This window comes from Pandoraea commovens (genome assembly GCF_024704525.1).
GTDB lineage: Bacteria > Pseudomonadota > Gammaproteobacteria > Burkholderiales > Burkholderiaceae > Pandoraea > Pandoraea commovens.
The window spans coordinates 5,627,696-5,743,038 of sequence record NZ_CP102780.1 but is presented as its reverse complement, the minus strand read 5'-3'; the positions used below and the strand labels follow the sequence as shown (position 1 = coordinate 5,743,038).

General features: G+C 63.2%; 95 protein-coding genes, 1 tRNA gene and 1 pseudogene (1 of these 97 cut by a window edge). 66 read left to right on the top strand and 31 right to left on the bottom strand.

The annotated features are described in order from the left end of the window. Positions 1-282: 282 nt before the first annotated feature. Positions 283-7,602: an NEL-type E3 ubiquitin ligase domain-containing protein gene (locus NTU39_RS25835; protein WP_257958859.1), complete on the top strand. Its 7,320-nt coding sequence runs from the start codon at positions 283-285 to the stop codon at positions 7,600-7,602. Positions 7,603-7,647: 45 nt separating this feature from the next. Here the strand turns inward: NTU39_RS25835 and NTU39_RS25830 are convergent, their stop codons facing one another. The 3 genes from NTU39_RS25830 to rsmI form a co-directional block, all read right to left on the bottom strand. Next, a complete protein-coding gene (locus NTU39_RS25830) occupies positions 7,648-7,938 on the bottom strand; it encodes a type II toxin-antitoxin system RelE family toxin (protein WP_257958858.1) in 291 nt (96 codons plus the stop codon). After that, the gene (locus tag NTU39_RS25825; RefSeq protein ID WP_150663612.1) at positions 7,925-8,167 is read right to left on the bottom strand and encodes a type II toxin-antitoxin system Phd/YefM family antitoxin; all 243 of its coding nucleotides are present in this window, start codon (positions 8,165-8,167) and stop codon (positions 7,925-7,927) included. Before NTU39_RS25825 ends, NTU39_RS25830 begins: the two co-directional genes overlap by 14 nt. A gap of 181 nt (positions 8,168-8,348) precedes the next feature. Continuing rightward, positions 8,349-9,233: a 16S rRNA (cytidine(1402)-2'-O)-methyltransferase gene (rsmI, locus tag NTU39_RS25820; RefSeq protein WP_150663611.1), complete on the bottom strand. Its 885-nt coding sequence runs from the start codon at positions 9,231-9,233 to the stop codon at positions 8,349-8,351. Positions 9,234-9,337: 104 nt separating this feature from the next. Here rsmI and NTU39_RS25815 point away from each other — a divergent pair, with 104 nt between their 5' ends. The 37 genes and pseudogenes from NTU39_RS25815 (at position 9,338) to NTU39_RS25635 (ending at position 46,663) form a co-directional block, all read left to right on the top strand. Then, positions 9,338-9,691: a YraN family protein gene (locus NTU39_RS25815; protein WP_150664165.1), complete on the top strand. Its 354-nt coding sequence runs from the start codon at positions 9,338-9,340 to the stop codon at positions 9,689-9,691. 131 nt (positions 9,692-9,822) lie between these two features. After that, on the top strand, positions 9,823-10,410 hold the full coding sequence (locus NTU39_RS25810) for a phosphoheptose isomerase (protein ID WP_039393910.1): 588 nt from the start codon (positions 9,823-9,825) through the stop codon (positions 10,408-10,410). 120 nt (positions 10,411-10,530) lie between these two features. Then, positions 10,531-11,328, top strand: a complete 798-nt coding sequence (locus NTU39_RS25805) for a BON domain-containing protein (RefSeq protein WP_150663610.1) — start codon at positions 10,531-10,533, stop codon at positions 11,326-11,328. Positions 11,329-11,354: 26 nt separating this feature from the next. Beyond that, positions 11,355-11,840: a c-type cytochrome gene (locus tag NTU39_RS25800; protein ID WP_150663609.1), complete on the top strand. Its 486-nt coding sequence runs from the start codon at positions 11,355-11,357 to the stop codon at positions 11,838-11,840. Positions 11,841-11,851: 11 nt separating this feature from the next. Continuing rightward, complete coding sequence (locus NTU39_RS25795; protein ID WP_257958857.1) at positions 11,852-13,165, top strand: NAD(P)/FAD-dependent oxidoreductase; 1,314 nt, start codon at positions 11,852-11,854, stop codon at positions 13,163-13,165. A 209-nt stretch (positions 13,166-13,374) separates the two neighbouring features. Beyond that, entirely contained in the window at positions 13,375-15,177 is a 1,803-nt protein-coding gene (locus NTU39_RS25790; RefSeq protein WP_150663607.1) for a ShlB/FhaC/HecB family hemolysin secretion/activation protein, read from the top strand. Positions 15,178-15,579: 402 nt separating this feature from the next. Beyond that, on the top strand, positions 15,580-15,927 hold the full coding sequence (locus tag NTU39_RS25785; RefSeq protein ID WP_150577994.1) for an ArsR/SmtB family transcription factor: 348 nt from the start codon (positions 15,580-15,582) through the stop codon (positions 15,925-15,927). 32 nt (positions 15,928-15,959) lie between these two features. Continuing rightward, positions 15,960-17,372 (top strand): sulfite dehydrogenase, encoded by a 1,413-nt coding sequence (soxC, locus tag NTU39_RS25780; RefSeq protein ID WP_150663606.1) that lies wholly within the window; start codon positions 15,960-15,962, stop codon positions 17,370-17,372. Continuing rightward, positions 17,356-18,603, top strand: a complete 1,248-nt coding sequence (locus tag NTU39_RS25775) for a c-type cytochrome (protein WP_246184493.1) — start codon at positions 17,356-17,358, stop codon at positions 18,601-18,603. The genes soxC and NTU39_RS25775 overlap by 17 nt, the downstream gene beginning before the upstream one ends. An 81-nt stretch (positions 18,604-18,684) precedes the next feature. After that, positions 18,685-19,014 (top strand): c-type cytochrome, encoded by a 330-nt coding sequence (locus NTU39_RS25770; protein WP_150663605.1) that lies wholly within the window; start codon positions 18,685-18,687, stop codon positions 19,012-19,014. A gap of 108 nt (positions 19,015-19,122) precedes the next feature. Then, positions 19,123-19,590 carry a thiosulfate oxidation carrier protein SoxY gene (gene soxY / locus NTU39_RS25765; RefSeq protein ID WP_039393898.1) on the top strand — a complete coding sequence of 156 codons (468 nt, stop codon included), beginning with the start codon at positions 19,123-19,125 and terminating at the stop codon, positions 19,588-19,590. Positions 19,591-19,623: 33 nt separating this feature from the next. Next, on the top strand, positions 19,624-19,935 hold the full coding sequence (gene soxZ, locus NTU39_RS25760; RefSeq protein WP_150663604.1) for a thiosulfate oxidation carrier complex protein SoxZ: 312 nt from the start codon (positions 19,624-19,626) through the stop codon (positions 19,933-19,935). Positions 19,936-20,106: 171 nt separating this feature from the next. Further along, positions 20,107-20,925, top strand: coding sequence for a sulfur oxidation c-type cytochrome SoxA (gene soxA / locus NTU39_RS25755; RefSeq protein ID WP_150664163.1), 819 nt, complete (start codon positions 20,107-20,109; stop codon positions 20,923-20,925). Positions 20,926-20,944: 19 nt separating this feature from the next. Next, positions 20,945-21,595: a sulfur oxidation c-type cytochrome SoxX gene (soxX, locus tag NTU39_RS25750; RefSeq protein WP_150662036.1), complete on the top strand. Its 651-nt coding sequence runs from the start codon at positions 20,945-20,947 to the stop codon at positions 21,593-21,595. A gap of 123 nt (positions 21,596-21,718) precedes the next feature. Further along, complete coding sequence (locus NTU39_RS25745; protein ID WP_257960139.1) at positions 21,719-22,213, top strand: TlpA family protein disulfide reductase; 495 nt, start codon at positions 21,719-21,721, stop codon at positions 22,211-22,213. A gap of 100 nt (positions 22,214-22,313) precedes the next feature. Then, entirely contained in the window at positions 22,314-24,023 is a 1,710-nt protein-coding gene (gene soxB / locus NTU39_RS25740) for a thiosulfohydrolase SoxB (RefSeq protein WP_233327306.1), read from the top strand. Between the two features lie 104 nt (positions 24,024-24,127). Further along, a tRNA-Ala gene (locus tag NTU39_RS25735) sits at positions 24,128-24,203 on the top strand. Between the two features lie 280 nt (positions 24,204-24,483). Continuing rightward, positions 24,484-24,855: a MarR family EPS-associated transcriptional regulator gene (locus tag NTU39_RS25730; RefSeq protein WP_150663602.1), complete on the top strand. Its 372-nt coding sequence runs from the start codon at positions 24,484-24,486 to the stop codon at positions 24,853-24,855. Next, entirely contained in the window at positions 24,852-26,018 is a 1,167-nt protein-coding gene (locus NTU39_RS25725; RefSeq protein WP_150663601.1) for a nucleotide sugar dehydrogenase, read from the top strand. The genes NTU39_RS25730 and NTU39_RS25725 overlap by 4 nt, the downstream gene beginning before the upstream one ends. 111 nt (positions 26,019-26,129) lie before the next feature. Continuing rightward, entirely contained in the window at positions 26,130-27,194 is a 1,065-nt protein-coding gene (locus tag NTU39_RS25720) for a Gfo/Idh/MocA family protein (RefSeq protein WP_150663600.1), read from the top strand. Further along, positions 27,191-27,673 (top strand): acyltransferase, encoded by a 483-nt coding sequence (locus tag NTU39_RS25715; protein ID WP_257958856.1) that lies wholly within the window; start codon positions 27,191-27,193, stop codon positions 27,671-27,673. The genes NTU39_RS25720 and NTU39_RS25715 overlap by 4 nt, the downstream gene beginning before the upstream one ends. Beyond that, positions 27,670-28,785, top strand: a complete 1,116-nt coding sequence (locus NTU39_RS25710; RefSeq protein WP_150663598.1) for a DegT/DnrJ/EryC1/StrS family aminotransferase — start codon at positions 27,670-27,672, stop codon at positions 28,783-28,785. Before NTU39_RS25715 ends, NTU39_RS25710 begins: the two co-directional genes overlap by 4 nt. Before the next feature lie 173 nt (positions 28,786-28,958). Beyond that, positions 28,959-30,161 (top strand): lipopolysaccharide biosynthesis protein, encoded by a 1,203-nt coding sequence (locus NTU39_RS25705; RefSeq protein ID WP_174984452.1) that lies wholly within the window; start codon positions 28,959-28,961, stop codon positions 30,159-30,161. A 62-nt stretch (positions 30,162-30,223) separates the two neighbouring features. Continuing rightward, entirely contained in the window at positions 30,224-32,170 is a 1,947-nt protein-coding gene (gene asnB / locus NTU39_RS25700) for an asparagine synthase (glutamine-hydrolyzing) (RefSeq protein ID WP_246184492.1), read from the top strand. 201 nt (positions 32,171-32,371) lie between these two features. Further along, positions 32,372-33,574 (top strand): hypothetical protein, encoded by a 1,203-nt coding sequence (locus tag NTU39_RS25695; protein ID WP_257958855.1) that lies wholly within the window; start codon positions 32,372-32,374, stop codon positions 33,572-33,574. A 31-nt stretch (positions 33,575-33,605) separates the two neighbouring features. Continuing rightward, entirely contained in the window at positions 33,606-34,742 is a 1,137-nt protein-coding gene (locus NTU39_RS25690; protein ID WP_150663594.1) for an NAD-dependent epimerase/dehydratase family protein, read from the top strand. Beyond that, entirely contained in the window at positions 34,661-35,320 is a 660-nt protein-coding gene (locus NTU39_RS25685) for a serine O-acetyltransferase (RefSeq protein ID WP_246184491.1), read from the top strand. The genes NTU39_RS25690 and NTU39_RS25685 overlap by 82 nt, the downstream gene beginning before the upstream one ends. After that, positions 35,313-36,308, top strand: coding sequence for a WaaS/CpsH family glycosyltransferase (locus NTU39_RS25680; protein WP_150663593.1), 996 nt, complete (start codon positions 35,313-35,315; stop codon positions 36,306-36,308). Before NTU39_RS25685 ends, NTU39_RS25680 begins: the two co-directional genes overlap by 8 nt. A gap of 38 nt (positions 36,309-36,346) precedes the next feature. Continuing rightward, entirely contained in the window at positions 36,347-37,300 is a 954-nt protein-coding gene (locus tag NTU39_RS25675) for an NAD-dependent epimerase/dehydratase family protein (protein ID WP_150663592.1), read from the top strand. Positions 37,301-37,358: 58 nt separating this feature from the next. Next, a complete protein-coding gene (locus tag NTU39_RS25670) occupies positions 37,359-37,919 on the top strand; it encodes a sugar transferase (RefSeq protein ID WP_150663591.1) in 561 nt (186 codons plus the stop codon). A 19-nt stretch (positions 37,920-37,938) separates the two neighbouring features. After that, a complete protein-coding gene (locus NTU39_RS25665) occupies positions 37,939-39,924 on the top strand; it encodes a polysaccharide biosynthesis protein (protein WP_150663590.1) in 1,986 nt (661 codons plus the stop codon). 35 nt (positions 39,925-39,959) lie between these two features. Then, positions 39,960-41,267 carry a glycosyltransferase gene (locus tag NTU39_RS25660; RefSeq protein ID WP_257958854.1) on the top strand — a complete coding sequence of 436 codons (1,308 nt, stop codon included), beginning with the start codon at positions 39,960-39,962 and terminating at the stop codon, positions 41,265-41,267. Positions 41,268-41,448: 181 nt separating this feature from the next. After that, positions 41,449-42,576, top strand: a pseudogene (locus tag NTU39_RS25655) (cytochrome c oxidase subunit II); the annotation flags it as partial. A 499-nt stretch (positions 42,577-43,075) separates the two neighbouring features. Next, positions 43,076-44,938: a cytochrome c oxidase subunit I gene (locus NTU39_RS25650; protein ID WP_150663587.1), complete on the top strand. Its 1,863-nt coding sequence runs from the start codon at positions 43,076-43,078 to the stop codon at positions 44,936-44,938. Continuing rightward, positions 44,935-45,579, top strand: a complete 645-nt coding sequence (locus tag NTU39_RS25645) for a cytochrome c oxidase subunit 3 (protein WP_257958853.1) — start codon at positions 44,935-44,937, stop codon at positions 45,577-45,579. Before NTU39_RS25650 ends, NTU39_RS25645 begins: the two co-directional genes overlap by 4 nt. 32 nt (positions 45,580-45,611) lie before the next feature. Beyond that, the gene (locus NTU39_RS25640; RefSeq protein ID WP_150663585.1) at positions 45,612-46,313 is read left to right on the top strand and encodes a heme-copper oxidase subunit III family protein; all 702 of its coding nucleotides are present in this window, start codon (positions 45,612-45,614) and stop codon (positions 46,311-46,313) included. Between the two features lie 8 nt (positions 46,314-46,321). After that, positions 46,322-46,663, top strand: coding sequence for a cytochrome C oxidase subunit IV family protein (locus NTU39_RS25635; RefSeq protein WP_039393862.1), 342 nt, complete (start codon positions 46,322-46,324; stop codon positions 46,661-46,663). 42 nt (positions 46,664-46,705) lie between these two features. Here the strand turns inward: NTU39_RS25635 and NTU39_RS25630 are convergent, their stop codons facing one another. Further along, complete coding sequence (locus tag NTU39_RS25630) at positions 46,706-47,638, bottom strand: LysR family transcriptional regulator (protein WP_150663584.1); 933 nt, start codon at positions 47,636-47,638, stop codon at positions 46,706-46,708. A gap of 295 nt (positions 47,639-47,933) precedes the next feature. On the opposite strand from NTU39_RS25630, the gene NTU39_RS25625 reads away from it, so the two are divergent. From NTU39_RS25625 to NTU39_RS25580, 10 genes are all read left to right on the top strand, one after another. After that, positions 47,934-48,707, top strand: a complete 774-nt coding sequence (locus NTU39_RS25625; protein WP_150664160.1) for a putative hydro-lyase — start codon at positions 47,934-47,936, stop codon at positions 48,705-48,707. Between the two features lie 188 nt (positions 48,708-48,895). Beyond that, positions 48,896-50,221: an MFS transporter gene (locus tag NTU39_RS25620; protein ID WP_150663583.1), complete on the top strand. Its 1,326-nt coding sequence runs from the start codon at positions 48,896-48,898 to the stop codon at positions 50,219-50,221. 113 nt (positions 50,222-50,334) lie between these two features. Continuing rightward, on the top strand, positions 50,335-54,009 hold the full coding sequence (locus NTU39_RS25615; RefSeq protein ID WP_257958852.1) for a hydantoinase B/oxoprolinase family protein: 3,675 nt from the start codon (positions 50,335-50,337) through the stop codon (positions 54,007-54,009). Between the two features lie 225 nt (positions 54,010-54,234). Continuing rightward, on the top strand, positions 54,235-54,657 hold the full coding sequence (locus tag NTU39_RS25610) for a hypothetical protein (RefSeq protein ID WP_150663581.1): 423 nt from the start codon (positions 54,235-54,237) through the stop codon (positions 54,655-54,657). Positions 54,658-54,667: 10 nt separating this feature from the next. Beyond that, positions 54,668-55,213, top strand: a complete 546-nt coding sequence (locus tag NTU39_RS25605) for a hypothetical protein (protein ID WP_257958851.1) — start codon at positions 54,668-54,670, stop codon at positions 55,211-55,213. 71 nt (positions 55,214-55,284) lie between these two features. Beyond that, positions 55,285-55,911, top strand: coding sequence for a hypothetical protein (locus tag NTU39_RS25600; RefSeq protein ID WP_257958850.1), 627 nt, complete (start codon positions 55,285-55,287; stop codon positions 55,909-55,911). After that, on the top strand, positions 55,908-56,435 hold the full coding sequence (locus NTU39_RS25595) for a CesD/SycD/LcrH family type III secretion system chaperone (protein ID WP_246184490.1): 528 nt from the start codon (positions 55,908-55,910) through the stop codon (positions 56,433-56,435). Before NTU39_RS25600 ends, NTU39_RS25595 begins: the two co-directional genes overlap by 4 nt. Before the next feature lie 113 nt (positions 56,436-56,548). After that, positions 56,549-57,925 carry a type III secretion system translocon subunit SseC family protein gene (gene sctE, locus NTU39_RS25590; RefSeq protein WP_174984449.1) on the top strand — a complete coding sequence of 459 codons (1,377 nt, stop codon included), beginning with the start codon at positions 56,549-56,551 and terminating at the stop codon, positions 57,923-57,925. Positions 57,926-57,987: 62 nt separating this feature from the next. Next, on the top strand, positions 57,988-58,626 hold the full coding sequence (locus NTU39_RS25585; RefSeq protein WP_257958849.1) for a hypothetical protein: 639 nt from the start codon (positions 57,988-57,990) through the stop codon (positions 58,624-58,626). Between the two features lie 109 nt (positions 58,627-58,735). Beyond that, positions 58,736-59,173, top strand: coding sequence for a hypothetical protein (locus NTU39_RS25580; RefSeq protein ID WP_257958848.1), 438 nt, complete (start codon positions 58,736-58,738; stop codon positions 59,171-59,173). Here NTU39_RS25580 and NTU39_RS25575 read toward each other — a convergent pair. Then, positions 59,137-60,591, bottom strand: coding sequence for an SLC13 family permease (locus NTU39_RS25575; RefSeq protein ID WP_150663575.1), 1,455 nt, complete (start codon positions 60,589-60,591; stop codon positions 59,137-59,139). The two genes, NTU39_RS25580 and NTU39_RS25575, sit on opposite strands and share 37 nt — an antisense overlap. On the opposite strand from NTU39_RS25575, the gene NTU39_RS25570 reads away from it, so the two are divergent. After that, positions 60,590-61,060: a GIY-YIG nuclease family protein gene (locus NTU39_RS25570; protein WP_257958847.1), complete on the top strand. Its 471-nt coding sequence runs from the start codon at positions 60,590-60,592 to the stop codon at positions 61,058-61,060. The genes NTU39_RS25575 and NTU39_RS25570 overlap by 2 nt on opposite strands. Here NTU39_RS25570 and NTU39_RS25565 read toward each other — a convergent pair. Continuing rightward, the gene (locus NTU39_RS25565; RefSeq protein WP_257958846.1) at positions 61,032-62,231 is read right to left on the bottom strand and encodes a serine hydrolase domain-containing protein; all 1,200 of its coding nucleotides are present in this window, start codon (positions 62,229-62,231) and stop codon (positions 61,032-61,034) included. The genes NTU39_RS25570 and NTU39_RS25565 overlap by 29 nt on opposite strands. Positions 62,232-62,801: 570 nt before the next feature. On the opposite strand from NTU39_RS25565, the gene mprF reads away from it, so the two are divergent. The 3 genes from mprF to NTU39_RS25550 all read left to right on the top strand — a co-directional run bounded on the left by mprF (position 62,802) and on the right by NTU39_RS25550 (position 68,891). Further along, complete coding sequence (gene mprF / locus NTU39_RS25560; protein WP_150663573.1) at positions 62,802-65,552, top strand: bifunctional lysylphosphatidylglycerol flippase/synthetase MprF; 2,751 nt, start codon at positions 62,802-62,804, stop codon at positions 65,550-65,552. Beyond that, the gene (locus NTU39_RS25555) at positions 65,549-67,333 is read left to right on the top strand and encodes a virulence factor family protein (RefSeq protein WP_217426145.1); all 1,785 of its coding nucleotides are present in this window, start codon (positions 65,549-65,551) and stop codon (positions 67,331-67,333) included. The genes mprF and NTU39_RS25555 overlap by 4 nt, the downstream gene beginning before the upstream one ends. Before the next feature lie 250 nt (positions 67,334-67,583). Continuing rightward, complete coding sequence (locus NTU39_RS25550) at positions 67,584-68,891, top strand: solute carrier family 23 protein (RefSeq protein WP_150663570.1); 1,308 nt, start codon at positions 67,584-67,586, stop codon at positions 68,889-68,891. Positions 68,892-68,945: 54 nt separating this feature from the next. On the opposite strand, the gene NTU39_RS25545 is transcribed toward NTU39_RS25550, so the two are convergent. Further along, on the bottom strand, positions 68,946-69,869 hold the full coding sequence (locus NTU39_RS25545; protein ID WP_257958844.1) for a LysR substrate-binding domain-containing protein: 924 nt from the start codon (positions 69,867-69,869) through the stop codon (positions 68,946-68,948). A 338-nt stretch (positions 69,870-70,207) separates the two neighbouring features. Here NTU39_RS25545 and NTU39_RS25540 point away from each other — a divergent pair, with 338 nt between their 5' ends. The 4 genes from NTU39_RS25540 to NTU39_RS25525 all read left to right on the top strand — a co-directional run bounded on the left by NTU39_RS25540 (position 70,208) and on the right by NTU39_RS25525 (position 74,771). Beyond that, on the top strand, positions 70,208-71,869 hold the full coding sequence (locus NTU39_RS25540) for a DEAD/DEAH box helicase (RefSeq protein WP_150663568.1): 1,662 nt from the start codon (positions 70,208-70,210) through the stop codon (positions 71,867-71,869). A 234-nt stretch (positions 71,870-72,103) separates the two neighbouring features. Beyond that, the gene (gene panS / locus NTU39_RS25535) at positions 72,104-73,057 is read left to right on the top strand and encodes a ketopantoate/pantoate/pantothenate transporter PanS (RefSeq protein ID WP_150663567.1); all 954 of its coding nucleotides are present in this window, start codon (positions 72,104-72,106) and stop codon (positions 73,055-73,057) included. Positions 73,058-73,355: 298 nt separating this feature from the next. Beyond that, entirely contained in the window at positions 73,356-73,916 is a 561-nt protein-coding gene (locus tag NTU39_RS25530) for a DapH/DapD/GlmU-related protein (RefSeq protein WP_039393831.1), read from the top strand. 72 nt (positions 73,917-73,988) lie between these two features. Next, a complete protein-coding gene (locus NTU39_RS25525) occupies positions 73,989-74,771 on the top strand; it encodes a peptidylprolyl isomerase (protein WP_373275340.1) in 783 nt (260 codons plus the stop codon). Between the two features lie 122 nt (positions 74,772-74,893). Here NTU39_RS25525 and NTU39_RS25520 read toward each other — a convergent pair whose 3' ends face one another. Next, the gene (locus NTU39_RS25520) at positions 74,894-75,691 is read right to left on the bottom strand and encodes a class I SAM-dependent methyltransferase (RefSeq protein ID WP_150664157.1); all 798 of its coding nucleotides are present in this window, start codon (positions 75,689-75,691) and stop codon (positions 74,894-74,896) included. 180 nt (positions 75,692-75,871) lie between these two features. Between NTU39_RS25520 and NTU39_RS25515 the strand changes: the two genes are divergently transcribed. Further along, entirely contained in the window at positions 75,872-76,729 is an 858-nt protein-coding gene (locus NTU39_RS25515) for a helix-turn-helix transcriptional regulator (protein WP_150663565.1), read from the top strand. 45 nt (positions 76,730-76,774) lie between these two features. Here NTU39_RS25515 and crcB read toward each other — a convergent pair whose 3' ends face one another. Together crcB and NTU39_RS25505 are read right to left on the bottom strand one after the other, a co-directional pair. Further along, complete coding sequence (gene crcB, locus NTU39_RS25510) at positions 76,775-77,173, bottom strand: fluoride efflux transporter CrcB (RefSeq protein ID WP_150663564.1); 399 nt, start codon at positions 77,171-77,173, stop codon at positions 76,775-76,777. A 114-nt stretch (positions 77,174-77,287) separates the two neighbouring features. After that, the gene (locus tag NTU39_RS25505) at positions 77,288-77,977 is read right to left on the bottom strand and encodes an orotate phosphoribosyltransferase (protein ID WP_039393823.1); all 690 of its coding nucleotides are present in this window, start codon (positions 77,975-77,977) and stop codon (positions 77,288-77,290) included. Between the two features lie 387 nt (positions 77,978-78,364). On the opposite strand from NTU39_RS25505, the gene NTU39_RS25500 reads away from it, so the two are divergent. Beyond that, positions 78,365-79,612, top strand: a complete 1,248-nt coding sequence (locus NTU39_RS25500; protein WP_150663563.1) for an MFS transporter — start codon at positions 78,365-78,367, stop codon at positions 79,610-79,612. 337 nt (positions 79,613-79,949) lie between these two features. Further along, a complete protein-coding gene (locus NTU39_RS25495; protein ID WP_150663562.1) occupies positions 79,950-82,229 on the top strand; it encodes an NADP-dependent malic enzyme in 2,280 nt (759 codons plus the stop codon). Between the two features lie 133 nt (positions 82,230-82,362). Here NTU39_RS25495 and NTU39_RS25490 read toward each other — a convergent pair whose 3' ends face one another. Beyond that, a complete protein-coding gene (locus tag NTU39_RS25490; protein ID WP_257958842.1) occupies positions 82,363-85,929 on the bottom strand; it encodes an indolepyruvate ferredoxin oxidoreductase family protein in 3,567 nt (1,188 codons plus the stop codon). 629 nt (positions 85,930-86,558) lie between these two features. On the opposite strand from NTU39_RS25490, the gene NTU39_RS25485 reads away from it, so the two are divergent. Both NTU39_RS25485 and NTU39_RS25480 read left to right on the top strand, forming a co-directional pair. Then, a complete protein-coding gene (locus NTU39_RS25485) occupies positions 86,559-86,768 on the top strand; it encodes a hypothetical protein (RefSeq protein ID WP_039393813.1) in 210 nt (69 codons plus the stop codon). Between the two features lie 243 nt (positions 86,769-87,011). Then, a complete protein-coding gene (locus NTU39_RS25480; protein WP_150662005.1) occupies positions 87,012-87,500 on the top strand; it encodes an Lrp/AsnC family transcriptional regulator in 489 nt (162 codons plus the stop codon). A 73-nt stretch (positions 87,501-87,573) separates the two neighbouring features. Here the strand turns inward: NTU39_RS25480 and NTU39_RS25475 are convergent, their stop codons facing one another. The 8 genes from NTU39_RS25475 to paaA all read right to left on the bottom strand — a co-directional run bounded on the left by NTU39_RS25475 (position 87,574) and on the right by paaA (position 94,079). After that, entirely contained in the window at positions 87,574-88,230 is a 657-nt protein-coding gene (locus tag NTU39_RS25475; RefSeq protein WP_039393809.1) for a GNAT family N-acetyltransferase, read from the bottom strand. A 244-nt stretch (positions 88,231-88,474) separates the two neighbouring features. Further along, the gene (locus NTU39_RS25470) at positions 88,475-89,131 is read right to left on the bottom strand and encodes a TetR/AcrR family transcriptional regulator (RefSeq protein WP_150663559.1); all 657 of its coding nucleotides are present in this window, start codon (positions 89,129-89,131) and stop codon (positions 88,475-88,477) included. A gap of 9 nt (positions 89,132-89,140) precedes the next feature. Continuing rightward, positions 89,141-89,929, bottom strand: coding sequence for a DUF1835 domain-containing protein (locus NTU39_RS25465; RefSeq protein WP_150663558.1), 789 nt, complete (start codon positions 89,927-89,929; stop codon positions 89,141-89,143). A 140-nt stretch (positions 89,930-90,069) separates the two neighbouring features. Further along, complete coding sequence (paaE, locus tag NTU39_RS25460; RefSeq protein WP_150663557.1) at positions 90,070-91,158, bottom strand: 1,2-phenylacetyl-CoA epoxidase subunit PaaE; 1,089 nt, start codon at positions 91,156-91,158, stop codon at positions 90,070-90,072. 54 nt (positions 91,159-91,212) lie between these two features. Next, on the bottom strand, positions 91,213-91,821 hold the full coding sequence (gene paaD, locus NTU39_RS25455; RefSeq protein ID WP_150663556.1) for a 1,2-phenylacetyl-CoA epoxidase subunit PaaD: 609 nt from the start codon (positions 91,819-91,821) through the stop codon (positions 91,213-91,215). A gap of 16 nt (positions 91,822-91,837) precedes the next feature. Next, on the bottom strand, positions 91,838-92,641 hold the full coding sequence (gene paaC, locus NTU39_RS25450) for a 1,2-phenylacetyl-CoA epoxidase subunit PaaC (RefSeq protein ID WP_150663555.1): 804 nt from the start codon (positions 92,639-92,641) through the stop codon (positions 91,838-91,840). Between the two features lie 63 nt (positions 92,642-92,704). Continuing rightward, positions 92,705-93,001 carry a 1,2-phenylacetyl-CoA epoxidase subunit PaaB gene (gene paaB / locus NTU39_RS25445; protein WP_039393802.1) on the bottom strand — a complete coding sequence of 99 codons (297 nt, stop codon included), beginning with the start codon at positions 92,999-93,001 and terminating at the stop codon, positions 92,705-92,707. 70 nt (positions 93,002-93,071) lie between these two features. Beyond that, on the bottom strand, positions 93,072-94,079 hold the full coding sequence (gene paaA / locus NTU39_RS25440; RefSeq protein ID WP_039393800.1) for a 1,2-phenylacetyl-CoA epoxidase subunit PaaA: 1,008 nt from the start codon (positions 94,077-94,079) through the stop codon (positions 93,072-93,074). Between the two features lie 267 nt (positions 94,080-94,346). Here paaA and NTU39_RS25435 point away from each other — a divergent pair, with 267 nt between their 5' ends. Further along, positions 94,347-95,333: a DUF4434 domain-containing protein gene (locus NTU39_RS25435; RefSeq protein WP_246184488.1), complete on the top strand. Its 987-nt coding sequence runs from the start codon at positions 94,347-94,349 to the stop codon at positions 95,331-95,333. A 36-nt stretch (positions 95,334-95,369) separates the two neighbouring features. On the opposite strand, the gene NTU39_RS25430 is transcribed toward NTU39_RS25435, so the two are convergent. The 12 genes from NTU39_RS25430 to NTU39_RS25375 form a co-directional block, all read right to left on the bottom strand. Continuing rightward, complete coding sequence (locus tag NTU39_RS25430; RefSeq protein ID WP_150663554.1) at positions 95,370-95,777, bottom strand: VOC family protein; 408 nt, start codon at positions 95,775-95,777, stop codon at positions 95,370-95,372. 9 nt (positions 95,778-95,786) lie between these two features. Then, positions 95,787-97,379, bottom strand: a complete 1,593-nt coding sequence (locus tag NTU39_RS25425) for an MBOAT family O-acyltransferase (protein WP_257958841.1) — start codon at positions 97,377-97,379, stop codon at positions 95,787-95,789. Positions 97,380-97,432: 53 nt separating this feature from the next. Continuing rightward, the gene (locus NTU39_RS25420) at positions 97,433-97,684 is read right to left on the bottom strand and encodes an acyl carrier protein (RefSeq protein WP_150663552.1); all 252 of its coding nucleotides are present in this window, start codon (positions 97,682-97,684) and stop codon (positions 97,433-97,435) included. Further along, the gene (locus NTU39_RS25415; RefSeq protein WP_217426144.1) at positions 97,681-99,576 is read right to left on the bottom strand and encodes an HAD-IIIC family phosphatase; all 1,896 of its coding nucleotides are present in this window, start codon (positions 99,574-99,576) and stop codon (positions 97,681-97,683) included. The genes NTU39_RS25420 and NTU39_RS25415 overlap by 4 nt, the downstream gene beginning before the upstream one ends. Positions 99,577-99,710: 134 nt before the next feature. Further along, the gene (locus NTU39_RS25410) at positions 99,711-100,793 is read right to left on the bottom strand and encodes an alginate O-acetyltransferase AlgX-related protein (protein WP_257958840.1); all 1,083 of its coding nucleotides are present in this window, start codon (positions 100,791-100,793) and stop codon (positions 99,711-99,713) included. Between the two features lie 35 nt (positions 100,794-100,828). Continuing rightward, positions 100,829-101,812 (bottom strand): alginate O-acetyltransferase AlgX-related protein, encoded by a 984-nt coding sequence (locus NTU39_RS25405; RefSeq protein ID WP_150663549.1) that lies wholly within the window; start codon positions 101,810-101,812, stop codon positions 100,829-100,831. A gap of 116 nt (positions 101,813-101,928) precedes the next feature. Beyond that, positions 101,929-102,630: an alginate O-acetyltransferase AlgF gene (locus tag NTU39_RS25400; RefSeq protein ID WP_150663548.1), complete on the bottom strand. Its 702-nt coding sequence runs from the start codon at positions 102,628-102,630 to the stop codon at positions 101,929-101,931. Between the two features lie 16 nt (positions 102,631-102,646). Then, the gene (locus NTU39_RS25395; RefSeq protein WP_150663547.1) at positions 102,647-104,875 is read right to left on the bottom strand and encodes an NfrA family protein; all 2,229 of its coding nucleotides are present in this window, start codon (positions 104,873-104,875) and stop codon (positions 102,647-102,649) included. Beyond that, positions 104,872-106,578 (bottom strand): glycosyl transferase family protein, encoded by a 1,707-nt coding sequence (locus NTU39_RS25390; protein ID WP_150663546.1) that lies wholly within the window; start codon positions 106,576-106,578, stop codon positions 104,872-104,874. The genes NTU39_RS25395 and NTU39_RS25390 overlap by 4 nt, the downstream gene beginning before the upstream one ends. A 19-nt stretch (positions 106,579-106,597) precedes the next feature. Further along, the gene (locus tag NTU39_RS25385) at positions 106,598-108,865 is read right to left on the bottom strand and encodes a cellulose biosynthesis cyclic di-GMP-binding regulatory protein BcsB (protein WP_246184486.1); all 2,268 of its coding nucleotides are present in this window, start codon (positions 108,863-108,865) and stop codon (positions 106,598-106,600) included. Between the two features lie 91 nt (positions 108,866-108,956). Continuing rightward, positions 108,957-110,114, bottom strand: a complete 1,158-nt coding sequence (wecB, locus tag NTU39_RS25380; protein ID WP_150663545.1) for a non-hydrolyzing UDP-N-acetylglucosamine 2-epimerase — start codon at positions 110,112-110,114, stop codon at positions 108,957-108,959. Between the two features lie 629 nt (positions 110,115-110,743). Then, complete coding sequence (locus NTU39_RS25375; protein ID WP_373275423.1) at positions 110,744-111,709, bottom strand: GlxA family transcriptional regulator; 966 nt, start codon at positions 111,707-111,709, stop codon at positions 110,744-110,746. Between the two features lie 256 nt (positions 111,710-111,965). On the opposite strand from NTU39_RS25375, the gene NTU39_RS25370 reads away from it, so the two are divergent. From NTU39_RS25370 to NTU39_RS25355, 4 genes are all read left to right on the top strand, one after another. Then, complete coding sequence (locus NTU39_RS25370) at positions 111,966-112,679, top strand: M24 family metallopeptidase (RefSeq protein WP_257958836.1); 714 nt, start codon at positions 111,966-111,968, stop codon at positions 112,677-112,679. Between the two features lie 165 nt (positions 112,680-112,844). Beyond that, the gene (locus NTU39_RS25365) at positions 112,845-113,369 is read left to right on the top strand and encodes a sigma-70 family RNA polymerase sigma factor (RefSeq protein WP_150663542.1); all 525 of its coding nucleotides are present in this window, start codon (positions 112,845-112,847) and stop codon (positions 113,367-113,369) included. Next, on the top strand, positions 113,366-114,376 hold the full coding sequence (locus NTU39_RS25360) for a FecR domain-containing protein (RefSeq protein ID WP_257958835.1): 1,011 nt from the start codon (positions 113,366-113,368) through the stop codon (positions 114,374-114,376). Before NTU39_RS25365 ends, NTU39_RS25360 begins: the two co-directional genes overlap by 4 nt. 148 nt (positions 114,377-114,524) lie before the next feature. Continuing rightward, positions 114,525-115,343: the beginning of a TonB-dependent siderophore receptor gene (locus NTU39_RS25355; RefSeq protein ID WP_257958834.1), read on the top strand. Its footprint extends 1,707 nt past the window's final position; 819 of the gene's 2,526 nt are visible here — the first part of the coding sequence; the start codon lies at positions 114,525-114,527; its stop codon lies off the right edge, out of view.

Sequence of the window (115,343 nt, the reverse complement as noted above, 5' to 3'; positions counted from 1 at the left end):
TTGCGCCTGCGTAATTTCATATTTGCGCCAAATCCCCATCCAAATCGGGCAATTTCCGCGCGGGAGACAGATCCTGAAAGACGCGCTAACGCATTCACAAAAAAATCCTGGCTTTCGAATTTGGATTTTTAGTGTCTTATGCTTAACGCCTCAAACAGTGTTCCCAGTACGTCGGCAGCGTTGCATCAGTCATGCTTCGATGCGCCTTCGCCTGTCGACGTAACACCTGCCGACGACGGCGCACACTCGCTTGCAATCGCCCGTCACGATCCTTGGCCCACCATGAAGCGTGACGTGCTGTCGTGCTTCGCGGTTCTCGGGACGGCTGCCGGTCTTGCGACCGGCGGTGCGCCGATTCTTGGCGTCGGGTTGGCGCTGGGTGGCGCGTTCTCGGCGTTGCTCAAGTGGGGGCCGACGAATTCGGCATCGCGGGAAGCGGCGTTTCAGGAACTCGTCACGGAGATGCGCGCGGCCGGGGTAGCCGACGCCGACATCAAAAAGCTCTCAGGCGTGTGTCGCGACAACGGATCGCAGGCTGCCCTCCTTCACGCTATCTTTCCCGAGTTGTCGTCACCGGCACTCGCGATGTGGCTCAAAGACGTCGAGCGACTCGACGCGTATCGACTACTCGACTTCGGCAAAGTGGTCTTCCAACTGCGACAGGCACTCAATCTGGCACCGCAGCGCAATCCCGACGAAGTCCTGCGAATGCTGCCCGTGGGCTACTGGGTCGGCTCGCAGGAAGCGGAGAACGCCCGGCAATTCGATCCGAGCAAAGTCGGCGTGGAAAAGCCGCTGGCGACAGCAGCGCGAGAAGTGCTGTCGCACTTGTACGGCAGTTTTCGCCCCACGCCGGTCGATCCGACGCCGGTGAGTGCGGCCCAGGCCGAGCGCACGGCAGTCGAACACCGGGATGCGCGCGCATGGATCGAGAACAACGACCTGCGAGGCATGGACGCCGGACGCGCCGAAGTCGCGCTGGGCGATTGGCAGGCGCGTACCGCTCAGGACGTGCTGCGCCGCAAGCGCGACGCCTTGCTCGAGCAGAAAGACCCTATCAAAGCGGGCACACACAGCCGCCAATTGGCGCGTCAGGCACGAGCGATTGAGCTCCAGCAAGCGCTGCTTGGCGAGTCCATCCCGGCCAAACGCGATGTGCTGCGTGGAGAATTGCGCGAGCTAAAGCAAGCCATCGACGTCTGGCATCTGACGAAAGGCGAGCGCACCGCCCAACACAGAGAACGTGTCGGGCTCGCGCCGTTCGCTCCCCCAACCCTGCCGGAACCGCGCCGCGTTGTCTCTGTGAGCGAGGCATCGGCGTGCAACGAAAGCGGTAGCGGCATATTCGTGGGAGGCGAGCCACTCATGACGGCCATGTCTGCGGCCCCCCGGCATGGTGGTGCGTTGCAGTCGGTGTCGCGTGCGTTAGGTCACATCGGCCGCCCGATCGGTGCGTTCGTCGCGTCGATATTCGCGCCGGATTCGCCCAACACACGATCTGCCGACGTGGAGCAGGGCACGCCGCTCACGGACTTCCGCGATGGCAGGCCGGTCGCCGCGCCCGTCGACATCGAAGGTGCAGTGAGGGTCGTGGAGGCGCCGCAGAGTGCCGTCCGGACGTGGATCGCAGGGGCATTGAAGACGACGTTAGGAAGCGCGTCTCTCTATACCGGCTACGCGGGCCTCGAATGGTTGCGCAGTCGCGGCCCATCGGGCGCGCAACCGTCACCGGCTTCGCAAGCCGGTCTGGCTGCGTCGTCACTCACGCCACTACAGCAAGCGTTGATCGACACACTTGCGGGCAGCGTTCACGCGAACGAGAACGGAGCGTGGGGTTCCACACTCGATGCCGTCGCAGTCATCCTGCGCGGTGAGCCCGACCCTCACGCGCCGCAAGTGATCGCCAGTGTGACGGTAGTACTGCGTGAGGATTTCAATGATGTCGCGTCGGTGTACGCGAACGACTTCGATGGGCCGAGCTTCATCGATGGTTTCGGCAGTCTCGGCGAAGCTGACGATTTCGGTGAATTCGATGTGCCGGACGACGTGGACGCCGAGGGGTTGCCACACCGGCGATTCCGTCGCGCCGTCGATGCGAGCGGTGCCGCGCAGAAGCTGGAACAACAGCGCTCCGAGGAAGCGGGAGATCGGGCGACAAAGGCGCGCGTCGTCGAAATCATCGACGCCGTCGCTCAGCACGAGCAATCGGCATCGGCAAACGACGAGAAGTTGCTTTTCGGTGCGCTGCCCGCTCATTGGCGGACCGATCCGACGCTGGACTGGTTATCGAGGGCGCCCGAGTCGGAGCAGAAGCTCTGGGTACACGCCGTGCAAAAGGCTAACGACCGCTTCAACAGCTTCTCGAAAGCCATCAACGACGCGCAACCGCTCGATGGCATTTACGCCGCGTTCGCGAACCTGGGACTCGACGGCTTACCCGCCGCATGGTCGGTCACGTGTCCCGTCACCATCCCCGGTATTCAGGCACCTGTCACCGCGCGCCAAACCCTCATCGAAGCTTGCCTTACGGGCGATACGCGACGCGATCCGCAAAAGTTCGAAGGCTTCATCGATGGCGTGCCCGCGTCGGCAGACCAGACCCGGCGCATGCGCGAGTTGCTTGGTGCCAGTGAGTGCCGCACGTCGCCGCAAGCGCGCCTGATGTCGATGACGTCCAACATTCCGTCGCTGAAGATCCACCTCGCTGCGTTCCTCGAAAGCGAACTTCATCGCGACATTCTGGAAGCCAAGCTCAAAGGCCATCTGACGGGAGGCCGAGACGCGTGGATTCGCGCGCTGGATCTGATGCATAAGGCGATGAGCGATGCGCCGGACGTCAGCGTTGGGGAATTGCGTCTCGCGCCACCGGGTATGTCGGAAATTGCGCTGGTCCCGTGGCTGGTCATCACCGACAAGCCGCGTCGGGATACCGATTCGAACGGCTGCGTCGTGCTGTACCGACCCATTGAAAAGACGTGGTCGGTATTCAACAGTCGGCAAGAACTGTTTCAGTACCTCGACGTGGCGCGCATGCGCAACACGCTGGCCGGTGAGATGAACCCGGCGACGGTCACGACCGGGGGGGACGACGCGCTGCGCTTGATGCCGCAGGTCGCACTCGAATCGGCCGCTCCGCGCCATCGCACCGAGTTGCGCAAGTTTTTCAGGACGCAGGCCGAGAACCCGGCGAACTGGAAGCCCGAATACCTACGGTTCGAAGCGTACGAGGGCGAGCGCCTCGCCACGCGCATGCAAGCGTGGGCGCAGCGACAACTGGAACTGCATACGCAGCAGCTCGAACCGCTGGCGAGAGTGCCCGGTCTGGCGTCGCAACTGGTCGATGCCGCCGCGCTTGAGCGTCACTTCAAAGCCTATGAGGACGAACATCTCCCGCCGCTGCGCGAATTCACCCGTCGCATAGAGAGCACCAAGCTCACGCGCGGGCTGCGTGGCCAGGGGTTGCCCGATCTGGGTGAAATCGACGCGGACCGGATTTTCATCGACTTCAACGGGCGCAACATGACGGTGACCGACTGGGTGCTCGAAGGCTATCGCAAGCATGGCGATAACGTGCTTGCGAGCACGAACAACTTCCAGCGCGACGCGCAGATTTCGGCCGGGAACGCCGAAGTTGCAGCTCGCCTGAGCACGCCAGCGTACAAGCAGAGTCTCGAGAGCAACCTGCGCGCGACCTACGCGGGCGATGCATTCATCAGGCATCTGCGTGACTGGCTGGCATCGACCGACGCCGAGTCGCAGACATTTCGTCGCCTGACGCAAGCCGCGATGCGTATGCAATTGCAGGTGACGCTTTCGCGGGAGATCGCGAACGGCCGTATCGAGCAACAGGATGCCTCGTGGATGACGACGCTCGTCGATGGCTTGCCGCTGCACGTCGCGAGCGGAGATACCTTCATCAGCGAACTGTCGATCGACGATCGCCGCATTCCGGGGCTGCTGGTGTTCACGCAGCGCAAGCGTTCGTCGAGCGACGCGACAAGCGAGGTGCTGCGCCGCGATTTCGTGTGGTTGCCGGAGGGGCCCTACGGCACCGAATGGCTGCCGCTGGATGAGTATCGCCAGGTCATGCACCAGTCGCCGTACGACGACGACTTGCGTGGGCGCGTGCTCCACCCGGATCGCGTCGTGATCGACAACGCGTTAAACCACGGCCGGGGCGTCGATGCCTCCCGCGTGAAGACACAGCCGCTGACCGACTTCGCAAGCTTGAGTGACCAGCGTCTGCTCGACCGCATCTCTAACGCGCAGGAAGACACCACGAGCCGTGGGGAAGTGATCTGGGGCGAGGTGGTGAAGGGGCTTCGATTTGCAGCGATGCCGCTGTGCGTCGCGACGACGGGCGGCGCTGGCTTTCTGCTGTGCGGGCTCGATACGGCGGTGCTCGCCGGTATCGATATCGAGAGCGCAGTATCGAACGTGCGCCGTGGCGACATGAACGGTGCACTGCTCGACGTGGCGTTCCTGTGGGCGGATGCGCTCGATATCGGTCCGGCGCTGCGCGTCGTGAATCCGGGACGTCTGCTCAAGTGGGCGGGGAAGGCTCACTTTGCCAACGCGGGGGAAGTCAGCGAGGTGCTGAGTCAGGTCAGGGGCCAGCGTGCGGCGTTCGACGATGCCGGGCATCTGCGCGATACGTTGGCGCGTCACGGGATCGACATCGGGGCCGCCCGACCGACGCCGATCCGCGCCGGTACTGTGAGCGGCGGCGTGCGTTACGAACATGAGGGGCGCGACTACATCAAGGACCGCGGTCGAGTTTTCGAAGTGTTCTCCGACAATGCGTGGTCGACAGTTCGCGTGCGTGATCCGCAGCGCGTGAACGGGCCGGGCGTGCCGGTGACGTTCAGCAACGGGCGCTGGCAATGGGACGACGGCGGATTGCTCGGTGGCGCGCCGACGTCGGCCAAACGCCCCCGGATTGCCGACCCTGTCAATTATCTGGTCGACCTCGGCATGTCTGCCCGCGATGCACGTGTTTTCCTGGACGCCTTCGTTTTTCCGCCGGGAGTGGAGGATTCGCGACGCCTTGCACTCGTGCAGGAAATGCATGGCGGTCTGCAAGTCCCGGGTTGGGCGCGCCGCTACGTTCGCGCGTCCGAGCGTGGGCAAGTCTTCGGCAGCATGGGGCAGACGCCGGTCGAGGTACTGGGGAAATCGGGCGGCGCCGTCGATCCGTCACGGCGGCTGAATCGGGATCAGTTCGAATTTCCGAACGCCGCGATGTGGGACTGGTTCGATCTGGCGTTGTCCAAGGGGGAGCGTCCGACGTGGGCGGCGAAGTATGCGAAGACGCTCGACGGCATGTTCGCTCCCGAGGAGGTGCTGGCAGCCAAGGGGATCTTCGACAGTCCCGAGGCGGCGGAGCGATATCTGTCCTCGTTCGACCCGCTCGATGCGTCTGATCGCACGCGTCTGGCCAACGACCGTATGGGGCTGCGGCATACACCGGAGTGGGCTTATCCGTACCTGCGTCCCACCGAGGCGATAGCCGTACTCAGAAGCGAAGGGATGACGGCGGAGCAGATGCTCGTCGCGACGGGAGCGTTTGCGAGCGATAGTGCGGTCCGCAATTACCTGAGTCAGTTCGACATCTCGAAGATGCAGATACATGGCGACGCCCGCGAGTGGATTGCGCAACGGCGGTTGCTGTCCGGTGCGACGCCCTTGGGGCTCGGTGAGTTTCTGCGAACGCCTATCGATATCCGCAAACCGGCATCGAAGATGCTGATCGATGCCGGGATATTCCCGACCCAACGGGCGGCCAGCGCGTACCTGTCGAAGTTCACAACGTATAACCCGCTCAGGCGCAAGCTGATGAACGATCAAATAAAGCAGATCGCACTGACGCGCATTCTCGAGGGGGTGCCACCCGCATGGTCGTTCGAGCTGGTAGAAGCGCAAGACGTGTTGGCGCTGTTCGGACCGGATCGGATACCGCGCAATATCGGCAGTCTGACCATCCATGCTTCGGAAGCGGGCCGTCTGGAACTGCCAACGGTGATGCCACACCTGAGAACCCTGCACATTACCGGCCCCATCGATCTCACGCTGCCCGTGGAACTGCCGAAGATCAAGTCGTTCATCGTTAAAGGCGCTCGTGTACCGCGTGACTTCAGCGTGCCGGTCGGGGCGCGCGCGACCACCGTCGTCATCGATGCGACGAACGCGCACACCATTCGCATTCCCTATGGCTGCCACGGGATTCGCAATATAGGGATGGACGGTAATCCCGCGCTGCGCTCCGTCGTCGTGGCGTCTGCGCCGCCGGGCGCTGTCGATGCGCTGCCTAACGCGCTGGTGATCGAAATGCTGAACAACCGACGCCTTCAGGAGATCGAGCTGCCGCTTGAATTGCCTCAGCTGCTGAACCTGAATCTCGCAGGCAACGATCTGACACGATTTCCGGTGACGTCCGAACATCGCATGAATACGCTGCGAACGCTCAATGTGCGCAACAACCGTATCGCCACGCTCGGCGGTTTGCCACACGCGCCGCACTTGCAGACGCTCAATCTGGATCGAAACCAGTTCGCCAGCATTCCCGCGTCGGTGGCGGGCTGGCGTGGCGAAAGCCCGGCGGAGAACATCTTTGCGCGGCGACTCAATGTTTACCTGGAAGAGAATCCGATTTCCGAGGAACACATTAGGCAGTGGACAGGGCGTGTGCAAATCAATAACGAAGCGCGAATCTACTTCTCGATGGCGAATCCGTTTGCGCATCTGGAGGCGCGCCCGCTTGCCGATGCCGTGTTCGACTGGTTCCCGGCACTGACGCAGGACGCACATCGGAAGGTCTGGGAGGCTTTCGCGGACGAGGCGAACGCGATGGATTTTTCCGCATTTCTCGATCGGTTGCGTCGAACGGTGAATTTCAACGAGCCGGCGTTCCGTGCGCGGGTGCAGAAATGGCTGGAGCGGTTGGAGGCCGACAAGGCGCTGCGCGACGATACGTTCCCTGTCAGCTTGTGTGCGACCGCATCGTGTGAAGATCGCGTAACGCACGCGCATGGTCAGATGAAGCAGGTGTTGTTGGCTGCCGATGTCGCAAACGGCGTGTACAACGACGATCCAAAGCTGCTGCGCGAGACGATGCGCGGCCTGTTCGACCTCGAGGTGCTTGAGCAGATCGCGCGCGAGAAGTTCAGGGCGATGGGCGGCGGCGACGAAATCGACGTATATCTGGCTTATCAGGTGAAGTTGCGCGGCCCGCTGTCGTTGCCGACCGATGCGACCGACATGCGCTATTTCGCGATCTCTGGCGTGACGGAGGCGGATCTGGCGGCCGCGAAGGCGCGGGTATTGTCCGAGGAGAAGACGCATTTCGACAGCTACCTGTCGAACTCTGCTCCCATGCAGAAAGCCATCAAAAATAAATACCCGGAGGCATTCGCCAAGGCGGAGGACGCTTTGACCGACATCACAGCGGATGCCGAGGCGTTCGAGCAGCGGGTGAAGGCGCACCTGAAGGACACCGGCATGGAAGACGACGCCGATGCGATTCGCGAAGCTGGCCCGGTCGTCTTGCGAGCGTTGACGCACGAGTTCTACGGTCCGCTCGTCAGGGATCTGCTTGAGGGCTAACCGCTCATGCAAACGCCCTCGGTTTGGCCGAGGGCGTTCGCGCACCTATGTCAATCGCTCACTGGCGTTGCGGTAGACCTTGAGGTTCTCTCGTTTCCCTACGGCCACGACCAGCACGGTGATGGCTGATTCATTGACTCGATAGATAAGTCGATAGCCCGCTGAGGCAAGTTTGATCTTGTAGCAGTCGGGCATGGCCTTCAATCGACTGCCAGGCACCTGCGGTTGCTGTAAGCGCCTGCGCAGTTTTGTCTTGAACTGGCGTTGGATCGAGGCGTCGAGAGCCTGCCATTCCTTGAGCGCAGAAGGGAGAAATTGCAGGTCATAAGTCGTCAAGCTTCGTACTCACCGGCGTTTCACCGGCGCGTGAACGGATGATGTCGGCGAGGTCGGCGTCGTCCAGGCGTTCGCAGATCGTTTCCCAATCCGCGGCGGGAATGAGATATGCCACCGGCGTGTTGCGATTCAGGATGGCGACGGGACCGTTGGCACGGTTGATGGCGGCGCTGGGGTTTGATTTCAATTCGCTGATTCCGATCGATGCGCTGGCAAGGATGATTTTCATGTCATGTCTCATCAGGCCCGGGGGGAGGCGGCCCATCCGCTTGCGCGCATTGGCCGAGACCCTGAGAACGAGCCAATCATAGGTCGTTTGTCGATTCTCGGCTTTGGGGGATGGCCGAGAATCCCACCAGAGAATTCCGATTTTTTTGTGCGCTTGAATGTGGCGGTCAGACGTCGCTCGATCAGCCGTTTTTCAACGCCAGCGCCCGCTCGTACAGCGCGTTCTTCGGCGCTCCCGTAATCGCGGCGGCGAGCTTGGCGGCGCTCTTCGTCGGTAGCTCCGCGACCAGCAGTGCGAGGATGCGCTGCGCTTCGGCATCCACGCCATCGTCGCTCTCACTTGCCGCCGCACCCGAGACCGCCAGTACGAATTCGCCACGCTGACGGTTCGCGTCCGCCTTCAGCCACGCGACACCTTCGCTCAACGCGCACTCGTGAATGTCTTCGAAGCGCTTGGTCAATTCGCGTCCGATCAGCAGGCGGCGCTCGCCGCCCAGCCCCTCGGCCAGTGCCGCCACCGTCTCCACGATCCGGTGCGGCGCTTCGTAGAACACCTGCGCGGCCGTCGATCCGGTGAGGGTGGCAATCGCCTGTGCGCGCTGCTGCGACTTCGACGGCAGGAAGCCCACGAACGTGAACGTCTCCACCCACGCGCCCGCCGCCGACAGCAACGTGATCACCGCGCTCGCGCCCGGCACCGGTACCACGCCGAGGCCCGCCGCACGCACCGCATCGACCAGTCGTGCCCCCGGATCCGAGATGCCCGGCGTGCCAGCGTCCGAAATGTAGGCAATCCGTTCGCCGCCGCGCAGGCGCTCCACGAGTCGCGTCGCCGCTTCGTTTTCGTTGTGCTGATGGGCCGCAATCAGCGGCTTATCGATGCCGTAACGCTGCAACAACAACGCGCTGTTGCGCGTATCTTCACAGGCGATGGCGTCGACCATGCCGAGGATATGCAGGGCCCGCACAGTGATGTCGGCCGTGTTGCCCAACGGGGTGGCCACGACGTACAGGGTGCCTGGGGGGTAGTGCTGACCCTCGGCCAGCGACATCAGACGCTCATCCATCGCATCGGTCTCCCATACGTGTGGGCACCGGCATGCAGGGCATGACGTGCATCGGAATTCGGACAGTGCCGGCCTTGCCGGTCACGAAAAGCATCGGAACAACCATGTCGAATCAGCTAGGAGTTTCGTTCGAGGGGCGCGCGCAGGCGCTATTGGAGCGGCGCGGCTGGCGGCTCGTCGCCCGCAATTATCAGTGTCGGGGCGGCGAAATCGACCTCATTATGCGGGATCGAACCGGCGTGCTGGTATTCGTCGAGGTGCGCGCCCGTGCGCGCAGCGACTTCGGGGGGGCGGCGCAAAGCATCACGCTCGCAAAGCGGCGACGCCTCACACTCGCCGCCCGGCACTATCTGCTGCGGCGTCCGGCGGCGCGATGCCGCTTCGATGTGGTGACGTTCGACGGGCGTCCGCCCGTGGTGCACTGGCTGCCCGACGCGTTTCAAGCGGACGACCTCTGAGTCGGGGCGCGGCCGAACCCTTGCCCGTCGGCCCTGTTACACTTGCGAAATTGCCGCCATTCAAGACTGACGGCATCTGAACGCCAGCCCACGCAAGGCTGGCAGCTTTTGCGACACCCTGGCAAACGACCATGTCGATCGAACGAATTCAGCAACACTTCACGGATAGCGTCGAGACCAAGCTGGCCGCGCGCGACGAACTGGCTCACCATATCGCCGCCGCTGCGGACGTCATGGTCGAGGCCCTCGCCAACGGCAACAAGATTCTCGCATGCGGTAACGGTGGCTCGGCCGCCGACTGCCAGCACTTCGCCGCCGAACTCGTCGGCCGCTTCGAGCGCGAACGCCCCGAACTGCCGGCCATCGCCCTGACCACGGACTCGTCGATCCTGACGGCCGTCGGCAACGACTACAACTTCGACGTCATCTTCTCCAAGCAGGTCCGCGCGCTCGGCCAGGAAGGCGACGTGCTGCTGGCCATCACCACGTCGGGCAACTCCGGCAACGTGCTCAAGGCGATCGAGGCCGCACACGAGCGCGGCATGCACGTGATCGCGCTCACGGGCAAGGGGGGCGGCAAGACCAACGACGTGCTGGGCGAACTGGACGTGCACATCTGCGTGCCGGCCCAGCGCACGGCCCGTATTCAGGAAGTGCACCTGCTCACGATTCACTGTCTGTGCGACCTGATCGACTCGATGCTGCTTGGCGACGAGTGAACCTATTGTCATCTTAAGGCGTCAAGATCATGTGACGGGCACCGGGTCGCGGGGGCGAGCGGTGCCGACCGGGCGCGGCGGGGGCCGTCCCGTCCGAACATCCTGGAAGGAGAAAGCCCGATGAGTTTCCGACGCGCCCAAAGCGTTCAAAGTCTGCAACGTGTGATTAAGCCGCTGATTGCGGCAGCCCTGATTACCGCAACCCTCGCCGGTTGCGCCCCCATCATCCTCGGCGGCGCCGCGACAGGCGCACTCGTTGCCACTGACCGTCGCTCGGTCGGCGCGCAAACGGAAGACCGCGAGATTCAGGTCAAGGCCGAAGCCAACATCGCCAATACGCTGACCGACGACGCCGTGCACGTGAATGTGACCGTCTTCAACCGTCGCGTACTGCTCACCGGCGAAGTGCCGAACGACGCCACCAAGCAAGCCGCCGTGAACATCGTCAAGCAGATCAGCAACGTGCGCGGCATCGTCGACGAACTGGCCATCGGGCCGAAGAGCTCGTTCGGCTCGCGCTCGAACGACGCGTGGATCACCAGCAAGGTCAAGGCGAACCTGATCAACACGAAGGAAATCTCGGCCAACGTCTTCAAGGTCGTGACGGAGCGTGGCGACGTCTATCTGATGGGGCTGGTGTCGCAGGAAGAGGGCACCATCGGCGCGAACGTGGCGAGCCGCATCGACGGCGTGCAGAAGGTCGTCAAGCTGTATGAATACGTGAAGCCGGAAGAGGCGCAGCGCCTGTCGACCGAAGCCGAAAAGAACCCGGCGCCGGTGCAGGATGACACCAATGCGGCCACGGTCACGACTACGCCCATTGGCAACGACACCGTGACGGCCAAGCCGCTCTCGTCGCCCGCGCCGATCAGCGAAGGACCGGTCAAGCCGGGTCCGTCGAACAAGACCGGCAACTGATCGACGCAGCGCTGCGGAGCTTCTCCTTGCGCATGCTTACCGGGTATTGCCCGGACACACGCCGCCGCAATCGTCCCCTTCGCCGCAAGGCGAGCCGGACGATTGCGGCGGCGTTCGTTTTGACGGCAAGCCTTGGGTTTGCCGTATCGGAGGTTGCTTCGGCAGCCGAGGCGTCGCCCGCTTCGGGCGTACGCGCGGCGTCACCGGTGTACGTGGCACCTTCTGCGGCGCAGTCTTCGCGCGCAGAACCGGACTGGCAGGCGCGCGATTGGGCGATGGCTTGTATGAGTTGCCACAACGCGTCGGCCCCGGTCAGCGCGGGGAAGGCGACGCTGACCGTGCTAGACGGACGTCCGGCGGCAGAGTTGATGGACTCGCTCCGATCCCTGCGTGATGGAAAGCGTCCCGCGACGCTGATGCCGCAACTGCTCAAGGGCTATCGCGAGGACGAATTGCAGCGCATCGCCGCGTACTTCGCTGCGCAGCCCCAACCCTCTGCTTCGTCCCGATAGGCCGCCCGCGCATGCACCGCCGCCAATTCCTTCTCGGCCTGAGTTCGACGGCCGCGCTCGCCGGAACGGTCGGCATGTCCATCCCGTGCGCTGCATCCGCTGCGCCACTCTGGCCGACGCCTGTCAAAAGCCGCGCCCGCGTGGTTGTCATTGGCGGCGGGTTCGGCGGGGCAACGGCTGCGAAAGCGCTGCGCGTGCTCTCCGGTAACACGATCGACGTCACGCTCGTGGAACCGAATCCCGCCTTCGTTTCGTCTCCGTTATCGAACCTCGTGGTCGGCGGCAACCTGCGCGTAAGCGACCTCACGGTGCCATACGGCCGGCTCGTGTCGCGGCACGGCGTGGCCTGGCGACGCACGCGTGCCACTGCCATCGACGCGGCGCGCAAGCAGGTCAAGCTGGCGGACGGCGCAAGCCTCGCCTACGACAAGCTGATCGTCGCGCCCGGCGTCTCGCTTCGTCGCGACGCCATCGCCGGTCTGAACGATGCCGCGACGCGCGAGGCGTTGCCCGTCGGCTGGACGGACGCGCGCGAGACCGCCACGCTGCACGCGCGGCTGAAGGCGATGCCCGACGGTGGCGTGTTCGCCATCACGATTCCCGAAGCGCCGTTCCGCTGTCCACCCGCGCCCTACGAGCGCGCGTGTCAGGCGGCGGCATGGCTGCGACAGCACAATCCGCGCGCCAAAGTGCTGATCTTCGACGCCAACAACGAAGTGCTGGCCGAAGCGGAGCAGTTCCACGACGTCTGGCGAACCCAATTCGCGGACATGGTCGAGTACCACCCGCAGTTCAACTGCACGGAGGTCGTGGCCGACGGCAAGACGCCGCTGGCGCGCTTCGAGCTGGGTGAGGAAATCCGCGCCGACGTGCTGAACGTCATTCCGCCGATGCGCGCGGGCGACATCGCCGTGCAAAGCGGACTGGCGACGGCCAACGGTCGCTGGTGCGACGTCGACTTCCTGACCTTTGCCTGCGCTGCGCAACCCGACATCCATATCCTCGGCGACGCCATCCAGATCGCGCCCCAAATGCCGAAATCGGGTCACATGGCCAATCAGCACGGCAAGGTCTGCGCGGCGGCCATCGTCGCGACGTTAGCCGGCCGTCCCGTCAATCCCGAACCGCTATACAGCAACACTTGCTACACGTTCGTTTCGTCCACCGAAGCGATGCACGTCGCCAGCGTGCATCGCTATGACGCAGCGCAGCACACCATGATGCCGGTGCAAGGCACGGGCGGCGCGTCGCCACGGGCCACGCAAGAGGAATTCGCGCTGGGACTCGCATGGGCGCAGGGTATCTGGGCCGACATGCTGGCCTGACGCCGTGTTCAGGCGGGTTTGGGCGACGTTCGACGCGGTCGAATCGCGTTTGGAGGAGAGTCTCTAAGCGGCGCAACCTACGTCCTTACGACGCGCCCGACGCACGTGTTGTCGGCGCGCTGCAATCCCCCGGTTTCCCCCGTTGACGGGGCCTTACCCCTCGCGGTTACACTGGCTCCACGAAAAAATAAGCGTTGGGGGGCATAGGGATGGCGTATCGCCAGGGAGAGTCCCGTCTTGCGTCACGCGTCGCGCGTGAGGACTCGGTCAAGTCTGTTCGCAATCGTGATGTCGTACACCGCAATACCGTACGCCGAAGTGCCGTACGTGTTGCCGAGATCGTCGCCGTATCGCTTTGCTCCCTGAGTCTGCTCGGCACGCAGTACGCCTGGGCCGATGCCAGTCCGGTGCGCGGCGATCCGATGCAGAGTCTGCCGAAGATCGAAGCGCCCAAAGCCGCACCGGCCACCATCCACATCCAGCCGCCGACACAGGAAGACGCGCTCAAGTCGTTGCTCGCGCGCAAGATCACCCCGCAGCGTTTCGGTATCGAGGGCGTGAAGTCGCTGCCGTTCGAGCAGATCGCGGCGCTGTTCTCGCCGATGGCTGGCAAGGAAGTCACCGTCGGCGATCTCGTCGAGAAGGCCAATCAGGTCACGAAGATGTATCAGGACGCGGGCTACCTGCTGTCGTTCGCCTTCGTCCCCGCGCAGGATTTCAACGACGGTTTCGTACGCGTGACTATCGTCGAAGGGTATATCTCCAGCACGAAGATCAGCGGCAAGCCCGGGCCGTCGGAGCAGCGGTTGCGCGACATCGCCGCGCACATCGAGGCGGAGCGTCCGCTCAAGCGCGCGACCTTCGAGCGCTATCTGAATCTGCTCACGCTTGTGCCCGGCATGAAGATCAAGGCCGACGTGCAGCCACCCACGCAGACCGATGGCGCGACCGAACTGTCGCTGGACGTGCAGCGTCAGCCCGTCGCGCTGGGCACGTCGCTCACGTATAACAACCCGGGCATTCGCGGCGTTTTCACCGTCACGAGCAACGCGCTCACGCCGCTGGGCGAACAGATCCAGTTGACGGCCATCGCCCCGAAGGGACACAACGACGAAGAGTTCTACGCAGCGTCGTACGTACAGCCGCTGGGCTCGAACGGGCTTCAGGCGCGGCTCGACGCCTCGCACTATCGCGGCCAGCCGGACGATCAGGCGCTCGCGGGCCTCACGCGTCACCTCGACACCAAGCGCGTCGCGGTGAGCTTGTCGTACCCGATCCTGCTCAACAACCAGCGCAGCCTGACGGTCAGCGGCGGCATGTATGGCGTGAACTCCCGCGACCGTTACGAAGTGCCGAACTCGCCGAACAACATCAACTCGCAGACGAACGTTCGCGCCGGACAGGTGCAACTGGCGTACAACGAAGTGACCGAGAAGCAAACGCGCAGCGCCACGCTGGGCGTCTTCAAGGGCTTTAACGGGATGGGGGCGAGCCAGTCGTACACGACGCAGCCTGCGGGCATCCAGCAGATTCTCGGGCCGTACGATCTCGCCTTCTGGCGCTTCAACCTCGACGCCAAGCAAGGGTTGGTGTTGCCGTGGGACTTCGGTGTCGTCGTCTCGGCGGGCGCGCAGTACAGCAGCAACACGCTGCCGACGTCCGAGCAAGCGACGTTCGGCGGTCAGCGCTACGGTCTGGGCTATCCGGCGGGTGAAATTGCGGCGGACAAAGGCTGGGGCGCATCCATCGAGCTGAACCGCATGTTCCGCACCGATTTCCGGTATCTGAAGACGATTCAGCCGTATCTGTTGCTCGACACTGCCCGCGTCTATCTGAACGCCGGTCAGTTGTTCCACAATCAACTGGCGTCCGTGGGCCTCGGTGTGCGCATCTCCGACAGCAAGTACTACACGCTCGACCTGTCGGTCGCCAAGCCGATGGCAGACGCGCCGACCAACTCACCGAACCGTCCGGTGCGCTTTAACGCGAACTGGTCGTATCAGTTCGAATAAGCGGGGGACCGCCAGGTCCGGTAGGATGCTGCGGGGCGACGCTCGTGCAATATCTGCATGAGCGTCGCCCCGATTGTTTGTGTCGTCCCTCATCAATTTTCTTATCAGGTTTTTCCCTGATGCCGATGCTCCCTCGGTCTTCGTGTGTTCCGACGCGTCTTCTGACGCCGATGGCGACGTGCGTCTCGCAGTCGATTGCAGTGTCGCGCGCTATATCCAGCCGTATACACGGAAACTTCGCCTTTTCGGACGCCCGCGATCATCGCGCAGCCGATAGATCGGTGTCCGATATGTTGCAGTGCAGCTTGCTTCCTTCGCCCATTATTTTGATTATCCGTATATGCGTATGTAGGCATATACGAAATTCTATGTGCCTTCGCACGAACTTGAAGACTGACCGTCATGGAAGAACTCGATCGCGTATTCGAAAAGGTGTCGCACTACTTCAGCCTGCTGTCCGAGCCGACGCGGCTGAAGATCCTGCACGCGCTGTGCGGGGGCGAGCGCTCGGTGAACGAGGTGGTGACGGAAGTCGGGTCGTCGCAGACCAACGTGTCCCGGCATCTCGGCGCGATGTATCAGGCGGGGGTGCTCTCGCGGCGTCGCGACGGGAACCAGGTGTACTACACGATTGCGGATACCGGGGTGGTCGAGATCTGTCGCGCCGTGTGCGTGCAGGTGGCTGGCCGAATCGAGGAGGAAGCGCTGCCAGAGCGTGCCGTCGATGGCTTCATGCCACGCGGAAATTAATACATAAGCTGTAACCCGCCAGTGTCCTCGCGATGCTGGCGGACGCCACAAAACGCGAGGAGACAGGGGTGAGCAAAACAAGCGATGACAAATCGCGAGCCGGCCGTTTGCGCCGGGCTCCGGAGAATTTCATCGACGGCACGTTCGCTGCCGACGTCACGCGCGACGGGTTGAACCCCTCGCGACGCGGCTTTCTGCAACGCAGTTTCCTCGCCGCAGGCGCGGCACTCGCGGGCGGTGCGGCATTTGCCGCCGACGCGCCCAACGGCGTGCCGGGTGCCGGTGACCCGATGATTCTCGAGCCGCGCCCGTGGGCCACGTCGCTTGGCCAGCCGGTGGCGGCACGTCCCTATGGCATGCCGTCGAAGTACGAGGCGAACCTGCAACGGCGTCAGTCGCCGGGGCTTACGCAGACGGCGCAGGCCTCGGTCGCCTTCACGCCCCTTCAGGGCCTGTTCGGCATCATCACACCGAGTGGCCTGCACTTCGAGCGTCATCATCAGGGCTGGCAGGAGATCGATCCGACGCAGCACCGACTGATGGTGCACGGCCTCGTGCGCGAAGCGAAGGTGTACACGATGGACGACATCATGCGACTGCCGTCCGTCTCGCGCATGCACTTCATCGAATGCGGAGCGAACACCGGCATGGAGTGGGGCAATGCCGCCGTGCCGACCGTCCAGTACACGCACGGCATGCTGTCGTGCTGCGAGTTCACCGGCGTGCCGCTGTCCGTGTTGCTCGACGATGTGGGCGCAGACACGAAGAAAGGCCAGTTCGTGCTGGCTGAAGGGGGCGACGGCTCCGGCATGACGCGCACCATCTCCATGGAGGCGGCGCTCTCGGACGTGCTCGTCGCCTGGGGGATGAACGGCGAAATGCTGCGCCCGGAGAACGGCTACCCACTGCGTCTGGTGGTGCCGGGCGTGCAGGGCGTGTCGTGGGTGAAATGGCTGCGTCGCATCAAAGTCGGCGACGCGCCGTGGAATACCAAGGATGAAACCAGTCACTACGTCGATCTGATGCCCGACGGCCAGCACCGTCAGTACACGTCGATTCAGGAGTGCAAGTCCGTCATCACGTCGCCCTCGGGTGGACAGGCCCTGCTCGACCGGGGCTACTTCAATGTGACGGGCCTTGCATGGTCGGGCAGAGGACGGATCAAACGCGTGGACGTCTCCACCGATGGCGGCAAATCGTGGCGCGCCGCGCGGCTCGAATCGCCGGTGCTCCCGAAATGCCTCACGCGCTTTAACTTCGACTGGCAGTGGGACGGCTCGCCCGCCTTGCTGCAAAGCCGTGCCGTCGACGAAACCGGCTTCGTGCAACCGCGCTACAGACAACTGCGCGAAGTGCGCGGCACCAAGTCGATCTATCACAACAATGCGATCCAGACGTGGCAGGTGGCAGCGAACGGGGAGGTGACCAATGTTCACGTCGACTGAGCGCATGCCGATGCGCGTGTCCATGAGAACGCTGCGCCGTCGCGCGCAATCCACCGCGATTGCTGCGCTCTGGGCCGGTGCGCTGGCCGTCGCGGGACTGACCGTCGCCACGTGGTTTGCAACGCCTGCACACGCCGCGAAGGCAACGCAGGCGTCGCAGGCCGCCTCCGTGACGTCGGCGACGCCTGCATCGCCTATCAAAGCCCCGGGCGGTATCGGACGCGACGCCACGCCCGCAGAACTCGGCGCGTGGGACATTGACGTACGTCCCGATTTCAAGGGGCTCCCCAAGGGGCAAGGTTCGGTCGCCGACGGGCAGAAGCTGTTCGATGCGCGCTGCGCGTCGTGCCACGGCACGTTCGGGGAGAGCAACGAGGTCTTCAATCCACTGGTGGGCGGCACGACGGCCGACGACATCAAGACGGGCCACGTCGCCTCGCTGCGCGCAAACAATCAGCCGGTGCGCACCACGCTCATGAAGGTCGATACGGTCTCCACCATGTGGGACTACATCCGTCGCGCCATGCCGTGGAACGCGCCGCGCTCGCTCACACCCGACGAGGTGTACGCGGTGACGGCCTACATCCTGAACCTCGGCGAGATCGTGCCGGCGGACTTCGTGCTGTCGGATAAGAACATCGGCGACGTGCAGAAACTGATGCCCAATCGCAACGGCATGACGCGTGCGCACGGCATGTGGCGCGTGGGCGACAAACCGGATACCCATAACAAGGCGTGTATGCAGGATTGCCCTGAGGCTGGTATCGTGACGTCCGCACTCCCTGCGTACGCCCGCGACGCACATGGAGATCTGGCCGCGCAAAACCGGGTCATCGGCCCGGTGCGTGGTGTCGATACGAAGCTGCCGCCGCTGTCGGGCACCGCCGCGCAAAATGCGTCGGTGCGCAGGACTGCGGCTCTCGCCACGCTCGGTATGGCGAGTCCGGACGCGCCGGCCCAAACCGCCGCTGCGACGTCACCGGCAGCAACGCTTGCGGATAAGAACGGTTGTCTGGCCTGTCACGGCGTTACCGACAAGAAGATCGGGCCCGCCTTCTCGGAGGTCGCCGCCAAGTACCATGGGCAGTCGAATGCGACTGATGTACTGGTGGCGAAGATACGTGCCGGAGGTGCCGGTAATTGGGGCAGCATGCCTATGCCGCCGCAATCACAGGTTGCAGAAACCGATATCCGTACGATGGTCGACTGGATTCTTCGTGGTGCACATTGAGCGGGCAGGGTGTCCGACGGATGCGCCGACTCTCCAGGCCGCCGCAGGACCCCGTCCCCAACACAAACCGAAGGAGTAAGAATGAAGAAGATGCTCATCGCTGCGGCCATGCTTGCCGGTACTTCGCTGGCTCATGCAGGTGTCGATGTCGCCGCTGCGACCAAGCTCGCGCAAGCCAACGCCTGTATGGGTTGCCACGCGGTCGACAAGAAGCTCGTGGGCCCGTCGTATCAGGAAGTCGCTGCCAAGTACAAGGGCGACAAGGATGCGGTGGCCAAGCTGGTCAAGAAGGTGAAGAGTGGTGGTTCGGGTGTCTGGGGGCCGATCCCGATGCCGGCTCACCCGAATATGTCGGATGCTGACGCCAAGATCCTGGTGGATTGGGTTCTGGCTGGCGCCCCGGCGAAGTAAGCAGGGGCAGGGGGCTCGCCGGAACATCGGACGAGCGAACGGCGGCCGGCGTCACGCATGAAGTGTTCAGACGTGCGCCGGCGGCCTTCAAAGAGGAAACACACAGAGATGAACCAACAGCGACGCGACATGCTGCGGTTTTCCGCGGTAATGGGACTGGCGGTGGCCGCCGGGCTGATCAAGCCCGAAGAGGCCCGCGCGGCACAGGTGGAATGGAATAAGGCGGCGTTTGCCACCAAGAGCGTGGCCGATACGGTCAAGGCGCTCGGCGGCACGAGCGCGAGCCCCAGCGACCTGGTCGTGCTGACGGCTCCCGACATCGCCGAAAACGGCGCGGTCGTGCCGGTGGCAGTGACGAGCAAGGCCCCGAATACGCAATCGATCGCCATCCTGATCGAGAAGAATCCGAACACGCTCGCCGCGTCGTTCGATATTCCCGACGGCACCGAGCCGTCGGTCACCACGCGCGTGAAGATGGGCCAGACGTCGAAGGTCTACGCGCTGGTCAAGGCAGACAACAAGTACCTCGTGGCCGAGAAGGAAATCAAGGTCACGCTGGGTGGCTGCGGCGGTTGAGCGACGCATCGAATAAGGCTAGAGGAGCACAACATGGGTAATCCGATGCGCATTCGCGCAACCGAGGCCGGCGGTGTCGTCGAAGTGAAGGCGCTGATGAGCCACATCATGGAAACCGGCCAGCGCAAGGACGCTTCCGGTAACATCGTCCCCGCACACTTCATCCAGACGGTCACGGTCACCTGCAACGGCAAGACGGTGCTGACGGCCGAATGGGGTCCGGCCGTGTCGAAGGATCCGTTCATGTCGTTCAAGTTCAAGGGCGGCAAGAAGGGCGACAAGGTCGCGGTGACGTGGACCGACAACAAGGGCGACTCGCGTACCGACGAGGTGACCGTCGCCTGACAGGCGATGCCGGGAAGCTGTGCGGTGGCGCTCGCGGGAAGACGAAACGCGTCTGCCCGTGGTGCGCCGAACAACCCACAAAAAGAGGAGAGTCAGATGCTAGAGGCGCAACATAGCGCACGGGTGAGCACCCCACGCGACATCACATCGGCGGCATGGCTGCGCCGTACCGTGCTGGGTGGCCTGCTCGCCATTGCGGGCGTTGGCGTGCCCGTCGCCACGCTCGTCGGCACCGCAAACGCGGCCGACAACTCGACGGCCGACGCCATCGCGCAATATCGCGAAATGCTCGCCGACGGCAACCCGGCGGAACTTATCGAAATGCGCGGCGAAGAACTCTGGAAGACGCCGCGTGGCCCGAACAACGTGTCGCTCGCGCAGTGCGACCTCGGGCTCGGCGCCGGTGTCGTGAAAGACGCCTACGCGCAACTGCCGCGCTACTTCCCGGATACGAAACGTGTGCTCGATGGCGAGTCGCGCATCGTCGAATGCATGGTGAATCTGCAAGGCTTCAAGCGCGCGGACGTCATCAAGCAACCGTTCTCCAAGGAAGGCCAGGATCCGACCGATCTCGAAGCGCTCACCGCTTACGTGGCAGGTCAGTCGCGCGGTGCACTCATTCGCGTGCCGCAGTCGCACAAGGAAGAGAAGGAAGCCTACGCGCGCGGCCAGAAGATTTTCTATTACCGTGCCGGTCCGTACGACTTCTCGTGCGCCTCGTGCCACGGGGCGGACGACAAGCGCATTCGCTTGCAGGATCTGCCGAACCTGACCAAACCGGCGGCCGCACGTCAGGCCTTCGCGACGTGGCCGGGCTACCGTGTCTCGCAAGGCGCGCTGCGCACGATTCAGTGGCGCATGTACGACTGCTTCCGTCAGCAGCGCATGCCCGAGCTGAACTACGGTTCGCAGGCGTCGATCGATCTGATTACTTTCCTCGGTGTGATGGCCAACGGCGGCAAGATGGACGCCCCCGGCCTGAAGCGCTGACCGATTGCGAGGCACACCCATGAAATCATTCGCATTGCGCGCGACGTGTGTCGCGCTGGCAGCGGCCGGGGCTCTCGTCGTCGGCGCAGCCTTCGCTCAGGATGACGGCGTGAAGCGCGTCACCGGCACTACCGACGCGGCCGTCGTGCAGGAACTGCGCGACTCGTTCCGTGGCTCGGGCATCGCGCAGCTCGATCGCATCGATCAGAGCGAATTGCAGAAGCTGTGCACGCAGTACGCGACCAAGCCGATGCCGGCGAAGATCGCCGAGCGTCTGCAAAAGGCCGAACTGGCGAACGTCAAGGCACCGGCGGACGGCAAGTACCTCGGCGACTGGAAGGAGGGCGAGAAGGTCGCCCAGAACGGACGCGGCATGCAGTTCACCGACAAGGCCGACACCGTCAACGGCGGCAACTGCTACGCCTGCCATCAACTGACCAAGAGCGAGATCTCGTTCGGCAACATCGGTCCGTCGCTCTATAACTACGGCAAGCTGCGCGGCGATTCGCCCGAAGTGGTCAAGTACACGTGGGCGAAGGTCTACGACTCGCACAGCTACATGGCCTGCTCCAATATGCCGCGCTTCGGGGCGGCAGGCATCCTGACGGAAAAGCAGTTGAAGGATGTCATGGCACTGCTGCTCGACCCGGCCTCGCCGGTCAATCAATAAGGCGATTGTCCTTTGCCGTGCGGGCGGAGGGGCAACCTCCGCCGACGGCTTCCGGAGTGCCGCATGACTTCCCTATTTGACGCTTTCGCCCGGTCTGAACGGCCCGGCCGTGTGCGCGCACGCATGGCGCGCGCTGCTAATGGACTGGCCATCGTGTTGAGTGCGGTGGCGATGCTCGCGAGCGCGCCTGCGCAGGCGTTCGAAGTCGGCGACACCGTGACACTGCCGTCGCTCACGTTGCTCGATGGCAAGACGCTGCCCGCCAGCGCCTTCAAGGACCGCACGGTCATCGTCGAGTACTGGGCGTCGTGGTGCCCGTTCTGTGCGCAGCAGAATCCGCACGTGCAGAAGCTTTACGAAGCGACGCGCGGCAAGCCGATCCAGATCGTCACGCTGTCCATCGACAAGAAGCCGCAAGAGGCTATCGATTACATCAAGGCGCACGGCTACACGTTCCCCGCCGGGATGGAGACGGACGCCTGGCAGGCGGCGCTGGGCAAGCGTCGCGGGTTGCCGGAGCTGTACGTGATCGGACGCAACGGCAAGGTCTTGCGCAAGGAAGTCGGCGAGATGTTCGGTGAGGACGTGGCGGCGCTCGCGGACTACGCAGGCAAGTGAACTGGCGCGACGAGCGAATCGACGCAAAAGCCAACGCGCACGAATAACAGCGGCGACGCATTGTGAGATGCGTTCGCCCCGCAGATGCAACGGAGACGAGATGAATCGACGCGAGTTCATGCAAGTACTGGCAGTGGCGGCCGCAGGCGGGATGGCGCTGTCGCATCATGAGACGGCAGCGGCCAAGGCAGCCGCCGCGTTCTACGATCTGCCGAAATTCGGCAACGTGCATCTGCTGCACTTCACCGACTGCCACGCGCAGTTGCTGCCGATCTACTTCCGTGAACCGAGCGTCAATCTGGGCATTGGCGAGCAGGCCAACAAGGCACCGCACCTCGTGGGCGACGCTTTCCTGAAGGCCTACGGATTGCGTCCTGGCACGCAGGATGCCTACGCCTTCACCTATCTCGATTTCGCCGCCGCTGCGCGCACGTACGGCAAGGTCGGCGGCTTCGCGCATCTGGCGACGCTGGTCAAGCGCATGAAGGCGTCGCGCCCGGGGGCGCTGCTGCTCGACGGCGGCGACACGTGGCAAGGCTCCGGCACCGCCATGTGGACGAAGGGTCAGGACATGGTCGACGCCACGCTGGCCCTCGGCGTCGACGTCATGACGGCGCACTGGGAATTCACCTACGGCGCGGAGCGCGTGAAGTCCGTCGTCGAAGAGCAACTCAAGGGCAAGATCGACTTCGTCGCACAGAACGTGCAGACGAACGACTTCGGCGATCCGGTGTTCGCACCGTACACCATCAAGACAATGAACGGCGTGCCGGTGGCCATCATCGGTCAGGCGTTCCCGTACACCCCGATCGCGAATCCGCGCTACTTCGTGCCCGACTGGACGTTCGGCATTCAGGAAGAGCGTTTGCAGTCGATGGTCGACGAAGTGCGCGGCAAGGGCGCGCAGGTGGTCGTGGTGCTCTCGCACAACGGCATGGACGTCGACCTGAAGCTGGCGTCGCGCGTGCGCGGCATCGACGCGATTCTCGGCGGCCACACGCATGACGGCGTGCCCAAGCCGGTCGTGGTGGAAAACGCTGGCGGCAAGACGCTCGTCACCAATGCAGGCTCGAACGGCAAGTTCCTCGCGGTGCTGGACTTCGACGTGAAGGGCGGCAAGCCGGTGGATTTCCGCTACAAGCTCCTGCCGGTGTTCGCCAACCTGCTGCCGGCGGACGCGCAAATGCAGGCGCTCATCGAGCGCGTGCGCGCACCGTTCGCGGCGAAGCTGGCCGAGCCGCTGGCGGTCACCGAAGGCACGCTGTACCGCCGAGGCAACTTCAATGGCACCTTCGACCAGTTGCTGCTCGACGCCGTGATGGCCGAGAAGGACGCCGAGATCGGTTTCTCGCCGGGCTTTCGCTGGGGGACGTCGCTGCTGCCGGGCCAGGCGATCACGATGGAGCAACTGCTCGACCAGACGGCGATTACCTATCCGTACACGACCCTCACCCCCATGACCGGTGAGACGATCAAGACGGTGCTCGAAGACGTGGCGGACAACCTGTTCAACCCGGACCCGTATTACCAGCAGGGTGGCGATATGGTGCGCGTGGGCGGCATGGACTACACCATCGATCCGATGGCGCCGATGGGGCAGCGGATTTCGGAAATGCGCCTGAACGGCAAGCTCATCGAGGCGGGCAAGACCTACAAGGTGGCCGGTTGGGCGCCGGTGGCGGAAGGCGCGCAGGGTGAGCCGGTCTGGGACGTCGTGGCTCGCCATCTCAAGGCGCAAAAGACGATTGTCGCGAAAGCGCCGAAAGTCCCTGTCATCAAGGGGATGAAGGGCAATCTGGGGTCCGCCTGAAGCGTTCCGAAAACGCAGGGATGGCTCGCCGGACGGGCAATCCCGAGCAATTTTGTCGGCGGCTCGCCGCGCCCGGAAAAATCGCTATAATCAGAGCTTCGTGTGGGGCGGTAGCTCAGCTGGGAGAGCGTCGCGTTCGCAATGCGAAGGTCGGGAGTTCGATCCTCCTCCGCTCCACCACCCGAATCGGAAAACCTTGGAAGCACAATGTGTTCCAAGGTTTTTTGCTTTCGGCGTCCCGGTCTTTTCTGCTTATCAATTTCGGGTTTCCGTGCCGTTCCGGTCGCTTTCACCAAGGTGAAACCAGTGCGCTGGACCGGCAAATGGGATTCCGAGTACAATTGTTCAACTTCAAACAAACCTCATTTGTCGTGCGCCGGTATTTCCCGGGCGGGCAAAGGCGTGGCGTATACCGAGATGTGTCGAGTTCTGTGCCATTCAGAGGGATATGGGCAGTTTTATGCAAAGCCGACAAGCCAAGACACAAGAGGACACCTATTTTCGGGTATTGCGAATACTGCATGAAAATCCGGACCTGACCCAACGCGAATTGGCGGAGCAATTGGGCGTCAGTGTAGGCGGTTTGAATTACTGCCTTAAAGCGCTGATGGACAAGGGCTGGGTGAAGATGCAGAACTTTGCGAATTCGAAGAATAAGTTCGGATACGTCTACGTTCTTACGCCGCGCGGTATTTCGCAGAAGGCGGCGCTGACGAGCCGGTTCCTCAAACGCAAGATGGAAGAATACGAATTGCTGAAAGCAGAGATCATGGCGTTGAAGCAGGAAGTCAAAGACGAGCAGGACGGCGATTTTCAGGGAGTGACCCAATGAAGATCGCCATCGCGGGAACCGGATACGTTGGCCTTTCCAATGGCATTCTGCTGGCCCAGCATAACGAAGTCGTCTGCCTCGATATCGTTGCGGAAAAGGTCGATATGCTCAATCGCCGCGAGTCGCCCATCGACGACGCGGAGATTGAGGAATACCTGAGGCACAAGCCGTTGAATTTCCGCGCTACGCTCGACAAGCACGAAGCGTACGCCGGTGCGGATTACGTCATCATTTCGACGCCGACGGACTACGATCCCGATACGAATTATTTCGACACCCGGTCGATCGAAGCGGTGATTCGCGATGTTCTGGACGTGAATCCGAGCGCTGTGATGATCATCAAGTCGACCATTCCGGTCGGCTATACGCTCAATGCTCGCGAGCAATTCGGTACGGAAAACCTGATTTTTTCACCCGAGTTCCTCCGCGAAGGTCGAGCCCTTTACGACAACCTCCATCCCTCGCGGATCGTCGTGGGTGAGCAGTCCGCGCGTGCCGAAGCCTTTGCGAATCTCCTCAAGCGCGGTGCGATCAAGCAGGACATTCCGACGCTATTCACCGGCAGTACGGAAGCCGAAGCGATCAAGCTGTTCGCGAACACGTACCTCGCGATGCGCGTCGCTTACTTCAACGAGCTCGATAGCTACGCGGCCGCGCACGGCCTCGATTCGCGTCAGATTGTCGACGGCGTCGGCCTCGATCCGCGCATCGGCACGCACTACAACAACCCGAGCTTCGGTTACGGGGGCTACTGCCTCCCGAAGGACACCAAGCAGCTGTTGGCGAACTATCGCGACGTTCCGCAGAATCTGATTCACGCGATTGTGGAAGCGAATGCGACGCGCAAGGAATTTATCGCCAATGAAGTTTGTCGGCAAAAGCCGAAGGTGGTCGGCGTCTACCGTCTGATCATGAAGGCCGGTTCCGATAATTTCCGCGCATCGAGTATTCAGGAAATCATGACGAAGATCCGGCAGCGCGGGATTGAAGTCATCGTCTACGAGCCGACGCTGAAAGAAGAAGAATTCAATCACTTCCGCGTCGTCTGGGATCTGGACGAGTTCAAACGAGATTCAGACGTTATCATCGCTAACCGAAAAACGGATGCGCTGGCGGACGTTCTGAACAAGGTATATACGCGGGATCTTTTCGGCAGCGATTAATTCGCCCGATGATCTCCGCCGGGGCGTAGCGACAAGCGTCGTGAGCAAAGCCAACGGGTTTTGCGAAATCCACGAATGATCATTTGATTTGCATACATACAGGTGGGTGTGATGTTGAATTTTGCGTTGGTGGGATGTGGTCGCATTGCCAAGCGACATGCAGAACTTCTCGGTCTGAAGCAGATTGAAGGTGCACAGCTGTCTGCCGTGTGCGATATCGATGCAGCGAAAGCGAAGGACTTCGGCGAGCGCTTTTCTGTCCCGCATTACACGGATATGCATCAAATGATGCAGACCGTGAAGAACATCGATGCGGTCGTTGTGCTGACGGAAAGCGGCAATCACGCCCGCAACGTGGTGGACTTGGCCAAGTACGGCAAGCACGTCGTGGTGGAAAAGCCGATGGCGCTGACGCTCGACGACGCCGACGCCATGATTCGCGCGTGCGATAACGCGGGCGTCAAGCTGTTCGTCGTGAAGCAGAACCGCTTCAACGTGCCGGTGGTGAAGCTTCGCGAAGCGCTTGAGCAAGGCCGCTTCGGCAAGCTCGTGCTCGGCACGGTGCGCGTGCGCTGGTGCCGTACGCAGGAATATTACGATCAGGCCCCCTGGCGCGGCACCTGGGCGATGGACGGCGGCGTGCTGACCAATCAGGCGAGCCATCACGTCGATATGCTCGAATGGATGCTCGGCGAAGTCGACAGCGTATTCGCTCGCGGCACGACGGCACTGGCGAAGATCGAAGCCGAAGACACGGCAGTCGTCACGCTCAAGTTCCGCAACGGAGCACTGGGCGTCATCGAGGCGACCACGGCCGTGCGTCCGAAAGACCTCGAAGGTTCGATCTCGGTGCTGGGCGAGACCGGTACCGTGGAAGTGGGCGGATTCGCCGTGAACAAGATGAAGGTCTGGAACTTCACCGAACCGATGCCGGGCGACGAAGACGTCATGGAGAAGTACTCCGTGAATCCGCCGAACGTGTACGGTTTCGGTCACCAGGCTTATTACGAACACGTGGTGGACTGCATTCAGAACAACCGTCGCCATCTGGTCGACGGTCTAGAAGGGCGCAAGAGCCTGGAACTGATCAACGCCATTTACGAGTCCATCGAGACCGGTAAGGAAGTGCATCTGCGCTTCCGTCCGCAGCATTGCAAGCTCGGGGGCACCTTTTGAGTTCGCCCCGGATTCTGAAGTCGGGCATCGTCGACGTCACGTTCGGTGAGAACGTGACGGTCATCGAGCCTGCCAATCTGTACGGCTGCACCATCGGCGACAACGTATTCGTCGGTCCCTTCGTCGAAATTCAACGAAGCGTCACCATCGGTCATCGCACGAAGGTGCAGTCGCATGCATTCGTTTGCGAATTGGTCGACATCGGCGACGACTGCTTCATCGGGCACGGCGTGATGTTCATCAACGACGTGTTTTCGACCGGCGGTCCGGCGCGTGGCAACAAGTCGCTCTGGAAGAGTACCCGGATCGGCAATCGCGTTTCCATCGGTAGCAATGCCACCATTTTGCCGGTCACGATCTGCGACGGTGTGGTGATCGGCGCCGGCGCCGTTGTGACAAAGAACATCGAAGTGCCTGGCATCTACGCCGGCAATCCCGCACGCCTCGTCAAAAAACTGGACATTGAGCAGACGCTATGAGCAATAACATCCCCTTCGTCGACCTGCACGCCCAGTATCTGGGCATCAAGAACGATATCGACGCTGTGATCGCCGAAGTCATCGAGAAATCGATGTTCGTGCGCGGCCCGTACGTCGACAAGTTCGAAAAGGCGTTCGCCGAACTGATGCAAAGCAAGCACTGCGTGTCGTGCGCCAACGGCACCGACTCGCTCTACATCGCGATGTTCGCGCTGGGTGTGAAGCCGGGTGACGAAGTGATTGCGCCGGCGCACTCGTGGATTTCGACGACCGAGACGATTACGCAGGCTGGCGGCACGGTGGTCTTCTGCGATACGGACGCGCAAACCTACACGATGGACCCGCGTTCGCTCGAGTCGAAGATCACCTCGAAGACCGTGGGGATCATCCCCGTTCACCTGTACGGTCAGGCGGCGGACATGGATCCGATCATGGAAATCGCCCGCAAGCACAAGCTCTGGGTGCTCGAAGATTGCGCCCAGGCGCACCTCGCGCAGTACAAGGGCAAGCAAGTGGGCACGTTCGGCGATGCCGCCTCGTATTCGTTCTATCCGGGCAAGAACCTCGGTGCGATGGGCGATGCCGGTGCCGTAACGACCAACGATTCCGCGCTGGCCGACAAGATGGCCATGTTTGCACGTCACGGTGGTCTGACGAAGGGCGATCACCAGATCGAAGGGATCAACAGCCGCCTCGACGGTCTTCAGGCTGCGATTCTGTCGGTCAAGCTGCCGCATCTGCCGAAGTGGACGGCGCAGCGTCAGGAGCGCGCCGCACGCTACACGAAGCTGCTGGCTGACGTGCCCTCGATCAAGGTCCCGCATATCGCCGAAGGGCGCGAGCCGGTCTGGCATCTGTACGTCATCGAGCATGAGCGTCGTGATGAGCTGGCGAAGTATCTGGGCGCCAAGGGCATCCCGACCGTGATCAACTACCCGGTCGCTTTGCCGTTCCTGCCGGCGTATCAACGTCTGGGTCACACGCCTGCCGACTTCCCCAACGCCTACGCCAATCAGTCGCGCATTCTGTCGATTCCGATCTTCCCGGAACTGACCGACGCACAGATGGACATCGTGGTCGCCGCTATCAAGGCGTTCGACGAGGGTAAGTAAGCACGATCCGCTTCACACGCAGGGCACGCATACCGCATGTTGCGGTATGCACTGGCCCGGGTGCCGGCGCATGTCGTGCGGATGCCCCGGCAGACGATGCCGCTTCGTTCATTGCATTGCGCGTCCCGAGGGTTAACGCATCCGGGACGAAGCGACTTCATCAAGGTGAGTTTTTGCTAGCTCGATTGTTTCGCAGTGCAGGCGCCGTTGCGATCGGAACGGCGGTCGGACAAGGTGCCATCGTTCTGGCGACGCCGCTGTTGTCGCGTATCTACTCGCCGGCCGATTTCGGCACGCTGGCCGTGTTGCTCACGGTGGGCAATATTTCGATGGCGCTCGCGTGCCTTCGTTACGACATGGCGATTCCGGGCGCGAACGAGGACGAGATTCGCGGCCTGATGTCGGTCTCCGTGATGTCGTGTCTGTTGCTTGCCGTGGTCGTGACCGTTTGTCTCGCGTTGCTTCCCGGTTCATGGCATTTGGGCGCGGTGCTCGACACGATGGCGCAGCGCCCCTGGCTGATCGGCGTGTGTGTGGCGGCAGTGGGGATCTTTCAGGCGACGAACGCCTACTTGCTGCGTCAGGGCGACTATCGAGGTGCGGGCATTCAGCGCGCCAGCCAGGGCATTGTGTTTATCGCGCTGGCCTCGATTCCGGCCGTGGGTGTGTTGTGGGCCTACGCGCTGTCGTTCCTTGTCGCGGGCTGGCGTAGCGGGCGATATTTCGCGAAAGCGGCCACCGATGCGGTGCCCTGGCGCGAAGCGGCGGCGAGACACCGGCAATTGCCGATGCTGAGTCTGCCGGGGGCGGTACTCGACGTGGTCGGATACAGCCTGTGCATCTGGATCGTGGTGTCCCATTACGGCACCGCGTCGACCGGGGTGTATTCGCAGGTTCAACGTCTGATCGGCGCGCCGATGATGCTGGCGAGCATCAGTCTCGGCCAGATCATGTTGCGTCACACGGCTGAGATTCGCGACGACAAGCCCGCCATCCGACATCTTGTGAGCCGTCTGATGATGCTCATGGGCGCGGGGTTGGTGGTTGCGCTCCCGGTCGTGTGGTTCGCGGGGGCCGACATCCTTCGCTTCTTTCTCGGTCCGAAGTGGACGATCGACCGTGAGCTGGTCGTGGCGGTCACGTTTGCTGTGGCGGTGCGGGCGTGTGTGTCGCCGCTCAGTACCGTGTTGATTTCGCTACGCCGGTTCGATCTGGCGCTGGCCTGGCAGATTCTGTATTTCTGTTCGGCCGTCACGATCTTGCCGTGGCTGGCAAGGCATCTGGACCTGAATTCGTACGCCACTGCGTATGCCGTACACGAAGCGGTACTTTACGGCATCTATCTCAAGATCATTCTTTGGGCTCTTCGTAAATAAGTATGTGCGGGATCTTCGGTTTACTTCAGTCGCAGCCCTTTAACGGGCACGAGCTCATTCGCATGAGCCAGTCGATTCGTCACCGCGGGCCGGACGACGAGGGCTTCATGGTGATTTCCGACGGCCACGAGGTGCATTTCGGTGGCGCGGATACGCCCGACCACGTCATGCAGGCCGATCTGGCGTACACGCCGCGCGAGCGTATCGACCCGCAATGGCGCAGTGCGGCGGGCGGACTGGCGTTCGGTCATCGCCGCCTGTCGATCGTCGACTTGTCGCTGCGCGGCCACCAGCCGTGCATGTACGGCGACCGCTACTGGATCACGTACAACGGCGAGGTCTACAACTACATCGAGTTGCGCGAAGAGCTGAAGGCCGAGGGTTTCCGGTTCGAGACCGAATCGGATACCGAGGTCATTCTCGCCGCCTATATGGCATGGGGTAAGGACTGCCTGCGCCGGTTCAACGGCATGTGGGCGCTGGCGATTTACGACGCGCGCACGCAAGAGGTGTTCCTCGCCCGTGACCGCTTCGGCGTGAAGCCGCTTTATTACACGGTGGAAGGCGGTCGGTTTGCCTTCGCATCGGAGATCAAGGTGCTTGCACAGGCCGACGGCTGGAAGGCCCGGGCAGACGAGACGCAGTTGCTCGATTTCCTCGCCTGGGACATCACGGACCATACGGATCGCACCACGTTCGCTGGCGTCCGTCAGTTGCCGGCCGGAAGCTTCATGGTGCTGAACCTGAAGGACTGGCAGTCGCCGACGGGCAAGGCCGGTGCACAGGCGCTGCACATCGAGCGCTGGTACGAGGTCAAGCCGGCGAGCTATTCGTCGCGCGAGGCGGTCGACATGCTGCCGGAGCTGATGGCGAGTGCCGTGTCGCTGCGCCTTCGTGCCGATGTGCCGGTCGGCTCCTGCCTGTCGGGTGGATTGGATTCGTCTGCCATTGTTTGCCTGATGCGCAAGGGACTGAGCGCGGTCGGCAGTACGGCGGCACTGAAGACGTTCACGGCTGGCTCGAACGACGCCGCCTTCGACGAGACCCGATTCGCACGCACGGTCATCGAGGCGGCGGGCACGGAAGCGCATTTCGTCACGCCGGAGCCTTCGCGACTGTTCGATCAGGTCGACAAGCTGGTCTGGCATCAGGACGAGCCTTTCGGCTCGACGTCGATCTTCGCGCAATGGTGCGTTTTCGATCTGGCAAGCCGTAACGATATTGTGGTGATGCTCGACGGCCAGGGCGCCGACGAGATCTTTGGCGGCTACCGTGGATTCTTCGGTGCCTATCTGGCAGGACTCGTGCGCAGCGGAAATCTCTCGGGGTGGATGCGCGAGGCGGCTGCGATGCGTCAGGAGATCGGATTCTCGGGCGTTCGTTCGATAGGCTACACTGCCGCGTATCTGTACCCGAAACTCGTCAGCCTGCTCGGCAAGTTCGATGGTCGTGCCTACAGTGACCAGGATTGGCTGGCACCGGGCGCACGGCGCGTGCTGGAGCGCAACCCGTATGAGGTTGTGGGTGGGCGCACCACGTCGGTCCGGGAGTTGTCTGTGGCCCAACTGGTGTCCACGAACCTGCCGCGCCTGCTGCATTGGGAGGACCGGAACTCGATGGCGTTCTCCCTTGAGGCTCGCGTGCCATTCCTCGACTATCGCGTGGTCGAATGCGCGCTGGCGATGGACGACGCCGAGAAGGTCGGCGGCGGGGTGTCCAAGCGTGTGCTTCGCGAGTCGATGCGCGGGCTGGTCCCGGACGCGGTGCTGGATCGCCGCGACAAGATGGGGTTTGTGACCGCCGAGCCGGCATGGGTGCGCGACCCTGCGTACGTGCAGATGTTCCGGCGCGAGCTTGAGGAGTCGGTGGCACGGTTGCCGGGATACGTCTCGCCGGGCATCGTCGATCGCTTCGACGCCGTGGTGCGTGGCGAGAAGAAGTTTGATTTCCGTTACTGGCGAACCATTTCCGCCGGTAAGTGGGCAAAGACATTCGACGTGGCCGCTTGATCTTCCACGTCGGCGGCCGGCGGCATGGGCCTGTGGATCATGCAGACCGCGCCCCCTCACGTGGGATTTCAATGGAGAGAGCGTCAGCGGGCTATTGGCTGGCGCGTCCACGAAACATAGGAACTTATGGTTAAACCCGTTAGCGCGAGTGCCCTCACTTCCGACGACCGTCAGCAAACGAAGTCACGGCGCCGGACAGCGTTGGAAGCTATCGTCGATATCCGGTCGTCGGGCATTGTGTTTCCGCTGATGATCGTGATCGGCTATTGTCTTGTGCCGCTCGTCGTTAGCCTGTTGTTCTTCGACTACCCGTATCTTCTCGAACTCTCGTTCCTTTCGATCATTTCGGCGCTGTGCATTACGCTGGGTTCGATAACGCCGATTTTCGATCCGTTGGTCTCTTCGCACCGCAAACGCCTGGTGTTGAGCGAGAAGGGATTCGTCTGGCCGGTATGGATTGCCTTTGCGTTATTCGCCGTGCTTGCCTGGGCGACCGCCGAACGCATTCCTATTTTGGCGGCCATTGCCGGTGCAGATCCGGCGACATTGGCGGAATTGCGCGAGCGTTTTCTAAAAGCGCGCGAAGGATGGCAGCAGAGTTTTGTCTACATCAATGCGCTTTTTACCGGCGCATTGATTCCCTATTGCCTTGCACGCATGTTCCTTAGCCGCATGCGGGGGCGATGGCTGGGCCTGTTCTTCTTCTTTTTCTATTCCATCAGTTTTCTTGAAAAAGCGTTCTTTCTCAAGGCGCTCATTCCGCTGTTCTATCTGGTCGTCGCGGGACATATCCGATCGCGAATTCGCCCAGGCGTACTGTTGCTCGCCATGGTCGGCCTGGTGCTTTTCATGGCGGTGGTTTCAGGCGCAGGCGAGACAGGGGTGGCATCGACTGTCAGTTTCTTCTCGCCCAACTACGTTCCGTCGAGTCCGCTCGAGCATGTGGTCTGGCGAACGATCGTCATTCCCATGGTGACGGCGGCCGACGGTCTGCGCTTGTTCGATACGCAGTTCAGCGGTTCGCTGCTCGACGGCGCAACCAGCAGTTTTCTTGCCGGCTTGACCGGCCAGGTGCGTATTCCTTTCGAGCAACTGGTCTTTGCATTGCAATGGGGCCAAAACGAGACGGGTACCGGTTCCGCGAATTCGGTTTTTATTATCGAATCGTATGTAAATTTCGGTATTTTGGGCGTCGTTTTCTTCTCGTTGATGGCCGGTTGCATTCTCCGGTTATTGGTGCGGTCTCATGATGTCGCTGCGGGTGCATGCTGGCTCCTCTTCGCGCTTGGCCTGTATACTGCTGGATTGATCGGGACAATGCTGAGTAACGGCTTCATCGTTCTTTTGATGATCATCGTATTCGTGCGACTTAAGCCGTCGAAACGAATTGATCGCACCGTATAGCGGCAACAGTTTTCTGATTTCAACTTTGAAAATGCAACGAATTCTTATCACTGGCGGCGCTGGCTTCATCGGTACTCATTTGTCGCGGCGTTTGCTGGAACTGGGTTATCAGGTTCGCATTCTCGATCCGCTGACCGCGCAGGTGCACGGCGAAGTGCCGACCGGCGTCGACTGGCTGATGTCGGGCGATGTCGAGTTCATTCGTGGTTCGGTGACGTCTGCCGCCGACTGGAGCCGTGCGCTCGTCGACGTCGACCACATCGTCCACCTGGCCGCCGAGACCGGCACGGGCCAGTCGATGTACGAGGTGGCGCGCTACTGCGAAGTCAATTCGATGGGCACCGCCTTGCTGTTCGACGTGCTGGGCCGCATGCCCGAGCGTCGCGTGCAACGCGTGGTGCTCACGTCGAGCCGCTCGGTGTACGGCGAAGGGGCCTACCGCTGCGACGGTTGCGGCGCGGAGCACGTCTATCCGGGCGCACGTCTGGCCGATCAACTGCGTGCGCACCAGTGGGAGCCGTTGTGCCCGCATTGCGGTGTGCCGCTCGTGGCAGTCGCGACGACCGAGAGCGACGCCGTTCGCCCGGCATCCATCTATGCAGCGACGAAGTTCGCCCAGGAAGATCTGGTGCGTATCGCGTGCGATTCGATGGGTCTGGGTTACGCCATTTTCCGTCTGCAAAACGTGTACGGCGAAGGGCAGTCGCTGAAGAACCCGTATACCGGCATTCTGTCGATTTTCTCCACGCGCATTCGCCGTGGCCTGCAGCTCCCGATCTTCGAAGACGGCAAGGAAACGCGCGATTTCGTGCACGTGGCCGATGTGGTCGAAGCACTGGTGGCGGGCATCCGCTCGGAAACGCCGGCCAACGATGTGCTGAACGTCGGCAGCGGCGTGGGCACGAGCGTGGAAGAGGTCGCGCGCGAGCTGACCGTCGCACTGGGTGGTACGCCCGATGTAAAGGTCACGGGTCAGTTCCGCCTTGGCGACATTCGTCACAATTTTGCGGATGTCTCGCGACTGAACGAACGCCTTGGCGTGAAGCCCCAGGTGTCGCTGAGCGAAGGACTGTCACGATTCGCCGCATGGGTGAAGACGCAGCCGTTGCCGGAAGACAAGCTGGAGCAAGCCAACAAGGAGTTGGTCGAACGCAAGTTGATGGGTTGACGAACCCGATGCCTTCGACAACGTTTTCCTTAAGGCAATACTTGCGCGCGGATTTGCTGCGATACCGGTTCCTGATGACCGGTGCGCACGTCAACGCGTCCCCGGGCCTCTGGCTGCACATGCTGTCGCCGCGCTTCGCGCCGGTGCTGCTGTGCCGCTGCGCGTTCCGGTTACAGAGCTGGCATTTGGGGCCGCTCGCGAAAATCGTGTCGTTGCTTAACTTCGTGGTCTTCGGCATCGAGATTTCACCGCGTTGCCCGATCGGGAAAGGCGTGTTTTTCCCGCATACGCAGGGCACGGTCATCGGTGCGAAATCGGTCGGTGAGAATGCCACGATCTTCCAGGGCGTGACGCTCGGTGCGAAGGAACTCGACATCGGGTATTCGGAAGACGCACGCCCGGTATTGGGCGACGATGTGATCGTTGGCGCCGGAGCGAAGTTGCTCGGCGGTATCAGTATTGGCCACCGGGCGCGCGTGGGCGCGAATGCCGTGGTGGTGGAATCCGTTCCCGAAGGCGCGCTTGCTGTTGGTGTCCCGGCGAAGGTTGTCATTCCCCGTGACGTTGAAAATGTCTGAATCTCTGCAAGGCAAGCAAGCACTACTGATCGCTCCCCGGTTCTTTGGCTACGATCAGGAAATTCGCGCCGAACTCGAACGGCGTGGTGCCAAGGTGGATGTCCTCGCCGATCGCCCGTTCGATACGCCGTTCATGACCGCAGTGACGCGGTTCCGGCGCGATTGGGTCATCGGGGCGGCAACCCGTCTCTATAAGCAGTCGCTCGAGACCTTCGGGCGCACGCACTACGACCTCATCTTCGTGGTCAACGGCCAGACATTGTCGCCGGAGATGTTGCGATTCCTGCGCGCCGCTTATCCGGGCGCACGATTCGTGCTCTACATGTGGGATTCGATGGACAATCGGGCGGCTGTGCTGCCCAATTTGCCGTTGTTCGACCGCACCCTCTCGTTCGACCGCAAGTCCGCGCAAACCTATGGCATGGTCTTCCGACCATTGTTTTTCTCGTCGGGGTTTGAGCAAACACCGGTTGAATCCGATTCACACGAGTATGATCTGAGTTTTATCGGCACAGCGCATACGGATCGCTGGGCCGTGGCCTCACGCGTAAAGCAGGCGGTTCCGGCGAAGACAAATTGCTTCTTCTACCTGTATCTCCAGGCACCTTGGGTCTACTGGGCGTATCGGGTGACTAACGCCACGATGCGTCAGGCGCCGAAGTCGGATTTCCGCTTCGCACCCGTCGCCAAAAGCGATGTTCAGTCGGTTTTCCGTCGTTCGCTAGGCATTCTCGACATCGAGCACCCCAGCCAGACGGGATTGACGATCCGTACGCTGGAAACGCTCGGCGCGCAGAAAAAACTCGTTACAACGAATCAGCGCATCCGAGATTATGATTTCTACGATGCCAGCAACGTTTGCTGCATCGACCGGCACCGGCCGGAAATTCCTGCGGATTTTCTCACGACTCCGTATCGTGCCAGCGCTCCTGAAATTTACCGAAAGTACAGTATCGCGGGATGGATGGACGAAACACTGGAAGATTGATCCTTGTTTCATGAGGAACGTGTCGAGATGAGAGAACAATGATTAGAGTTTTGGTCACGGGAGGGACGGGATTTGTCGGACAGGTGCTCGTACGGGCGCTGCGTGCGACAGGTCGATTCGATGTCGTCGTCGGTTCGCGCGATGGTCGCGACGGCACCGTCGCAATGGGCGACATCGATGGCAACACGGATTGGCGCGCGGCACTGAGCGGTTGCGACGCGGTCGTGCATCTTGCCGCACGCGCGCACGTCTTGCAGGATGCCGCGCAGGATCCGCTCACGGAATTCCGTCGCACGAACACGGACGGCACGCTGAACCTTGCGCGTCAGGCGAGCGAAGCCGGCGTAAAGCGTTTTGTCTTCGTCAGCTCGATCGGCGTGAATGGGGCGCTCGGCAATGCCCGCGGACCGTTCACGGAGCGCGACGCACCGCAGCCGAGCGAGGATTACGCCGTCTCGAAGTGGGAGGCGGAGCAGGGTCTGAAGCGGTTGGAGGGGGAGACGTCCATGGGCGTCGTCGTGGTCCGTCCGCCGCTCGTCTACGGCCCGGGATGTCCCGGCAATTTCCTGAGACTTCTGAAGCTGGTCGCGACCGGTCTGCCGCTGCCCCTTGGGTCGGTGTCCGCGTTGCGCAGCTATGTCGGCGTCGACAATCTCTGCGATTTCCTGCGTGTGTGCATCGAAGATGAACGTGCGGCTGGCAAGACGTTTGTGATCGCCGACGACAAACCGCTGGCGTTGCCGGAGGTATTGCGCGAGCTGGCGTCGGGAATGGGCCGGTCCGCGCGACTTTTGCCGGTGCCGCAAGCATTGTTGCAGGGCGCGGCGACGCTCGCAGGAAAGGGCGCGTTGTACAGCAAATTGTGCGGAAGTCTGGTCGTCGACGCGTCTCTTGCGCGCAACGAACTGGGCTGGCAGGCGCCCGTGACGTCGGGCGCGGGATTGCGCCGCACCGGCGAGTGGTATGCCGGGCAGCACTCGACAAAACAATAACAAGGATACGTAAGCGGGGACGCCCCCGGGCGTGTCGACTTACCCCTCGGAAGAAGCGATGAAGCGTGCGTTTGATTTTATTCTGGCGTTGTCGGCAGGCGTTGTCCTGCTGGTGCCGATGCTGGTCATAGCGATTCTTGTGCGCGTCACGTCGCGCGGGCCGGCTGTGTACTGGTCCGATCGCGTGGGTCGGAAGAACAAGATTTTTCGGATGCCGAAGTTCCGCACGATGTACATCGATACGCCGGCGGTCGCTACGCACTTGTTGAAGGACTCGAAGTCGCATATCACGCCACTGGGTGGCTTCCTGCGCAAGACGAGTCTCGACGAGCTGCCGCAGCTCTGGAGCATTCTGACCGGGGAAATGAGCTTTGTTGGACCGCGCCCCGCGCTATTCAATCAGGACGACCTGATTGCACTGCGCACGGAGCGAGGCGTGGACGTGCTGCGTCCCGGCCTGACCGGCTGGGCGCAGATCAATGGTCGCGACGACTTGCCGATTCCCGTCAAAGTGCAGTTCGACGTGGAGTACATGGAGCGCCGTTCGTTCGTGTTCGACTTCCGAATTCTGGTGCTGACCTTCCTCAAAGTCGTGGTTCGCGAAGGTGTAGCGCACTGATCAGCCGGGAAGAAATGTCATGATTCGATACATCGCAGATATGCCTCGCTCGGTGAAGGGCGCCGTGATGCTGGCCGCCGATGCTTTCCTGTTGCCGCTTTCCCTGTGGACTGCCATCGGTCTTCGTCTCGATGCGTGGCATTTTCCACAGCTTCATGCGCCGTGGGTCTATTTACTGACGTCGCTCACCGCGATTCCCATCTTTATCCGAATCGGGTTGTATCGGGCGGTCGTGCGCTATATCGAAGAGCGTGCGCTGCTGATGGTGACCGTTGGGGTCACGCTGTCGATCGGCTTGTTCGTCGGCGTGCTGACGTTGCTGCAACTGGCACCGATTCCGCGCGGCGCATTGGCCATCTACTGGTTCATTTCGGTTTTCTATATTTGTGTCAGCCGCTTTATCGCACGCGCGATCCTGCGGCAGGCCGAAGGATCGCGCGCCATGAATGCGCAGCGAGTCGCCATTTACGGCGCGGGCAGCGCCGGTCGCCAGTTGGCGATGGCACTGCGCGCCGGCGCGCAGTACCGTACGGTCGCTTTCATCGACGACGCACAGCGCATGGAAGGGCTGGAAATCCTGGGCGTGAAAGTCCACTTGAGCGACGCGTTGCCGCATCTGATTGCCCGTTACAACGTCGAACAGGTGCTGCTCGCGATTCCGTCTGCCAGCCGCAGCCGTCGGCACGAGATCATCCGCAAGCTGGAAAAGCTGCAGGTCGAAGTTCGCGTGGTGCCCGGCATGGAGGATCTGGTCGGCGGTGAAGTCCAGCTCTCCGATATCCGGGAAGTCAGCATCGACGAACTGCTCGGCCGGGACGCCGTGCCGCCGGATCAGACGTTGTTGCAAGCCAACATTCGTGGCAAGGCCGTGATGGTCACCGGCGCGGGGGGATCGATCGGCTCGGAATTGTGCCGTCAGATCATCCTGCATCAGCCCAGAATCCTTGTGCTTTACGAGCAATCGGAATTCGCGCTGTATTCGGTCGATCAGGAGCTTCAGGGACTGGCATCGCTGCGCCGCTCGACGACACAGGTGATTCCGGTGCTTGGCTCGGTGGCCAACGAGACGCGTCTCACCGACATCATGCGACGCTATGGCATCGAGACGGTCTATCACGCTGCGGCATACAAGCATGTGCCGCTCGTTGAATTCAATCTGACCGAAGGCGTGCTGAACAACACCTTCGGTACGCTCGCTGCCGTCAACGCGGCACTGGCAGCGGACGTCGAATCGTTCGTTCTCATTTCGACCGATAAGGCGGTGCGTCCGACCAATGTGATGGGCGCGTCGAAGCGCTGCGCCGAACTCATCCTGCAGGCGCATTCGGCCGCGGCGACCGGTCGCACCCGCTTCTGCATGGTGCGATTCGGCAACGTGCTGGGGTCTTCCGGCTCGGTCGTGCCGTTGTTCCGCCGCCAGATTCGCGATGGTGGGCCGGTGACGGTCACGCATCCGGACATCACGCGTTACTTCATGACGATCCCGGAAGCGGCGCAGCTGGTCATTCAGGCGGGCGCGATGGGACGCGGCGGCGAGGTCTTCGTGCTCGACATGGGCGAGCCGGTCACCATCGTCGATCTGGCACGACGCATGATTCACCTGAGCGGTTTTTCGGTGCGCGACGTGGCCAATCCCCACGGCGATATCGAGATCCAGTTCACCGGACTGCGCGCCGGTGAAAAGCTCTACGAGGAATTGCTGATCGGCGATGACACGACCGGCACGGCACATCAGAAGATCATGATGGCCAACGAACACTTCTTCCCGTTGAGCGAACTCAACGGGCTGCTCAGCGGATTGCGCCGCGCTTGCGAGCGAGGCGATCACGCCGCCATCATCGACTATCTGCGACGCTGTGTGTCCGGCTTCAATTACGGCGAGAAGATTCGCGACCACTTGTGCGAAATCACCGGCCCGGGCCTTCCTGCGCCGACGCCCGCTGTGTCCGGCGGCAACGTGGTGCATGTTGCGCCGGTCGCCGACAGGCTTACGCGGCGCAACTAAGCGCGCGGATCGATTTTTTCATTCAGACCCTATTCATGACTTCTTCTATCGCGATGCCCTCGCAAGCGAGCGCCAGCCAGCCCATCGAGACCTGGTTCCTGACTTCCGAATTCGAAGGGCAGCGCGCCGGTAGTTTCCGGCAAGAACGTTGGAGCAAGGTCTTCACCGGTCTGAACTGTCCGGTGCGCGTGTTCAATGTGCAGGGAGCGAATCGCGTACTGGAGAAGACGTTCGATTCGCCGGAGCAAATCGAAGCGTTTCGCGAGGCCGTGATGAACGTGTCGGTGGCCAAGGCGTCGGTGCGCGAAGGCACGGTCATCAACATCATTCGCTTTATCAAGCACACGTTCTTCATCGATCTCTATCTGCCCAACGTCATTGCGCTGTATCGACGCTGCGCGCAGTTGCTGCGGGAGACGCAGGGGAACGTGGTCATCATGGCGTCGTCGCCACCGTTCTCGATGGCCGTCGTGGGGGCCTTGCTCAAGCGCCGGTTTCCGCAGAAGGTGACGTTGTCGGTCGATATGCGCGACGCCTGGGCGCTACACGATTCGCTGGGCGGCAACCGTGGCATCAAGCGTGCCATCGAAGGGGCGGTGCTCCGTCGCGCAGATGCCGTGACCACGGTGTCCTACGGACTGGCCGAAGAATTCGAATCGAATTACGGTGTGAAGGTCGGCACGCTGTTCAATGTCGCAACGCACTATTTCGAGCCGTCGGCACCGCGCGAGATCGACTGGCGTGCGCTGAATCCTGACATCGATCCGAACCGCATCAAGGCTGTCTATACGGGCAGCACACCGATCGGATTCTACGATCTGGATTCGCTCACGCGCGGCATCCGCCAGTTGCGCGAGCGCAACCCGGCGGCGGCCGATCGTCTTCAGGTGATCTTCGTCGGCGCGTGCGCACCGGTGCAGGCGGCGTGGGAAGCACTGGGCGGCGGCAACGACGTGATCTTCGTGCCGCACGTGAATCACCACACGGCGCGCGCAATTCAGCAGAACGCCGACGTGCTGATGTTCCTGGCGTATTTCGCGCCGGGTAACAAGGGCGTGGTCTCGACCAAGATCTTCGAATACATGGCACTGGGCAAGCCGATCTATCCGGTTTCGCTGCACCAGAATTCCGACGTGGACCGTCTGCTCGAAACGTATTGCGGACGGAGCCTCTGCCTGCACACGGCAGACGAAATGACGACGGCGTTCGAGCGCGTCGTCGAACAGGGGGCGAACGAAACGTTGCCGCATATGGACGACCCGCAACGCGTGCGCCCGCTGCTCGACGGTTATCGCGATCTCGCCAGAACGCTGCTCGGCAAGGCGCAGGGCCGCGCGTCGTAAGGCTGTAAGCGGGCGCAGGGCGTCCGCTTATGCAAGCCGCTTTCATGGATTGATGCGCCGCAGCGGCGCAGACCCGACAATCGCGTCGGGTGGTCAGAATTGACTTGACTCCGGGAAGCCAGCGTCTAGCCTAGAGAAGGTGCGCCGCGCGCGACCGTGCGGCGAGCCGTCGAGGCATGTCATGGCCCTGCCCATCCTCCTGATCGTCGTTGTCGCTGCGGCGCTCGCGTTTCATTTCTGGAGTCCGTGGTGGCAGACCCCGCTGGCGTCGAACTGGCACCAGATGGACGACACCCTCACCCTTACGCTGGTGATCACCGGCGTAGCCTTCGTCGTCATCAATCTTTTCGTTGCATGGGCGATTTTTCGCTACCGCCATCGCGACGGGCACCGTGCGGCGTATCAACCTCATAACCGACGTCTCGAATTCTGGCTGATCGGCATTACGACGGTCGGCATCGTCGCGATGCTCGCGCCGGGACTATTCGTCTACGCGAAGCTGATCGACGCGCCAAAGGACGCCCATGTCGTCGAAGTCGTCGGCCAGCAATGGCAGTGGCGCTTCCGTCTGCCGGGGCCGGACGGGCGGCTCGGCACGTCGGATCCCAGCTACGTCACCGCCGACAATCCGCTAGGTCTGAACCCCAAGGATCCGGCGAATCAGGACAATCGCATCGTCGACGCGCCCGAGCTGCACCTGCTCGTCGGCCAGCCGGTGAAATTGCTGCTGCGCGCCAAAGACGTGCTTCACGACTTCTACGTTCCCCCGTTTCGCACGCGGATGAACATGGTCCCGGGCATGGTCACGCAGATGTGGCTCACACCGACCCGCACCGGACGCTTCGACATCCTCTGCGCCCAGCTATGCGGCGTGGGTCACGCCAACATGCGCGGTGTGGTGGTCGTGGACGACAAGCCCGCCTACGACGCCTGGGTGGCCAAGCTCCCCACCTTTGCTGCACTGCAAACGAAGCACGCCGGGGCGGGCGCGCTGGACCCGCTCGCCGCGAAGGGTAAGTTGCTGGCGCAAGCCAAAGGATGCGCCGGTTGCCATTCGGTGGACGGTTCGGCAGGCGTCGGCCCGACCTGGCACGGGCTCTACGGGAAGACGGAGACGTTTCAGGATGGCAGTTCCGCGCACGTCGACGACGCTTATCTCACCGAATTCATCCGCAACCCGACGGCACGCGTGCCCAAGGGCTTCGCCCCTATCATGCCTAAACTGGAACTCAGCGACGACGATCTGAAGGCGCTCATCGCCTACATCCGGACGCTGGGCGCTCAACCGGCGGCGCAGCCCGGGGCGCCAGCGCCGTCCACGCCGACCACGCCGACCACGCCGTCTGCTTCATCCGACACACCTCATTCGTCCGCCATGCCCAAACCTGTCCGACATCTCGCTATTGCGCTCACCGCCGCTGCCCTGGCGGCCGCCGTCGTCCCCGCGCAGTCTTCGCCCCGCACCGAAACGCCCGTGATGCTGCTCGCGCAGAACACGCTTCAGTCGCCGCGCCCGCCGGTGCAATACGCACCGCTGACGCCATCCGCATCGGGCAACCAGACGAATCAGGGCACACAGCCGCCGTCACAGCCTGCGCGCCGCCAAGGGGGCACGCCGGGGTTGCCGTTGCAGAACGATCCGAACACATACGCCCCGCCGCTGGCGATCCCGCCGCGGCAGTCCACCGGTCCGCAATCGTCGGGACCGGCGCAACCGAGTGTGCCGATGATCAGACCGGCGCCATAGCCCGACGCGCGTCGCAAAGCGCCACGCGCGGGCCGCACCGGCAACAAAGGGAGACAACGTCATGACTGGCAATGCCGAGAATGCCGACGGTTCCACCCATGCCGGTGCCCACGGCGACCATGGTGGTTATGGTGGGCACGACGGCCCGCAGAGTTTCTGGACGAAGTACGTCTGGAGCCAGGACCACAAGGTGATCGCCGTGCAGTACGCCTGCACCGCCATTGCCGTCGGACTGGTCGGGCTGGTGCTGTCTAACCTCATGCGTCTGCAACTGGGTTTCCCCGGCAAATTCTCGTTCATCGACGCCAGTCACTACTATCAGTACGTCACCATGCACGGCATGATCATGGTGATCTATCTGCTCACAGCGCTCTTCCTCGGCGGTTTCGGCAACTACCTGATTCCGCTGATGGTCGGCGCGCGCGACATGGTTTTCCCGTTCCTGAACATGCTCAGTTATTGGGTGTATCTGCTGGCCGTGATCGTGTTGATGGTGAGCTTCTTCGTGCCCGGCGGTCCGACCGGTGCAGGCTGGACACTCTATCCACCGCAAGCCATCCTGCCCGGCACACCGGGCACCGAGTGGGGCATCGTGCTCATGCTCGTCTCTCTGCTGATCTTCATCGTCGCGGCGACGATGGGCGGCCTGAACTACGTCACCACGGCCTTGCAGGCGCGCACCGAAGGCTTGACGTTGTTGCGCATGCCGCTCACCGTGTGGGGCATCGTGATGGCGACGGTGCTGGCGCTGCTCGCCTTCCCGGCGCTGTTCGTCTCCGGCGTGATGATGCTGCTCGACAAGACGCTGCACACGAGCTTCTTCATGCCTGCGGTGGTGTCGATGGGACAGCCGCTCGATTATCGCGGCGGCAGTCCGCTGCTGTTTCAGCATCTCTTCTGGTTCTTCGGCCACCCCGAGGTCTACATCGTCGCGTTGCCTGCGTTCGGCATCGTGTCCGATCTCATCAGCGTTCACGCGCGCAAGAACATCTTCGGCTACCGCATGATGGTCTGGGCGATTCTCGCCATCGGCGTGCTGTCGTTCGTCGTGTGGGCGCACCACATGTTCATCAGTGGCATGAATCCGTACTTCGGATTTCTGTTTGCGACGACCACGCTCATCATCGCGATCCCGACTGCGATCAAGGTCTACAACTGGGTACTCACGCTCTGGCGTGGCGACATCCATCTGACCGTACCGATGCTGTTCGCCATCGGCTTCATCAGCACGTTCGTGATCGGTGGACTGACCGGGCTGTTCCTCGGCAACGTGAGTGTGGACATGCCGCTGTCGAACACCTATTTCGTCGTCGCGCACTTTCACATGGTGATGGGCGTCGCCCCCTTGCTGGTGGTCTTCGGCGGGATCTACCACTGGTATCCGCTGGTCACCGGCAGACGGCTGAACGACCGCCTCGGTCAGTGGCACTTCTGGATCACGTTTCTTGGCACTTACGCGATCTTTTTCCCGATGCATTACCTCGGCATTCTCGGCATGCCGCGACGCTACTACGAGTTCCAGAACTACAGCTTCATCCCCGAGTCCGCGCACACGATGAACACCTACATCTCGGTCGCCGCGTTCTTCGTCGCGTTGGGGCAGTTGTTGTTCCTGTTCAACCTCGCGTGGAGTGTGCGACACGGCAAACCGGCCGGTCTGAATCCGTGGCGCGCGGCGTCGCTCGAATGGCAGACACCGCATGCGCCACCCGGCCACGGCAACTGGGGCGCGGTGTTGCCGACGACATATCGCTGGCCCTATGAATACAGCGTGCCGGGCGACATCGACGATTTCGTGCCGCAGAATCTCGCCCCCGATCCGCGACGTCCCGCCACGCTGGTGGATGGCGACTCGGCGGCGCTGCACGGCGGTGGCGGCAAAGCACCGCCTTCGCCCGATGCCCCGAAAGGAGCGACACCATGAGGCCCGTTCCGTCGTGGCCGCCGATGCCACCCGATGGCATTCCCGGCGGCGTTCCCGTGATGCAACCGCGTCGACGTGCGGCGTCGCAGGTGGCGCTCTGGTGGCTCATGGGCGTGATCGGCATGTTGTTTGCGCTGATGCTCGTGGCGTACGTCATGCGCATGAGCCTTGGCGACTGGCGTCCGTTGCCGCCCGTCAATGCGCTGTGGGTCAACACAGGCGTGCTGGCGGCGGCGTGCATCGTGATGCAGTCGGCAGCGTCGCAGGCAAAGCGAGGTGAACTACGACGCTCGCGGCGCGACTGGGCACTCGCCGGTGCGCTCGCACTCGCGTTCATTGCCGGACAACTCTGGGTATGGCGCGATCTCGCGTTGCGTCGCTACGGCGTGTCGGGCAACCCGGCCAACAGCTTCTTCTTCCTGCTGACAGGGCTGCACGCGCTGCATCTGATCGGCGGTGTGGTGGCGTGGGCGTTGCTGGTTCCGCGTCGTGTGACGCACGCCACACGGGCCAGACGTCTCTCGCTCACCGCACAGTACTGGCATTTCCTGTTTGTGTTGTGGGTGGTGCTGTTCGCGGCCATCGTCAATCTCACGCCGGAGATCGCGCAGCGTCTGTGCGGCACCGGCGTTGCGCCGTAAGTCCATACATCGGCCCGGCCAGGAGACGCCCCGTGAATACGCCATCGTCCACCCCATCCTCCGCTGCGTCTGCCATCACACCGCCTGACGGCTGGCGCGGCGTCGTCACCGACTGGTCCGGCGACCGCGCCACGTTCCGTGTGCCGTGGGGCAAGGCGATGATGTGGATCTTCCTGCTCTCGGACACCTTTGTGTTCAGCAGCTTCCTGATCGGCTACATGACGGTGCGCATGTCGACTACTGCACCGTGGCCGAATCCGGCGGAGATCTTTGCGCTCAACGTGGGCGGACATCCGGTGCCGCTCCTGCTCATTGCGATCATGACGTTCGTGCTCATCACGAGCAGCGGCACGATGGCGATGGCGGTGAATTACGCCTACCGGCGCGACCGCGACAAGACCGCAGCGTGCATTCTCGCGACGGCGTATTTCGGCATCGCCTTCGTCGGCATGCAAGCCTTCGAATGGACGAACCTGATCGTGCACGAAGGCATTCGTCCGTGGGGCAATTCGATGGGGGCGGCGCAGTTCGGCGCGTGCTTCTTCATGATCACGGGGTTTCACGGGCTGCATGTCAGCGCGGGCGTGATCTATTTGCTGACCGTCATGCGTAAAGTGCTCAACGGCACGCTGGAGCGACGCGGCAATTACGAACTGGTGGAGATCGCGGGCCTGTACTGGCACTTCGTCGATCTCGTGTGGGTGTTCATCTTTGCGCTGTTTTATCTCTGGTAGGAGGCGCGATGGAATCCTCTGCGGCAGCGACGCAAAGTGCCGGTCACACCGGCCAACAACACGCAGTCGGCCTCTACCTGAAGGTATGGGGGCTGTTGTTCGTGCTCTCGACGTTCTCGTATCTCGTCGACTACGCGAATCTCCAGGGCTATCTGCGATGGGGATTGATTCTCGCGCTGATGATCGCCAAGGCGGGTCTCATCGTCGCGGTGTTCATGCACATGCGATGGGAGCGGCTCGCGCTCGTCTACGCCATTCTGATTCCGCCGTTGGCGCTGCTAGTGCTGATGTCGCTGATGGCGTCGGAGGCGGACTTCACGTTCGTCACGCGGCTGGCGCACTTTCACTGAGTGGCATAGCGATTCGTTAGCGACGTCGGCAACGTCGGCGCCTCACAGCAATTCCACCAACCGCCGGTCGCTCTTCTGACAGTACTCCGCACATGCGGCACGCGCGGCGGTGCCCGCACCGTGCACGAACAGCGGCGCATCGGCACGGCGCGACATCGACACCACGATGGACGGCGGCGCTGGCTGCAAGGGCAACTCGACGACTTCCCCGTTGGCGATCAACGCGTCGACGAACAGACGCGGAATTGCGGCGACGCCGAACCCGTCGCGCACCAGTTGCACGATCACGGCAATCGACGGCGAGCCGGTAATGCGCGTCTCGGACAGCGGCACGCCGTGCACGCCGGCCAGCTTGGCCACGATGTCTTCCAGCGCGCGATGCGGCGCGGTCCCGCGTCCGTAGGTCAGGATTGGATGCTGTAAGACTTGCTTCGCGAGCCCGCTGCGCGTGTTCGGAAACATCCCCTTGCGCGCAATCCAGTGCACCGGATAGTTGGCGAGTGCGTTGCACACCACGCTGCTGTCGTCGCTGCCTTCCACACGAATGATGAGGTCGAGTTCGTCGGCCATGAGACGCCGCTGCAACTGCACGGAGACGTCGACCGTCAGCTCGACTTCGAGCGTCGGATAGTCGGCGGCGAGGCGTCGCAGATAGTTCGGCAGCCAGCTGTGCACGACCGTCTCGATCACCCCCAGACGCAGCCGTCCTCGCAACGTGCTTTCCCCGGACGCCGCCGCCTGCAAACGACGCGCAGCCTCCACCACCGCCTTCGCATAGCCCAGCAGGTATTCCCCGTTCGGTGTGAGTCGAAACTCGCGGCTGTCGCGGTCGACAAGCTCGGTCTTCAACTCCTCTTCCAGCACCTTGAGCCGCTGCGAGATGGCCGCAGGCGTCGCATGCAACGCCGTGGCCGTTGCGCGAAAGTTGCGCAGCTTGGCGAGCGTGACGAAGGTTTCGAGAAAGCGCGTGTTCATGGGGCTCCGTGAGCGTCGATGGACCGGGAGGGGGCGGGAAGCGGCCCAAAGTCTGCGACGCAAGGTGTGCAGTGTGCTGAACGGTGCAGTGAAAATAAATGCAACGGACCTCGGGAAAACCCCCGAGGTCGTTAAGAAATTTTATACACAGAGGCGAACAAAAACTCGTTAGCGGCAACTTTTTTTTCTTCCTATGCTTCTCCCATCCGATGCCGCATTGGCGTCTCCCCCTCAAGCTGGATCTGCCATGAACCACCGAGCCACCCCGCACGACTTCACTTCGCAACGCGACACCATTACGCCATACGAATTTCGTCAGGCCGTGCGCTCGGCGCAGTTCCGTGGGCCGACCGCTGGCTATTGCGGCGACTTTGCACAGGCGAATCTCGCTATCGTGCCGGTAGCGCATGCGCACGATTTCCTGCGCTTCTGCCAGAGCAATCCGAAGGCGTGTCCGCTGCTGGGCGTTGGTGAGCCCGGACAATGGCACGTGCCCGCGCTGGGCCGCGAAGTCGATATCCGCACCGACGTGCCGGGCTACAACGTCTATCGCGACGGCAAGCTCGACGCCCAGGTCGATAACCTCGCCGAGTTCTGGCAGAGCGACTTCGTGGTGTTCGCCATTGGCTGCTCGTTCTCGTTCGAGGACATGCTGGCCAAGGCGGGCATTCCACTGCGTCACGTGGATGAGGGCCGCAACGTGCCGATGTACCGCACCAACATCGCGAATCAGCGCGCCGGTAAGTTCGGTGGCGAACTGGTCGTGTCGATGCGGCCGATGAAGGGCGCAGACGCCATTCGCGCTGTCCAGATCACGAGCCGCTTTCCCGGCGTGCACGGCGCGCCGATCCATATCGGCGACCCGTCGGCGCTGGGCATTGCGGACTTGGCGAAACCGGACTTCGGCGACGCCGTGACGATTCGCGACGGTGAGCTGCCTGTGTACTGGGCTTGTGGCGTCACGCCGCAAACGGCGCTCATGGGCGCAAAGCTGCCGCTCGCGATCGGGCATCGTCCCGGCTACATGCTGATGACGGATATCACGAACGCGTCGCTGGCCGTCTTCTGAAGTCATTCAGGACCCGCAATACCCGCATCACTCGCACCACCCGGCATTAACGAATCAGCAAAAGAACCGCGCCATAAAAGGCTGCGGCGGGAGAGGTATTGCCCGCCGGTGACGACTTACGCCTGTCGGATGAGCGCGGCCCGAGTGCATCACACGGCAAGTCAGGACATCACCGGAGTCTTATTCTCATGGAAAGCAAAACCCCCCTCGCGCCCCCCGTAGGCACAGATTCCTCTGCGCCCGCCGAAGCGGGCGGTAGCCTGTTCGGCTGGTACGGCGACGCCACACCGCGCGAGAAGCGCGCGTTCTGGAGCTGTAAGGTCGGCTACATGCTCGACGGCATGGACACCCAGATGCTGAGCTTCGTCATCCCGACGCTGATCGCCACGTGGGGCATCAGCCTCGCCGACGCGGGCTTCATCGGCACACTCACGCTGCTTGCCTCGGCCCTCGGCGGCTGGGTCGCGGGCATCCTCTCGGATCGCATCGGCCGCGTGCGCACGCTGCAACTCACGGTGCTGTGGTTCGCCGTGTTCACCGGGCTGTGCGGCCTCGCACAGAACTACCATCAACTGCTCGCCGCGCGTGCGCTCATGGGCTTCGGCTTCGGCGGCGAATGGACGGCGGGCGCTGTGCTCATCGGCGAAGTCATCCGTGCTCGGGACCGCGGCAAAGCTGTGGGTCTCGTGCAATCGGGCTGGGCCATCGGTTGGGGGCTAACGGCCATCCTTTACTCGGTGCTGTTCTCGCTGATGCCGGGCGAACTGGCATGGCGTGCGCTGTTCCTGATCGGGCTGCTGCCTGCACTGCTCGTGCTGTTCATCCGCCGCTATGTGCAGGAGCCGGAGGTGTACCAGAAGGAGAAGGCCAAGCAGACGAAGTCGGAAGACGCGCCCGGCATGACCGCCATCTTCAGCCCGGCGCTGCTCTCCACGACGATTCGCGCTGCATTGCTCACGACCGGCGCACAAGGTGGCTACTACGCCATCACGACCTGGCTGCCGACGTTCCTGAAGACGGAGCGCCACCTCACCGTGATGGGCACCGGCGGCTATCTCGCGATGATCATCTTCGGCTCGTGGGTCGGCTACCTCGCGAGTTCGTATCTGACGGACCGTCTTGGCCGTAAGCCGAACTTCATTCTGTTCGCTGTGGGCTCGATGGTGATTGCGTTCTCGTACACCTCGCTGCCGCTGACCGATAGCGCGATGTTCTGGCTCGGCTTCCCGCTCGGCTTCTTCGCATCGGGCATCTTCAGCGGCATGGGCGCGTTCCTGACCGAGTTGTTCCCCACGCGGGTTCGCGGCTCAGGGCAAGGCTTTTGCTACAACGTCGGCCGTGCCGTCGGCGCACTGTTCCCGTTCCTGATCGGCATGCTCTCGAAGGAATACGGCCTGGGCACGACCATCGGCATCTTCGCCGGTGTGGCCTACGGCGTGCTGATCATCGCAGCACTCACGCTGCCCGAGACGCGCGGTCGCGAACTCGAATCGCTTGAAACCACCACGCACTGATCGACTGACGCAAGGCGGTGCCCCGCGCACCGCCTGTCATCGCCACGTTATCGCCGCGTTATCGCTTCTCGCCTGATCCCCTGACTGACACCCCCCGTTTTGCGAATGACATCATGACGAACGCTCTCACGCCCTCCGCCCAAAACCGCGCACCCGCGCATCAGACCGCGTCGCGCTGGCAGTTCTGGATCGACCGTGGCGGCACCTTCACCGATATCGTGGCGCGCCGCCCGGACGGCACGCTCGTCACGCACAAGTTGCTCTCGGAGAACCCGGAGCAGTACCGCGACGCAGCCGTCGCGGGCATCCGGCACCTGCTGGGGCTGAGCGCCGACGAGCCGATCACGCCCGATCTCGTCGATATGGTGAAGATGGGCACGACCGTGGCGACCAACGCCTTGCTCGAACGCAAGGGCGAACCGCTGGCGCTCGTCACGACGCACGGCTTTCGCGACGCACTGCGCATCGCGTATCAGAATCGCCCGCGACTGTTCGATCTCGACATCGCACTGCCCGAAGCGCTGTACGCCGACGTCGTGGAAATCGACGAGCGTGTGGGTGCGCACGGCGAAGTCGTTCGCGAGCTGGATGTGGTGTCCGCCCGTAGTGCGCTCGAAGCGCTTTACGCGAAGGGTATCCGCGCGATGGCCATCGTGCTGATGCATGGCTACCGCTATCAGGCCCATGAGAAGACGCTCGCCGCGATGGCGCGCGACATCGGCTTCACGCAAGTCTCCGTCTCACACGAAGTCTCGCCGCTGATGAAGCTGGTCTCGCGCGGCGACACCACCGTGGTGGACGCGTATCTGTCGCCGATCCTGCGCCGGTACGTCGAACAGGTGGCGAAGGAAATGCCGGGCGTGAATCTGCAATTCATGCAGAGCAGCGGTGGCCTCACGCGCGCCGACAACTTCCAGGGCAAGGACGCGATTCTTTCCGGTCCCGCAGGCGGCATCGTCGGCATGGTACGTGCGTCGAGCGCAGCGGGCTTCGAGCGCGTGATCGGCTTCGACATGGGCGGCACGTCGACGGACGTCTCGCACTACAACGGCGAGTTCGAGCGCGTGTTCGAGACGCAGGTCGCCGGGGTGCGCATGCGTGCGCCGATGATGAGCATCCACACGGTGGCGGCGGGTGGCGGCTCGGTGCTGTCGTTCGACGGCACGCGCCTGCGCGTTGGGCCGGAGTCGGCGGGCGCGAACCCCGGTCCGGCGGCGTATCGTCGCGGTGGCCCGCTCGCGGTCACGGACTGCAACGTCATGCTCGGGAAGATTCAACCCGCGCACTTCCCGAAGGTCTTCGGTCCGCACGCCAACGAACCGCTCGACCGCGACGTCGTGGTCGCGAAGTTCACGGCACTGGCCGCCGAGATCGAGAAGGCGACGGGCCGCCGTCAGACCCCCGAAGCGCTCGCCGAGGGCTTCCTCGACATCGCCATCGGCGCGATGGCCAACGCCATCAAGAAAATCTCCGTGCAGCGCGGTCACGACGTGAGCCGCTATGTGCTGACGACGTTCGGCGGCGCGGGCGGTCAGCACGCATGCGGTGTGGCCGACGCGCTCGGCATGACCCAGGTCTTCGCTCATCCGCTCGCGGGCGTGCTGTCGGCCTACGGCATGGGGCTGGCCGACCAGACGGCGATGCGCGAACGCATGATCGAAGCGCCGCTAGCTGATGACGGTCTTGTGGCCCTCGAAGACGCGCTCGGCGCGCTGGCCGACGATGCGGTGAATGCGCTCCTGTCGCAGGGCGTGCCACCGTCGCGTATCGAGACGGTGCGCCGCGTGCACGTGCGTTATGCGGGCACGGACTCGGCCATCGCCGTGCCGTTCGGCAGCGCGGCGCAGATGCGCGACGCGTTCGAAGCCGCGTACCGTCAGCGCTATTCGTTCCTGATGGACGGGGCGGCGCTGATCGTCGAAGTGGCATCGGTCGAGGCCATCGGACTGTCGGATGCGCCGGTCGACATTGCCCCGCTCGAAGCACGCACGTCCGGTGCGCCGCAAGCCATCGATCAGGTGAAGCTCTACGCCGCTGGCACGTGGCACGACGCGGCGCTGTTCGAGCGCGACACGCTGCTCGCGGGCGACACCCTCGACGGTCCCGCCATCGTGGCGGAGAAGAGCGGCACGACGGTCGTGGAGCCGGGCTGGCAGGCGCAGATGACCGGGCAGGGCAACCTCGTGCTCACGCGCGTGGTGCCCCGGGAGACACAGCGCGGACTCGGCACGCAGGCCGATCCGGTGCGCCTTGAAATCTTCAACAATCTCTTCATGTCGATTGCCGAGCAGATGGGGTTGCGTCTGCAAAACACGGCGTACTCGGTGAACATCAAGGAGCGTCTGGACTTCTCGTGCGCGCTGTTCGACCGTGACGGCAACCTCATCGCCAACGCACCGCACATGCCGGTCCATCTGGGATCGATGGGCGAGAGCATCAAGACGGTGATCGAGCGCAATCGCGGGCGCATGCGCGAGGGCGACGTCTTCATGCTTAACGACCCGTATCACGGCGGTACGCACTTGCCGGACGTCACCGTCATCACGCCGGTGTTCGTCAAAGATGACGACGGTGCATCGGGTTCACGTGTGGCGGAGCCGCTGTTCTACGTCGGATCGCGTGGCCATCACGCGGATATCGGCGGGATCACGCCGGGCTCGATGCCGCCGGATTCCACGCACGTCGAAGAAGAGGGCGTGCTGATCGACAACTGGCAACTCGTGGCCGCAGGCGAGCTGAGCGACCGTGAGACACGCGAGCTGCTCGGCGGCGCACGCTACCCGGCGCGCAACATCGACCAGAACATGGCCGATCTGCGCGCGCAGGTGGCGGCGAACCAGAAGGGCGTGGACGAGCTGCGCCGCATGGTGAACGACTTCGGGCGCGACGTCGTACTCGCGTACATGGGGCACGTTCAGGACAACGCCGAAGCGGCGGTGCGTCGCGTGATCGGAGCGCTGGGCGACGGGCACTACCGCTATCCGCTCGACAACGGGGCGGTCATCGACGTGACGATTCGTGTCGATCAGGCGTCGAGAAGCGCCACCATCGATTTCACCGGTACGTCGGCGCAACTGCCGAACAACTTCAACGCCCCGCGTGCGGTGTGCATGGCGGCGGTGCTGTACGTCTTCCGCACACTTGTGGACGACGACATCCCGCTCAACGCAGGCTGTCTGAAACCGCTCACGGTGATCGTGCCGGAGGGGTCGATGCTCAACCCCGTGTATCCGGCGGCAGTGGTGTCGGGCAACGTGGAGACGTCGTCGGCGATCACCAACGCGCTTTATGGTGCGCTCGGCAGCGTGGCTTCGAGCCAGGGCACGATGAACAACTTCACCTTCGGCAACGAGACGTACCAGTACTACGAGACCATCTCGGGCGGCAGCGGGGCGGGCAACGGCTTCAACGGTTCGGATGCTGTGCAGACGCACATGACGAACTCGCGTCTGACCGATCCGGAAGTGCTGGAGTGGCGCTATCCGGTGCGTCTCGAGAGTCATCGCATTCGTGCGGGGTCGGGCGGCAGCGGACGCTGGCAAGGCGGTAACGGCGCGGTGCGACGCATTCGCTTCCTCACACCGATGACGGCGTCGATTCTCTCCAACAATCGTGTGCACGCACCGTTCGGTGCACAGGGCGGTGGGACGGGCGCTCTGGGTGCCAACTACGTTGAACGCGTAGACGGTTCGCGCGAGGAGTTGGCACACATCGGACGCACGCAGATGCAGCCGGGCGACATCTTTGTCGTGGAGACGCCGGGAGGCGGTGGCTTCGGGCAGGCGTGAAGCCGAAGGCTCGATCTAAAGTCGCGTGACCGGAACGTCCCGCCGGATAAGGGGCTGCGCATCGTGCAACGCGATGCGCGTAACCGCTTCGTCACTGGGAAATGACTGAAGTGAGACCGGTTCCCGGAAGGGATTGCGGGCTTTGCAAAGGCGCACCATGAGGACCTCCGTACGATGCCGTTGTCGTGATGACAACCGCTACGAAACGTACGGAGGTGCCCTGAAATGTCCCAGATGTCCGCAACACCCCAAGAGCCGAACGCTCTGAACGCCACTGAGGCGACGTCCTCTTCCCCGCTCCCGGAAACGCATGACCCCGATGCCCTGCTCGCGCAGTACGAGCGCGCTTGTGGCGAAATCCAGATGGCCGGTCGCAAGCTGGCACGTCAGACGCTCGACTATCAGACAGTACTCGACGAGATCGAGCGGATGGAAAAGGCTGGGACACCGCAGGCGACGGACAAGCTTGCCCGTCTCGATGCCCTCCTCGACAGCGAAGCATTTCAGCGCGAAGCGCGCGAGATCGAACGCATGGCCGTCGCTCTGGCCGGTGTGATCGAACGGTTGAACGCCGAGGTGCCCGCGACGGACGCTGAAGCGGGGCGCGTTCCGGCGCGTAGCCGGGCGATGCATCGGACCTGCGCGTGACGGAGGCGACATGATCTATCGAACCATCGACATGCCCTCCACGCACCACGTGCCGCGACTGGGTGGCGCGTTTGCGCAGGGTGCGAGTTCCGCATCGCAAAGCCGCGCAGGCGACAACCCGCTGTTGAGCACGATGCAGCGCGCAAGCGAGCAGATGGACGGCTTGCAGGTGCGCGTCGACGAATGGCTGGGCAAGGCGCGCGCCCGTTCGGCGAACGCTCGCGATGCCCGTAACTGGCTGACGTCGATTGACGAGATGCAGCGGCGCTTGCGCGCAGGCGAATCCACAGTGACTTTGCCGGATGGATTGCGTGAGTTTGTGGTGCGCAACGCGCTGATGTCGACGTCGCCCGCGTCGGGTGCGCTTGGCACCGCCGCCCTGGCCAGCCTCAGGGCCAGCGTGCAGTCGATGGCGTCGGGCGCGAGCGAGTCGACCACCGTCGAACAGATCGAACTCAAGCAGTTTCTGTCGCGCTACGAGAACGCGCTGACGTTGAGCAACGCGGTCATCGTCAAGTTGCGCGACATCATGAGCAAGATCACCAGCAGCCTCTGACGGCTGTCTTTAACTTCACGTCTCATCTCTGTCTGCCTCCCTCATATCTAATCGAATTCAGGAACGACCTCATGACTTCAATCCAATCGAACGCGTATCGCTACGGCGCGTCGGCCTCGCAGCAGATGTCGCCGGACGTCACGCTGACGTCCGCGCGCACCGTCGACATTCACTCGCTGTTGCTGGCGCACGCCGCCACGCTCATGCAGGCCAGCGGCGGCGACGCCAAGCTGAAGATCGACTCGATGCGCGCGCGTCAGGCGCACGGTCGCGAGGCGCGCGATGTGGCGAATCAGATCGAGACGCTCATCAACAAGCTCGGCACCAGCACGACGGCAACGACCAAAGTCGGCGATGGTATCCGTGAATTTTTCGACAAGCACGACCTCAAGATCAGCATCGACGACAGTGGCACGAAGAAGACGCTAATGGACTGGGAGTCGCGCAGCAAGAAGATCGGCGAGGACGGTTATTCAGGACCGTCAGGGTCGTCGGGCGACTACCGCGCCGACCATCTGCGCGCGCTCAAGGCAGCAGCGGACAGCCGGGGTGAAGAAGCGACCGACAGCCGCACCATCGAGAACATCGAAATCAACAAGTTCCTGCAGGAATACAACGGCGTCTCGACGCTCGCCAACACGATCATCAGTTCGCGCGGGCAGCAGCTCAATCAGATCAACGGCTCGATGCGCTCGTGAACGCTTCTTCATTGACGTCCTCGGCGCAGGCGTGTGAGACGCATGACGCGTCAGCCGCCGACGCAGCGGCGATCTTCTCGCGCTTCTTCGAGCGGGGCGGCGCGCTGCGCATGCTTGCGGATCTGGACGAAGGCGATCTGGCGTGTGTTCGTGCGTACGCGCTTCAGCGCTTCAAGGAAGGCGAGATCGCGGCCGCCCAGCGCGTCTATTTCATGCTCGCCACGCTCGACCAATGGTCGTTCGACGACTGGTTCGGTCTTGGCCTGTGCTATCAGCGACTCGGCCAGCACGACGACGCGCTGCCGTGCTTCGCCAAGGCCGGTGTGATCCGCGCGGCAGACCCACGCCCGTCGTATCTGGCGGGCATGAGTTACGAGAGCGTGGGCAATGCGTCTTACGCGACGAAGGCCTACCTCGCGACGCTGAGGCTTTGCGGCGAGAACGCGCAACATCGCAAGCTCGCACATTCGGCGCGCGCCCGGTGCGACGCGCTGTCAACTTCTCCATCGAAAGGAAACACATGACTGTGATTGGCGCAGTAGGCGCGGCATACCGTCCGTCATCCCTGGGTGATGTTCGGGAGCCAACGAAGCAGCGCACGGACACGCCCGCGCCGCATGCCGTGCGAAACGACAAGATGTCCGACGATTGGCTCGCGTTGGAAGACTTCCTTCCCGATGCGACCGACGCCGGGGCGTGGCAAGACGCGGAGGGTGCGTTTGCTCGCTTGCTGCAACGCCTGTACTCGCTGGGCAATGCGATGGCGGCGGACGGCATGCGTCCCTCATCGCAGTTCGGTGTGACCGATCTGGCGAGTCTCGAAACGCTCGATCCGTCCACACTCGTGATGGTGGCGTCGATGATATCGATGCAAGCGATGGGCGACACGGCGAAGTCGACACAGAAGGCGTTGGAGCTGCTGGCGGAGCGTCAGGACAAGCTGCGGCAGGAAGACCTCCAGAAATTCCGCGAGCAGATGGACGCCGCCACGAAAGACGCCGACAAGGCGCGCAAGGGCGGCATCTTCGGTGTGATCTTCGACTGGGTCGTTGCGGCGATCGATGTCGTTGTCGGCGCCGTCAAGGTCGTGACCGGCGTGCTGACGATGAACCCGCTGATGATTGCAGGCGGTATTGCGGACGTCGGCGCGGGCGTTGCGGGCATCGGCGCGGCGGTCTACAAAACGATGGCGCTCGTCGACCCGAAGAACGCCGAGAAGTACGAGGCGGAAGCGACGAAGTGGGGTTACGCGCAGATGGCGTTTCAGGCGCTTGGGATGATCGTTGGCTTCGGTACGTCGGTGCGCGGATTCATGGCATCTCGCTCGGTGACGAAGACTGCCACGCGTGTGATGAAGGGCGGCGCGGGCGACGCGCTCACGAAAGCGGTGAAGGCGGGTGACGACGCAGCGATTGGCGCGATCAAACAGCGTGTCGTCTCCGAGGTCTCGTATCAGGTCGGTATGGAAGTCGGCAAACGCGTCGGCAAGTCGCTCGCGCAGAACGGCACGCGCACTGCGCGCAATCTGGTCAAGCGCGGCTTTAACCGCATGGCCGAGCAATTCACGCAGGAGATGGTCGAGCGGATGGTGTCGCGGTCGTTCGACAACGTCGTCAAGTCGACGGGCAAGCAAGTGGCCAAGGGCGCACGCGTGACGGCGACCGATGTGACGAAGTCGTTCGGCAAGCAGATCGGCTCGCAGGGACGTCGCGCCATCGTGCGTGGCATGTGGTCGCTCTCCGGTGTGATTCGCGGTGGCGTGGTCGGCGCGCGCGAGATCACGGCGGGCGCGATCGGCATTCAGCGCGCGAAGCTGCAACGCCAGGCGCGCGACATGGGAACGGAAATGATGTGGTTGCAGTTCCTGATGGAGCTCAACGGCGACGACAAGAAGCGTGTCGCCAAACGCATGGAGACGTTGTCGGCGCAGCAGGGCGAGATCGCAGAATCGGCCAGCGACGCGGTGACCAAGACGGGCGCTGTGCGCATTCGCATCGCTGCCTCGATGGCGTGAGCGGTGCGTGTTATCGATCATCGACGCGGCTTCGGTCGCGTCTTCCAAAAAGGGGTACATAAATGGCAGGTATAGCAACGACGACGTCGTGGCAGACCACGGCGCAGAGTGAGCGCAGCGCGTGGGTGTCTGATGTTCGGATGCCGGATCGTGGCGGACGTGCCGTCGACGGACTGGTGACGCTCATGCAACTGGTGAAGCTGATGATGGAAATTCGCGTCGGCGAGCGCAACACAGATCAGTCGTACCGATCACGTCACGACGTGATGCTGTTCGCGAGAGGCGTGGCGGCGCGCGACGAGAAATATCGCGCCAACAAGAAGCACTACGAGTCTGCGATGACCTCCGCTGGCGGGTCGCTCTTCACGGGCTTCATGTCGCTCGGCGGCAGTGTGATCGGTGCGCGCTACGGCATGCGCGACAAGATGGAGATCGGGCAGATGTTCGGTGGTGTGGTGAGCGGCGTCGGACAGTTCGGAAAACCGGCGTTCGAGTTTGCGGCCGCCGACCTATCGAACCGGGGACGCGATAACGAGGTGGTCGGCGAGTTCGCCACCGGACTGACCGACGAGACGCGCAAGAGCAACGACCGTTTGCGTCAGCGTATCGATGCGGCGAGCGGTGAGTTGCGCGAGGTCACGCGTCAGTTGTACGGCCTCGCAGGGCAACATCTCACCAAGCTTTACGAAGCCATCCGCTAACTCAGCCAGTGACTTATCCAGTGACCCATTCATGACAGTCTGCGAGCGCGCCGTTGCGGCATTTTTCAGGACTCACCGTTTCACGGCGCGCGCGGAGGTCTGCGAACGCATGCACATTACTCTGGGACAACGCGTCGAGAACGGCGAGTTGTCCCTTTGTCATCGTCTCGACAAAGTCGCTGCGGGCTACGTGCTGACGATTACCGATTTCCGGCTGGATGCCGATGCGCGGTCAAGCGATCAGGCGGTGAGGCGATTCTGTCAGCTGATCCGTACGTTGTTGCGAACGGTGCCGCATCTGAGCTACGTGCGCGGGATGATTCTGCCGGGCGTGAGCGACGCGCATCTGCGTGAAGTGAGGCTTCGGTTGGGCGCGATTCTGGAGCGCGAAGGCGCATTCTGGCGCGACGAGGACGGCGATCGCTGGCTGGTGTTCTGCCGCGATCATCAAGGGGTTCCGACGCGTCGCATGTCCGCTCGCGACACGTCGTCGTCTTCATCTCCGGTAGCTTACGGCAACATGCCGAGCACACGCCACCACACATAGTCCAACGGGAAAAGCAGCACGAGCGAGATGACCGTCATCACGACGGTCAGCCGTGTGCCGTCGCGCATGCCGACGCCGCCGAGGTGCATCGCAATCATCATCGGCGGGCTTTGATACGGCAACAACACCGTGGAGAACACCGGCACCTGAAGCATCAGGACGGTGTAGAGCGGCAGGCCGCTCGCTGTGGAGAGCTGACCCGCGAGCGGTGTGAGTACGGCGGGCAGACCGGGCAGGGTCGCCACAAGCCCGATGGCCGCGCCGATGGCGATGAGCCATGCAGCATTGATGACCGGCGTGCCGGGCACCATGCCCACGGCGTCCAGACATAGCCGCGCAACTTTCTCTCCCAGTCCGCTATCCGCGACGACGGCGCCTACCCCGAGGAACCCTGCGACGTAGATGAGCGGTGTGATCTGCATCTGATCGGTGAAGGTTTTCGGCGTCACGATATGAATCGCGGGCAGCAGACAAATGATCGCAGCAGCCACGGAGATCCACGCGGGGGAGATGCCGTGCCATGCGTCCGTCGCAAAGCCCGCGAGCGCAAGCGCCAGCAGAATGGACAGATGGCGGGCGTCGTTCGTCAGCGCAGGCGGGGTCGTGGTGGATGTGTTCGTGAGCGGACCGTCGTCCGGAAACAGACGACAGACGACCCACACGAGAATGACTGCCTTGAGTGCTCCGAGCACAGGAAAGTGCAGCAGCAGATACGGCGCGTAATGCAGCTTCACGCCATAGAAGGCGTCGGCCGCGCCCATCAGCACGCTGTTCGGAATGTTCGCGGGAAGGATCGTCGTCGGTGGCATGTAGCTCGCGGCGGCGACCATCATCACGAGGCCGGTGCGTCCGCGTCGCCCTTCGGTGAGACCGATGCGATCCGCGAGCGCGAGCACGATGGGGATGAGCAGCAGAATGCGGCCAGTGGTCGAGGGCATCACGAAGGCGAGGCCGACGGCGGCCACCATGACGGACGCGACATAGCGGGGGTACGTCGGACGCTTGAGCGCGAACACCGTGGACGCAAGTCGCGAACCGAGCCCGGTCGTGCGCACGGCCAGCCCGGTGACGGCACCGCCGAAGACGAGCCACCATGCGGCGGAATGGAAACCGGCAAAGATGACTTCGGGCTTCGCGACGTGTAGCAGCGTTGCGAGCAGGAAGAAGGTCAACGTAGTGACGGGTTCGGGGAACAGACCGAACGCCCACGCGCCAATGGTGAAGAGCACGAGGACAGCCGCTTGCGCCGCCGTGGGCGATAGCCCGAGCGTTGTACTTCCGTGACTCGCAGCCCACAGCGCGAGTGCGAGAAGCGCGAACGCGGCGTAACCGCCGAGCGCCCGCAACCGGGCGCGCAATCGTTCGCGACGCAAGAGGTTCGAAGCGTGCAGTGTCTCCGACGAAACCGTTTCGTTCATGGCGCTTGTCGTTTTGATGATGGGCCAGAACAGCGATCTTACATGGTTCGGTCTATGGGATGGTGCGACTACAATACGGGCATCCCTTCAGAAGCAAATTCAGACGTTGGAAACGAACGAAGTCGCAATCGTCACCGCACCGAAGCCCTGGTATCTCTATTTGCTGGAGTGTGCCGGTGGACGCATTTACACGGGGATCACGGTCGACGTGGAGGCGCGTTATGCGGCGCATGTGGCGGGGAAGGGGGCGCGCTTCACGCGGGCGTATCCGCCGTCACGGGTGTTGCTCTCACTGTCGTTTGCCGACCGGTCGACGGCCTCGCGTGCCGAGTACCGCATCAAGCAATTGAGTGCGTCGCAGAAACGCGGCCTGATTGCGGGGACGTACGTCTGCGACTTCTCAGATTTCCTCAGCGACGCCCCCGTCGCCGAGTCATCCCTCAAGGCACCAGACGCGCCTGTCGAATGATGCGTCGCACGTCGCGTTGCAGCGCACCGAACTGGCCGCGCGACGGAATCGGCGAAACCACCAGCGCCCAACTGTCACCCGGCACGGTCTTTTCCACCACGGTGTAATAGGTCGACTGCGTGCGGAAGAAGTCGGCGATGCCGTCGTGACTGATGCGATAGCTTCGATCCCCGGCCCCCGGCAGCAGGAACACGCCGAGCGTGTAATACACATCGCGATCTGAATTCACCGGCCCCGACTGCTTATCGAGCAACAATGTGCGCAGCGTCTTCTCCGTGAGCAGACTCGGGTGACGGACGTCGAACACGCGCCACACTTTGAGCAACGCGCCCGTCGACATCTGCCAGCCCGCGAACGGTGCAAGCAGACGCCAGCTTTCGGGCAGCTTCGCATCCGTCACGCCCAGCGGCGCGAAGATGTTCTTCTCGCAGAAGTCCTTGTAATCCTCGCCGGACACCGCCTCGATCACCATCCCGAGCAACAGATACGAGACGTTCGAATAGACGAAGTCCGAGCGGCCCGTCGAATGGCTGGCCTCGCCCGCATCCAGATAGTTGAAGAAGTCGGCGCTACCGCCCACACGACGGATCGCCAGCCCGCTGAACAGACCGTTGACCGGATCGTTGAAACCGTTCGTTGCGAGCCCCGCGCGGTGGGCGAGCAGGCGTCGCACCGTCAGATCGCGTAACGACGGGTCGAGCGGCTTGCCGTGTTCCTTTGCGTAGTCGGTGAGCAGATCGCTGAGTTTGGCGTCGAGCGACAACTTGCCTTGCTGTACCAGCAGCGCGATCCCGATAGCCGTCACCGACTTCGACAGGCTCGCGACGGGCAGCAATTGCTGGACTTCGTCGCCCGGCGTGGCGGCTTCGAGCGCGACGCCGCCGTCCGACTCGGTGCGCAGCCAGACATGCGAGAGGTTGTAGCGCTCCTTGATCTGCGCGACACCCTGCGCGATGGTCGACTGACCGATCGGCACGGCGGGCTTGATCGGCGTGACCGCGCCCGATGATGGCAGGGCGACGACCGCACCGGTGGCGGATGCGGCGGACGACGCGCTTGACGGCGTCTGGGCGAGCGCGTGACTCGCCGTCATCAGTGTGGCAGCGCCCAGCAGGATAGTCAGGACAACACGGCGTGCAGACGCGCCGGTACGCCCCATAGCCCGTGCCATGTCATGCCAATCGCCTGACATCGCCCATAGCTTTGTACAACGTGCCCCTGCTGCCGGACGGCTATGCCGTTCGACGTTCATTACTTAACTCCCCCCGCGCACAAAACTTCGAACCGCGAATCAACTCTCTTCGGAGTCGGAATGGTTCGGAGTGCGCACGTGCCGCTTTACGGCGATGTTCGAAATCGAAGTGTAGGAAAAACTTCGGGTAAATACCCAGCAAAACCTGCGCATTTTACATTAAGTTGCACATATCGCGCATTTCTGGCGATAGGTGGATGCAATCGGCCGGGCGAAGCCCCGTGCGACGGGCATGGCGCAGCGAACGTCACCGATATTGCGCTGCCGAAACTTCCTCATAACGTGAAGCATCGACCGCAGACGCCCGTCCGGCGGCGTTTTGCGGGCGTTCCGGCATCCTAAGTGAAGCCCTTGTCAGTGACGCACCGACAAGACCTGTTACGCATCGCGGTGTAAGCTATCTCCCAAGATTGACAGGCTCCGACTCGCCCACAGGCCTTAAGGGCGGCGTCCCGATGACGTCGTGCCGGCCGAAGGAACGACCGAAACATGACTGAACCGTCCCGTGCGCGCCCGAGCCGGCCCGCCGATCCAGCTTCCCCTGTGGCGCTTTCTCCGGCCACTGCCGGACACGGCGCTGCGGCCTCTGCCGCTGGCGGGGGTGACGGCAACCCGCCCGAATTACCCAGTGCTTCCTCCCCGTCGCCCGTCGAGGCCGCCTGGCAGGCCTTGCCTGCGCCCATCCGCCTGATCAGACGCTTTCCGTGGAGTGCGGCCCGCCCGTGGCTGATCGTCGCCGGTGTGTTGCTGCTTGGCCTGTTTGTCTTCGACGCGTTGCATCACATGTTGCGACACGTGCATTACGACAACGTGATCGCGGCCATTCACGCCACGCCGGTCACGCGCCTCGTGCTTGCCATGCTGGCAACGTTGGCGAGCTATGCGGCGCTCACCGGCTACGACATCTCTGGACTGGCGTTCGCCGGGGCGAAGGTGAAGCGCTCGACCGTCGTGCTGACGTCGTTCATCGCCTATGCGCTGGGCAACTCCGTCGGTCTGGGCGTGCTGACAGGCGGCACGGTGCGCATGCGGATGTACGCGGCAGCGGGCGTCGATGCCTCGAAGGTCGCGCAGGCCGTCGCGTTCAACGCCGGGGCGTTCGGTCTCGGGATGACGGTGTTCGGCTCGCTGGGGATGTTGTGGGGCGCGTCGCGCGTCTCGGCGCTGGTGCCGATTCCCGCGTGGATGTTGCAGGCCTTCGCGGTGCTGCTACTGGCGGGCGCGGCCGCGTTCCTCGTCCTGTGCGCCCGCAAACGCTCGGTCGCGATCTTCGGCCGCTGGTCGATGCCGTTGCCGCCGCTGCGCCTCGCGTTGCGTCAGTTGGTGATTTCCGCCGCCGACCTCGGCATGGCCGCCGCCGCGCTCTGGTGCCTGCTGCCCGCCGGTGTGGTCGATCTGCCGACGTTCGTCGTCTTCTACGCCATCGCGATGGCGCTCGGCGTGCTCAGCCACGTGCCGGGTGGCGTCGGCGTGTTCGAAGCGGTGATTCTGCTGGCGACGAACGGCCACGCACCGATCAGTCAGGTCGCGGGGGCGCTGGTGCTGTATCGCGGCATCTACTATCTGCTGCCACTGATCTTCGCCGCGTGCCTGCTCGCGGCGTTCGAATTGCGGCAGGGACCGGCCGCCCCGATCGGACGTGCCGCCGTGCGCCTTTTCCCCGGCTTGCTCGCGGCACTCACGCTCGTGGCCGGTGTGATGCTGCTGATCTCAGGGGTGACGCCTGCAACGCGCGATGCCGAGGACTTCCTGAGACGCCATGTGCCGCTGTTCCTCGTGGAGGTGTCGCACCTGCTGGGCAGCGTGGCGGGGCTGTCGATGCTGTTCCTCGCGCGCGGACTGCTGCACCGGCTCGACGCGGCGTGGTGGGGCTCGCTGGGCCTCACCGTCATCGCGGCGGTGCTGGCGATTCCGAAGGGCATCGCGCTGTCGGAATTCTTCGTGCTGGCCGTACTCGCGACCTTGCTGCTCGTCTCGCGCAAGCAGTTTGACCGGCGCTCGTCGCTATTCACGCAGTCGTTCGAACCGGGCTGGATCATCGCCGTGCTGTCGGTGCTGGGCGCGTGTACCTGGCTGATGTTCATGTCGTACCGACGCGTCGGTTACGCGAATCAACTCTGGTGGCAATTCACGTTCGACGGCGATGCGCCGCGCTCGATGCGTGCGCTGATGGTCGTCGCCGTAATCGGACTGGGGTTGTCGTTATGGCAATTGCTGCGGCAATCGCCGGGCGCGATGGTGCCCGCGACGGAAGACGAACTGGCGCGCGCGAAGGCCGTCATCCGCAAGCAACCTGCCGCCGACGCGTGCCTCGCGCTGATGGGCGACAAGAGCTTCCTGTTCTCACCGTCGGGTAACGCGTTCATCATGTACGCGAAGCATCGCCGCTCGTGGGTGTCGCTTTCGGACCCGGTCGGCGATCAGAAGGAATGGCCGGAGCTGATCTGGCGGTTTATCGAACTGGCCGATGCGCACGGTGGTCGCGCGGCGTTCTACAAGACGCGTCCGCAGGCGTTGCCGCTTTACATCGACGCAGGACTGCGCGCGTACAAACTGGGTGAGGAGGCGTTCGTCTCGCTGCCGGAGTTCGGTCTGCAAGGCGCGCGTCGTGCGAATCTGCGTCATGGTGTGACGCGCGGTGAGCGTGAAGGACTGACGCTGGAGATTGTGCCGCCGGAGAACGTTGCGCCTCATCTGGCGGAGATGCGGCTTGTGTCGAATGCGTGGCTTGCGCGTCAGCACACACGCGAGAAGGGCTTTTCGCTGGGGGCGTTCGACGATACGTACGTCGCGCGTCAGCCGGTAGCGCTCGTGCGGCGCGAAGACCGGCTCGTCGCGTTCGCCACGCTGATGTGCCCCGATGTGCAGCGCATCGAAGCGAGCATCGATCTGATGCGTCAGGTGCCCGATTCGCCACCGGGCACGATGGACTTCCTCTTCGCGAAACTGATGCTGCATTTCAAGGCGCAGGGCTATCAACGCTTCGGTCTGGGCATGGCGCCGATGTCGGGCATGGAGACGCATCAGCTTGCGCCGCGCTGGCACCGCTTCGGGCGGATGATGTTCGCGCACGGCGCGCGCTTCTACAACTTCCGGGGGCTGCGCAGCTTCAAGGACAAATTCGATCCGCAATGGGAGGCGCGCTATCTGATGACACCGGGCGGTATTGCACCGATGTTGACGCTGGCCGACGTCGCCGCGCTCGTGGGCGGTGGCTGGAAAGGGATGATTACGAAATGACAGGGAGCGCGATGGCGATGGATGGCAAGGGCGACGGCGGGCGAGCGGGATCGGTGAAACCGGACGTCGGACGCGCGCGCATGACGCGGGCTGCGCGGTATGCGGCGGCGCTCGCGATCACCGTGTCCGCCACTTGCGCGATAGCGCAGACGTCGAAGCCCGCCGAACCAGCAGCCAATGGCGGCAATCCATTGAACGTGCTCAAGCCCGCGCCGAAAGCCGGACCGGTGGCGCAATCGCGCGCCGCAGCGTCGAGCGTCCCCGCACCGGTCATGCCGCAGGCAGCAGCTGCGGCGGCTGGCGCGGCGGCCTTTCGTAGCGCCGGTAATGCAGGCTCGGGCGGCGCTGCCCCCGAGATCATGACGCACGGACGCTTCGAGAGCGTTCCCATTTTCCGGCCGGAGGGCGAACCCAACGCGACGGTGCTGTTCTTCTCCGACGACGACGGCTGGACGCCACGCGCCGAACGCATGGCCCGTGCGCTGGCCGACACCGGCGCGCTGGTCGCGGGCATCGACACCGCGCGGCTGATGGCGAACTACACCAAGGACGACATCGCGTGCGTCTACGCGGCGGGCGATCTCGATAATTTCGGCCGATGGGTCGAGGCCGCCGTCAAACTGCCGGGCTACACCCCGCCGATTCTCGTGGGCGACGGCGTGGGCGGCACGTTCGCGTACGCCATGCTCGCGCAGGCCGGTAGCGACACGTTCTCCGGCGCGTTGTCCGTCGACTTCTGTCCGGTGCTGCCGATGTCGCGCCCGCTGTGTCAGGGCGAAGGTGTGCATTTCGGGCGCGGCATCACACACACGCCGGGCGGCGCACCGATGCGTCTGTTACCCGCGCCGGTGATGAGCGCTCCGTGGCTGGCGATGGGCGGCCCGTCCGGCGGCCCTGCGAGTCCTGCGCGCGCCCCGCGTTGCTCGGACCACGTCGCGCAGGAGTTCGCCGCGCGCACACCCAATTCAAACTGGCTCGTGGGCGGGTTGGCGGGCAGTCTGGGGGCGATGGATACGAGCGGTACGACGTCCGCCTCGGCGACCGGCGCTTCGTCCACGCCGGTGCTGGCCGATTGGGTGACGCAGTACAAGAATGCGTTCCGGCGTCTGAATGCGCACCATGTGGCAGGCACGGCGCGACCGCCTGCGGCCGTGGCCGATTTACCCGTGATCGAGGTGCCAGCGACGGGCAAACCTGCCGCGAATCTGGCCGATACCTTCGCCATCCTGATGTCGGGCGACGGCGGCTGGGCCGGGCTCGATCGCGATGTCGCCGGGGCACTTGCCGCGCATGGCATTCCCGTCGTGGGTGTCGATTCGCTGCGGTACTTCTGGTCGGCGCGCACCCCCGCGTCGGGCGCACTCGACATCGACCGTCTCATGCGCTTCTATCAGACTCGCTGGAACAAGAAGCGCGCGATCCTGATCGGCTACTCGCAGGGGGCCGATGTGCTGCCGTTCATGGTCAACCGGATGCCGCCGCCGGCGCGTGAGCGTGTGGGCCTGCTGGTGCTGATGGGACTCGGTCAGAAGGCCGATTTCGAGTTCCGCATGACCAACTGGGTGATGTCGAGCCAGAACGGGCTGCCGATCCGGCCCGAGGTGGAGCGTCTGCCCGATGGCATGGCGATGTGCATCTATGGCGCGGACGAGGACGACAGCAACTGTCCCGGACTCGATCCCAAACGGGTGCAGGTCGTGAAGATGCCCGGCGGGCACCATTTCGACGGCAACTACACCGCGCTGGCGGACGTGATCCTGCAGGGACTCGCCAAGCGCTGATCCACGCCCGTCCGCCCCGCCCGGCATCGACGGACGGTCGCGGCCGGGCAGACGCTCTCTCATCTGTCGTGCCGTCCCAACGTATCGGGTAACCGCGAGGTATCCGCGCTTTCTCGCCTTGCCTTCCGTGCGGGCGCTCCGTACACTGCGGCCAGTTTTTCCCTATCGCCTCACACACTTAGCGTGTTTGGCGTGTGATGCGCACGGTAGGGACCACACGATACGGCATGACACACAGGAGAAGATCGATATGGCCGAGGGTTACTTTCCGAAGTGGCAATCGCAGGACACCGCCTCGGGGCGCGTGATTGCCCCCGATGAGCGTCTGCCGTGGCCGCAGACCATCGCGATGGGCGTGCAGCACGTGGTCGCCATGTTCGGCTCGACCGTGCTGGCCCCGTTGCTCATGGGCTTCGATCCGAATCTCGCGATCTTCATGTCGGGTATCGGCACGTTGCTGTTCTTCGTGCTCGTCGGCGGACGCGTGCCCAGTTATCTCGGCTCCAGCTTCGCGTTCATCGGTCTGGTCATTTCGGTGACGGGCTATGCGGGCAGCGGCCCGAACCTGAACATTCCCGTCGCGCTCGGCGGGATCATTGCGTGCGGGGTGCTCTACGCCATCATCGGGCTGATCGTGATGGTCGTCGGCACACGCTGGATCGAAGCGCTCATGCCGCCGGTCGTGACGGGGGCGGTCGTCGCGGTGATCGGCCTGAACCTCGCCCCGGTCGCGGTCAAGGGCGTCTCGGCCACCAGCTTCGACACGTGGATGGCACTGGCGACGGTGTTGTGCGTAGGTCTCGTGGCCGTGTTCGCGCGCGGCATGGTGCAGCGTCTGCTGATTCTGGTCGGCCTGCTGCTCGCCTACGTGCTCTACGCCGTGCTGACGAACGGCATGGGACTCGGTAAGCCCATCGACTTCGCTGTCGTGGCCAACGCCGCGTGGTTCGGTCTGCCGCATTTCGCCGCACCGGTGTTCAAGCCGGAAGCGATGGTGCTGCTCGCACCCATCGCCATCATTCTGGTGGCTGAGAATCTGGGGCACATCAAGGCCGTGAGCGCCATGACGGGACAGAACCTCGACCGTTACATGGGGCGCGCATTCCTTGGCGACGGGCTGGCGACCATCGTGTCGGGCAGCGTCGGCGGCACGGGCGTGACGACGTATGCCGAGAACATCGGCGTGATGGCCGTGACGAAGATCTACTCGACGCTGGTGTTCGCGGTCGCGGCGGTGCTGGCACTGGTGCTGGGCTTCTCGCCGAAGTTCGGCGCAGTGATCCAGACGATTCCGGGGCCGGTGCTGGGTGGCGTATCGATTGTGGTGTTCGGTCTGATTACGGTGGCTGGCGCGCGCATCTGGGTGCAGAACAAGGTCGACTTCTCGGACAATCGCAACCTGATCGTCGCGGCAGTGACGCTGGTGCTGGGCGCGGGCGACTTCACGCTGAAGTTCGGAAGCTTCTCGCTGGGCGGCATCGGTTGCGCGACGTTCGGCGCGATCATTCTGTACGCCTTGCTGCGCGGACGCGGTGCGTCGCGCCCGGCGGCGATGTAACGGTTCACCCTACGCCTGTGAGTACCGGGGCGTGAGACTAAAGCGGCACGACAATTACGTCGTGCCGTTTTTGTTTGTGTGGTTGGTGTCGACGGGCGGCGCTTGCAAGTGATCGAGCAACTGGCGTGCGTAGACGGGCAGAGCGTCGCGCTCGCGCATGCACAGCACCAGCGTGCGCAGCGCCCACGGGTCGACCAGCGGCACGATGCCGATGTCCAGTACGGCGGCTGAGCGATGGGCGGCGCTCAACGGGACGATGCCCAGCGCAGCGCCCGTCGCCACCGCACGGCACAGGCTGTCGAAGTCGCGCAGCCGCAGGCGGTAGTGCAGGGCGCGTCCCGCGCGTCTGGCATGACCGTCGATGTGTTCGGCCAACGCGCTCTGCGCGGGTAGACCGATGAACTCCGCATCGAGCACGTCGGCAAACGCCACGCCTTCGTGTGCTGCCAGCGCATGTCCCGGCGGCGTAACGATCACCAGACGGTCCTGCCGGAACGGCACCGTCTCCAGCCCCGTCAGCTCGATCCAGTCGGATACCACGCCGATGTCCGCTGCGCCTTCGAGTACGGCCTGCACGACGGCGGGACTTGTCTGTTCGCGCAAGGCGATTTCCACGTTGGGATGCTCGGTGAGGAACGCGCCCAGCAGATCGGGCAGGAATTCGGACATGGCGACCGTGTTCGACGCGATGCGCACGTTGCCCTTGAGGCCAGCGGCGTACTCGCCGAGTTCGCCACGCATCTGCTCGATTTGAAGCAGCACGCGTCGAGCGTGCGCAAGCAGGGCGCGTCCGGCGGGCGTGGGCACGACGCCCTGAGGATGGCGCATGAACAACGCAACGTCCAGCGTCTCTTCAAGGCCGCGAATGCGGGCGCTGGCGGAGGCCAGTGTGAGATGTGCGCGCTCGGCGCCGCCGGTGATGCTGCCGGCTTCGGCCACCAGGAGGCAAAGACGCAGATCGGTCAGGTCAAATCGCATGAGAGATACACGAGATGGGCACGAGATGGACAGGCGCTGGGCACGGATGCAGGACGGTGTGCCATCAGTGTAGCGGTTCGTCCGGGCGCGATGTCGACTGACTTGGGCAAGGGCGCATGGTAAACTACGCGCTTTCAAGACACGGCCGTACCCGCGACGGTCTCGCCCGCCAAGCCCCAGAGTTTCATCCGCTGGCGGGTCGTCTTGCTGGCGTCTTCAGACGCGTCGCCCGGATGAGCGCGATGCGTGTCGCACGCCCACGCGGGCATTCCATCAAGAACAAACAACATCGATACGCGCGGGGACACACATCGTGGAGTCCGCGCATTGGTCTTTATATGTCTTTTGAAACGCTCGGCCTGTCGGCCGACATCTTGCGTGCGGTAGCCGATCTCGGTTACACGCAGCCGACCCCGATTCAACTGCAAGCGATTCCGGCCGTTCTGCAAGGCGGCGATCTTCTCGCCGGTGCACAGACCGGAACCGGTAAGACGGCAGGCTTCACGCTGCCTATCCTGCAAATGCTCTCGTCGCGTTCGCAACCGGCTGCCGCCAACGGCAAGCGTAAGGTGCGCGCTCTCGTGCTGACCCCCACGCGCGAGTTGGCCGCTCAGGTCGAAGAGAGCGTCACGCAATACGGTAAGTACCTGCGTCTGACCTCCATGACCGTGTTCGGCGGCGTGTCGATGGTGCCGCAGGTCAAGCAACTCGCACGCGGCGTCGACATCCTCGTTGCCACGCCGGGCCGTTTGCTCGACCACATGCAACAGAAGACGGTCGATCTGTCCGGCGTCGAAATTCTCGTGCTCGACGAAGCGGATCGCATGCTCGACATGGGCTTCATTCGCGATATCCGTCGTGTGCTGGCCGTGCTGCCCGCACAACGCCAGAACCTGCTCTTCTCGGCAACGTTCTCCGACGAAATCAAACAGTTGGCCGACGGCTTGCTTAAGTCGCCCGCGCTGATCGAAGTCGCGCGTCGCAACACTACGGCCGAGACCGTCGACCAGAAGATCTATCCGGTCGACCGCGATCGCAAACGCGAACTGCTCGAACACCTCGTGCGCGAGCACAACTGGTTTCAGGTGCTGGTCTTCACGCGCACCAAGCACGGTGCGAACCGTCTGGCCGAGCAACTGACGAAGGGCGGCATTCCCGCACTCGCCATTCACGGCAACAAGAGTCAGGGTGCACGCACGCGTGCGCTCGCCGAGTTCAAGAGCGGCACGCTGCAAGTGCTGGTCGCCACCGATATCGCGGCGCGCGGTATCGACATCGACCAACTGCCGCATGTCGTGAACTTCGATCTGCCGGAAGTGGCGGAAGACTACGTGCACCGCATCGGCCGTACGGGTCGTGCAGGCGCGAACGGTGAAGCCGTCTCCCTCGTGTGCGTGGACGAGCATCAACTGCTCCAGCAAATCGAGCGTCTCATCAAGCGAACCATCGACCGCGAAGTCATTCCGGGCTTTGAGCCGGATCCGCACGCCGTCGCACAGCCGATTCGCAAGAATCAGCAGGGTAACGGTCGTGGCGCAGGTGGCGGCGGTGGTCGTGGCGGCCGCAATGGCGGTGGCGACGACGCGCGTCAAAGCGTACGTGCGCCTCGCGAATCTCGTGACGGTGGCCGTGGCGCGCGCCAGAGCGGTGAAGCAAAGCCGCGTCGCGAGGGCGAACGCAGCGGCCGTCAGGGCGGGAATGGTGGCAATGGTGGCAATGGCGGGAACGGTGGTAATGCTGGCAACAGCATCAACGTCGCGCAGTCCGCCGGACGCCGCGAACAGGCACCGAAGCGTCCGGGCAATCCGGGTGACGCTCAGCGCGCACCCGCGCGCGCCGCACAAGGTGGCGGCAATGGGCGTCAGGGACAGAACGCACCGCGCACGCAGAACGGCAGCGGTGGCGGCGAGCGCGGCGACTTCGGCCAGCGCGGTCCGCGTCCGGCGCGCCGCGACGGCGCCGGTGGCGCGCTGCTGATGGGCAAACCGAAGCGCGATTAAGCGCTTCGCCGGAGGCATCGACGATGTGCACGCAGCTCAACATTCCGGTGAATTTGAGCTGCGGCATGGGTCTGAGAGATGCCGCCCGGCAGCTTCGGCATGCATGCTCCGGCACGCACGCGAACGAGCGCAAAGACGCGCCTTCGCGAGTGCTGTCAGGTGACTCAGGGTCAGCCCCGACGGGTGCGCTGCGCAAAATAAGTAAAATATTAACTTTTTGCGCCCGAGACTCTCATGATCGCCCGTGTCACCCGGCTGTTCCCCTTGTGGGCCTTGCTGCTGTCCGTTTTCGCTTTCTTCTCGCCGGGCAGTTTCACCGGCATTACGCCGCATGTCACGGCACTGCTCACCGTGGTGATGTTTGCGATGGGCGTCACGCTGACGTTCGACGACTTCAAGCGTGTATTCACCCGTCCCGCCCCCATCGTTGCGGGTGTGGTGCTGCACTATCTGGTGATGCCGCTGGCCGCCTGGATCATTGCACGCGTGCTTCACATGCCCCCCGATCTGACGGCAGGCATGGTGCTTGTTGGCAGCGTAGCGAGCGGCACGGCATCGAATGTCATGATCTATCTCGCCCGCGGCGACGTTGCGCTGTCGGTCACCATCAGTGCCATGTCGACCCTCGTCGGCGTGTTCGCGACGCCGCTGCTCACGCGCTTGTACGTCGATGCCTCGATTGCTGTGGACGTCGAGGGTATGTTGTTGTCGATTCTTCAGATCGTGGCGCTGCCGATTGGCGCGGGTCTGCTCATCAATCACTTCTTCGGCCGCGTGGTGCGTGCCATCGAAGGTGTTCTCCCGCTGGTCTCGATGGTGGCGATCGTGCTCATCATCGGCGCCGTCGTCGGGGCGAATCAGGGCAACATTGCCACGGTGGGTCCGCTGGTCATGGTGGGCGTGATTCTGCACAACGGACTGGGGCTGCTCGGCGGTTACTGGGGCGGTCGTCTACTGGGCTTCGACGAATCGATCTGCCGCACGCTGGCCATCGAAGTCGGTATGCAGAACTCGGGTCTGGCCGCCACGCTCGGCAAGGTCTACTTCACGCCGCTGGCGGCATTGCCGGGGGCACTGTTCTCCGTTTGGCACAACCTCTCGGGCTCGCTGCTCGCGGGTTACTGGCGCGGTCGCCCGACGGGCACAGCCAACGACAACCAGGCGACGGCAACGCGTCCGACGCACTGAGTTTCGCATCGAGTTTTCTGCGTGCCGCACACCGGTGTGTGCAGCGCGCAACGGGAGTCCGCACCGTCATCGCGGACATTTGCCTTTCCGTCTCTCATCGCCTACAACTTCGATATACCGTTCGCGGCGGTGAGAGAGTCTGTAGCACGGCGCCCGTCCGTGTTTCCCTTCCCCCGCTCGCCCACAGGGCGTATTCCGGCGTGACCAGCGCCGACAGTCCGCATTGCGCGTATGGCTTTGTTGCGCGATGTGCTGTCGTGGTCCGGCGTACGAGCGAGCGGTCTGGAGTGACTCAAGCATGTTGCGAAAGAATCCGCGCGGGGATTACCCCGTGGTGCACGAAACGTCGTTCGTCGATCCCACGGCCATTTTGTGCGGCCAGATCATCGTGGGTGAGAACGTCTTCATCGGACCTTATGCGGTGCTTCGCGCCGACGAGGTCGACGAAGACGGCAAGATGGAGCCGGTCGTGATCGGCGCAAATTCCAATATTCAGGACGGGGTCGTGATCCATTCGAAAGACGGCGCACGCGTGACTATCGGCGAGAACACGTCCATCGCCCATCGCTCCATCGTGCATGGACCTTGCGTGATCGGTAACAACGTCTTCATCGGTTTCAATTCGGTGCTGTTCAACTGCGTCGTGCACGACGGCGTGGTGGTGCGACACAACAGCGTGATCGACGGGCGAGATATTCCTGAAAACTTCTACATTCCCTCGACCACACATATCAGCCGCGAGACCGATCTCGCGACCATCCCGAAGGTCACTGTCGATGCGCGCGAGTTCTCCGAATCGGTGAGCCGCACGAATGTGCAGCTCGCGCGCGCCTATCGTCGGATTCAGAACGAGTTTTGACGATAGGTGGCGACTCGCCAGCATGTTGCTGGCGAGTGCGCGGTGGCCATGAACGTTTTGTTGGAGTCCGTCATGTCTTTGAGTGTCAACGGTATTGTCATCGACGCACGCCGCGTCGCCGATGAGATCGATCAGCATCGGGACGCGGCCGATCCGGAAGCGGCGGCGCAACGTGCACTCGTGAGTCGCGAGTTGCTGCGCCAGCGGGCGCGCGATCTGCGCCTGCTGGCTGAGGACGCCGGGGCGAGCGACGACGCGGTCGTCGACGCGCTCTTCACACGCGACGTGCAGGTGCGTCATCCCACGGAAGCTGAGTGCCGGACCTACTTTCACGATCACGCCGGGCAGTTCCGCGTGGGCGACAAAGTGCAGGCGAGTCACATCCTGTTTGCCTTGTCGGCAGGCGTGCCGCTCTCCAGCACGCTGGGGCGCGCGCAGTCTGCGCTCGATGCCGTGCTCGCTGAGCCGACGTCGTTCGAAACCGTCGCGCAGGCGATGTCGGATTGTCCGTCGGGACGCAGTGGCGGCAGCCTCGGCATGCTCGCACGTGGCAGCGGCGCGCCGGAGTTCGAACTGGTGCTGTTCTGCGGCGACCGGCTGGGAGTGTTGCCGCGGCTGGTCAATACGCGTTACGGATTTCATGTCCTGCGTATCGAGCGTCGCGTGAAAGGCCGCATGCCGCCGTTCGAGCGCGTGGCCGACCGTATTGCCGCGCAGTTGTACGAGCAGGCGCGTGCGCGTGCGCTACGTCACTACGTGGCGTTGCTCGCAGACGCCGCCGAGATCAGCGGTGCGAACGACGAGAACAAAATGCAGGATTGGAACGAGGGTGAAGGACCGACACGCATGCAGTAATCGGCGCGGCATTAGGCGCATTACGCGCGTTAGGCGCAATGCATGCAAAAGGGCGCTGCCCGAGCTGACTTCGCGAACGAAGCAGCTCGGGCAGCGCCCTTTTTTGACGTCCTCCGTCGTCGTCAGCCGACGATCAGTTCGAGCGTGAGCGTGTCGAGCGTGAACGAACCGTCGTCCTGAATCTTGAAGTGCTGTCGTACGCCGTCCGCCATCGCCGTTTGCAGGGCGCGGATGGCCACTTGCATCGGTTCAGGCGTGCGCATGCGTGTCGTCCACGTCTTGAAGTCGAGGTCGAGCGTGCGCGGGGTGAGCGATGCCACCGAGAAGCCCGCGCCTGCCGCCATCGTCAGCCATTCGCCCGACGTGTAGTCGCGCACGTGTGAGGTGTCGCGCAGCACTTCCACCGCTTGCAGGTAGGTGTCGAACAACGGCTGTCCGCTGGAGGCGACATCGCAGATCACGACGCGGCCGCCCGGCTTGAGCACGCGGCGCATCTCGCGTAGTGCCGCACCGACGTCCGCCCAATGGTGCGCGCTGTAGCGGCTGAAAACGAGATCGAACGACGCGTCGGCGAACGGCAGCGATTCCGCTGCGCCGAGTTGCGTGTCGACGTTCGTCAGCCCGCGCTTGGCCGCTTCGCCCGCAACGACGCCGAGCATGTCCGCCGAGAGGTCATACGCCACGACACGGGCGACGTGCGGCGCGGTGAAGAAGCTCACGTGACCTGCGCCGCAACCCAGATCGAGGACTTGCGCATTCGGGTGCGCGCGGGCAATCGCGGCGAGTTGCTCCAGATCGGCGCCTTGCGCATGGTTGGCGCTCGTCAGATAGGCCGATGCCTGAGGGCCGAACTGGCCGGTGACGACGGCATTGTGCGCCTCATGCGAGGGGGTGGCTTTGGACCGGTGGGTGTCGCTCATGTTGCTCACGGGGAGTCTCCTTCGTCTGTGGGGCGGGGTGCAATCTGTCGCGTCTTGCTCGGCATGTTCCGTGTATTCCGTATGTACGGGGGGGCTTGCGCGACATCGATGGGTCTCACGATAATGGCTCACCGATACCGGTACAAGTTGCCTGTTTATCCTGGTATGAAAACTACCCCCATGCCCGCACCTTCCTCGCCTTCGGCCGAGCATACGCCGACTTCGCCCCACAACGACGATGCTCGCCAGCGTCGGGCGCTCGGTGACTTTCTGCGTGCCCATCGCGAACGACTGACGCCTGCCGCCGTCGGTCTTCCACCGATGGGCCGACGTCGCACGCCGGGGCTGCGCCGTGAGGAGGTCGCACAGTTATGCGGCTTGTCGTCGACCTGGTACACGTGGATCGAGCAGGCGAGGGAGGTATCGATCTCGGCGGGGGCACTGGCGGCTGTGGCGAGCGCGCTGCGGCTCTCGCGCGCCGAGCGGGCCTATCTGTTCGACCTCGCGGGCAAACGCGATCCGGAGCGGGGCGCAGCACCGCTGCCGCATCATGCGACGGCGCAAGTGCAAGCGGCGGTGGCGGCGGTGGCCGCACCTGCCTACGCGCTGGACCGCTGTTGGGATGTGCTCGCCTGGAACGCGGCGGCGGCCGACATCTTTCGTGGCTGGCTCGATGCGCCGGGCGTGTCAGGCGGTGCAGGGGCTGCTGGCACGAAGAACCTGCTGCGCTACATCTTCCTCGACGCGGGCGCGCGCACGTTGATTCAGGATTGGGAAAGCCGTGCGCGGCGCGTCGTTGCCGAGTTTCGTGCGGAGTGCAGCGCGTATCTGGACGACACGCCGGTGCGCGCGCTGACCGATGCGCTGCAACGGGAGAGCCCCGTGTTTGCGGCGCTGTGGTCGCAGCAGGACGTGGTGGAGCGCGAAGGCGGACGGCGTGGTTTCCATCACCCCGAGCGCGGTGACATCGATTTCGCGCAGGTGACGTTCCGGCTGTCGGGGCACGACGACGTCAAGTTGGTGATGTTGCTGGCGTGAGCCGCGACGCCGAAAGGCCGAGTCGACGCGTCGCCAATGCGTTGCTTAACCCGCCGGACGCAGCCACTGCACGAGCAGCGTGGCGGTCGCCATGCCGAGCAGCGTCATGACGAGCGAGCCGCCCACATGCACGACGACGACGAGCGACGCCCAGCCGATCTGGCCTTCGCGTAGCAACGTGGTGACTTCGGCGGAAAACGTCGAGAACGTGGTGAGGCCGCCGAGAAACCCGGTGACGACGAACAGCCGCCACTCGACGGGGATCGACGGAATGTAGCTGAACAGCGCAACGGCGATGCCGATGAGATAGCCGCCGCCGAGATTGGCGGTGAGGGTGCCGAGGGGAAGCGTCGGCAGGATGGCGTTGAGTTGCACGCTCAGTACCCAGCGCAGCAGCGCGCCGAGGGCAGCGCCAATGCTGATGGCGACGACCGAAGCCAGCATGTGTGATTCCTCCCGACCATCCCACAGAAAAAAAAACGGCCAGCTGTTTCGAGCTGACCGTCCTCGCCTCTCAAGCGAATACTGCGTGCGATGCCACTGACATGGCCAAAGGACTTAGTCCTTCGGGAACGACGTGGCGCCGCCGTGCGCGCCCGACCACTCGGCCGGTGCGTGCAGGAATTTCTCGACTTCGTCGAGCGTCTTCGTGTCGAAGTGGTTCTGCTGCTTCGCGACACGCAACACGTCCCACCACGTGGCGAGCGAGTGCAGCTCCACGTCGATGTCCTTCAGCACCTGACGGCTTTCCGGGAAGATGTCGTAGTGGAACACCACGAACACGTGGTTCACCTTCGCACCGGCTTCGCGCAGCGCCTTGCAGAAGTTGATCTTGCTGCGGCCGTCGGTCGTCAGATCTTCGACGAGCAGCACGCGCGAGCCTTCCGGCAGGTCGCCTTCGATCTGCGCATTGCGGCCGAAACCCTTCGGCTTTTTGCGGACGTACTGCATCGGCAGCATCAGCTTGTCGGCGATCCAGGCAGCGAACGGAATGCCTGCGGTTTCACCGCCAGCGACTGTGTCGAACTGCTCGCAGCCCACGTCCTGAATGATGACGGCCTCTGCGAAGTCCATCAGCGTACGGCGCACGCGCGGGTACGAGATCAGCTTGCGGCAGTCGGTGTAGACCGGGCTGGCCCAGCCCGAAGTGAAGATGTACGGCTTCTCGGCGTTGAAATGCACCGCGCCCACTTCGAGCAGGATCTTGGCGGTGATGTCGGAAATCGCCTGGCGGTCGATGCCAATCATGATGCGGTTCCTTAGCATAGCTGCCCGCCACGCGGCGTGCAGCCAGGAGTCGTTGATGAGTCAGCGGTGTGCCGCGCCCGATACCGCGCAAAACACGCTACGCAGATGAACAGCTTACTGCGGCGGGACACCGTCTGAGGCAGCGGGCGGCGCGTCTTGCGACGAACGGCCTGCGCTTAAACGCGAATTATGCCACAAGTTTCAGCAAATGCGAGGTCAATTATGCACTGAGCGTACATTCGTCGACGCACTAGTACGCACAGTGTGCGCGCACGGCGCATATGAGAAAGCGTCTCCGACAGATGTGTCCAAAAAAAGAGACAGTTGCCGAGCCTTTATGACAGGCATACACTCTCGCCGAAAATCAGACCCGTCCAGACCATTCCCATGCCCAACGATTCCTCGCCTTCCCTTGCCGCACCGGCCTCCGCCGTCGCGAAGCATGACACCGCTTACGCGAACCGCGCCCTGTGGGCTTCGGCCATCGGCTACGCCATGGACGGCTTCGATCTGCTGATCCTCGGCTTCATCCTCCCCGCCATCGCGGCCGATCTGGCGCTTTCCAGCGCGCAGTCCGGCGCGCTCGTGACGTGGACGCTCATCGGTGCGGTCGTCGGCGGCATCGTCTTCGGCATGCTTTCGGACCGCTACGGCCGCGTGCGCGTGCTCTCGTGGACGATTTTGCTGTTTGCGGTGTTCACCGGTCTGTGCTCGCTCGCGCAGGGCTACTGGGATCTGCTGGCGTACCGAACCATCGCCGGTATCGGTCTGGGCGGCGAGTTCGGCATCGGCATGGCGCTGGCGGCGGAAGCCTGCGCGCCGGAACGCCGTGCGCGCGCGTCGTCGTTCGTCGGTCTGGGCTGGCAGGCCGGGGTGCTGGCTGCCGCACTCCTCACGCCGCTGCTGCTGCCGGTCATCGGCTGGCGCGGCATGTTCGCCGTCGGTTTGCTGCCTGCGGTGGTGTCGTTCGTCATGCGTCGCACGCTGGGCGAGCCGGAGATGTTCCTCGCCCAACAGCAACAGCCGCGCGAACATGCGCCGCTCAAGCTGCTGGTGAAAGATGGTGCGACCACGCGCGCGAGCCTCGGCGTGGCGATCCTGTGTTCGGTGCAGAACTTCGGCTACTACGGCCTGATGATCTGGATGCCGTCGTATCTGTCGAAGACGTTCGGCTATTCGCTCACCAAGTCGGCCATGTGGACGGCTGTGACCGTGCTGGGCATGGCGTTCGGCATCTGGCTGTTCGGCCGTCTGGCCGATCGGTTCGGGCGTCGTCCGACGTTCATCGGCTATCAGATCGGCGCGGTCGTGATGGTGTTCGTCTACGCACAGCTTCAGTCCCAGTTCGCGCTGCTGATCGGCGGCGCGGTGATGGGCATGTTCGTGAACGGCATGATCGGTGGCTACGGCGCGCTGATTTCGGAGCTGTATCCGACGGCAGCGCGCGCCACGGCGCAAAACGTGCTGTTCAACATCGGCCGTGCGGTCGGCGGCTTCGGCCCGCTGACGGTCGGTGCGCTGGCGGCGGCGTACTCGTTCAAGATGGCGCTTGTGTTCCTTGCGGGCATCTATGTGCTCGACATTCTCGCGACGCTGTTCCTGATTCCGGAGCGTCGCGGCGAAGCGCTGCTGTAAGGCGCTCCGGCAGGCGATATTTCGTTCCCAGCCGCACGCCAGCCTTGCTGTGCGTGCGGCATCACGCTTGCGGCGCAAGGTGTACACTTTGCGTCCTGCGGTGAGCACCGGCCACCGCAAGTCCCACGGTCCGACGCGCGCGAGCGCGGTATTCAGGATCGGGGAAGCGATGGTCATCACGCCATTGCGCTGCGAAGAACCCCCGTCGACGACACAATCGCCGAATCCCTCCGGTTGGCTCTTCCCCCCGCCGTGATCCGTCAAAAGACGGCTGAGTCCAGACGCTGCCCGCATGCGGCACAGGCCCGGCCGTCGCCCAGTTCTTAGGTATCGAGATATGGATGAACAACTGAAACAAAGCGCCCTGGCGTACCACGAGAACCCGCGTCCGGGCAAAATCTCGGTGACGCCGACCAAGCCGCTGTCGAACCAGATCGATCTGTCGCTGGCTTACTCCCCCGGCGTCGCTTACGCCTGTGAAGCCATTGCGGAAGACCCCCTCGCCGCCAATCGCTACACGTCGCGCAGCAACCTCGTGGGCGTGATTACCAACGGTACGGCCGTGCTGGGTCTGGGCAACATCGGCCCGCTCGCCGCCAAGCCGGTCATGGAAGGCAAGGGCTGCCTGTTCAAGAAGTTCGCCGGTATCGACGTGTTCGACATCGAACTCGCCGAGCACGACCCGGACAAGCTGGTCGAAGCCATCGCCATGCTGGAGCCGACGCTGGGCGGCATCAACCTCGAAGACATCAAAGCGCCGGAGTGCTTCTACATCGAGAAGAAGCTGCGTGAGCGCATGAAGATTCCGGTCTTCCACGACGATCAGCACGGCACCGCCATCATCGCTTCGGCCGCTATCCTCAACGGCCTGAAGGTCGTCGGCAAGGACATCGCGAAGGTCAAGCTGGTTTGCTCGGGCGCAGGCGCTGCGGCCATCGCCTGTCTGGATCTGCTGGTGAACCTCGGCCTCAAGAAAGAGAACATTCTCGTTCTCGACTCGAAGGGCGTGATCCACACGGGGCGCGACAAGCTCGACGAGAGCAAGGCGCGTTATGCCGTGGCGACTGAAGCCCGTACGCTGGCCGACGCCAGCAACGGCGCAGACGTGTTCCTCGGCTGCTCGACCGCCGGCGTGCTGAGCGCCGACATGGTCAAGACGATGGGCACGAAGCCGCTGATTCTCGCGCTCGCCAACCCGGAGCCGGAAATCCGCCCGGAAATCGCCAAGGCTGCGCGTCCGGACTGCATCATCGCGACGGGCCGTTCGGACTACCCGAACCAGGTCAACAACGTGCTGTGCTTCCCGTTCATCTTCCGTGGCGCGCTCGACGTGGGTGCCACCACCATTACGGAAGAGATGAAGCTCGCCACCGTGCGTGCCATCGCCGAACTGGCGCAGGAAGAAGAGCAAAGCGAAGAAGTCGCGCGTGCCTATGAAGGCCAGTCGCTCGAATTCGGTCCGGAATACATCATTCCGAAGCCGTTCGATCCGCGTCTGATTATCAAGATCGCCCCGGCCGTGGCGCAAGCTGCAATGGATTCGGGGGTGGCCACGCGTCCGATCAAGGACATGGACGCCTACCGCGAACAACTCGGCACGACCGTGTATCGCACCGGTTTCATCATGCGTCCGGTGTTCGCTGCCGCGCGTGCCCGCTTCGGTAACGACGCTGCCCGCATCGTATTCGCCGAAGGCGAAGACGAGCGCGTGCTGCGCGCTGCGCAGTTCGTGCTGGCCGAGCGTATCGCCAAGCCGATCATCATCGGTCGTCCGGCCGTGGTGGAAATGCGTTTGCAGAAGATCGGCTCGAAGCTCAAGCCGGGTGTCGACTTCGAGATCGTGAATCCGGAAGACGACGCGCGCTATCAGCGCTGCTGGCAGGCGTATCACAACCTTGGCGCACGCCACGGTGTGACGCCGGAAGTCGCCAAGGCCGCCATGCGCAAGGACAACACCCTGATCGGTGCGATCCTCGTGCATCTGGGCGAAGCCGACGGCATGGTCTGCGGCATGATCGATACGTACCACCGCCATCTGGATGTGGTCGATCAGGTGCTGGGCCGTGCAGCGGGCGTCGAGAACTACGCGGCGATGAACCTGCTGATGCTGGAGAACCGCAACCTGTTCATCAGCGACACGTACGTGAACGAAGTGCCGACGTCGGAACAGCTCGCCGAAATGACCGTGCTGGCCGCGAAGGAAATCGAGCGCTTCGGCATCGCCCCCAAGGTGGCGCTGCTCTCGAACTCGAACTTCGGCAGCGTGAAGTCGGCATCGGCTCAGCGCATGGCTCGCGCCGCCGAATTGCTGGCCGCACGTGCACCGTCGCTGGAAGTGGACGGCGAAATGCACGGCGACGCCGCGCTGTCGGAGACGATCCGTCGCGCTGCTTACCCGGCATCGCGTCTGTCGGGTGAAGCGAACCTGCTCGTCATGCCGAACGTGGAAGCGGCCAACATCACGTACAACCTGCTCAAGATGACGGGCGGCGAAGGTGTGACGGTGGGTCCGTTCCTGCTGGGCTGCGCCAAGCCGGTTCACATCCTGACGCCCGCCGCGACCGTGCGCCGCATCATCAACATGACGGCCGTCGCTGCGGCGAACGTCACGCGTTGATGCTGGGCTGATGGAGGCATCCGCCGGTGGATCACCGGTGAACGTCACCGTCGGACACGCATAAAAAAATCCCGCCAGTCGCTTACGCGCTGGCGGGATTTTTTATGGAACAGCCGTCGTCAGTGTCGACGAATCAGGCGGCGACGCGATGCGAATCGCCGTCACGGAACTGCGTGAGCAACTTCGTCCACTTGATACGCGTAGCGGCGAGGTTCTGCTCCTTCACGTGCCCGTAGCCGCGAATCTCCTGCGGCAGCTCCGCGAGTTGCACGGCCAGCGAGATGTTGTGCTCGTTCAGACGCGACAGCAGTTCGTTCACCAGCGCCTCGTATTCGCCGATCAGCGCACGCTCGGTGCGACGCTCTTCCGTCCGACCGAAGATATCGAACGCACCGCCGCGCAGGCCCTTGAACTTCGCCAGCACGCCGAACGCCTTCATCATCCACGGACCGTACGCCTTCTTCACGAGATGGCCCTTGTCGTCATGCTTGGCGAGCGACGGCGGGGCGAGATGGAAGCGCAGCGAGAAGTCGCCTTCGAACTGCTCGTTGAGCTTCTTCATGAACGCCGGGTCGGTGTACAGACGCGCGACTTCGTACTCGTCCTTGTAGGCCATGAGCTTGTGCAGCGCACGGGCGACGGCTTCGGTCAGCGGCATTTGCGAGCTCTCGTTCGGCAGGGCCGACTCAGCAGCACGCACACGATCCACCGTCTGCTTGAAGCGCTCTGCGTAAGCGCGATCCTGATACGCGACGAGCTGGTCGTAGCGACGCTGAATCAGCAAGTCGAGCGCGCGCGGCGAATGCAGCGTGATCAGCTTGCCGCCGGTGGCCGACGACTCGGGCGCTTCACCTTGCTGCGCGAGCTTGCGCACCGTGGCGAGGTCGTGTGCGGCGCGACGTCCCCACTCGAACGCCTGCTTGTTCTTCTCGATGGCGACGCCGTTCAGTTCGATGGCGCGCGTGAGTGCTGCGTACGAAAGCGGCACCCAACCCTTTTGCCACGCGTAGCCCAGCACGAACGGGTTCGTGTAGATCGTGTCGCCGAGCAGTCGCAGCGAGAGATGGTTCGCGTCGACGAAATCGACGTTCTCGCCAGCCGCTGCACGAATGTCGTTCTCCGTGCTTGCGCCGGGGAAGCGCCAGTTCGGGTTGCGGATGAACTCGGCCGTCGGCGTGTGCGCGCTGTTCACGACGATGTTCGTCACGCCGTGCTGCACGCGCGAGAGCGTGTCGTCGCTGGCGGTCGTGATGGCGTCGCAGCCGATCACCACGCGCGCGTCGCCCATGGCGATACGCGTGGCGTGAATGTCTTCGGGCTGTTGCGCAATCTGCACGTGGCTCGTCACTGCGCCACCCTTCTGGGCGAGACCGGTCACGTCGAGCGTCGTGACGCCCTTGTTCTCCAGGTGCGCCGCCATGCCGAGCAGGCCGCCGATCGTCACCACGCCCGTGCCGCCCACACCCGTCACGAGAATGCCGTACGGACGCGCAATCGTCGGCAGTGCCGGTTCCGGCAACGGCGGCAGACCGCTGCTGTCGACCTGTGCCGTCTTGGGCTTACGGAGCTGGCCGCCTTCCACCGTCACGAAGCTCGGGCAGAAGCCGTTCAGGCACGAGAAGTCCTTGTTGCAAGTCGACTGGTTGATCTGACGCTTCGTGCCGAATTCCGTCTCCAGCGGCTCCACCGACAGACAGTTCGACTTCACCGAACAGTCGCCGCAGCCTTCGCAGACCGACTCGTTGATGACCACACGCTTGGCCGGATCGGGATACGCACCGCGTTTGCGGCGGCGGCGCTTCTCGGTGGCGCACGTCTGGTCGTAAATCAGAATCGACGTGCCCTTCACCAGACGCAATTCGCGCTGTACACGGTCGAGTTCGCTGCGGTGATAGACGGGGATGTCGCCCACCAGCTTCACGCCGTCGTACTTCTCCGGTTCGTCCGTCACGATGACAATCTTTGCCGCACCTTCGGCATCGACCTGCGCCACGATCTGCGGCACGGTAAGCGTGCCGTCGACCGGCTGGCCGCCGGTCATCGCGACCGCATCGTTGTACAGAATCTTGTAGGTGATGTTGACCTTCGACGAGATCGCTGCCCGAATCGCCAGCAGACCCGAGTGGAAGTAGGTGCCGTCGCCGAGGTTCGCGAAGATGTGTTCGTCGCACGAGAAGGGCGCCTGACCGATCCAGGGCACGCCTTCGCCGCCCATTTGCGAGAAGGTGTCCGTCTTGCGGTCCATCCACACGGTCATGTAGTGGCAGCCGATGCCTGCGATGGCGCGCGACCCTTCGGGCACGTTGGTCGACGTGTTGTGCGGGCAACCGGAGCAGAACCACGGCTTACGCTCCACGGCGATGCGCGGCTTGGCCAGCGCCTGTTCCTTCGCTTCGATTACACGCAGACGCGTGGCGATGCGCTCGCGCACGTCGCTCGGCAACTCGAACTTTTCCAGACGCGTGGCAATGGCTTTCGCGATGAGCGCGGGCGAGAGTTCGTAATGTGCGGGCAACAGCCAGTTGGCCATCGGCACCGACCATTCGCCACCGGCACCGTCCTTTTCGTCGAACTTGCCGTACACGCGCGGACGCACGTCATCGCGCCAGTTGTACAGCTCTTCCTTGATTTGGTATTCGAGGATCTGACGCTTTTCCTCGACCACCAGAATTTCCTGAAGTCCTTGTGCGAACGCGCGCGCTCCTTGCGCTTCGAGCGGCCACACACAGCCCACTTTGTACAGACGGATGCCGATGCGCTGGCACGTGGCGTCGTCCAGACCGAGGTCGGCGAGCGCCTGACACACGTCGAGATACGCCTTGCCGCCCGTCATGATGCCGAAGCGCGCGTTGGGCGAGTCGACCGTTACGCGATCGAGCTTGTTGGCGCGGATGTAGGCGAGGGCGGCGTACCACTTGTAGTCGATCATCCGCGCTTCCTGCACCAGCGGCGGATCGGGCCAGCGGATGTTCAGGCCGTCGGGCGGCATGATGAAATCGTTCGGCAGGCGGATGTCGACGTTGTGCGGATCGATCATCACCGAGGCCGACGATTCGACCACGTCCGTCACGCACTTCATGGCGACCCACAGTCCGGAGTAGCGGCTCATCGCCCAGCCATGCAGGCCGTAGTCGAGATACTCCTGCACGTTCGACGGGAACAGCACCGGAATGCCGGCCGCCTTGAAGACGTGTTCGGACTGGTGCGCGAGCGTGGAGGATTTGGCGGCGTGGTCGTCGCCTGCGAGCACCAGCACACCGCCGTGCTTCGACGAGCCGGCCGAGTTGCCGTGCTTGAGTACGTCCATCGACCGGTCGACGCCCGGGCCCTTGCCGTACCACATGGAGAACACGCCATCGAACTTGGCGGGATACAGATTGACCTGCTGCGAGCCCCACACGGCCGTGGCCGCGAGGTCTTCGTTCAGACCCGGCTGGAAGACGATGTTATGACCGGCGAGGTGCTGCTTCGCTTTCCAGAGCGAGAGGTCGAGACCGCCCAGCGGCGAGCCGCGATAGCCCGAGATGAAACCTGCGGTATTGAGCCCGGCAGCGGCGTCGCGCGCCTGCTGCAACATCGGTAGTCGAACCAGGGCCTGGATGCCGCTCATGTAAGCGCGACCGCGCTCGAGCGTGTATTTGTCGTCGAGCGTGACCGATTCTAGTGCGGCCAGCAAGCTCGGATTGACGGGGGCGTTCATGGGGTGTGCTCCTCACTCTCACTGATTTTGGGATCGCCAAAACTTCCTGCCCCTCCCGCTCTCGTGAAGCAGGACGGCAGCGTGAATGCCGGCCTTTTGATTTTGCGCTTCCGAGGGCTCACATTCGTGATGTCACTCGTCGGGCGGGGCCTTTTTTCGTGATGCTGATGCCAGTCGGACTCATGGTAGCACCGGTGTCATGCCATTGCCTGACGGCGGATGACGTTGGCGGCGACGTTCCATGGGTTGCCGATCGACGGCAGTATAACGAGGATTATGACGTTTACGTAAACGTAAGACGCATGGCGTAAACCCTGTCTGGTCTTCCGGCCGGACACCCCCCATATAAGCGACAGGTGCGGCATTGAGCCGCTTCCGTGCTTTAGGAATCCTCCCCAAAATGGCGGCAATGTGTCGCGATTATGTCGGCAACCGTACGCTTGTCGGTGCCTTCTGACACGGGGGTAACAACGTGTAACGGTGCGGGGCGAATGGGAACGCAGCGGGCAGAATGCTCACTAATGCGTTACCCGATGTGTGACAAAGCCGTTATCGTCGCCTCGGGCACATTCATAGCGTGCTGTGAAAGCACGCAGCAACAACAAAGCGACACGTAAGAAGGAGTCACTGTGAATCAACGAAACATCGCCAAATTCCTGCTGGTTTCCGCTTCGTTCCTGACCCTGGAAGTGAGCGTCGCCCGCGCCGACGAACTGGCGCGCGACAAGACGGCCGAACCTACCCCGATTACGCAGCAGCGCACCACCCAAACGCCGCAGCGTTACGAAGGCCCGCTCGACCAGCGCACGATCGATCCGCGAGAATTCCAGCGCCGATAATCCCATCGGCCCGATCCACCCGAATCGGGCGCCGAACGGCTACGTCGGTGTTCCATTCAACCCCCTCAGTCACTGACGGACACAGGGCGCAGCCGGAAACGGCGGGCGCCTTTTTCTTGTCCGCTTTCTCGATTCTCATCCGCTGTAATTTCCCGTAACCGGCTATTTTTGATACCAACTTCCTCATAAGTGAGTTTATGCGCAATAATATTGCGCATAAATACCAAAAACAGGGAGGGGGGTATGTCAAAGCTGGAACTGGACAAGATCGACCGGCGGATTCTCGCCTTGCTGCAAAGCAACGGGCGTCTTTCCAATCTCGAAATCGCCGAACAGGTGCGGCTCTCGCCGAGCCCTTGCCTGCGTCGCATTCGTCGCCTTGAAGAGGCTGGCGTGATTCGTGGCTACGTCGCCTTGCTGGAGCCTACACGGCTTGGGCTCGGACTGCTGGCCTATGTGAATGTGCGACTCGACAAGCGTCACCCGGGCGACGGGGAGGGCGGTTCGGTGATCGAACATTTCCGCAGCGTTGTCGATTCGTGGTCGGAGGTCGTTGGCTGCTACGCGATGGCGGGCGACATGGATTATCTCCTGCGTGTACATGTGCGCGATATGGCGCATTTCTCGCGCTTCATGCAGACGCAACTGCTTGTGCACCCGAGCGTGGTAGACGTCAAAACCAGCTTCGTGCTCGATCAGTTGAAGGAAACGACGGCGCTGCCGTTGCCCTGAATCGCGCTCGACGAACGCGAGAAAGCAAAAAACCCGGCTGAGGCCGGGTTTTTTCATGGGCGACGCCGAAGCGTCAGGCTGCGCGCTGATTCGGCAGCAGCGCACCGACCAGACGACGCGCGTTGCGCAACTGACGCTTGAGCGCGTAGTCGAACGCGGCGATCTGATCCTGCATCATTTCCGAGAGCATCGATTGCGTGTCGGCCGGGGGCAGGCTCAGGTAGCCGTCTGCCTCGCCGTAGGCAAAGTTGATCTCCATACCGGCCTTCTTCGCAATGCGCATCATGCGGGCGTTGCGCGAGAGGCAGTGCATGTACAGCGTGTCGACGCGCTTGTTGCGGCAATGGATCGCAGCGCGCTCGAACAGGCGCGAGCCGATGCCCAGCCCACGGGCCGATTCGAGCACCGAGACGCCGAACTCCGCGACACGACCGTTCTTGCCTTCCGGCAGTTGGGCGACGTGAGCCACGGCGACGAGCGCGAGATTGTCGTCATAGACGCCAAAGACGCTGTCACGGGAGAAATCGAGGCTGGCGACGTAGCGCGTGATGATGTCGTCGGAGACGGCCTGACCGAAGCGCAGCAGGCGGTCTTCTTCGCCGAGCGCCAGGAAATGGCGCTGGAGTCGATGGATGTCGCCGGACGTCAGCTCACGAATCAACACGCTCGACCGCTCGTTGGCGGCAACCGTCGCGCGTGCGACGTCGGGCGTGTGGTTCGGGGCAGTCATGGCGTAATCCTTGGGTAATCTTTAGTGCGTCCACCTGATTGTGCGACGCAAAAGAATTATACCCGAAGGGCTAGGTAAAAACCCTAGGAAATTAAGCCTCGACCGTGGAAGGAAGTGTCTAAGTCTCTGAAGAATGGCGTCTTTTCTGGATTTCTCGTCTGACGGCTCTTCTATAAGAGTTGCTGCGAGGCAACAAAAAAGGGCGAGAGTTCGCCCTTTTTGCATAAGTGACCACTAACTCCGATTATGGCTTCGCAGGTATCGCCGGGGCCGGGATGGCGGCTTCGATTCCGTCAGGCAGCGGGGCTGCGAGGCCATGTTCGAGCACCGCGATGACTTCATTGGCAAAGTCGCGATAACGCATGCGGCCGCCCGGTTTGAGCCAGGTGAAGGTCCAGTTGATCATGCCGAACAGCATCATCGTCAGCGCGGTCTGGTTGTGCTTGGCGACCCGGTCGGGGAAGGCGCGCGTGAGTTGGCGCGCAAATGCGGCGACCACATCGCGCTGGCGGTTGAGCACGATCTCGCGTTGTTCGTCGTTCAGGAACTTGACGTCGTTGAGCAGGGCGATGTGACGCGTCTGCGATGTCTCGTACTCGTCGAGGAACGCACGGATCAGTTCGTGGAAGGTGTCGCGCTCCGACAGGCCGCGACGCTGGCCGAGCGCCTCGACCTCGGTGACGATCAGCATCAGGCGCTTGGTGTAGCGCTCGAGCAGATCGAAGAGGATGGCGTCCTTGCTGGCGTAGTAGTGATACAGCCGGGCCTTGGAGGTGCCGCAGGCGGCGGCCAGTTCGGACATCGACGTGCTCGGATAGCTCGCGCGGGCAAAGGCGTCGGCGGCGACGTCGAGAATCTGTTCGCGCTGCGATTCGTGATCGGGCGCTTTGGTACGTGCCATAAACGGGGGTTACTCCAGTCGTAAATCGCACGCGGCGGCGGCCGTGGTGTCACCGCGTAACGCGAGTCGGCCTGCCGCACCGAGTTCGCGGCAGCGCCACAAAAGAAAACTGTCGGTGGCGAAAAAACCTTCGACGCGCGGCATCATTTCGCCGAGAAATGCCGCCATCGGTGTCCAGGCCACCGGGGCGCGGGTCAAAATCTGATCGTCGATCTCGGCGAACGTCGCGCCTTCGAACGTGTTGTGCACCCAGCGACGGACCTGCGTATTCACTTGCTTGAGCGCCCGCCATTCCAGCGACAGACGGCCAATGCGCAGCAGCGAGATCGGGGCGATGCGAACGAAGCGCTCGGCCAGCACCTCCGGGGCGTACATGCCGACGCTGGTGCGACGGTTCGCGTCGCTCCCGTTTACCGCACCCGTCAGGTCGCTACCCCGCAGCACGATCTCGTTCAGGCGGGCGGGCGTGCCGCGCAGCATGAAGGCCACGCGACGCAGCGTCAACTGATCGGACGCGCTGTCGCCGTGCCAGCACACCACCGCGTTGTCGCCTTCGACGAGGCGTTGCAGCGACGCCAGTTCCTCGCGCAGCTCGCCGGCGTAGTCGCGACCGGCCGACGGGATGACGCGTTGCCAGAAAGCGGCGCGCTGACGTTCGTTCTCGTCGATCTCACGCAACGGGCCGATGGCCAGATCGTCACGCAGAACCAGGATAGGGTCGGCGCGTTGCGCTTGCGCCATCGCCGCACGCAATTGCTGCGCGGCGATATCGCCACAGACGACATGGATGGTATTCATGCCCGGTAGTTTACGGTATTCCCGCTACCTCGGGTTGACGCTCCCGTAATGCCCGGAATAATCGACGCATTGGCGGGATTTCACGCAAGTTTCGCTCGCGTTGCCGTCGCGTTCGCACGCGGCGGCAAACAGGCGTTCGATCAGCGCTCGTCGTAGCTGACCACGACGCGTTCCGTGAGCGGACGCGCCTGACACGTCAGCACGAAGCCCTGTTCGACTTCGTAGTCTTCGAGCGTGTAGTTCTTTTCCATGGCGACTTCACCTTCGAGCACCTTGGCGCGGCACGTGCAGCACACGCCGCCCTTGCAGGCGTACGGCAGCGACAGGCCAGCGGCGAGACCGGTGTCCAGAATGCTCTGACCTTCATACGGCTGACGCAGGCGACGCTCTTTGCCGTCCATCACGACGACCAACTCGGCCATCGGCGTGTCGTCGGTGATCACGACCGGCTTCACGCCCGCTTGCGGCGACGGCACACCGAAGCGCTCGACGTGAATCTTTTCCTTGGCGACACCGGCGGCGGCCAGCGCGGCTTCGGCGGCGTCCATCATCGGGCCGGGGCCGCAGATGAAAGCTTCGTCGATGCTCGCTGCCGGAATCAGCGTCTCCAGGAACGCGCTGCACTTGTCCTGATTGAGCAGACCGTTGAACAGCTCGACTTCCTGTGCTTCGTCCGACAGCACGTGATACAGACGCAGACGGCCCAGATACGTGTTCTTCAGGTCTTCGAGTGACTCGGCGAACATGATCGCGGGCACCGAACGGTTGCCGTAGACGAGCGTGAACTGGCTGTCAGGCTCCGTGGCGAGCGTGGTCTTGATGAGCGCGAGCATCGGCGTGATGCCCGAGCCACCGGCGAAGCCGACGTAATGTTTGGCGTTGGTGGCCGACAGACGCGTGAAGAAGCGGCCGTCAGGCGTCATCACGTCGAGTTGCTGTCCCGGCTTGAGCTGATCGTTCGCGAAGTTCGAGAACTTGCCGCCGGGTACGCGCTTGATGCCCACGCGCAGTTCGCCCGTGGCTTCGTATTCGGGGACGCCTACGCAGATCGAGTAGGAGCGACGGGCTTCTTCACCGTCGATCTCGGTCTTGAGCGTGAGGAACTGGCCTTGCGTGAAGCGATAGGCGTCGCGCAGCGTGTCCGGCACCGTGAAGGCGATGGAGATGGCGTCGGCGGTCTCGGGCCGGATTTCGCGAATCGTCAGCGAATGGAATTGCGGGGTCGTCATTGTCAGCTTCCCAATTGGGTCAAACGCGGGGTCAACGCGGGGTCAATCCGCCAATCAATATGGCTTGAAGTAGTCGAACGGCTCTTGGCACGTGCGGCAAACGTAATGCGCCTTGCAGGCGGTCGATCCGAAGGCGGAGACGACTTCGGTATGCGTCGAGCCGCAGTGCGGGCACGGCACGCCGTCTTTCGGACGGCCATAGAACGTGATCTTGCGCGGCGCGTCGGCCGACACCGCTTGCGCCCCGGTGGGCGGCGCGATGCCGTAGCCGCGCAGCTTTTCGCGGGCTTCCGGGCTGATCCAGTCCGTCGTCCACGCGGGCGCGAGCACGGTCTTGACGTGCCACGGGCCGAGGCCTGCGCGCGTCATGGCCGCCGCGATGTCCTCGGCGATCTGCTGCATCGCCGGGCAGCCCGAGTACGTGGGTGTAATCACGATCTCGAACGCCGCGCGGCCTTCGTCGTTCGTCACCACGCGCACATCGCGCAGAATGCCGAGCTCTCGAATCGACACGACCGGAATCTCCGGGTCGGGCACGGCTTCGAGCGTTTGCCAGGCGAGCGGCAGCGACGCCTCCGAGGCCGGCGTGAGCACGTCGGGCGCAACGGGAGGGGTGAGCGGCAGATTCGTCATCGCGTCGGCAAACAGGTTCGTCGTAGGCATGATGTGCGCGCGTGGCTTACCAGGTGGCGCCGGGATGCTGACGGGCCAGACCCTGCATCTCGCCGAGCAGATAGCTCATGTGCTCGGAGTGATGACCGAACTTGCCCGTGCTCTCGAACGCACCGCCGACCGGCGCGGTGAGCGTGGCTTCCGCGAGGGCGTCGCTCACGGTGGCTTGCCATGCGTCCTTCAGATCGGCCATCGTCACGCCGGTACCGGCGGCAGCCACCGTGTCTTCGAGCGTGTCGCGCTTGAAGATCTCGTTCATGTACGGCACGAGATAGTCGAGCGCGGCCTGTGCGCGACGATGCGATTCTTCCGTGCCGTCGCCGAAGCGCACGAGCCAGTCGCGTGCGTGGTGCAGATGGTAGTGCGCTTCCTTGACCGACTTGGCGGCGATGGCGGCGAGCGTTTCGTCGGTCGACTGCGCGAGCGCTTGCCACACTTCGACCATCAGGGCCGAGTAGAGGAAGTTGCGCACGATAGTGACGGCGTAATCGCGCTCGGCAGCCGTGGTGCCGGCAGTCGGGCCGTAGTGGGGCAGCTCGACGAGCGTCCAGTTACGGAAGGCGAATTCGTCGCGCCAGAAGGCGTAGTCGTCTTCCTGCTTCGCAAAGCCGGTGAGTTCGGTTTCGAGCTGGGCGGCGTGCTGATACAGCATGCGTGCCTGGCCGATGAGATCGAGGCTCAGGTTGGTGAGCGCGATGTCTTCTTCCAGCACGGGGCCGTGACCACACCATTCCGCGTTGCGCTGACCGAGGATCAGCGCGTTGTCGGCGAGGCGCAGCAGATAGGACAGATGTTCCTGCGTCGGTTTCATGTTCTGGGGTCTCGCTTGGGGCGCGCCATTGACGTGCGTTTCGTCACGTCGGCGCGCAGCCGCTTACATGTGGTTCACTTCTTCCGGCAACTGGTAGAAGGTCGGGTGACGGTAGATCTTGTCGGCGGCCGGATCGAACAGCTCGGCCTTGTCTTCCGGAGCCGAGGCCGTGATGGCGACCGACGGCACGACCCAGATGCTCACGCCTTCCTGGCGGCGCGTGTAGACGTCGCGCGCCATGCGCAGCGCCATCTCGGCGTCGGCGGCGTGCAGGCTGCCGCTGTGCTTGTGTTCGAGGCCCATCTTGCTGCGCACGAACACTTCCCAGAGGGGCCATTCCTTGTTGCTTGCTTGCGTCATGATCGTTCCTGATGTCTTGTGAGGGCGGCGCGCTCTTGCAACCGCTTATGCAGCTTGCTCAGCAGCCTGCTTATGCCGCTTGCTTCTCGGCGCGCTGGCGCTGTTTCGCGGCGTGGGCGAGGGCGGCATCGCGCACCCAGGCGCCTTTCTCGTGGGCGGCCACGCGGGTGCCGACGCGTTCCTTGTTGCACGGGCCGTCACCGCCGACCACGCGCCAGAATTCGCTCCAGTCGATCTCGCCGTAGTCGTGGGCCTTGCGGGCTTCGTTCCACTTCAGGTCCGGATCGGGGAAGGTCACGCCGAGCACCTTGGCCTGTTCGATGGCGGCATCGACGAACTTCTGGCGCAGGTCGTCATTCGAGATGCGCTTGATGCCCCACTTCATGGTCTGGGTGCTGTGGATGGATTCCTTGTCGCTCGGGCCGAACATCATCAGCACCGGCCACCACCAGCGGTTCACCGCTTCCTGCACCATGTCGCGCTGGGACTGCGTGCCGCTCATCATCGCAAGCAGGGCGTCGAAGCCCTGACGCTGGTGGAACGACTCCTCCTTACAGACGCGGATCATGGCGCGCGCGTACGGACCGTACGAGCAGCGGCACAGGGGCACCTGGTTCATGATGGCGGCGCCATCGACAAGCCAGCCGATCACACCGACGTCGGCCCACGTGAGCGTCGGGTAGTTGAAGATGCTGGAGTACTTGGCCTTGCCGGAGTGCAGGGCGTCGATCATCTGGTCGCGCGACGTGCCGAGCGTTTCGGCGGCGGAATAGAGATAGAGACCGTGACCGGCTTCGTCCTGCACTTTGGCGAGCAGGATGGCTTTGCGCTTGAGGCTGGGCGCGCGCGAGATCCAGTTGCCTTCCGGCAGCATGCCGACGACTTCCGAGTGCGCGTGCTGCGAGATCTGGCGAACGAGCGTCTTGCGATACTCGGCAGGCATGTAGTCCTGCGGCTCGATCTTCTGGTCGGCGGCGACGCGCGCGTCGAAGCGAGCTTGCTGCGCCTGCTCGGCCTCGCTCAGGGCTTGCACGCCCTTGGGGCTGTTGCCGGCCAGATCGATGGCTTGCGTATACATAGAGGAAGGCCTCCGCGGCATGTGGGGATATGGAACGCATTATAAACCGACCGGCCGGTCGGTCAATAAATGTTTTCCATTAGGCCGGAGAGGTGTGGTTTTCTACAGCGCTTGAGATTTTTCAGTGGAAATGAGATTGCGCGCCGAGGTTGGCGGCGGGGCTATGCGGAGGTCATGTGTCCCCGGAATATCCGAACAGGTCAAAACTAGACTCAAGCGCGAAACAATTGCGCTTACACTCTCGTCTGCCTGACTCCTTCGAACTGTATGCGCCAACTCATCGTCTCCCCGATGCGCCGCCGTCTGATGCAGGCCGCGGTGATCGCTGCTTGCCTGCCGCTCTCCGCCTGTAGCGAGCGTGTCGAGATCGGAGGGAGTTTCCTGCAGCTCTGGCGCGAGCATCTGGACTGGCGTCCCGAGCAATGGCGTGCCCGCATTGCCATGACGCGCGCACTGGGGTGCCGGGAACTCTTCATTCAGTGGATCGCGCTGACCGGCAATCCCGCGAGCGAGTGGCAGGCGTCACCCGCACTCCTGAAGCTGTTGCTCGATGAATGCCATGCTCAAGGCATGGGCGTGTATCTGGGGGTGCCTTACGACGAGCGTTGGTGGACCGTGCTCGGCAGCCCCGACGCCGGGCTGCTGGAGCGCTATCTGAACGATGCACGCGAGCGCATCGCGCTCACGCTGCATAACAGCGCTCTGCCACGACACCCGGCGTTTCGAGGCTGGTATCTGCCGCACGAGATCGAGCAATACAGTTGGTCTGACCCGACGCGGCTCGACAAACTCGCGACGTGGCTCGACGCAGTCTCACGCCTGTCGCACGAATCCTGCGCGCGTGCTCCCGCTATCTCCACTTTCTACAGTCATATTCCGGGGCCGGGATCGCTGGCGGAGCTGTGGCGCGCGCTGCTCGATCGCTCCGACGTTTATCCGATGATTCAGGACGGTGTGGGCGAGTGGGGCATCGAAAATTACGTGGCACTCGCGCCCCTGCGTGACCTGTTCGTCTCACGTGGCACGAAATTCGATCTGATACTCGAACTGTTCCAAAGCGCGCCCGACGGCAAGAAGGACGGCACCGATTTCAAGGCACACGCGGCGAGCTTCACCCGCATCGAGAAGCAATGGGAAATCGCGCGTGACTACGGCGCCCAACGAGTGATCGCCTTCGCGATCGACCCGTGGGTTCTGGGCGACACACCAGAGGCACATGTACTGCTGCGGCGCTGGCAAGCGGCACTACGCTGACCGAGAAGTCGGAAATCGCCGCTGGGACAGGCCGTCTCACGCGCCTTCGATAATCTCGATGATGTTGCCGTTGGGCAGGAACAGGAAGACGATGCGACGCCCGCCAAATGCAACGGCTGGGGCAGGTTCCGCCGTGCGGCGTGCCCCCGTGTCTTCCAGTGCTGCGAGGGCACGATCAAATTCGCGGGTCTCGAATGCCTGGTGGTACATCTTCGTGCGACGCTTGAGCACGCCCTCGACCGGTGAGCCTTCGGCGCTGGGTGCGAGCAGTTCCAGACGCGGCCCCGGCCCGGTCAGAAAGCGCCCGCGCACCCGCTGGACAGGATCCTCGAACTCCGCCGACTCCTGCGAATATCCGAGCAATTCCCAGTAGGCCTGCTCTGCGTCCAGGTCGCGACAGGCGATCCCAATGTGATGAAAGGTACAACCAAGGTCGGTCAGCATGATCTGGCGTCAGAACTGGAAGTATAGAAAGCGGGCCGTCTTGTGCAGGTTGAGCGCGGCGTACGCCAACACGACCATCGACAAAGCGGTCCACGCGAGCGTGGGGCGCCATTGCAGCCAGCGCGGTGCGCCCGCAGCGGGTCCTTCCAACGCGGGCGAATACACGTTCATGATCTGGTTCGAGTTGGGTGCACACCACACCACCACGAGCAGCACCGCGATCAGCAGGCCCTGACTCCAGCGCTCCAGGAACAGGCGCAACACGTCGCCGGTGGTCCACTCAGGCGCCGCGTGCGCAAGGGCATGCAACGGATACAACACCGGCGCCAAGGGCTCCAGACCGTTCAAACCGAGCATGTTGCCGATGAGCATGAACGCGTCATGCGTGCTGTGGGCACGGAAGAATAGCAACGCGAATACAACACAGAGGAACGTCAGCACGATATACCCGGCGCGCACCAACCCAGTCGCCGGCTGCGCGCGCTTCGGGCCGAACTGGCGCCAGGCGTGATTCACGCTCAGGTACATGCCATGCAGCAGACCGAAGATAAGAAACTGAAGCCCTGCACCGTGCCAGATACCGGCGAGCCCCATCGTGAAGACCGTCGGAAACAAGATCATGCTGCCGAAGCCACGCGCGGTCGTCGTTGCCTTGCGGCCAACCGGCAGTCCCTTGCGTGCCCGGGCTCGCGTGATCGCCATCGCCACCGGGGTATAGAGATACGCGGTCAGATAACGCGTGAGCGTCATGTGGAACCGGGTCCAGAACTCAATGATGCCGGTGGATTTGTAGGGCGAATTGAAGTTGAGTGGGAAGCGAATGCCGAACATTTTCGCCAGGCCCATCGCCATGTCCGAGTACCCCGAAAAATCGAAGTACAACTGCAGTGCATAGGCCAGCGCGGTTCCCCATGCCGCCATGAACTGCAACTCACCCGGTGCGTTGAAGCCTGCTTCGGCCCACGGTGCGATGCTGTCCGCGAGCAGCACCTTTTTGGCGAGACCGATGATGAACAAGGTCGCGCCGATCGAGAGATTCTCCGCCTTGAACCGGTAACTCTCGCGGTCGGCAAACTGCGGCATCATTTCCTTGTGATGCAGAATCGGCCCCGCGATCAGGTGCGGAAAGAATGTGACGAACAAGACATAGCTGACAAAGCCCCGCTCACGGACCACACCCGCGCGGCAATCGAGCAGAAAGCCCAATTGAGTGAATGTGAAGAACGAGATGCCGAGCGGCAGGATCATCTCGCTCACGCTATGCGAGACGAGGCCGTATCCCGCGAGGAAATCGAGCAACGCGACGAGATACTTGTAATAGAACAGCAGCCCGAGGTTCGCGACAATGCCGCCCGCGAGAATCCATGATTGCAGACGCGGACGGTTTTCCGTCGACAGAATGCCAAGGCTCACGACATAGTTAAACGCAATCGACCCGAGCAGCAACGTGACGAACACCGGGTTCCACCAGCTATAGAACACCAGCGAGGCGATGCAAAGCCATGCGGCCGCCGCGATGGGGCGCAACGCTCCCGCGAGGTAGTACCCGCCCAAAGAGATGGGCAGGAACAGCAGGAGAAACGGCAGGGAGTTGAACAGCATACCGGGAAATCTGTGTCAAAAAGGTCGCAGGGACGCTTGCGGCTATATCAAGATCAGCCCTTCGCGGCCAATTGCTTCTTGATCAGCTCGATGAGTTCGCCAACGTTCTTCAGGCCTTCGATCTCCGACGTCTTGAACCGCACACCGAAACGCATTTCGGTCGCGACCATGATGTTCACGTTCGACAGAGAATCCCAGGCGTCAAAGTCGGCAGCCGACGATTGCGCCGTAATCACGACCGAGTCGTCGTCAAAAATGTCGCGAAAGATGTCGGTCAGCGCTTCGAGGATGTCGTTGTCGGTCATTTCATGCTCCTGATTTCCATGGGTGCACTTTGTGGAGAGAATTCGCCAAGGTCCAGCACCCATTCGGAGGCGTTCTCGTGTCCGGCAAACGGCGTAAATCCAAGGTTTCGAAAATGATCCTTGACCATGCCGTTCTTCGCGGTGGGAATATACTCGCCGATCAGGCGTTTGGCCCCGGCGGCGCGTGCTTGCTCTGCGAGCACACCCAACGTGGCGCGCTCGACTTCGCGACCGAGTACGCGGCAGCTCATCAGCCACGTATCGATGCGCCAATCGTCCCCGGCCGTCGCCTCTGGCAGGGCGGCGATGACGGCAATAATGCCGTTATCGCCAAAGCTGTCCTTCAGTCGGAAGTGCAACAGGACGGCGCGCGGATCGCGCATCATCTCCCGAACGTCGTCTTCGGTATGACGGCGCGTCGTCAGATTGAATTGGTTCGTCTTGCCCATGAGCTGAACGACGCGCGGAAGATCGGTCTCGTTGAATGTGTTCCATTCCAGCACCATCTGCAGACTGGCCAGATACGACGCAAGATCCTTCTGACTGGTGCGCATGACTTCGCGTTGCAGGTTGGCCTGATACTGGCCCGCGCGTTCGCGATCCTCGGCGGTCAGTGCCACCCCTTCGAAGTAGCCGCCTCTTGCAACGGTCGCCGCATACAACGCGGGATCTTCCGGCATCTCAGGAACCTTCACCATCGGTAGTTCGCGGCGCACAAGATTACGTTCGAACGGATTGTCATCCGCGAACACCAGCGCATCGAGTCCGATATTGAGCTGCGAGGCTATCGAGCGCAGGTTGCTTGCCTTGTCCTGCCAGTTCGCGACGAAGCACGCGATGTCTTCTCGCTTGAGCACCATCTCGGGATGCGACGTGAACGGTTGCAGCGCATTGGCTTCGTCGTTCTTGGAGCAAACGGCGAGGATCACTCCTCGGCGCGTCAGATCCCGCGCGTAACGCTGAAATGCGGCGAAGGCTTCGCCCTCGCCGTTGCCCTGTCCCAAGACAATGCCGGCCAGGCCATCGTCGCCGATCACCCCACCCCACAACGTGTTGTCGAGATCGAGCACGAGACACTTTGCGCTGCCGCCCCGGCGCGCCGTGACAAGTCTCGCCACCAGTTCGCCATAGGCCGGCCCCGCGGCAGGCGTGACGTACTGCTTCGCCCGCAGCCATAGCCGTGGATCGTGCCAAGCGCTTACCCCATCCTGCTCGCAGGCATCGTCCAGCGCGAGGATGTCGACCCCCGCCGCGTCAGCCGCCTGGCGCATGGCCTCGTTGAGTCGGCGCGTCAGCCAGCGCGCCGACCCCGGCATGCGTTGCTCATTGTTGCCCATGAGCGCGACGTGGGTCGGCATCAGCGTTTGTTGAATCACATGGGCGCCAATATCTTCTCTCAGACGGCGCCAAAGCTCGCGCAGGTTATCGATGGCGCCCGCCACCATCGCATCGGCGTCCGCCGCCGTCATGGCGGCCGTCTCGTTGCCGATCAGGTGCTGTGTATCGAAAGCGCACAACGCGACGTTCGGGGCAAATGCGTACAGACCGGAGGACGGATCGAGGGTCTCGCGCAGATATTGACCGTAATCCGGCACGTACATCTGTGTCCATAGCTGACGACGCAGCGCCCCCACCCGCAGACCGGGCAGCAGATGATCCATCGTGGACGAGCCAAGGACCGCCAGACGCACCGGGGTTGTTGTCAGATCCGCTGGCGCCTGAGCGCCATAGGCCTTGACCAGACGCTTGTCCAGCTTCCCCGTCTGCACGAAGTCCAGATTCTCATTGGCGAGCCGAACCAGCTCGCTCCATGCGGGCGCAACGTCCTTTGGAAGGGCATCCACTTGCTTCGCCCAGTCGGGCGTGCGAGGCAACCAGTTCAGCTCCGGCATGAGCATGTGTCCATTGAAATAGTGGTGGCGCTGCGTGCGCGCCAGGCAATCCGACAGGGCCTACCCGCACAGCGTGGGTCCGTATCGATACGTCGGAACTTGCGCTTCTGTGCCGCCGACGTCGTGTTCATGCGCTAGCCACCCTGCAGCAGCGATTTCTCCTGCTCGGTCAACGGCTGGAGCAGCGACATCTCCGACATCTCCCAGATCACAAGCCTCAGGCTCTTCGGCCAGCGATCACGATCCTGCATGGTGTGAACGAGCGCGTCGGCGAACTTGCCGCCGTCGCGACTCTGATTCCATACCGGTTGGCCGAGCGCCTGCCCCAACTGCTCGGCGAAGTTGCTTCGGCGGGAATTCGAACTGCCGGCGAGCAAAACTTCAACAGGTGGACCGTCGTCGAGCAAGCCTCCGCTTGCGGGCAACGTAAAGGTCTCCGGCACGTAGCTGTCCGGCGCCGGGCGCCAGCCGTCCGGCGCCTTGCCCAGCCCCGCGAGCACCAGCAAGTCACCGACGCGCGGCTCGGCACGCGGCGCGCGCGACACGTCGTAGCGTAACGAACCCTTCTGCCCCAGTAACGCAAGCGCAGCCCGGGCGACTGCCTGCGCCGCGGCGGCTGCCCCCGTCTGATTCATATGAACGTCGGTTCGGTAGAAAGCGTCAGGCATCGATGCAAGCAGTTGCGTCAGATCGACGTGAGGAACTCCGGCATCTGAAAGGGCCTGCTGCCACATCGTCATGCCCATCATCGTGTCCGCAGGACGCGTCAGGCCGCACAGCGCATTCGCGGCAATACGCGACTTATCCGGCACCGTCACTGCCAACACCTGCACATTTGCGGCACGCAGCCGGCCCGCGAGCTGCTTCATCAGCGCAATTCGCTTGCCGATCTCGGCACGCACGTCGGCAACCGGCGCACGCACGCCATCGGTGTAGAACAGCCATCCGGGGCAGCCCTGCTGCACCTGCGTGCCGAGTTGACCCAACGCCACGTAGCGCAACGCCGCATCGGCGGTTTCAACCGGTTCGCGGTACGGTAGCGCCAGCGTTGTATCCAGACGTTTGCCCGCCGTGCCGTCCAGCCATGCTTTCGGCGTGTAGTCACCGAGCCCAGCCTTGGATGACTCGTACACGCCGTAGATCAGCCCCAGGACCATCAACATCCCGAAGCACAAGGCGCTCAGGAGATGGGAGGTCGCCGCGGGCGGTGTCGCCACCGCATCTCGCGAAGAAGTCGACAAACTCATATGCGTTACTTGGCGATGGCGGCCGCGACGCGGTCGCGCCATGCAGCGTCGGTCATAAGTGATGCTGCGTCCCACTGCCCGCTCGTATTCGGGCCGTACAGCATCTGGACTTCATTGAGCTGCCACACGACGACTTGCGGACGCGCCTGCTGGAACGCCGGCGACTCAAGGTACTGAGCGAATACGGCCCACGGGCCGAAGTTGCCATATTTCCAGGTCAGGCCTACGCGCCGATCGATGTCCGCCGACAGCGCCTGCGGGAAGCCCAGATATGGCTGGACAAAGCTATTGCCGACGACATGTACGGGCGATGCCGCGTCGTCGAGCAGACCACCTTCATCGGCTTTGTTGGAGCGCACGACATAAATCTCCTGGCCCACGGCCTTGCGCTGCGCAGCCGTCATCAGCTCGGCAAAGTCCGCGAAGCGGCGCTCCTTGATCCAGTGCCCCAGCTTCTTACCTGTGCCTGCCTGGCCGGTAAGCGTCCAGTTCTTCTTGATGACTTCAGCGGTCGCGGCGGCAGCGGCTTCAGCGCTCCAGGCCGTCCAGTGCGAATCCTTCTGAAAGAAGGCGGTCTGGTCGTCGTGCTCCACGCTCTTGAGTACGGGCATCAGATCGACTGTCTGAATATCCGCGCGACGCAGGCTGTCGATGATCTGCGCGTAGCGCTCGCGCACGGCGGGGGCGATTGCCGTACCTGCGGGAAGCTTGTCTTCGTAAAAGCGAGCCTTCAGTGGGGCCACTACCACCACCAGTCCGATACCTTTTGCCTTGAGCGCATCACGCGCGGCGCGCATCAAATTGACGGAGTTGTCGATGCCGGCGCGGCCTGCGTCGGTCATGTTGTCCTGAGCGTAGAACAGCCAATCGTCCTTGCCGATGAGCACCGCTTGCGCGTGCGCACTCGTGGCCGCCAGGCATGCCCCGGCAATCATCAGGCCGGACAGCAGTTTCCGGGCGAATCCCGGGAAATCAGCGTTGATTTTCATAATGCTTACGAAGAAGGATTGTCGTGTTCTGGCGCTGACATGCGACCGCTCTGCGGCGGCGTCCGGTTCTCCGAGACCGGCTGCGCAGCGCGCGCACAGGAGCCTCGATATTCACCTCAGTTGGCGCGATAGGGTTGCGTCCGATTCGTCGCACCGACCAGCACGGGCGCTTGCGTCGTTCCCACGAGGAACACGCTGTAGCGGTCACCGCCCTTGAGCGCCGGCAGCGCCAGCGGCGCAGAAGCATGATCCGCGCACGACCCGACCAGCGAGGCCGACACCGGATTGATGGCACGCGCGTTGCGTGCGCCATCAGCCACACCCGGGAAGACCGTCGGACCGTTAGCCACACCGATTTTGGCCAGGCAGCCGGGCACGAGATTGTATGCCGCGAGTTCCGCTTTCAGCCCATCGGCCGCAGGACTCTCATCAACGATTGCCCTGGCCGGTGCACTGGCGTGCGAGCCGTCGATAACCAGCGTCACGAAACCGCCCTTCGGCGACTTGCCCGCCACCTCCACCGCGCGACCGTTGACCTTGAGCGTATACGCCTGAGCGCCGGGCAACACGCGATAGTCGGACACGATCTTGTGGTCCGCGGCGAGCGATTCGGCCTTCGCGCCAGCACCCAATTGCACGTTGACTGCCACGTTGCTCGCGTTGAGCACGCGCACGTAGACCGATCCTTCGGGCGGCAACGCATACAGCTTGGCGATGTCATCGGCGGGCGCGGCGTGCGCCAGGAGACCGACCGTCGCCAGCGCCGTTGCGGCGAGTGCCCGGTTTGCGCACGGTACGCGTTTGAGGAATCCGAACATGGTTGTTATCACGTCTTCAATATGAGAAATAGAGACCGGCGAAAATGCCCTGAGAGCGATCGTCGCCTGCGATGCGCACGCGATACTGTACGTTCAGATCGATGAACGATTGCGGCGCATGATATTTGTCCTCGCGGAACCACCAGCGTGCGGTCAGGCCCGGGCCAACACCCATCGTGAAGCGCTGCGCGAGCAGACTGTCGAAACCGGCCGTGGCGCCCAGATAAGGTGTGACGACGAGGTTGCTGTCGATGCTGTCCATGCGAAAAGCCCGGCCATAGCGCGCTTCGGCAGTGCCCAGCGTTTGCGGATGATCGATGAAGTAGTCGCCTTCCGCGTACAACTGCCAGTACTGCCAGTTCGATTTGTCGACACGCAGGCTCCCGCCTTCCCCTTCCGACCACGCGGCCCGCAGCAGCCAGTCGGTCCGGCTGTTGCTGCCCAGAGGGATGAATTTCTCCACCGCGAACACGAAATTCTGCCGACCGAACGGCTTCCAACGTGCGCCCAGCACGCCCTGATTTGTCGAGAGTCCGGTAACACCGCCGGTGCCGTCATAGAGCGCTTGATTCATCCGCGCATACAGCTCGAACGTGCTGCCGTCGCGGTTGCCTATCACTGGCGGGCGCCAGAAGATTTCTTGCGACGACTGCAGGGTCTTGCGAGCGCTGAGCGAAGGCGCGAAGGCCGAGTTCATGACACCGACCGTGCCGTACCCGAGCGCGGCGTTGAAACCCCACGTGCGATCCAGGTCCGATACGGCCTGACGCACGTTCTGGCGCGCTTGCGGTTCCAGTTCGATCTGGCCGTCATCCGCCGCGTCGATCGCGCGCGAGAACCAGTAGCTCGCCTGCTTGTTGTCATAGAGGCGCTGCGCACTGTAAGCCGCGTCGAGCAGACTCTCGGGCGGCACCTCGCTCCCCGACGTCGCAATCGGGGCATAAACCTCCCGCGCCTCGCGCTTGCGCCCCGCGAGACTCAGCGCGTTGACGAGCAGCAGACGGTACGCGAGGTTATCCGGTGCGGCGTCGAGTGCCTCGCGAGCCGCTTTGGCCGCTGCGTCATAGTCCTTCCTGGCCATCGATGCATACGCCTGCGACGCGGCTTCGTACCCGGGCCCCGCACCCGCCAGGCTCGAACCGGCAGGCAGAAGGTTGCAAAGTACGTCCTGCGAGTCAGACGTGCAGAAGACCACCGGCGCTTCATCCGCGGCGCTACGCGCACGCGGTCGGCCCGTGCGTTGCTGGGTGTCGGCGGCAATGCGTTTAACGCTCGCGAGCTGCTGCTCCGAGAGCCAGTCCTGCGCCACTGCCTTGTCGAAATCCTTGCGAGCGTCGTCCGGACGATCGAGTTTCTGGCGGGCGAAGCCGCGCATCGCGAGCGAAAGTGCGTCCTCCCCGTCTTGCGAGAGCGCGTCCGAAGCGGCGGCGTCAGCCTCGGCGTATTGTCCTTCGCTCAGCAAGGCCCCGGTCAGCAGGTAGCGATAACTCTGCACGTCGGGTGCCTGACGAACGGCCTGGCGCGCCAGCCCGACCGCCTTGACGTAGTCGCGCTCGCGATACGCGTCCCACGCGGCCAGCGCAGGCGCCGTGGCCAGCCGGCGATGCATACGGTCGCGCAGCGCCTGAAGGGCTTCGTCGCTCGGCGTGAGACGTAGTGCTGCATCTGCTTCGTCGGCGGCCGCTTGCGCCTTGTCCTGACGCTCCAGCGAATAGATCAACAGACTGCGCATGCCCGCGCTGTTCGGCTCGTAGCGCAATGACTCACGAGCGTTGCGCTCGGCCTCGTCATAACGGCCGGCAGCATAGGCCTTGTAAGCCGCATCTCCCGCCTTATACGCCGGGGACTGCATTGTGCCGCCCTTGCCGCCACTGGCCTTGGGGGCGAGTGCGATACGCAGGTTATCTCGTGCCGCGCTTAGTGCCGGATCCCGGTGCCCTTGTGCCAGTGCCTGCTCCGTGACGTCAAGCGCTTGCTTCGTACGCCCCATGTTCTGCAAGGCGTAGACACGCAACAACCACAGGCGCGTGACGTCCGGCCGTAAAGCCAATGCTTTCGCGGCCTGCGCCTGGGCAGCGGCGTAGTCCTTACGGTTATACGCCTTGAAAGCAGCGTCTCCGAACTGCCACGCCTCGCCTTCCAGCGGGACTTCGGCGCGCGCCGCGCTGGCGGGTGCCGCAACCGCGCCGGCCGAAAGACTGGCTAACACGGCTGTGTAGCAAAGGGTGCGGGAGAAGAACGTCATGTGGCCGCGCTACTTGAAATATGGGGTTCTGCGTCAGGTGACGGAAGCCCCGGAACACCTTGCTGAAATGAAATCGCTTCGTGCAGTGTGGCTTCGTCCAGCCACCCCTGCTCGACGAGAATCTCGCCAAGCGGACGGCCTTCGCGCTTTTGCACATCCAGTGCATAGGCCAGCTTCGTCTCGTCAATGGCCTGCCAGGACATCAACAATTCGCCCAGACGCTGACGCTGCTGCGTGAGCTGATCGGTCGTGGGAAAGTCGTGCATCGTCTTGTCCCACACCAGTCGCTTGCCCGTCACAAGGTGGACGATGAACAGGCGCCAGGCGCGCGCGGCGGCCATAGCGTTGATGAAGTTGCCGATCACCATGCGCGGCATGGCAAGCAACGCGTGCTCCCAGCCGTACATATGAAACACAAAGTAGCTGCGCTGAATTACGCGCAGCGCCAGCGCGAAGGCATTGATCCCCATGAGGGTTACAAGCCATCCACCCGGCGGAAATACCGACGGATAGTAGATCGTCCACCAGCCCATCTTGTCGGCGATCAGGAAGACAAGGAAGTTCAGCAACAGCACATAGGCGAGAATGGCGATGAACGATGTCGCGAGCCCCTTACGATCGCGAAACAGCAGATACTTCGTGGCGAGCGATCCCTGCCACCCGACCTGCGCCCAGCCCTGCAGCCCGATGCCCAGCGTCCAGCGAGCCTTTTGCCGATATGCTGTCCTGAACGTGTTGGGGAAGTACTCGCGAATGCCCAGCGGCATGCGAATCGTGGAGACTTTTTCCTTGCCGAAACCGAACAGCCCGGCGCGCTTGACCACGTATTCGACCGGGAACTTGCCGAAGATCTGCTTCATCCCCTTGCGCGCCAGGCGCGCGCCGATGTCGTAGTCCTCGGTCAGCGTGTCGGTATTGAATGGCTGGTTATTCGTCTCGGCTGCCAGTTCTTCGAGCGCCTTGCGTGAGAAGCAGGTACCCACGCCCGCCGACGGCACCATCTTCGACAGGCTTTCGCGTACCACCAGATCCTTGGTGTGCCATTCGGCGAACTCGTCCATGTACGTGCCCGCGACGAGTTCATACCACTCGCGCTCCAGCGACGTCACCGGCAACTGAACGAAGTCGATGCGCGGCAGCAGATAGTTGTAGTACTTCAGCTCCAACGGGTGGAGCACATCTTCGCTGTCATGCAGGATCACGCCCGCGAACGGCTCAGGCTGCGACTGGTTCTGCTTGAAGATCGCTTGGACGATCCAGTTCAGGCAATCCGCCTTGCAGGTAGGTCCGTCGTGCGGCACCTGTACATGCACAAGCTGGCGGTAGCGCCTGCGCATGCGCTCGACTTCGGTCTTCGTCTTCGCGTCGTTCGCATACGTGCCTACGAAGACCATGTAGTTCTTGTACTCGAGCGTGCCCACCATGCTCTCGAGCATGGCGGCAATCACGTCGTACTCCAGCCACGCCGGCACCATGATCGCGAGCGGCTGCTCACGCACCTCTCGCAGTTGCGATGCCTGCAATGGCGTGTAGCGTCGCCGGATGAACAGCGACCGGTAGATCTGGCGCACCCAGTACCAGGCATCGACGAACAGATCGTCGGCGCTCGAGAGCAGAATGACGATGCCGACCACCGCGCTGGCAATTTCCAGCGCGTGGTAATAGTCGGCGACCAGATAGGGCCAATAGAGCGAGGAGATCACGGCGACGTGTCTCTACCGATCAATGGCTGTCGGGTTTCTTGCGGCCCGCACGCAGCGCCAGCACAAGAATCAGCAGCATGACCAGCAACACGATGGCGATGCCCGGCACGCCCCACGAAACGTAACGACGCCATTCGTAGAACGCGCTCTCGCCGGCGCCCGGCGGTTCGCTCGCGTCCGGGTTGCTTGTGTCGATCCAGGCCACCGGACCGGTCGGTCCGATAATCGCCAGGTTGCCGCGATTGAGCAGGAACGGCACGCCCACGTCGGCCTTCGTCTCGCCAATGGCGTACCAGAGCAGACCGTCCTGACCATCGCCACGCACGACTTCTGCGGTCGACAGACGTTGCAGCCCCGTGATATCGAGCCACTTGGCGTCTTTGCCGCCGATCTCCAGACGCTGACGATCGGTCACGACTGCCGAAGGCTTCGCGCCTTCGACCGCCACTTCCATCGCGACGAACGGCTTGCTCGGTTTCACGCTCTTGCCGGCAGCTGCGATCGTCAGTTCGGCGCGCGACGGCGACAGACCGCTAGCGGCCGCAATGCCGATCACGCGACGAATGTTATCCGGCGCCGACTGTAGATAGCGCTCCGGCACGATCAGTTGCGGGTTGCCCGCCATGAGCGGCAGCAACCCGACGAACGTGCCGTCCGGCTCGGCCTTGCCCGGGCGAACATAACTGGCTACAGGCAACACATTGACCGGGAAGGCCTGCGGAATCTCGTTACAGTCGGCCGAATACGGCTGCCGCTGTACCGACACGCGCAGGGTGTTGTTCACGCCGAGCGCATAGCCCGGCACGCGCGCTTTGAGCTGCTCCGGATGGCCATTCGCATCCAGTTGCTTGGCCGCAAGCAAAATGCCGTTCCAGAACACGGTCGCCACCGGCTTGGAGGCCGCCGGTCCTGGCGCCGCCGACAGATACAGCGAGATTTCGCCCGGCATGCGTCCGCCCGAAGCCACAGCGGAAAGCGGGAAGCTCACCGTCCAGTCGCCGCGCGCGAGCACGTCGAAGCTGTCGGATGAGCCGCCGAGGCTCGACAGACGCACGACTTGCTTGTCCTCAATGTCCGGCGTGTGTGCGATCGGCGCGCTCACGCTGTTGCTTAGCAGGATCCGGCGCAGCGAGTCGTCGAACAGACCTGCGGCCTGGGCGCCGGCATCGCCCGCGATGGCGATGACCGACTGAGCGCCCATCGACACGAGGCGGACCTGCTTCGCGCCCAACGTTTCCGTGGCGAGTGCGGCACGTTGTGTGCGCCACGTCTTGAACGCCTCAGCAGCATCGCTGTCGTTGGTCAGTTGCGCTTGCAGTGCGTCGAGGGCGGCGACCAGACGCGTGCGCAGCGCGGCATCGGCCACAGCAACTTCACCGCTCACGGCGGGTGCGCCGACAGCGAGCAGCGCGCCCAGTTCGGCGTCGTTAGCCAGCTTGTGGGCTGCGTTGTTGTCCTTGATCGCGGCGAACGCGGGCACCCCGGCCAGCGCCGCGGGCACGACCACGTCGCGCGTGTCGACCGTGTCTCCGACGGCAGGCAGTGCGCGCACCACCACGCGCTTGCCGTTTCGCTCGAGCGCCACGCCGATACGCCAAGCGCTGTCGAAGGCTTCCTTCGTGAGCGTCTTCGACGCAACGAGCAGTGCGGGCGAGCCCGGCAGCGTGCTCCACGCGTCGTCGAGGCTGCTCACCGACTTCTGATCGACGCGATACGTCAGGCGCGTCTGCGGCGTGATCGTCACCGAGTTAGCCAGCGACTGGTCCGGCTCGCAGCGGTTGTTGCCCGTGCGCGAATGCCAGTTCACGCCGAGACGCACGAAACCGTTCTCACGCGGTCGCGAGGACACGGCGAGCGTGCGCTGGAGCGGGCCGTCACCATCGGGCATCGATTGCGAAGTCATCGGCTGTCCGTCGATGGACAGCACGAACGACGCCGGGCCTTTTTCGCCCTTCAGATAGCGGCCGTCGAACGAGATCGACGCATCGGAGAGCGGCAGGCCCTTGGGGACCGGCAGATAGAAGTCCTGATTGGCGTCGCCCGAGAGAACGACCGGCGCCGTGATGCCCAGGTCGGCCAGCGCAATGCTGCGCGTGAGGTTCGCCCCCGTGCCCAGCGACCGGATACCGTCGCCCAATGCACTGGCGTTCGCCATGCCAGGCAGCCACACACCGGCGGCCAGCACGCAGCACAGCAGGGTCGAAGTTGCCCGGGGCACCGTGCGCAATGCGCGCAAAGGCTGGCGGGAGGGAACACTCTGGAGGGGCATAGGGTTGGACAACGACATGACTCTTCCGTGAATAGGCGTGACGTTGCGCAACGGCGACATCACGAAATGTAACGGCACCTGCATTGCCGCGGAAATGACGCTCGAGAACTCAAACATTGTTGGCGCTCTCGCAGCAGGGATCGAACTCCGCGAATGGGCGTCCGCACAGTGCGTCGACGATACGCTTGGCTGCGTGACCGTCGCCGTAAGGATTGATTCGTCGCGAAAACGACGCGTGATACGCGAGGTCGTCGAGCAGGCGTGTCACACCCGACACAATCCGCTCGCGATGGGCACCGACCAGCGCGACTGTGCCAGCCTCGACGGCTTCGGGCCGTTCTGTTACGTCGCGCATGACCAGCACTGGCCTGCCAAGAAACGGGGCCTCTTCCTGCACGCCCCCTGAGTCCGTGAGAATGATGTATGCCCGCTGCATGAACCAGACGAAGTCGACATAATCAAGCGGATCGATCAAGTGCACGTTGTCGAAGCCGGACAACTCCCTCATCACAACGTCGCGTACGGCCGGATTAAGGTGCACGGGGTAGACGATTTGCAAATCTCGGCGCCGGGCCAGGTCGGCCAACGCAGCGCATATGTTTCTGAAACCATCGCCGAAGCTCTCGCGGCGATGGCCCGTCACGAGCAGCATGCGGCGATGAGTGTCGACCCAAGGGTATCGCTTGGCGACGTCCTTCGAGAGCGGCGAATCGTCACGAAGGCGCGATGTGAGGATGGCGAGTGCGTCGATCACCGTATTGCCGGTCACCGCGATGCGGCCCTGCAGGTGTTCGCGTAGCAGGTTGGCTTTGGAGGTGGCTGTAGGCGCAAACAGCCAGTCGCCGATCGCATCGACCACACGACGATTCATTTCTTCCGGGAACGGCCTGGCAAGATCTCCCGTGCGCAGCCCCGCCTCAACGTGACCGACGGGAATGCGACGGTGAAATGCGCCAAGCGCGCAAGCAGACGCCGTGCTGGTATCGCCATGTACCAGCACATAATCAGGCTTCTCTTCCTCGAGTACTGCGTCAATTCGTTCGACCGCGCGCGCGAACAACCCATTGAGCGTTTGGTTCGGGACCATCACGCCAAGATCGTACTTCGAAGTTAAATCGAATAACGACATGACCTGGTCGAGCATCTCGCGGTGCTGACCTGTCACACATACGACGCTCTTAATGCTCGCTTCCTGGCCAAGGGCAGCCACAAGCGGAGCCATCTTGATGGCTTCGGGACGCGTTCCGAAAATAGACAGAACTTTCATCGTTCATCATTCCATTCAGAGTCTGCTTGACGCGCACGTGGTGCAGCGCTTTTTACTTGGTCCGCCGCGCGCGGCCTAGTTGACACGAGAATGGAACGGCGACGCTAACACTGTTCAATGAATCGGCGTACTACCTAAAAAGCAACCTTGTGGCAACAACAATCATCCGTCGATCATTTGCTGCCGCGTACAAGGACGTCCCAATTTCTCCGCTTATTTCGCGTATTTTTCTGTGCTCTCTAACAACGCGACTGAATCGAGCGGGATATTAATTGACCAACGTCCCCTCGTCGTCCCCCAGGTTTCGAACATCTGAATCGGCAGTCTGTGGCGGCCGTCTTTGGCGGATGTGCCGCGTCGTCGGCTAGGCATTTTCGGCGCGACCGGATTGAGCAAAGCATGAGCCGACGCGGAAATTGTTGGGACAACTCGCCGATGGAGCGTCTGTTCCGAAGATTGAAACGGAATGTATGCCTAACGTGAGATACGCGAGTGCACCGCAAGCCCATCGAGACATCAGCCATCACCTGATGGTGATTGGAGACACGGGAAGGTCGGGCGCACAGTCTCGTCGGATGGGGACGATGTGTTCGACGGATGAGGCGCGCTGTTGGCGGGGCTGCGCGGAATTACCCCTGCGGCTGCCCAAAATTCTCCCGATACTGCTGCGGTGACACGCCGAAGCGACGCTGAAACACCTTGCGCATGTTGTGCGGGTCGCCGAAGCCGCATTCCCACGCCACTGTCTTGAGCGGCGCGTTGCCGTTCTCCAGCATGACGCGCGCGGCATCGACGCGGGCGGCGCTTACGAAGTCGGCTGGCGTCACACCCGCGTCGCGTGCGAATACGCGGGAGAAATTGCGTACGCTCATCTTCGCCACTGCCGCGAGATCGCCGACCGACAACGGCTCCGCCAGATGCTCCAGCACGTAATGCTGAACCTGTGCGACGGGAGAGTTCGGCTCGGCGTAGGGCGTCAGGTACGGACTGAACTGCGACTGACCGCCCGCGCGCTGCGTGAAGACGACCAGACGCTTCGCCACGTTCAGCGCTACCTCCTGCCCATGATCCTGTGCGAGCAGATGCAACGACAGATCGATCCCGGCCGTCACCCCCGCCGACGTGTACAGACTCCCGTCCTGAATGAACAGCCGGTCGACTTCGATATTCGCACCGGGGGCGCGCTCGGCCAGCACGTCCACATCGTTCCAGTGGGTGGTGACGCGCTTGCCGTCGAGCAGGCCCGCCGCCGCCAGGATCAGCGCGCCGTTGCAGATCGAGCCGTAGCGGCGTGCACGCGGGACCATGTCGCTCAGCCAGCGATAGACGTTCGGCCCGAGATCGTCCGTCAGCAGCGACGGGCCGCCCGCCACCAGCAGCAGATCGACGTGTCCGCCGACGTCCTGATAGTGACGTCGCGGCAGCAACGCCATGCCGTTCGAGCAGGCAATGGCCCCGTGCTGCGTGCCGATGACCTCCGTCTGGTACTGATCACCGGGCAGCAGGAAGCGATTGGCTTCGGCGAAGACGTCCAGCGGCCCGCTCACATCGAGCGATTGCACGCCGGGAAAGACCAGCAGGGCGACGTTACGGATCATGACGATTCGGTGGAAGACGGTTCAGGTTGGGGCAAATCGACAGGGAAACACTGGCGTTGATGCGACCCATTTTGGCAGAAAGCGACTCATCGGCAAGATGTCGGCCGGACGCTGGCACGAAGATGCCGCTGGTTGGCCTGATCGACCCGCTCGCGTTGCCCGGCGCGGCGTAGCGGCGGTTCGAGAATGCTCTGAGCGACGGCAACCCCGTCGCATGCCCCCCAGAACAACCGCATCCACCGAGAGGTATTCGATGTCCAATCAAGTGACTTCCGCCGCCGTCCGTTATCCCGACGAAGCCTCGCTGGCCGAGCGCGTCGGCCCCGCGTTCTCCGTCGACGGCATGCTCGCCGCCCGTAACAAGACCCGCACCGCGATTCGCGACATCGCGGCGAACGTGCGTCCCGGCATGGTCGAGGAAGACGCCGTCGCGATGGCCAAGGGCGTGCTGACGTCCGCAGGTCTGGAGCTGAGCTGGCACCCGACGCGCGTTCGCTTCGGCAAAAACACACTCAAGCCGATGCGCCAGCCGTCCGAGCCGGGCGTCGTGCTCGGCGAGAACGATCTCTTCTTCATCGACATTGCGCCGCGTTTCGAAGCTTGGGAAGGCGACGGCGGTGCGAGCTTCGTCGTCGGTCAGCATGACGAGTACGAGCGCTGCGCCCGCGACGCCGAGGCGCTGTTTCATGACGTCCGCCAAAAGTGGCAGCACGAAGGATCGACCGGACAAGCGCTCTATGCCTACGCCGCCGACGTCGCACGCCGTATGGGCTGGGCGCTGAATTTCGACCTGCCCGGCCACCGTGTCTCGGACTTCCCTCACGCCGCGATCCACACCGGCTCGCTGGCGGACTTCGAGACCACGCCGTCCGCCATGCGATGGATTCTGGAGATTCACCTGCGTGACCCGCAGCAGCGTTTCGGTGCGTTCTTCGAAGACATGCTGCTTGAGGACGCCTATTACTAAGTGCATCGCCGGATGCCGCTGTCGCATACGCGCCACGCGTAGCGACGGTGGCGCACCGTCCGTCCCATGCCAGTGAAACTTGTTTGCTATACTGCGAACGATTCTCATTTGCAAAACGGTGCCTGAGCCTTGCGGCCACACCTGGCCCGGGGACAGGAGGGGCGTATGCCCGCCGACGACACGCTGCAGCGCGACACTTCGCTGGGTACGCTGCGGGGACTCTACAACGATCATCACGGCTGGCTTCATGGCTGGCTGCATCGCAAGACCGGCTGTTCGCATCGCGCGGCCGATCTCGCGCATGACACTTTTGTCCGTCTGCTGGAGCGCGATCCGCCACGCCAGCTGGCGTCGCCGCGCGCGTTCCTGACGACCGTCGCGCAGCGCGTCCTCTATAACTACTGGCGACGCGAGCAGATCGAGCGCGCCTATCTCGACGCCCTCGCGCAACAACCCGAAGGCCTTGCCCCGTCTCCCGAAGAGCGCGCCATCGTGCTGGAGACGTTGCTCGAAATCGACCGTTGTCTCGATGGTCTGCCGCCCCTCGTCAAACGCGCCTTCCTGCTGGCGCAACTCGACGGCCTCACGTATCCCGAAATCGCCACCGAACTCGGCATTTCACTGGCGACGGTGAAACGTCATCTCGTGCGCGCGGGCACGCAGTGTTTCTTCGCGATGGAGACGGCGTGACGCGCTCCGCGACTTTCGACGCGACGATTGCCCAGCAAGCCGTCGAGTGGTGGGTGACGCTGCAAAGCGGCGACGCCACCGAGACGTTGCGCACCGCATGCGCGCGCTGGCGGGCGGCGAATCCGGAGCACGAGCGTGCGTGGCTTCATATCGAGAACGCCGACCGGCGTATGCGTCACGTGTCGGGCACGTTGGGGGCGGCCGTTGCGCAGGCCGCGCTGCGCGCACCCCGCTCGCGCGGACGCCGTATGGCGGTGAAGGCCATCGTCGGCGCGCTGTTCGTCGGCACCGGCGCGTGGGTCGCCAGTGATCCGATGGCGGTGCAATGGCTGCGCGCCGATGCGCGCACCGGGGCGGGCGAGCGACGCACACTGCGTCTGTCCGACGGCACGACGCTCGTTCTCAATACTCGCAGCGCCGTGCGTTTGTCGATGGACGGCGACGTGCGACGCATCGGTCTCGTCGAAGGCGAAATCATGGTGACGACCGGCAAGGACGTGACGCACGTACCGCCCCGGCCGCTGATCGTCGCCACGGCACACGGCACGCTCCAGCCGCTGGGAACGCGTTTCGTCGCGCGTCAGATCGATGGTCAGATCGACGGACGCAGCGACGCCTCCGTGCAAGTGTTCGAAGGCGCCGTGCGCGTGACACCGAAAGGTACGTCCTCAACCGACACTGCGAGCGTGCGGATCGTTCACGCAGGCGAGCAGGCGACGTTCAACGCCAGCGGCGTCGAGGCGGCGCTGCCGCTGGCGGATGGTGACGGCGCGTGGGCCGACGGCATGCTCGTCGCCGTCGACATGCGGCTCGACACTTTCCTCGCCGAGCTGTCGCGCTATCGGCGCGGCTATTTGCGGTGCGATCCGGCGGTGGCGTCGCTGCGCGTCTCCGGCACCTATCCGCTGGCCGACATCGACGCCATTCTCGGCGTGCTGCCGCACGCATTGCCCGTATCGGTGTCTTCCGTCACGCGGTACTGGGTGACGGTCGGACCTCGCGGATGAGCAGCCGGATGCACCACGCCTGAGTACTCGTTGGCGAACGTCCCGCCCTCTTTTTCAAATTTCTTTACGGTCAGTGAGCTGATTTGCCGGTCTCGCGTGACAAGGGAAGTGAAACCTTCTCTCCATTGCCTGAACGAGATCTCACATCATGGCCGTCGCTTTACCCGCATTCCCCGAACTATCGCGTGCCCTGCCATCCACTGCTACCGGGTTGCGTCGACGCCGCGTCTGCGCTGGCGTCGCGCTGACGTTTGCGTCGTTCGCTTCGACGTTTGGTGCGGGCGTCGCTCATGCGCAGACGTCCGATCAGGCACCCGCGACGGCCAAAGTCGCTGCCGCTGCACGGGCTTATGACATCCCGGCGGGCGCGCTCGACGCGGTGCTCACGCGCTTCGGACGCGAAGCGGGCATCTTGTTGACGTACACGCCTGCCCTGACGGCGGGGCGTCAGAGTCCCGGCGTGCAAGGCCGCTTCGATGTGCCGGGGGCGTTCGGTCAGATGCTCGCGGGCACCGGACTGACGGCGGCGCCGCAAGGGGCCGGTTACACGCTCGTGCCACAGGCGGCCCCGGCGGCTGCGACGTTGGCCGCCGGTGGTGGTTCGGGAGACGTTGCACTGCCGACGACGCACGTGCAAGGTCAGGCGTGGTCCGATGCCTACCGTCTGCCGGTGGACGCGAACGTCACACGCTCGGACACCCCGATCCTCGACATCCCCCAGGCCATCAACGTGGTGCCGCGTCAGGTGCTCGCCGACCAGCGTGCCCGCACGCTCGACGACGCGCTGATCAATGTCAGCGGCATCGTGCAGGGCAATACGCTGGCAAGTACGCAGGACACGCTGCTCAAGCGCGGCTTCGGCGGCAATCGCGACGGCTCAATCATGCACAACGGTATGCCGCTCGTGCAGGGCCGCGGACTGAACGCGAACGCGGATTCGGTCGAAGTGCTCAAGGGGCCGACGTCG

Bases quoted from the DNA above. Each gene is read 5' to 3' on its own strand.
- NTU39_RS25835 (WP_257958859.1), top strand. From the start codon at position 283: ATGAAGCGTGACGTGCTGTCGTGCTTCGCGGTTCTCGGGACGGCTGCC.
- NTU39_RS25825 (WP_150663612.1), bottom strand. From the start codon at position 8,167: ATGAAAATCATCCTTGCCAGCGCATCGATCGGAATCAGCGAATTGAAA.
- rsmI (WP_150663611.1), bottom strand. From the start codon at position 9,233: ATGGATGAGCGTCTGATGTCGCTGGCCGAGGGTCAGCACTACCCCCCA.
- NTU39_RS25815 (WP_150664165.1), top strand. From the start codon at position 9,338: ATGTCGAATCAGCTAGGAGTTTCGTTCGAGGGGCGCGCGCAGGCGCTA.
- NTU39_RS25810 (WP_039393910.1), top strand. From the start codon at position 9,823: ATGTCGATCGAACGAATTCAGCAACACTTCACGGATAGCGTCGAGACC.
- NTU39_RS25805 (WP_150663610.1), top strand. From the start codon at position 10,531: ATGAGTTTCCGACGCGCCCAAAGCGTTCAAAGTCTGCAACGTGTGATT.
- NTU39_RS25795 (WP_257958857.1), top strand. From the start codon at position 11,852: ATGCACCGCCGCCAATTCCTTCTCGGCCTGAGTTCGACGGCCGCGCTC.
- NTU39_RS25790 (WP_150663607.1), top strand. From the start codon at position 13,375: ATGGCGTATCGCCAGGGAGAGTCCCGTCTTGCGTCACGCGTCGCGCGT.
- NTU39_RS25785 (WP_150577994.1), top strand. From the start codon at position 15,580: ATGGAAGAACTCGATCGCGTATTCGAAAAGGTGTCGCACTACTTCAGC.
- soxC (WP_150663606.1), top strand. From the start codon at position 15,960: ATGCTGGCGGACGCCACAAAACGCGAGGAGACAGGGGTGAGCAAAACA.
- NTU39_RS25775 (WP_246184493.1), top strand. From the start codon at position 17,356: ATGTTCACGTCGACTGAGCGCATGCCGATGCGCGTGTCCATGAGAACG.
- NTU39_RS25770 (WP_150663605.1), top strand. From the start codon at position 18,685: ATGAAGAAGATGCTCATCGCTGCGGCCATGCTTGCCGGTACTTCGCTG.
- soxY (WP_039393898.1), top strand. From the start codon at position 19,123: ATGAACCAACAGCGACGCGACATGCTGCGGTTTTCCGCGGTAATGGGA.
- soxZ (WP_150663604.1), top strand. From the start codon at position 19,624: ATGGGTAATCCGATGCGCATTCGCGCAACCGAGGCCGGCGGTGTCGTC.
- soxX (WP_150662036.1), top strand. From the start codon at position 20,945: ATGAAATCATTCGCATTGCGCGCGACGTGTGTCGCGCTGGCAGCGGCC.
- NTU39_RS25745 (WP_257960139.1), top strand. From the start codon at position 21,719: ATGGCGCGCGCTGCTAATGGACTGGCCATCGTGTTGAGTGCGGTGGCG.
- soxB (WP_233327306.1), top strand. From the start codon at position 22,314: ATGAATCGACGCGAGTTCATGCAAGTACTGGCAGTGGCGGCCGCAGGC.
- NTU39_RS25730 (WP_150663602.1), top strand. From the start codon at position 24,484: ATGCAAAGCCGACAAGCCAAGACACAAGAGGACACCTATTTTCGGGTA.
- NTU39_RS25725 (WP_150663601.1), top strand. From the start codon at position 24,852: ATGAAGATCGCCATCGCGGGAACCGGATACGTTGGCCTTTCCAATGGC.
- NTU39_RS25720 (WP_150663600.1), top strand. From the start codon at position 26,130: ATGTTGAATTTTGCGTTGGTGGGATGTGGTCGCATTGCCAAGCGACAT.
- NTU39_RS25710 (WP_150663598.1), top strand. From the start codon at position 27,670: ATGAGCAATAACATCCCCTTCGTCGACCTGCACGCCCAGTATCTGGGC.
- asnB (WP_246184492.1), top strand. From the start codon at position 30,224: ATGAGCCAGTCGATTCGTCACCGCGGGCCGGACGACGAGGGCTTCATG.
- NTU39_RS25690 (WP_150663594.1), top strand. From the start codon at position 33,606: ATGCAACGAATTCTTATCACTGGCGGCGCTGGCTTCATCGGTACTCAT.
- NTU39_RS25685 (WP_246184491.1), top strand. From the start codon at position 34,661: ATGGGTGAAGACGCAGCCGTTGCCGGAAGACAAGCTGGAGCAAGCCAA.
- NTU39_RS25680 (WP_150663593.1), top strand. From the start codon at position 35,313: ATGTCTGAATCTCTGCAAGGCAAGCAAGCACTACTGATCGCTCCCCGG.
- NTU39_RS25675 (WP_150663592.1), top strand. From the start codon at position 36,347: ATGATTAGAGTTTTGGTCACGGGAGGGACGGGATTTGTCGGACAGGTG.
- NTU39_RS25670 (WP_150663591.1), top strand. From the start codon at position 37,359: ATGAAGCGTGCGTTTGATTTTATTCTGGCGTTGTCGGCAGGCGTTGTC.
- NTU39_RS25665 (WP_150663590.1), top strand. From the start codon at position 37,939: ATGATTCGATACATCGCAGATATGCCTCGCTCGGTGAAGGGCGCCGTG.
- NTU39_RS25660 (WP_257958854.1), top strand. From the start codon at position 39,960: ATGACTTCTTCTATCGCGATGCCCTCGCAAGCGAGCGCCAGCCAGCCC.
- NTU39_RS25650 (WP_150663587.1), top strand. From the start codon at position 43,076: ATGACTGGCAATGCCGAGAATGCCGACGGTTCCACCCATGCCGGTGCC.
- NTU39_RS25645 (WP_257958853.1), top strand. From the start codon at position 44,935: ATGAGGCCCGTTCCGTCGTGGCCGCCGATGCCACCCGATGGCATTCCC.
- NTU39_RS25635 (WP_039393862.1), top strand. From the start codon at position 46,322: ATGGAATCCTCTGCGGCAGCGACGCAAAGTGCCGGTCACACCGGCCAA.
- NTU39_RS25630 (WP_150663584.1), bottom strand. From the start codon at position 47,638: ATGAACACGCGCTTTCTCGAAACCTTCGTCACGCTCGCCAAGCTGCGC.
- NTU39_RS25620 (WP_150663583.1), top strand. From the start codon at position 48,896: ATGGAAAGCAAAACCCCCCTCGCGCCCCCCGTAGGCACAGATTCCTCT.
- NTU39_RS25615 (WP_257958852.1), top strand. From the start codon at position 50,335: ATGACGAACGCTCTCACGCCCTCCGCCCAAAACCGCGCACCCGCGCAT.
- NTU39_RS25610 (WP_150663581.1), top strand. From the start codon at position 54,235: ATGTCCCAGATGTCCGCAACACCCCAAGAGCCGAACGCTCTGAACGCC.
- NTU39_RS25605 (WP_257958851.1), top strand. From the start codon at position 54,668: ATGATCTATCGAACCATCGACATGCCCTCCACGCACCACGTGCCGCGA.
- NTU39_RS25600 (WP_257958850.1), top strand. From the start codon at position 55,285: ATGACTTCAATCCAATCGAACGCGTATCGCTACGGCGCGTCGGCCTCG.
- sctE (WP_174984449.1), top strand. From the start codon at position 56,549: ATGTCCGACGATTGGCTCGCGTTGGAAGACTTCCTTCCCGATGCGACC.
- NTU39_RS25585 (WP_257958849.1), top strand. From the start codon at position 57,988: ATGGCAGGTATAGCAACGACGACGTCGTGGCAGACCACGGCGCAGAGT.
- NTU39_RS25580 (WP_257958848.1), top strand. From the start codon at position 58,736: ATGCACATTACTCTGGGACAACGCGTCGAGAACGGCGAGTTGTCCCTT.
- NTU39_RS25570 (WP_257958847.1), top strand. From the start codon at position 60,590: ATGGCGCTTGTCGTTTTGATGATGGGCCAGAACAGCGATCTTACATGG.
- NTU39_RS25575 (WP_150663575.1), bottom strand. From the start codon at position 60,591: ATGAACGAAACGGTTTCGTCGGAGACACTGCACGCTTCGAACCTCTTG.
- NTU39_RS25565 (WP_257958846.1), bottom strand. From the start codon at position 62,231: ATGGCACGGGCTATGGGGCGTACCGGCGCGTCTGCACGCCGTGTTGTC.
- mprF (WP_150663573.1), top strand. From the start codon at position 62,802: ATGACTGAACCGTCCCGTGCGCGCCCGAGCCGGCCCGCCGATCCAGCT.
- NTU39_RS25555 (WP_217426145.1), top strand. From the start codon at position 65,549: ATGACAGGGAGCGCGATGGCGATGGATGGCAAGGGCGACGGCGGGCGA.
- NTU39_RS25550 (WP_150663570.1), top strand. From the start codon at position 67,584: ATGGCCGAGGGTTACTTTCCGAAGTGGCAATCGCAGGACACCGCCTCG.
- NTU39_RS25545 (WP_257958844.1), bottom strand. From the start codon at position 69,869: ATGCGATTTGACCTGACCGATCTGCGTCTTTGCCTCCTGGTGGCCGAA.
- NTU39_RS25540 (WP_150663568.1), top strand. From the start codon at position 70,208: ATGTCTTTTGAAACGCTCGGCCTGTCGGCCGACATCTTGCGTGCGGTA.
- panS (WP_150663567.1), top strand. From the start codon at position 72,104: ATGATCGCCCGTGTCACCCGGCTGTTCCCCTTGTGGGCCTTGCTGCTG.
- NTU39_RS25530 (WP_039393831.1), top strand. From the start codon at position 73,356: ATGTTGCGAAAGAATCCGCGCGGGGATTACCCCGTGGTGCACGAAACG.
- NTU39_RS25525 (WP_373275340.1), top strand. From the start codon at position 73,989: ATGTCTTTGAGTGTCAACGGTATTGTCATCGACGCACGCCGCGTCGCC.
- NTU39_RS25520 (WP_150664157.1), bottom strand. From the start codon at position 75,691: ATGAGCGACACCCACCGGTCCAAAGCCACCCCCTCGCATGAGGCGCAC.
- NTU39_RS25515 (WP_150663565.1), top strand. From the start codon at position 75,872: ATGCCCGCACCTTCCTCGCCTTCGGCCGAGCATACGCCGACTTCGCCC.
- crcB (WP_150663564.1), bottom strand. From the start codon at position 77,173: ATGCTGGCTTCGGTCGTCGCCATCAGCATTGGCGCTGCCCTCGGCGCG.
- NTU39_RS25505 (WP_039393823.1), bottom strand. From the start codon at position 77,977: ATGATTGGCATCGACCGCCAGGCGATTTCCGACATCACCGCCAAGATC.
- NTU39_RS25500 (WP_150663563.1), top strand. From the start codon at position 78,365: ATGCCCAACGATTCCTCGCCTTCCCTTGCCGCACCGGCCTCCGCCGTC.
- NTU39_RS25495 (WP_150663562.1), top strand. From the start codon at position 79,950: ATGGATGAACAACTGAAACAAAGCGCCCTGGCGTACCACGAGAACCCG.
- NTU39_RS25490 (WP_257958842.1), bottom strand. From the start codon at position 85,929: ATGAACGCCCCCGTCAATCCGAGCTTGCTGGCCGCACTAGAATCGGTC.
- NTU39_RS25480 (WP_150662005.1), top strand. From the start codon at position 87,012: ATGTCAAAGCTGGAACTGGACAAGATCGACCGGCGGATTCTCGCCTTG.
- NTU39_RS25475 (WP_039393809.1), bottom strand. From the start codon at position 88,230: ATGACTGCCCCGAACCACACGCCCGACGTCGCACGCGCGACGGTTGCC.
- NTU39_RS25470 (WP_150663559.1), bottom strand. From the start codon at position 89,131: ATGGCACGTACCAAAGCGCCCGATCACGAATCGCAGCGCGAACAGATT.
- NTU39_RS25465 (WP_150663558.1), bottom strand. From the start codon at position 89,929: ATGAATACCATCCATGTCGTCTGTGGCGATATCGCCGCGCAGCAATTG.
- paaE (WP_150663557.1), bottom strand. From the start codon at position 91,158: ATGACGACCCCGCAATTCCATTCGCTGACGATTCGCGAAATCCGGCCC.
- paaD (WP_150663556.1), bottom strand. From the start codon at position 91,821: ATGCCTACGACGAACCTGTTTGCCGACGCGATGACGAATCTGCCGCTC.
- paaC (WP_150663555.1), bottom strand. From the start codon at position 92,641: ATGAAACCGACGCAGGAACATCTGTCCTATCTGCTGCGCCTCGCCGAC.
- paaB (WP_039393802.1), bottom strand. From the start codon at position 93,001: ATGACGCAAGCAAGCAACAAGGAATGGCCCCTCTGGGAAGTGTTCGTG.
- paaA (WP_039393800.1), bottom strand. From the start codon at position 94,079: ATGTATACGCAAGCCATCGATCTGGCCGGCAACAGCCCCAAGGGCGTG.
- NTU39_RS25435 (WP_246184488.1), top strand. From the start codon at position 94,347: ATGCGCCAACTCATCGTCTCCCCGATGCGCCGCCGTCTGATGCAGGCC.
- NTU39_RS25430 (WP_150663554.1), bottom strand. From the start codon at position 95,777: ATGCTGACCGACCTTGGTTGTACCTTTCATCACATTGGGATCGCCTGT.
- NTU39_RS25425 (WP_257958841.1), bottom strand. From the start codon at position 97,379: ATGCTGTTCAACTCCCTGCCGTTTCTCCTGCTGTTCCTGCCCATCTCT.
- NTU39_RS25420 (WP_150663552.1), bottom strand. From the start codon at position 97,684: ATGACCGACAACGACATCCTCGAAGCGCTGACCGACATCTTTCGCGAC.
- NTU39_RS25415 (WP_217426144.1), bottom strand. From the start codon at position 99,576: ATGCCGGAGCTGAACTGGTTGCCTCGCACGCCCGACTGGGCGAAGCAA.
- NTU39_RS25405 (WP_150663549.1), bottom strand. From the start codon at position 101,812: ATGAAAATCAACGCTGATTTCCCGGGATTCGCCCGGAAACTGCTGTCC.
- NTU39_RS25400 (WP_150663548.1), bottom strand. From the start codon at position 102,630: ATGTTCGGATTCCTCAAACGCGTACCGTGCGCAAACCGGGCACTCGCC.
- NTU39_RS25395 (WP_150663547.1), bottom strand. From the start codon at position 104,875: ATGACGTTCTTCTCCCGCACCCTTTGCTACACAGCCGTGTTAGCCAGT.
- NTU39_RS25385 (WP_246184486.1), bottom strand. From the start codon at position 108,865: ATGTCGTTGTCCAACCCTATGCCCCTCCAGAGTGTTCCCTCCCGCCAG.
- wecB (WP_150663545.1), bottom strand. From the start codon at position 110,114: ATGAAAGTTCTGTCTATTTTCGGAACGCGTCCCGAAGCCATCAAGATG.
- NTU39_RS25370 (WP_257958836.1), top strand. From the start codon at position 111,966: ATGTCCAATCAAGTGACTTCCGCCGCCGTCCGTTATCCCGACGAAGCC.
- NTU39_RS25365 (WP_150663542.1), top strand. From the start codon at position 112,845: ATGCCCGCCGACGACACGCTGCAGCGCGACACTTCGCTGGGTACGCTG.